The sequence below is a fragment of the Candidatus Poriferisocius sp. genome, from assembly GCF_965204015.1.
Taxonomy (GTDB): domain Bacteria; phylum Actinomycetota; class Acidimicrobiia; order Acidimicrobiales; family Bin134; genus Poriferisocius.
On record NZ_OZ241965.1, the window covers coordinates 1,603,411 to 1,716,811 of the forward strand.

Sequence of the window (113,401 nt, forward strand, 5' to 3'; positions counted from 1 at the left end):
AGCTGAAGGCGTTGAGACGGGGGAAGGCCACGTCTCTGGCCCCCACTTGCAACGGCAGCAGGTAGTTGGCAAAGGCCGCGGCCATGGGCATGATCACCAAAAACACCATGGTCACGCCGTGCATGGTGAACACGCCGTTGTAGGTGCCGGCGCCGATCACCGAGCCGTTGGGAGTGGCCAGCTGGAGGCGGATGAACAGGGCTTCGGCCCCGCCCACCAAGAAGAAGAACATGGCCGCCGCGCCGTACATGATGCCGATGCGCTTGTGGTCGACGGTGAACAGCCAGCTCGTCCAGCCCTCGCTGCCCTGGGGCCGGGTGAACACGCCCAGGGGGCGCTGGGCAATAACAGGGCCCGCCGGCAGCGCCAGAGTCTCCTCTGGGGCGGTGATCGTGCGGTCGGTGACGGTCATCGGCTCACAATCAGTCGAGGGTGGACAGGAAGGCAACGACATTGTCGATGTCCTCGGGACTTAGACTGGGAAAAGCGCGCATGCCCCGCTTGCCGTCGGCATCGGCGGGCTTGCGCTCGGGGGCGTTGTAGATCCAGGCCTCCAGATCGCCCCGGTTGAGGGTGCCCTGGTTGGCCAACTCCAAGTATGGGATGTGGTCGCCAGCCCCCAAATAGAGATCGAATATCGACCCGGCGAACGTGCCCCGGGTCATCAAGTGGGTCAGGTTGGGGGCGGCGCCGGCCACCAACTCCTCGGTGAGAACCGGACCGGCATCACCGCCGTTGAACTCGCCGTAGATGTCCCAGCCGTCGGGGGGCGAATCGTCAGGCCCGTCCCGGTTGGCCGCCGAGGTGAGCCCGTTGATCACGTGGCAGCTCGCGCACTGCTGTCTGAAAGTGTCCCAGCCCGCCGCCGCGGCCGTGCCCTCGGCGGGAGCGTCGGCCGCGGTCATCTGGTTGTCTCTCCACTGGGCGAATTCTGCGGGGGTGAGGGCCACGGCCACCATCTTCATGTAGCCGTGCGACAGGCCGCAGAACTCGGTGCACTGCCCCCGATAGCGGCCGGGGTTGTCGGCCTGGATCACCCAGTCGTGGCTGCGGCCGGGCACGGCGTCTCGCTTGCCGTTCAGCTTGGGGATCCAATAGGAGTGGATCACGTCGCGCGATTTGATGTCGAGGGCCACATCGACACCCGCGGGGATGACCAGCTCGTTGGCGGTCACGAAATCGGGCGGGGAGTCGGTATTGCCGTCGAGGTGGTACTGGTACTCCCACCACCACTGCTGGCCGATCACGGTGACCACCATGTCTTCTTCGGAGGCCTCCACGTCGTCGAGGGCGAACAGCGCCACCAGGGTGAACACCGAGATGACCGCCAGCAAAATGGTCGGGATGATGGTCCAGGCGATCTCAAGGCGGTCGTTGCCGTGGATCTGGTCGGGGAACTCGTCGTCTTCGTAGAAGCCGTGCTCGCCATCGCCCGATTCGGAGCCGCCCACCCGGTAGCGCCACCACAGGGCCAGCACCGCGCCCTGAACCAAGAAGAACACCACTCCGGCCACGATGAAGATGGGATTGATGAGCCGGGCGATGTCACGGCCTTGGCGCCCCACCGGCGACAGGGTGGACAGCGGATGGTCGTCGGTGACCACGATGCCCACCACGATCAGCGCGATGGTGCCGGCGATCACCAAAAGGCTCGACAGCCAAACGAGCGCTCTGAGCCGCTTGTTCATCGGACGCCGCCCCTCAAAAGCCTCGGCTCCATCGCTAGTGTTCCCCGTCCTCGGGCTCGCCGTGCTCGGACGCCGGCCCTATGTGGTGGAAGTCGCGTGAACCCATGGCCGCAGTGATCACCCCGGCCACCAGCACGCCCACGCAGATCACCGCCACCGTGCCCGCGATTACCGACCGACTGATCTTGGGAACGACGGCAAACACCACCGCAATGAAGAAGATCGCTGTGGCCACCACTCCGGCCACGATCACCGCGCTGAACTGGGAGACGGTCAACAGCACCCGGGACAGGGCCAGCACCAGCACGGCCACGCCCAGCGCCGCGGTCACCGGATACTCGATGGGGCGCATGATGCGGTTGCGGAGGTTGCGGTTGACCGTCGGGTCGGCGGTGGCCCGGTCGGCCCAGGCGGTAAGCATCCACTCGAACACCGCCGCTCCTACGATCACCAGGCCGATCACGAAGATGGTGGCGTGGGTGACCAGTCCCACGATTATCGCCCCCACCCCGAAGGCGGCCACGGCCGGCCAGTAGTTGGCCTCCAAGTCGTCCTGGGTCTCGGGAGTCTGGCCGTCGTCCATCAGCTCGCCCACCGACTCGGCGTCGGCGTCGCGGAAGGCCACCAAGAACACCCCCACCAGAGCGGACAGCAACGCGAAGCCCATCAGCACCACATAGCCCACGTGGTCGCCGATGCCGCCCTTGTAGCCCAGGCTGAGCACGCCCACCCAGGTCTCCACGTTGAGCACCGCGAAGTACTCGGTTTCCCCTGCGCTGCCGCTGGCCACGCCGTAGACGGCGGCCGCGGCCACCGCGGCGAAAAAGAAGCCGAAGAACAAGCGGAAGCCAGGAGTGAACATCGCAGGCCTACTTCAGCACGAAGATCGCCGTCCAGATGACGACATAGACGAATACAACGGCGTACCAGAAGATGGACGCGGCCACGAACCCGTCGGTCTGGCGGCTGCTGTACTGGCCGGCCAGCGCCCGAAAGGCCATGAGGAGCAAGAACACCAGGCCGATGGCGATCATGGCCAGGTGCGACCCCGAGATGGTGTAGATCAACGCGGCGGCGATCGACTCGTCGGCCACCAATCCCATCTGGGTGTACTGGAACGAGGTGGTGATGATCACCGAGAAGCCGAACAGCGTGGTCAGGGTGGTGGCCAAGATGGCGTGGGTGCGGTCGTCGCGGGCGATGGAGTACACCGCCCACTGCATGGTGACCACCGACATGAGCATGGTCCACGCCGCCACCGTGGGCTGGGCCAGTTGAATGTCGGCGCCGGACGGAATCCAACTTCCGCCATCGGCCAGGGCGTCGGAACGCTCCCGGAGGTACACCGCCAGCAAGGCGGCGAAGTACATGAGGGCGGCCGCGGTGCCGAACACCGTGCCCACCAGCAAGGTGCGCTGACGGGCCAGCGGTGCGGCCAGCGGCGTGCCCACGGGGATATCGGCCATCAGCTCTCACCCCCTTGGTCGGCTTCCGCCTCGGCGGGCATGGCGAGGCTGCGGGCCACGTTCAGCGCCACCAGCGCCAAACCGCCCAGCACGGCGATGAAGCCGATCAGCCCGATCACGTTGAGGGCCTCCACGAAGCCCAATGCGTCGATATCGGCAATGCCCGAGATTTCGTAGGGCCGGGCCGGCTGGTCGAAGAAGCCGGCCAGCGCATCGGTGGCACCCACCAGAATGGCCCCCCCGGCCAGCGGCAGCACCGACAAGAAGCCCAGCGGGGCATTGAGGGATCGTCCGAAAAGTCGCGGTGCCCAGTGGTAGAGGCCGCCCACCGCGGCCAGCAGCCCGCCCAGCACCGCGAAGTTCATCATCCCGGTGACCAGGCTGGAGCCCTCCAAGTCGTCCATGGCATCGAAGAATCCCCGCCAGATGTCGCCATCGGCCTCCCGCAGCACCCCTAGGGCGGGCTCAGCCACACGAAGCACCCCGGCGACCACCGCCGCGGTCAAAAGAGCTCCGGACACCACGACCAAAGCGAACTGCGGGCTGATCTGCGGGCGCTGCCCCGCCGCGAAGGCGTTGAACGCCAGCCAGCCGCCGTAAGCCAGCACCACTAGCGCGATGGCCAACCCAAATGCCGTGAACAACACCTCGTTGGTCACGATGTGGGCGTCGGGGGCGGTCGGGTCGGCGCTGTCAAAGAAACTCTGGACCCAGGCCCCGAAGGAGAAGAACCCGAAGACGCCCACGATGAAGGCCATGGGCTCGAACATTTGGGGGCGGCTGCGGTGGGCGGAGGTGAACACCTCGGCCACGATGCCGAGCATGGGGATCGTCCAGGCGTAGACCTGGGGGGCGTCGAACGCCCAGGCAACCTGCTCGAACGGCGCACTTCCCCCGCCGAAAGCCAGGGCGTCGGCCCCCCGCATGTCCACCCAGGAGATAACCAGGTTGCCCAGCAACACCGGTAGAGAGAACAGCCACACTCCGGTGGCTACCAGCATCGACCAGCTGAAGGCGGGCACCTGGAGCAGGTCCATCCCCGCCGGGCGCTGGGTGACGATGGTGGTGAAGATCACGCCAGCACCGGCCAACAAGCCCAGCCCGATCATGCCCAGCGACAAAACGGTGAGCTCCACCGACTGCTCGCGGGCCGCCCCGGCTTGGATTGAGCCCAGGCCGCCGTAGGAGAAGGTGGCCACGATGTGGGTGATGGCGCCTATGAGCCAGGTCCAGAAGGCGGCCGCCGCCGCCCGGGGAAAGGCCACCGAGGAGGCGCCGAGCTGACGGGGAATTACCGCGGTGGCCAGCCCCAAAAACAGGGGCACCAGCCCGCAGAGGATCAGCGTGGTCCGATAGAGGCCGAAGACCTGGAAGAGCTCATTGGCCTGGCCGAAAACGCCGAAGCCCCCGTTGATGTCGGCCTGCTCAATGCCGATCAGCATTCCGAGGGCAAGAGCCAAGCCCGACAGGAGCAGGGCGAACACGATATAGAGGCGCCCGATGACCCCGTGATTGCCGGTGCTGAGGATGCCAGCCAAACCGGTGGGCGGGGTCCATTGGTCGGGCGACGACTGGGCCGTCGGCCCGGAGTCGTCGCCTACCGCGACCGCGTCTGGTTCTGGCCTCGTCTCAGTGAGGGTCATTGTGCTCCACGAAGGCGGGTGTGCGTCGGAACTTTACACATCGCCCTGGCCCTTTCTCGCATCAGACAACACTGCCTAATGGACGCCTGTGGACAGCGGAAATCGGCATTAAACACCGGTGCGAACCACCTGATCCACGGCCATGGCGGCGAACAACAGGGTGATGTAGGTGATGGAGTAGGAGAACATCCGCATGGCCGAGGCGGCCTCCTGGGTTCGCAGCACCTGCACGGCATAGAACATGAACACTGCGCCCAACACCACGGCGCTCACCAAGTACACCAGCCCCATCTCGCCCACCGCGCTGAACAGCACCGACAGCCCCCACAGCACCACGGTGTAGCCGATCATCCGCACCGCGGTGGTGCGGGTGCTGGCCACCGCGGGAAGCATGGGCACGTTGGCCGCCTGGTAGTCGTCGCGATAGCGGATGGCCAGGGCCCAGAAGTGAGGCGGCGTCCAGTAGAAGATAACGCCGAACAGCACCAGCGGCGCCCAGCCCAAGCTATTGGTCACCGCCGACCAGCCCACCAGTACCGGCACCGCCCCGGCGGCACCGCCGATGATGATGTTTCGGGTAGAGGTGCGCTTGAGCCACAGCGTGTATACGAACACATAGAACGCGGTGGCCGACACCGCCAACACCGCGCTGAGCAGGTTCACGAACCCCCACAGCCACGCAAAGGCCAGCGCTTCCAAAACCAGGGCGAACACCAGTGCCCGGGCCGGGGCGATCTCTCCGGTCACCAAGGGGCGGTTCTTGGTGCGCTCCATCAGCCGGTCGATATCGCGGTCGACGTACATGTTGATGGCGTTGGCCCCACCGGCGGCCAGCGTGCCGCCGATAACGGTGGCCGCCATCAGCCACACCGAGGGGATGCCCCGGTCGGCGACCACCATGGTGGGCACGGTGGTCACCAGCAGCAGCTCGATGATGCGGGGCTTCGTGAGGGAAACATAGGCCCGCGCCGTGCGCGTCCGTTGGCGAGGGGACAAGCGGGCAACAGCCATGACCAGCCCAGAGTACGGTTTCGGTGCTGGCCAGGCCAAGGTTTCGGAGCGGGGTCAACGGGCTTCGAAACCGCCTGCTTGGGATGACCGTCTGTCACAGGCGACCCGTACAATTCAGGCGTGATCCAACCCCGGGTTTCCCCCGCTGCCTATCGCAAGATCACCATTGGGGCGCTGGCCCTTTTGGCGTTGATCATTGTGAGCGGGGGCGCGGTCCGGCTCACCGGCTCCGGGCTGGGCTGCTCCGACTGGCCAGCGTGCGAGAACGACCAGTTGGTGGCCCCGCTGGAGACCCACGCCATGATCGAGTTCATCAACCGGCTCATCACCGGTCTGGTGTCGGCCATCGTGATCGCGGCGGTGCTGGGCTCCCACTGGCGGGTGCCGCGGCGGGCCGATCTGGTATGGCTGTCGTGGGGTTTGGTGGCCGGGGTGCTGGCCCAGATCGTGCTGGGCGGCCTCGTCGTGCTGTATGAGCTGCCCCCGGCTCTGGTGATCGGCCACTTCCTGCTGTCGATGGTGCTGCTGTGGAATGCGGTGGTGCTGCTGTGGCGGGCCTCCGACGACTACGAGCATCAAGACGAGCCGAGGGCCCGCCCCCATTGGGTGGGGAACGCGGTGGTGGCGCTCACCTCGGTGGTGATCGTGACCGGCACCATCGTCACCGGCGCGGGACCTCACGGAGGCGACGAGGACGCTGAGCGCATCGATGTGGCCGTGAGGGACGTGGCTCAAATCCACGGATCGGTGGTGGTGGCTCTCTTGGTGGTATTGGCCGGGCTGGTGTGGTGGCTGTGGCATCGTCGCGCCCCCGATCGAATCCAGGGATGGGGGCGGACTGTTCTCGGAGTGGCCTTGGCCCAGGGGCTCATCGGTTATGTGCAGTACTTCACCGGGGTGCCGGTTCTGCTGGTGGGCGCCCATATCGCCGGCGCCACCCTACTGTGGATTGTCACCGTGTTCTTCTGGCTCAACGTGAGAGGCCCGCTCGTGGGGGCCAAAGCCGACGTCGCCCAGGCGGTGTCGGCATGACTCCCCCCGCCCCCGTGGAAGTGGCTCCCGCCGAGGTGAGACAGCCCGACGACGACATCGACGTCCGGCCCGACCGGCCGTGGAAGGTGATCGTGTGGAACGATCCCATCAACTTGATGTCGTATGTGACCTTCGTGTTCCAGAAGCTGTTCGGCTACAGCAAGGAGAAGGCCACCCAGTTGATGTTGGACGTGCATTACAAGGGCCGGGCCGTGGTGTCGGACGGTCCCAAGGAGAAGGCGGAGATGGATGTCTTCCGGCTCCACGAGCACGGCCTCTGGGCCACCATGGAGCACGACGACTGATGGGCCACTCATTCGAGCCTGCACTGAGGGAGAGGATCTGATGGCTCCTCGGCAGCCGGTTATGCCCAACGAGGACGGGACATATCGCCTGGACCTTCGGGACGAGGAGCGAGCGTTGATCGCCGCCATCGTCCCTGATCTGCGGTCGTTGCTGGCCGACGATCCCAACGACGAGATGCTGACCCGGCTGTTCCCCACCGCCCGCCCCGACGACCCCGAGGCCGAGGCCGAGTATCGGGATATGGTGCGAGACGATCTGGTGTCCAAACGTTTGGCCCGCTTGGACATGGTGGCCGAGTTGGCCGAAGCCACCGTGCTCAATCAGGAGCAGTTGGCCGCCTGGACGGGGGCGGTCAACGACATCCGGTTGGTGCTAGGCACCCGACTGGAAGTGACCGAGGACGACGAGTACGACGACGACCCCGAAAGCGACGACCCCGAAGCGGTGGCCCGGTCGGCCTATTGGTACCTGGGCTGGCTACTGGAGCACCTGGTAGAGGCGTCGGCCTCCGAGCTGTAGAGGCTTACTCATCGACAGCCCGGGCCGCCGGTTCGCCCTGGCCGGCTCGGGCGATCTCCGAGAGGGAGGCCATGGCGTTCGTGAGGCCGCTGGTGTCGAGGGGCAAGAAGATCTTGGTGGCATTGCCGTCGGCCACGCTCTTCAGCGCTTCCAGGTAGCGGATCGCAATGAGATCGGGAGTGGGGTCGCCGGTGTGGATGGCGCCATACACCAATTCGATGGCGGTGGCCTCGCCTTGGGCCACGGTCTCGAACTGATAGCGCTCGGCGTCGGCCACCCGCATGAGGGCCTCGGCCTCGCCCTCAGCCTCGAGAATCTGGCTCTGCTTGAGACCTTCGGAACGCAAAATGGCTGAGCGCTTGTCGCCCTCGGCCTCGGTGACGATGGCTCGGCGGTCCCGCTCGGCCTTCATCTGGCGGTGCATGGCCTCGGTGACATCGGGCGGCGGTTCGATGCGCTGGATCTCTACTCGCACCACCCGGGTTCCCCACTTGTCGGTGGCGTCGTCGAGAATCTGGCGCAGCTTGCTGTTGATCAGCTCTCGGGAGGTCAGGGCAGAGTCGAGATCGAGGTCGCCGACCACGTTCCTCAGGTTGGTCTGGGCCAGCTTGGTGACCGCCAACTGGAAGTTGCCCACGTTGTACTTCAGCTTCACCGGGTCGGTGGCCTCGAAGAAGATCACCGCGTCCACCGTGACCACCACGTTGTCTTTGGTGATCACCTCTTGGGGCGGCACATCAATGACCCGCTCTCGCATATCGACCTTGCTCATGCGCTGCACAAACGGGAGGATCCACCGCAAGCCCGAGTCCACCGTGCGCTGATAGCGGCCCAGAATCTCGATGAGGCCCCGCTCATAGGGGCGGATGATGCGGATTCCCAGCGCGGCGATCAGGATCAGCGCGGCGGCAATGACCACGAATAGGACAACAATGGCTTCCATGGCGGTTACCTAGCTTTCTGTGCTCTCACTTGGTTGCTCTTGGGGGACGGGGACGACCACCAAACGGGTGCCATCGATGTCGGCGACCAGGACTCGGGTGTCGATTTCGATGGGCTCGGCGGAAACTGCCCGCCACTCCTCGCCACCGATCCTCACCATGCCGGTCATGGCGTCGTCGTCCACCCGCTCGATGATCTTGCCGTGGGCATCGATGAGCCGTTTGGCCCCCACACGAGGCTGCTCAACGTCGTTCTGGCGGCGGACGAAGCGGCGCAAGTAAACGAAGCTGACCACCGTGGCCACAAAGAACGCCAGCCACTGCCACAAGATATGGACATCCACCCAGGCCAATACCGCGGCCGCGGCGGCGCCGATGGCGAAGGGGAGCAAAAAGAACCCGGCGGTGAACACCTCGGCCAGCGAGAAGACCACCGCAGAGCACGTCCACAGCCAGCGCCAGACCTCGTTCTCCACGTCGTGCTCCTTTCGCGGTCGGGATCATGGTATCTGTTTTTCAATGCGGTTCCTCTAAGGAGGGCTGCTATCGTGAATCGGCCTCTTGCGGGTCGAGAGCCCCCATCGTCCAGCGGCCTAGGACGCCGCCCTTTCAAGGCGGTAACACGGGTTCGAATCCCGTTGGGGGTGCAAATATCTGTTCTTCGTGGTTGGCGTATTGGCTGGGGTGGTGGCCGGGCTCAGTTCCCGCTGACGAAGTCGGCGATCTCGGAGTCCCAGAAGAGCCGAACGAGCGGTGCATTGTCGGCGTTGTACTTTCCTTCGCCGAGGGAGGCGGAGGTGGTGCCGGTGAGGTCGAATGATCCCAGTGTTCGGGCTGCCTCGATGAACGAGTCTTGGGTGAGCACGGGACCGGCAGCCGTGGCGATCGCGACGAAGAGTTCAATGCCTCGACATGCCCGGATTGTTGCGGGGAAATTGGTCGGGCTCGGGTCGGAGCCCACGTTGACCACGTTGCCGCTGCGGGTTTCATAGTTCTCGACACATTCAGGCACGCCGGCCGTGCCCGCGTTGTAATGGTCATGGATCGTTGGGACGCCGTAGGCATACAAGTCGACCTGGCTTGGGTCGTAGCCCAAGTCGGTATATCCGGCACGGCTGATCGAGTCGGTGATGACGGCCAGATCGCTCCCGGCCCGCTCTACCCCTCCCACCGCTCCAAAACCGGCGGTGTTGAAGGCCAAGATGGCATCGACGCCATCAGCCTCTGCTCGTTCGATCCAGATGTTGGTTTCTGCTTCAGCCGCCGGAAGATCACCCGGGGGCGCAGTTCCAACCATGGCTCGGGTCACGGTGCCACCAGCGGCTTCAATCAGTTCCTGCATCGGCTCGAGGAGGGACTCGTCGTCAGCCGTCACATGGATTTGGATCTTCTGGCCGTCGATCTGCCCATCGGCGTCGGCGGCGTTGATGAGACTGGCGATCCTCCCAATGACGGCTCCCTGGGTGGTAAAGAGCAGCCCGCCGCTTCGCTCGATGACGTCGGGCGCCGTCTCCCATGTGTTCACTGCCAGCATCCCGTAGAGCTCGGTGTAGCAGAGCACTCCGTCGCCGAGGACGAAGCCCACAAACGCGAAGACCTCCCCGTCTTCGGCCAAGCGCACGCATGCTGCCTCGATGGCAGCATCATCAACCGGTGAATAGATGGCGTATACCGGTGCCAGCAGGCGCCCATTGACGCCTCCAGCGTCGTTGACCCTGTCGAAAACAGCCTGCCACTGGGCCTCTGGGTCGCCGGCGTCGATGCCGAAAACGCTGACGTCGACGAGCCCGATCCCGATCTTGATCTCGGTCTCGCTGACCCCTCGGAACGATGCGGTGAGCACGACTGGTTCGGGTTCAGGCTCCTCGGGTTGCCCGTCCTCGGGTTCTGCGGGTTCCGATTCTGCGGGTTCGGATTCGGCATCCTCGGGTTCAGCGGCCTGAGGCTCGGCCTCGGTATCGGCTTCAACCGGTTCTGCGTCTTGGGGTGCGGGTGCCTCTAGCTCAGCTTCTGCGGTAGTAGCCTGTGGGGCATCGATCCCCGACTCGGCATCGTCGTCGCCCCCGCAAGCTGCCGCCATCAGCGCCAATACGAGAATCGTATATGGAATCCATCGCTGCATCTTTCGATCCCCCCGAAACTTGCTGGGCAAAGGACATTTGGACTAGGCCTGTTGACAAACAATAGCCAGAAGGCTGATAGATAAATTATTTGTAATAAAGCTGGAAGATACTTGTAATAACGACTCAATGGGAGGACTGGGGTGACGGACACCTACGGCGGCGTCACTTACATCTCAACTGACGCCCACGTCACTGAGCCGATTGATCTGTACCGCGAGCGGGTCGATGCGCAATACCGCGACCGCGTCCCATGGATTGAGGAGAGCGAGGGGGGCGAGCGGGCCGTCCACATGGAGGGTTTGCGGCCCCGTTCGCTGATGGGCGCCGCGGTGCTCGAGAAGGCGGTCGTGGGCGGCTGGGACCTCGATGTGCGAATCAGAGACCAAGAGCGCGACGGGGTGGCCGCGGAGGTGATATTCCCCACATGGGCGCTTCAGGCCTGTTTCGTCCCCGAGGACCCCGGTTTCCAGCTGGCGATGTGCCGGGCGTACAACGACTGGGCGACCGAGGTGTTCGCCGAGAGGGCCGACCGGATCATGGCGGTGGGCCTGATCCCGATGCTCGACATCGAAGGTGCCGTCGCCGAGGCGCAGCGGGTGGCCGACCTAGGGCTGAGGGCGCTTTTCCTGCCAGCCCAGGTGCCAACGAGGCCCTACAACGACGAGGCCTACGACCGCTTCTGGGCCGCGGCCAGTGAAATTGGGCTTCCGCTCACCTTCCATTCGGGCACCGGTGAGGAGCCCCGGGTGGTGAGGGGTCCGGGGGGCGCGGTGATCAACTACCTGCTGGCCGCCCAGCTCGACGGGCCCCGGGTGATGCTGAACCTGGCCGCCGGAGGAGCGCTGGACCGGTTCCCTGAGCTTCGGGTGGTCACGGTGGAGACCGGTGCCTCGTGGCTGGCGTGGGTGATGACGCAGGCCGACGCCATCTATGACGCCCACCGGATGTGGGCGAAGCCGAAGTTGTCGCTGAAACCGTCGGAGTTGATTCGCCGACAGTGCGCAGCCACGTTCATGCACGATCCGGTGGCGGTCGCCAATCGCGAGTTCACCGGAGTCGAAACACTCATGTGGGGCAACGACTATCCCCACCCCGAAGGCACGTGGCCCAACAGCCAGGACCGCTGCGCCGACCAGTTCGAGGGCGTGCCCGGTGACGAGCTCGCCTCCATTGTCGGAGGCAACGCGGCCCAGGTCTTCGGGTTCGATCTGTGAGACCCCGCGGCCCGGGTCGTTGTCGGAGAGATCGCCGATGGTGACGCCCGGAGCTGAGGCGGGACTGCTGTCGGGGATCCGGGTCGTCGATCTGTCAAGTTCCTGGGTCGGCGCACACATGGGGCTGTTCTTCGCCGACCAGGGCGCAGAAGTCGTGTGCGTCGAGCCCCCCGGCGGGTCCGCGTTGCGGGAGTCGGCGGCTTGGGCGTTTTTGGGACGGGGCAAGCACAGCGTGGTGGCCGACCTGGCCCGGCCCGAGGGCGTCGAGCAGGCCCGCGGCTTGGCCCGCGCCGCCGACGTGGTCGTGCAGACCTGGCAACCGGGGACCGCGGAGCGGTTGGGCCTCGGCTACGGCGACCTTGCCGCCGCCAACCCCGGGCTGGTGTACACGTCGGTGAGCGGCTTCGGGTCGAAGGGGCCCCTTGCCGGCATTCCCGGCTATGAGGCACTGGTCATGGCCAAGCTGGGCTTCGCCGTTCAGTTCGGCGCCCTCACCCCTCGGCCCGGCCCGGCCTACTGCTCGGTTCCCTACGCGGTGTTCAGCGCGGCCCACACTGCCCTTCACGGCACGCTGGCCGCCCTCTACGAGCGCGAGCGCTCTGGTGAGGGCCAGCTTGTCGAGTCGTCGCTGGCCCAGGGCATGGCCGCCATGGACCCGTGGCGCTGGTTCTTGGCGTTCATCACCCGCCAGTACCCTGAGGCGTACAAGGCCGCAGCCCCGATCGGCGACGACGGGGTCCCCAATCACAGCTTCGCGTTCCGGTTGCTGGTAGCCCTCAGCTCCGACGGCCACTGGCTTCAGTTCTCCCAGACGTCGCCCCACCTGTTCGAGGCGTTCATGCGGGTGCTGGGGCTCGACTGGATGCTCGAGGACGACGAGTGGTCGACGGTGCCCGAGTTCGAAGACCGCGATCGCCGCCGCCAGCTCTGGGAGCAGATGCTGACCGCGGCGCGGTCCAAGACGCTGGCCGAGTGGAGGGAGATCTTCGACGAGGAGCCCGACGTGTGGGCCGAAGTGTTCCGCCGCGGCGACGAACTGCTCGACCACCCCCAGATCATTCACGACGAAAAGGTCATCTGTATCGACGACCCGGCGCTCGGCCCGGTGCGCCAGCCCGGGCCGTTGGTGACTCTTCGCGGATCGGGGCTTCGCCCCAGCCAGCCAGCGCCCGAACTGGGTCGCGACGAAGTGACCGCTTCTTGGAACACCTCGCCCCGGCAATTCTCGGGCGCCCCCGCGGCGGCGGGCGCCACAGCAGACGGGGATGCGCCGCTTGCCGGAGTGACCGTCCTCGAACTCGGCACCTTCTACGCCGCCCCCTACGCGGGAGCGCTCTTGGCCGACTATGGCGCCCGCGTCATCAAGGTCGAGTCCCTCGATGGCGAGCCGATGCGCACGATCATGGGCTTCCCCGAGTCGGGGGCAGCGAAATCTCTCCAGGGCAAGCAGAGCATCTCCCTAGACCTGGCCTCCGACCAGGGCCGGGCCATTGTCCACCAGCTCGCCGTCGGCGCCGACATCGTGTTGCAGAGCTACCGAGCCGGGGTGGCCGCCCGCCTCGGCGTCGACGCCGCCGCCCTGCGGGCCATAAACCCCGAGCTGGTCTACCTCAATTCGCCCGGATACGGAGAAGGCGGCCCGTGTGGTCATCGACCCGCTTTCGCCCCCACCATCGGCGCGGGCGCCGGCGCTGGATGGCGCAACGTGGGCTCCTCGGTGGCCGCTTCCGATCAGCTCGACCTCGCGGGCGTCAAAGAGGCCTCGCTCCGGCTGGGCATGGCCACCCAGGTCGGCGGCAACGCCGACGGGTGCTCGGCCGTGGTCGTGGGCAGCGCCATGCTCGCGGGCCTGCTCGCCGCCCGACGAGGCACCAGCGATGGCTCGCCGGGAGACGGACAGCCGTCAGGAGACGGACAACCGCCGGGAGACGCACAACCGCCGGGCATGACTTTGGCGACCTCGATGCTGACCTCCATGGCCCACGTGCTTTGCGAGGACTGCGTGGACTACGAGGGCCGCCCGCCCACGCCGAACGCAGATTCGCAGCTGTACGGGCTGTCGGCCGGCTTCCGGCTGTACCGGGCCGCCAGTGGCTGGGTTTTCCTGGCCGCGTCCCGCGACCGGGAGTGGCAGCGGTTCGGGCGCGCCCTGAAAACAATGGGTGTCGGGGGAGGGTTGACGTCCGACCCCCGGTTTGCCGATTCGGCCTCACGCGCCGCCCACGATGAGGAGTTGGCCGCCGAACTGGCCGACATCTTCGCGAGCCGAGACGCGGCCGACTGGGAAAGCCTGCTCACCGCCGAGGGCGTCGGTTGCGTCGAGGTGGCGTCGGAGCCTTTCGAGTCGCTGCTGCTTGACGAGAGCGAGGGCAGCTACGGGCAGGCGGCGGGATTGGTCGCCGAGGTGGAGCATCCCGTTATCGGGGTCCATCCCCGTCTCACTTCGCTCGCCCACCTGTCGCGGTCGCCGACCGTGCTGGGCCGTGGCTGCCTGTTGGGCGAGCACACCGATCAGATTCTCGCCGAGCTGGGCTACGAGTCCGACAGCATCGCCCGGCTTCACGCCGAGGGGGTCGTCGGTGGCTGATGCGAACTGGCTGCGGGGGCGAGCCGCCATCGTGGGCATCGGCTCGACCGCGTACGGCCTCAGGGGCGAGTTCACCGAGCGGGGGGAGCTGTCGATGGCCGCCGAGGCGGTGGCGGCGGCCTGCGCCGACGCCGGCATCGCGCCGGCCGACATCGACGGGTGGTCCTCCTACAGCATGGACGGCACCGAGCCTGGCGACCTCGCCCACGCCTTCGGCTCCCGGCCCGTGCGCCTGGCCTCCATGACCCACGGGGGCGGCGGCGCGGCCATGGGCGGGGCGTTCTTGCACGCCGCGATGGCAGTGGCCACCGGTCAGGCCGACGTGTGCGTGGTGTACCGGTCGATCTGCCAGGGCCAGATGCCGTATGGGCAGGCGATGGCCAAGGCCCCCCGCCTGCCTGCGTTCAGCTGGGCCGTTCCCTATGGGCTCATGGCCCCGGGGCAGATGTTCGCGCTGGCCGCGGTGCGCCACATGCACCTTTACGGCACCACCGAAGAGCACTTCTGCCGCATCGCCGTCAACGCCCGGGAAATGGCTGCCAACAACCCGCTGGCCCGGTTCCGCCAGCCGCTCAGCGTCGACCAGTACTTCTCCATGCCCTACATCTACGAGCCGATGCGCCGCCCCGACTTCTGCATGGAGTCCGACGTGGCCGTCGCAGTGGTCATCACCAGCGCGGAGCGGGCCGCCGACCTCGACGCACACGCGGTGCACATCGCCGCGGCCTCGTTCGGGGCGCCGCAGCGCTATGGGCAGGGACTGCTCGGCAGCTACAACATGCGCGACGACGACTTCGCCTCCGCCGGCCAGCGCACCGTGGCCGCCGACCTGTACTCCAAGGCCGGCCTGGGCCCATCCGACGTGGACGTGGCCCAGATATACGACCATTTCAGCCCGCTAGTGCTGATGGGACTGGAGGACTTCGGATTCTGCGAGATAGGCGAGAGCGGGCCGTTCGTCGCCAGCGGGGGGATCGGCCTCGATGCCCTGCCCCTCAACACCTCTGGGGGCAACCTGGCCGAGGTCTACGCCCACGGCATGACCCTGGTGACCGAGGCGGTCCGCCAACTGCGGGGCACCGCAGTGAATCAGGTGGCCGACGCCGAGGTTGCTCTCGTGGTCGGCGGAGCCGGCCCCACTCCGACCAGTGCCCTGATCCTCACAAAGGGAACGCCATGAGCTCGCAGATGCCGGGCCTTCCGGCACCCAGACTGTCACCGATGTCTGCGCCCTACTGGCGCGCTGCTGGGGAACGACGGCTTTTGATCCAGCGCTGCCGGGACTGCGGAACCCACCGCCACCCGCCCACCCCGGCCTGCTACGCCTGCGGGTCGCTGGCCTTCGACTGGGACGAGGTGGACGGGACGGGACGGGTCTACTCCTTCGTGTGGACCCACCGCCCCGTCGTCGAGATCTTCGAGAATCTGGGCGTCTACAACGTGGCCGTGGTCGAACTCGACGGCACCAAAGGTGAGCCGGTTCGCATCCTGAGCCGGGTCAACGGCATCGATCGCGACAGCCTCATCGTGGGCCTCGAGGTGCGGGTTGACTTCGACCCCATAGACGACGAAATCGCCCTCCCCGTCTTCGAGCCCCTCCCCTAGCCAGCTGCTCCCGATGGAGGGCTACGCCACTAGCACGGGCACGCACACCCTGAAGATCGTCACCGGTTAGATCATGTGCCTCCGCATGGTTCCCCTTCATGGCTTGCGACACGACGACATTGTCCTTTCTCGTTAGTGGTGTGGCCGTCAGGCGGGCCCTGGTCCCCGTAATATCCATCCATATACATCTATATATTTGAGATGCGCGAGGGCGCTAGCCACGGCTGGCTGGTCGCCCCGGGGCGGTGACATGAGCGAGAGCGACACGGGCAGGCTCGACGAGCCGGGGCATGCGGATGAGGCGCGGTTGCAGCGGCTGTCGCAGCTGGGCGAGGCCAGCTTGCGGATCAACCGGTCGCTCGACTTCGACACGGTGCTGCAAGAGGCGGTGGACAGCGCGCGGGCGCTGACGGGCGCGCGCTATGGGGCGCTCACGGTGCGCGGCGAGGCGGGCGAGCTGCCCGAATTCTTCGTGTCGGGTCTAACCAGCGAGGAACACCAGGGGTTGTGGGAGATGCCGGAGGGGCTGGTGTTCTTCGAGTATCTCAGCGGCCTCGACGAGCCGCTGCGGATCCCCGATATGGCCGGGCATCTGGGGTCGCTGGGCATGCCCGAGTTCTTGCCATCGGTGGCGGCCACCTCGCTGCTGGTGGCACCGATCCGCCACCGCGGAGCCGGCGTGGGCACGATCTACCTCGCCCACGAGGAGCAGGGCCGGGAGTTCGGCTCCGAGGACGAGGAGGCCCTGGTGATGTTCGCGTCCCAGGCGGCGCTGGTGATCGCCAACGCCCGCCAGTACCGCGACGAGCAGCGGGTCAGGGCCAACCTGGAGACGTTGATCGACACCTCGCCGGTGGGCGTGGTGATGCTGGACGCCAAGACGGGAGCGCCGGTGTCGTTCAACCGGGAGACGATGAGGATCGTCGGCGGCCTGTGCGACCCCGGCCAGTCGCTCGAGGAACTCCTCGAGGTGTTGACCTGCCGCCGCGGCGACGGGCGGGAGTTCTCCCTCAACAAGGTGCCCCTCGCCAAGCTGTTCAGCGCGGGCGATCCGGTGCGGGCCGAGGAGATCATGCTGTGGGTCCCCGACGGCCGCAGCGTCACCGTTTTGGTGAACGGCACGCCCATCCGCTCGGAGACCGGCGAGGTGGAGTCGTACGTGGCCACCCTCCAAGACATGGCGCCGCTGGAGGAGGGAGAGCGGATGCGCGCCGAGTTCCTGGGCATGGTGAGCCACGAGCTGCGTTCGCCGCTGGCCACCATCAAGGGCTCGGTCGCCACGCTGCTGGAGTCGGCCCAGGAGCTGGACTTGGCCGAGATGACCCAGTTCTTCCGCATCATCGGCACCGAGTCCGACAAGATGCGCGGGCTGATCGGCGACCTCTTGGACATGGTCGGCATCGAGACGGGCTCCCTCGCGGTGGCCCCGGAGCCGTCGGACTTGTACCAGATCTTGGACGAGTCCAAGAGCAGGTTCGCCCGCGGCGGGAGCCACCACAACCTCCAGATGGAACTGGCAGCAGACCTACCCCCGGTCATGGCCGACCGGCGGCGCACGGTGCAGGTGCTGACCAACCTGCTCTCCAACGCGGCCGAGAACTCCCCTATCGGCTCTACCATCCGGCTCAGCGCCGAGCAGCAGGGCACCCAGGTGGCCATGTCGGTGGCCGACCAGGGCCGGGGCATCGGAGCCGACGTGCTGCCGCACCTGTTCCGCAAGTTCTTCCGCCCCCAAGGCGCCGACAGTGGGAGCGACGTCGGGTCGGGCCTGGGCCTGGCCATCTGCAAGGGGATCGTGGAGGCCCACGGCGGCCGCATCTGGGCCCACAGCGACGGGCCGGGCCGGGGGGCGCGGTTCACGTTTACGATGCCTACCGCCGAGGCGCCCGTCGCCAGCGCGGCACCGTCGCCCTTCGCCCGCTCGGACAGCGCCGGTTCGGCGGAGGATGGGCGGGAACGCGTGCTGGCCGTGGACGACGACCCCCATGCGCTCAGCTACATCCGCAGCGCTCTGGCCAAAGCGGGCTACGCGCCCGTCGTGACCAGCGACCCCGCAGCCGTGCCCAGCCTCATGGCCGCCCACCAGCCCCGAGCGGTGCTGCTCGACCTGATGCTGCCCGACACCGACGGCATCGAGTTGATGCAGCAGGTGCTGTCGATCGCCAACGTGCCGGTCATCTTCGTTTCGGTGTACGGGCAAGACGACGTGATCACTCGGGCCACCAGCCTGGGGGCGACCGACTACATCGTCAAGCCCTTCTCGCCCACTGAGCTGACCGCCAGGGTGGGAGCAGCCCTGCGAGGGATGACCGAGCCGCCCCAGCGGTTCTCCATTGGAGACCTGGATATCGACCACGACGAACGCCAAGCGACTCTGGCCGGCCAGCCGCTGCACCTGACGCCCACGGAATACGGACTGCTCTACGAACTGGCGGTCAACGCCGGGCAGACCCTGAGCCACGACACGCTGCTGCGACGAGTCTGGGGCGCCGAGAAGACCGGCGAACCCTGGCTGGTGCGCGAGGTGATCAAGCGGCTCAGACGCAAACTGGGCGACACCATCGAGAACCCCAAGTACATCCTCACCCAGCCAAGAGTCGGCTACCGCATAGCCGAAGAGGAACCCGAACCAGTCGCACAAGCCGGATAGGCGGTGTGGGAACCACATACAACTGGCAGGGTGGTCGCAAACCGCCGCAATCGCAGCCGTGGCGGACAAGGGGCGGGAATCTAAGTAGAACAGGCCACCCAGTGCGCGAGTAGAGTGCATGAGCCCCCTACAACAAGGTCCCGTGGTGCAGTTTGGAGTGCACGCCGGCCTGTCAAGCCGGAGGTCGCGGGTTCAAATCCCGTCGGGACCGCACAACAGAACACGGTCGGGTAGCTCAGTTGGCAGAGCGTCCGCCTGAAAAGCGGAAGGTCACCGGATCGACGCCGGTCCCGACCACCACCCACCCCCCAACGGCCCGGAGCGAAGCCCAACCCCGCTCCGGGCCGTGCCCTTTGCGCGGCGGTCTTTTCTCAGCCGTAGTGGGCGGCGACGTTTTCGGGGTAGCTGCGGGAGAAGTAGTTCCAGAGCTGCTCGCCGTAGGTGGAGGGGCGATAGGAGCTGGACATGTCGGCCACGCCGGCCTCGGTCTCGGCGATGCTGGCCATGAACCCGGCGCTGTTGTGGTGGGGGCTGGCGGTCACCGCGGCGGCGAATCTCTCATCGAGGGGCAGCGGGGCCAAGGCCACGTCGAGCGATGGACCGTGGAAGTAGCCGGCCGAGTAGCGCTCTTCGGTGGTAATCACCTGGTGGGCGGTGGCCACCAGATAGTTGCCGGTCATGGCCTGGAGCGTCTCGCCCAGGTTGATCACGTACGACCCCTCTATCGAGGGCACGTCGATCCACTGGCCATCTTGATTCTGCACTTGCAGCCCAGCGGTGGGACCAGGGTCGAGCACGGTCAAGAAACCGGTGTCACGGTGGGCGTTGACCCCGGCCGCGCCTTCGGGGGTCGGGGGATAGTGGATGAACTTGGCCAGCGACATGGTTTGGGTTCCGAAGAACCGCTCCAGGTAGTCCTCGCCCAGCCCCAGCCCCAGCGAGAGCGCCCCTAGGAGGCGGTTGGCCAAGCCCCCCAGTTCGTCGAACCACTGGTTGGTGAGTTCTTGGTGGCCGGGCAGGAGTCCATCGGGCAGCCACTGGTTGGGTCCCAAGAGCCGCAGGTAGTAGGGCTCCACGTCTAGGGGGTAGGCGGGCCACTCGGTCCACCAGTCGATCTGCTCTCGGATGTCGGGGCGGTTGTTGGTGTACTCGGCACCCTCCGGCTCCCAGCCCCGGAAGTGGCGGGAACGCCGCTTGTCGATCAACTTCTTCTGCTCGTCGGAGAAGGCGAAGAACTTCTGCAACATGGCGAAGATGTTGTCGCTCAGGTCGTCGGAGACCCCGTGGTTCACCACCAGCAGGAAGCCGACTTCGTGGCAGATCCGGCAAAGCTCTTCGGCCAGGGCCTCGCGCTCGGCCGGCGATCCCGACAGTGGGCCGAGATCCACTACGGGGATCTGATCGAACGCGGCGGGGGCGGTCACCTGGCCAAGCGTAGCGGTCATATCTGAGGCCCCCAGAAAGAGATCAGCCAGTGGGTGGTCAGCCGAACTCCCCGCCCGCGAACCAGTTGTCGAATGCGGGGCGCATGGCCACGTCGATCAACTCGATCCGCAGGCCGGTGCTGGGGGGAACCAGAAAGGCGAACCCTTGAAGCCCACCGTCTTCGCTGGCCCCGCCGTAGATCAGCTCGCACCCCCCGGCTTGAAGCGCGGCGATGTCGGCGTGGAGGTCTTCGGTCCAGTAGCCCATGTGGTTCAGCCCCCCGTAGAGGTCGACATCCCAGAACGACCCCTTGGGGCCGGCGGCCAGCTCGATCTGCACTGGGCCCTCTACCGTGTATGAGAATTGCACGCTGGTGGAAACCGCCTCACCGTCTATCAGCAGGTCGAGGTCGAGGGATTGCAAGGAATGCCAGGTGAGGCCGGTGGCTGCCGAGATGTGGGCCATGGACTCCTCAACATCAGCGACGACGATGCCGGTATGGAAGGGGTCGGTGATCAGAGCCATGTCGGCACGGTAGCCGGTAGCCTTGTCCACGCGGCAATGCTGCGATTGCGGCCAGACGAACGGGAGGACGGATGGCTGATTTTCTGACCGATGTCGAGACATTGAGGGCCCGAGCTCGACAGCAAATCGACCAAGGCCCGATCACCGAGGCCTACGGCGCTGATCGGGAGCGGGTTATCGAAGTGCTCAACGAAGCGCTGGCTACCGAGATCGTGTGCGTGCTCCGCTACAAGCGGCACTACTACACCGCCACCGGGATCAAAGCCTCGATGGCCGCGGCCGAGTTCCTCCAGCACGCCAACGATGAGCAGGGCCATGTGGATCAGATCGCCCTGCGGATAACCCAGCTTCAGGGCGAGCCCAACTTCGACCCCGAGGGCCTGGCCACCCGCAGCCACAGCACCTACGACGAGGAGACCGAACTCGGCGCCATGATCAAAGAAGACTTGGTGGCCGAACGGATCGCCATCGAGTCGTACAACGAGATCATCCGTTGGCTGAGTGACAAGGATCCGGTGACCCGGCGGCTGATGGAGGACATCCTGGCCGTCGAGGAAGAGCACGCCGACGACCTGCTCAACCTGCTGAACGACCTGGATTAGTCTCAGCCCTAATGATTCGGCTGGTGATCCACGCCGACGATGTGGGGATGTGCCACGGCGCCAACCAGGCCTTTGTAGAGCTGTCGCACTTCGGAACGATCACCTCAGGCTCGGTGATGGTTCCCTGTCCATGGTTCACCGAGATCGCCGAGGCCGCGGCCAACGATGACTCGCTCGACTGCGGGATCCACCTCACGCTCAACGCGGAGAAGAAGCACTACCGCTGGGGCCCGGTGAGCTCGTTGGGCCCGTCGTCGGGGCTGGTCGATGAGCACGGCTACCTGTGGCGGGACGTGGCTTCGGTGCGCCAGAACGCCCATCCCGACGCGGTAGAGCAGGAGTGGCGAGCCCAGATCGACCGGGCGCTGGACTTCGGAGTCAACGTGACCCACCTAGATGCCCACAAGGGCTCGGCGCTGGCCCCTGAATGGTGTGATCGCTATGTGGCGGTAGGCATCGACTACGGAGTTCCCGTACTCATCACCGATTCGCTGGCCGCCTACGGTCCCCGCCGCCATGTGGCCAGCCCGGAGGAGGCCCAAGCCGCCGACGAGGCCATCCAGTCGGCCGCGGCTACCGCCCGGGCCGCGGGGATGCCGGTGTTCGACTCCGTGCTGGAAACTGATTTTTCTCGGCCACCCCAGCAGCCGGCCGACTACCAGGAGATGCTCGGCAGCCTGGAGGCAAACTTGGTCTTCTGCGCCTTCCATCCCAATGCGCCGGGCGGCGGCGAGGTGGAGATTATCGAGCCCGGTACGTTTCACGTGCGCACCCACGAGTACGAGCTGTTCGGCACCGAAGCCTGGAAGAGCTGGCTCACCGACCAGCCTTACCAGTTGTGCTCCATGGCTGATCTGGCCTAGCCGGTGGGGTGGGGATTCTGGCGAACTGAGTGTGATCAGCCGTTGGGGTGGGCCTGGAGGTGTCGCTGGCCTTGGCGGCGCATGAGGGTCCAGGTCTGCTCTAGGTAGCCAGCCTGGTCGTCCACCAGCTTCTTCAGGCCGAGGCGCAGGTGCTCGGGAATCTCGGGGGCGTCGGTGGGCTCAAGGAGCACGTCGAGCTGGGCTTGGTCTTCCAGGGTGGCGTGAAGGGCGGCGGCCCGGGCCAGGGTGGCCCCCACGCAGATGGCCCCGTGCCAGGGGATGATCACGGTGTGATTGGTCTCGATGGCGGGCCCGATCGACTCGAAGCGGTCGTCGGGGCTGAGCACCTGGTCGTCGTGGAAGATGCAGCACAGGTTGTGGCGCATCTTGAGGGGTCGGGCCAAAGAAGCCAGCGCGGTAATCCACCGGCCGTGGCTGTGAACGATGGCGTTCACTTCGGTGCGGTTCTGATACACCCCGGCATGGAACTCGAAGCCCAGGCTCACCTCCCGGTTGCCCTCCAGCAGGTTGCCCTCGTAGTCGAGCTTCATCACGTCGTCGGGAGTGATCTCGCCCAAGGTCCGGTCGAAGGCGTTGATCCAGAAGGCGTCCTCGCCGGGTACCCGCACGCTGACGTGGCCGCCGATACCGGTGTCGCACCCCCTCACCGTTAGGGCCCGACAGGCCAACACGATGTCGTCCACAATCTCTCTGGCTTGGCTCTCGGTGGTGCTCATGGCCCCTAGAGTACGGCATCAATGACGAATGTCGTAGTGCTCGGGGCTGGAGCGTTGGGTTCGGTGTACGGCGCTTGGTTCGCCGAAGCGGGTGCCGAGGTGACCCTGGTAGCCCGAGCGGCTCACGCCGAAGCGGTTAATCGGAATGGGCTGAGGATCGACGACCAGGCACCGGTGGCCATCAGAGCGATCACCAACCCGGCCGAAGCGGGCGACTGCGACATCTTGCTGTTGGCCAGCAAGGCGTTTGACAACGCTGAGCTGCTGGGCAGCTATCGGGGTTCGGCCCAAGCCGCCTTCTCAGTGCAGAACGGGGTGCGCCAAGCCGAGCCGCTGGCGGCCCGATTCGGAGCCGCCGCAGTGGGCTGTGTGTCGTTGGTGGGCGGCACGCTGGGCCAGCCCGGGCATGCTTCCCACTCCTTTGACGGCCCCACCTTGCTCGGCGACCTGTCGAGCACAACGCCGGGCACGGCGGCGGCCGTCGCCGCGGCTTTGCCGGGACGCAAGCTGGAGGTCCACGACGACATCGCCCCCGCGCTGTGGTCCAAAGGGGTACTGGCCGCCGCGGCCATGGGGGTGGTGGGTCTGACCCGGCTGGTGTACCACCGGATTTTCTTGTTGCCCGAGACCCGGGATGTGTTCTACGACCTGGCCTGCGAAGGGGCTGCCATCGCCGCCGCGGAGGGGGTGGACCTGATCGACGGCCATGGGCCGTTCCAAATCCGGGCGCTTACCCAGGAGGGCCGAGCCGAGGCCCATCAGCGCCTCCAGGCGGTGGGCGAGCGCATGGAGGCCGCTGGGGAGACCGAAGTGCGGGTGTCCATATTGCAAAGCATCGACCGGGGACGGCCGTTTGAGGTGCAGGCGGTGTTCGGCGATCTGGTGGAGATCGCCGACGGCCACGGGCTCGAGGTGCCCACGCTGCGGGCCGTCACCCGGCTGCTGGCTGCGGCCATGCCATCGGGGACGGGGGGATAAGAGGCTCATGAAGTTGCGAGAGCTGAGTCGGATGCTGGCCCGGGCCCCCAAGGGGGCGGCCCGGTGGCACACCTACGCTGATTTCCGGGAGGAGGCCCGGCGGCGGCTGCCCAAGATGGTGTTCGAGTTCGTGGAGGGGGGCGCGGAGGGCGAGCTGACCATCGCTGCCAACCGGGCTTCCATCGACAAAGTGGAACTGTCCCCGAGCTACTTGGTGGACGTGGCCGACCGGGACGTGTCCACCACCGTGTTAGGCCAACCCGTTTCGCTGCCGTTCCTGCTGGCGCCGGCCGGGCTGGCCACGCTGGTCCACCGCGAGGGCGAGCTGGCCGCAGCCCGAGCGGCCGCCGCGGCGGGCACCGTGTTCGCGGTGAGCACCGGATCGGGCTATTCGCTGGAGGACATCGCCGCGGCGGCCCCCGAGGGACGGCGGTGGTTCCAGCTGTATCTGTGGAAGAGCCCCGAGGTGGTGCGGTCGCTGGTGAACCGGTCCCGAGATGCCGGCTACGAGGCTTTGGTGCTGACGGTGGACGTGCCGGTGGTGGGCAAGCGGGAGCGCGATCTGCGCAATGGGATGTCGCTGCCCCCTCGCATCCGCTGGAACAGCGCTTTGGACACCGCCCGACGGCTGCGGTGGCTGCGCCATTTGGTGACCGGCCCCGACATCACCTTCGGCAGCCTGGTGCAGTTGGGCATCGGTGACGATGCCAGCGCCATCGGGGCCTATGTGGATCGGGAGCTATCCGATCCGTCCCGCACCTGGGACGACTTGGCGTGGTTGCGGCGGGAGTGGGACGGCCCGCTATTGGTCAAAGGAGTGATCTCGGTGGCCGACGCCGAGGCTGCGGTGCGGTGGGGGGCCGACGGGGTGATCGTGTCGAACCACGGCGGCCGACAGCTCGACTCGGTGCCGGGGGCGTTCGCCGTACTCCCCCGCATCGCCGAGGCCGTGGGCGACCGGGCCGAGGTTCTGGTGGACGGCGGCTGCCAGCGGGGTGCCGATGTGGTAAAGGCCCGAGCCCTGGGCGCACAGGCCGCGATGGGTGGGCGAAGCTGGTTCTGGGGCTTGGCGGTAGCCGGGGAGGCCGGGGTGGCCCGGATGCTCGACGTCTACCGCACCGACATCGACCGGACGTTGGCCCTGGTGGGCAGGCGCCGCTTCGATGACATCGGCCCCGATCTGGTGGCCTGACCAGGGGCGGAGCCGGCCCGATATCGCGTCGCGCCCCATCCATTGCCATAGCCCTGTCATCCGCTTACGCTAGAGTCTCGCAAAATCAGCGGACTAACGAGGAGGGGTTGCTGTGTTTCGGCTCGCCTACCTAAATCACTCACGAAAGAGGCGCCGCCTCCTTCCCGTCGCTATTGCCTTGCTGGCAGTACTCGCAATGGTGGCAACGAGTTGCGGCAACGATGACGACGCGCCTGCTCCGGTCAGCACACCGGAGTCCACCGAGGTGCCGGCTCCAGAGCCCACCGAAGCGCCGGCCCCGGAACCCACCGAAGCGCCGGATCCGCGAGGCGATGCATTGGGCGACGGCTCATTGGGCGTCGTCACAGTTTCCGCCGGCGAGTCCATCCAAATCCGCTCGCTCAACGCCATCAGCGGACCCGTGGCCTTCTTGGGCCTGCCCAACCAGCGAGGCGTCGAGATCGCCATAGCCGACTACGGCGATATCCACGGCTTCTCCGTGGACCTGGGCACCCCCCTCGACGACCTTTGCTCGTCGGAAGGGGGCCAGGCTGCGGCCCAGACCATCGTGGCCGACGAGCAGGTGATCGGCGTGATCGGCACTTCGTGCAGCGGCGCCGCAGTGGCCGCTTCCCCGCTGGTCACCGAAGCGGGCATGGTCATGATCTCCCCGTCCAACACCTCGCCGGCCCTCACGTCGGACTTCGAGGGCAACGCCGGGGAGAGCTACAACGTGGGCTACTACCGTACCGCCCACAATGACCTGGTCCAGGGTGCGGCCATGGCCACCTTCGTGTTTGCCGAGTTGGGTGTGGACAACGCCGCCGCCATGCACGACGGCGACCCGTACACGCAGGGCCTGGCCCAAGCCTTCCGCAATTCGTTTGAAGAGCTAGGCGGAACTGTCTCGGGCTTCACCGGGATCAACAAGGGCGACACCGACATGGTGCCCGCCCTTACCGAGGTGGCCGGGGGCTCCCCAGCGGCGCTGTTCTTCCCCATCTTCCAACCTGAGGGCGACTTCATCGCCGCCCAGGCGCCCACCGTTTCTGGGCTCGAGAGTACCCAGTTGCTGGCCGCCGACGGCTTGCTGGTAGATGACTTCTTGGCCTTGGGAGATTCCGAGGGCATGTACTTCTCCGGTCCTGATCTGCGATTCGGAACCAACGTGAACCAAAGCACCGGGCAAAACGCCGACCAGATCTTGGCCGCTTATGACCAGGCCTACGGCGAGTCGCCGTCGGCTGCCTTCTGGGGCCACTCCTACGACGCCACCACGCTGCTCCTCGACGCCATCGCCGCGGCATCGTGGGTGGAGGACGGCGACCTTCATATCGACCGGGCCGGAGTGCGGCAGCATCTGAACTCCGTCAGCGGCTACAGCGGCATCACCGGAACCCTGAGTTGCGACGAATTCGGCGACTGCGCCTCCCAGAAGATCACCATCATCCACCACGAGAGCTCCGACGACATCGAGACCAGCAAGGGCAACGTCGTCTTCTCTTATCCCTGAGCAACAGGCTCTGACGAGCTAGTCGAAGCCCTGCGCCACCGCCGCTGAGGAGAAACGGCGGTGGCGTAGGCTTGCACCTGGCGGGAGGATGAGGCGGCCAGGCATGCAGCTGACCACCAAACAACGCACCAGAGTCGATTGGTTCCTCACCATCCTGAGGATCGTCGCCCTGGTGGTGATCAGCGCTGGATTTGTGGCGTTCGTAGCTCAGCTCATCAACAGCGACAACCCCTTCGCCCGGTGGGCCAATCCCGATTCCATCAACTTGACCAGAGAGCAATTCCAAGGCCTAGTGGTCACCGGGTTGGCCCAAGGTGCCATGTACGGGCTCATCGCTTTGGGCTATTCGATGGTTTACGGGGTGCTGGGGTTCATCAACTTCGCCCACGGAGAGGTGTTCATGGTGGGGGCCATGACCGGGGCGATCACCTCCAACAAGCTGGCCGAAGCCGGGTACTGGGAGAGCAGCTTTGTGCTCTGCCTGCTGTTGGTAGTGGTGCTGTCCATGGTGGTGTGCACTGTGACCGCCGTGCTCATGGAGCGGGTGGCATACCGCCCGCTGAGGGGTAAACCAAGACTGGTGCCGCTCATCACATCCATCGGCGTGTCATTCTTCCTCCAAAACTGCGTGCTGGTGCTGCTGGGGTCAACCGTCAAGTCGTACCCGAGCTTGCCGAACTGGCTCACCGACAAGCGGACGTTTCTCGAAATCCAAGGTTCCAAGATCCTGGTTCTCGTAGTGGCCGCGTTGGCCATGGTCGGACTCTGGTACCTGGTGGAGAAGACCAAGACCGGCAAAGCGATGCGGGCGGTGGCCGAGGACGCTGAGATCGCCTCGCTCATGGGCATCGACGTGAACCGCATCATCGTCAAAACGTTCGCGGTGGGCGGCGCCATGGCCGGAGTGGCCGGCATCTTGTGGGGGCTGCTGTTCCGCAGCGTGATCCATACCACTGGGTTCTTGCCCGGCATCAAGGCGTTCAGCGCCGCAGTGGTCGGGGGAATCGGGAACCTCGGAGGCTCGATGGCTGGGGGCCTCACCATCGGAGTGGCTGAATCGCTCGGACCGCTGATGATCCTGGAGCCCCTGGGGGTGAGCGGCCCCTCCCAGCTTCGCGATGCAGTGGCGTTCGCGGTCCTGATCATCGTGCTCTTGGTACGGCCCAGCGGCATATTCGGCGAGCGACTCCCCTCTGAGGAGCGCACATGACCATTACCGAGGATCGCCCTACCGTCCAGGACGCCACACCGGCCATTGATGTCCGTCGGCGATTGCTGGACCAGGACTGGAAGAAGCTGCTGAGGTCCGGGGGCATCCTGGCCCTCGGACAGGTGTTCATCGCGCTTTCCGGTATGCCGGTCACGTTCGATCGGCGCCTGCTCGTCGATCCGATCCTGAGCCTCGGCTATCTGTCGCTCATATGGCTGCCGCTGGTGGTGAGCCACTGGGTGGGCCGCGAGCAGGTGCTGGCAGGAATGACGGCCTACGCCAAGGGCGGACGCGACATGTTGGCCGGGGCGATCACCGGGGCGGTGGGCAACGCCGGGCTCACCTTCCTAGTGGTGGGGATCACCCATTTCGACATCCGCGACCCGCTGGTCAACTGGAGTCCCCAGCTTCTGGGAATCTTGGAGTTCGAGGAGTCAGTCTGGCTGGGGGCGTTCATCTGGCCGGCCATCGGGGCCGCCACCGGAGCGGTCGCCGGCGCATTGCATTGGGCGGGCCGCCGAATCACTCGAACGACGGTCATCATGCTGTTGACGGTGTTCGGCGCCGCGGTGCTGGAAAGCGTCATCACCGACTTGAGCCAGGGCTTCCACATCGAAGCAGTGTCCGACTGGCTGTATGGACCCAAGAGCGGGCTCAGCTACACCGCGGCCATTGTGGTGGCTGCGGTCGCCGTTGCCGCGCTCGCCGGATTGCGGGCACTCCGAGCCTTCTCGGCCCGAGGCTCAAATGCCATCCGGAAACAGAGTGCAGGCCCCGCTGCGGGGACAGGTGTGGATCAGCCGCTATGGGGGCGGATCCCGACCCAACGGCTGGTGGGAGTGGTGCTCACATTGGCCGCAATCGTGGTGCTCCCGCTGTTTCTGGGCCGCCTCACCAACGAGCTGTTGGCCAATGTCGGGCTGTTCATCCTGCTGGCGCTGGGGCTCAACATCATCGTGGGCCTGGCCGGAATCCTGGATTTGGGCTACGTGGCCTTTTTTGCGGTGGGCGGCTACAGCGTGGCTGTGCTCACCTCACCGGGTTCTCCCCGGTTCGCGCCGGAGATCCCGTGGTTCGGCGCCTTGTTCGTGGCCATGCTGTTGGCCGGACTGGCGGGCCTGTTCATCGGTGCTCCGGTAATCCGGATGCGAGGCGACTATCTGGCCGTGGTCACCTTGGGGTTTGGCGAGATCATCCGAATTCTGCTGTTGTCCGACTGGCTGTCGGGGACGTTCAACGGCGCTCAGGGGATCACCAACATCCCCGGGGTGGAGGTGTTCGGTCTGGCCACCGTACGGGGGTTCGAGCCCCGGTCGGTGTTGTATCTGGTGCTGGTGTTCTGCGCCATCGCTGTCTATGTGTCGTGGCGGCTGGAGAACTCCCGGATCGGCCGGGCCTGGATGGCCATCCGAGAGGACGAGAGCGTGGCCGAGGCCATGGGAGTGGACACGGTGAGCGCCAAGCTCATGGCATTTGTCACCGGCGCGGTTCTGGGCTCGTTCAGCGGGGCCATCTTGTCGGCCAAAGTGGGGTCGGTGTTCCCCCACAGCTTCGCCATCATCGTGTCGATTGTGATCCTGGTGGTGGTGATCTTCGGAGGCATGGGCAACATCCCTGGCGTCATCGCCGGCGCGGTGGTGCTCATCGGCGTATTGGGGGGCCCCAATCAACCGGGGCTTCTTCAGGAGTTTGCCGAGTACAAGATCCTGATCTACGGCGCGTTGCTGGTGTGGATGATGCTTCAGCGGTCCGAAGGGCTGATTCCCAGCGTGCGACGGGCCCGCGAGCTGCACATCGACGAGATGAACCAGGATGCCTGGCTGCGGGCCCAAGCCGAGGCCGATGATGCAAACGGCGAAGAGAGCCGCTCAGAGGCCGGTCAGCCATGAGCTCACATCCGATGCTGGAAATCACCGGGCTGCACGTGGTGTTCGGCGGCCTCCATGCCCTCAGCGATCTCGACTTCACGGTGGACGAGGGCGAGATCGTCGCAGTGATCGGCCCCAACGGCGCGGGCAAGACCACCTTCTTCAACGTGATCAGTGGGATGGTCAAGCCCGCTGAGGGCGAAATCTTTTTCGAAGGTCGGTCGCTGCTGGGGCTCGACCCCAACAAGATCACTGCTCGGGGCATCGCCCGCACCTTCCAGAACGTGCGGCTGTTCGCCAACATGACCGTGCTGGAAAACGTCATGGTGTCCCAGCACTGCCGCACCCGCCAGCGGATGCTCGACGCTCTTTTCCAAACCCGCCGGTTCCGTGCCGAGGAGGAGCAGGTGCGGGCCCGGGGCAAGGAGGTGTTGAGCTTCTTCGGCACCCGACTCACCGGGTACCGATACGACCAGCCGGCCTCGGTGCTGTCGTACGCCAACCGCCGTCGCCTAGAGATTGCCCGGGCCATGGCCACCAGTCCCAAGCTGATCTTGTTGGACGAGCCGGTGGCGGGCATGAATCCGGTGGAGTCGGCCGAGCTGACCCAACTCATCGGCAAACTCCGCGACGAGATGGGCTACACCATCGTGCTTATTGAGCACGACATGTCGGTGGTGCAGAACATCTCCGACCGAGTGGTGGTGCTGGACCACGGCGAGGCCATTGCCCGAGGCACCTACACCGAGGTGTCGGCCAACCCGCAGGTGATCGAGGCCTACTTGGGCCAGACGGCCGACCGGAATTGAGCAACTGATGAGCCAGGACACGCGCGACTCCAACCCCCCGGTTCCGGCTCAGCCTGTACCACCCCAAGCTGGACCGGTGCTGGAGATGCGGGGTGTGAACACCCACTACGGGGCCGTGCACATCCTCAAAGATGTAGATCTAGCCATCTACTCCGGCGAGTTGGTGTGCCTGCTCGGCGGTAACGCCAGCGGCAAGTCGACCACGTTGCGAACGATCCTCGGCATGGTGAAGCCCACTACCGGCGATGTGGTGCTCAACGGCCAGGTTGTGACCCACCAGGCCACTCGAGAACGGGTGGCGCTGGGGGTGACGATGGTGCCGGAGAACCGCCGGCTGTTCAAGCGCCTCACGGTAGGCGAAAACTTGGACTTGGGGGCGTTTCTGCGCACCGACGCCGACGGGATCGCCGCCGACCGGGAGCGGGTGTTCGAGATGTTTCCCCGGGTGAAGGAGCGGCTCAACCAGAAGGCAGGGACGCTGTCGGGGGGCGAGCAGCAGATGGTGGCCATCGGCCGAGCCCTCATGGCCAACCCGAGGGTGCTGTTGATGGACGAGCCCTCCATGGGCCTGGCCCCCGCGCTGGTGCAGCAGAACTTCGAACTGATCCAGCAAATCCACGAAGCCGGCCTGACCGTGTTCATGGTGGAGCAGAACGCCAACATGGCCCTGTCCATCGCCGACCGAGGCTGGGTGCTCCAAACCGGCCGAGTCGTACTAGACGACACCGCCCAAAACCTCCTAGCCCACCCCGACCTACAAGCCTCCTACCTCGGCACCGCCGAGCAGTGAGGTCGTACTCACCAAGCGATTGCTCGACAAACGGTTCTAGTCTCAAAGTGCTCGCTCTTGGGATCGGACTGGTGCTGTGGGGCGCGGCCTGTGCGGGCACGAGCACTGAGCCCGAAGTCGGATTGAGTGCTCCAACACCCAGCTTGTCGGATGCCAAGCCGCTGAATGTCTCGCAGATACGCGACCTATTGGCGGAGTTTGTGGACGACGACCGGCAGAGCGTCGGTGTTGTCGCTGGCGTGACCAGCGCCGAGGGCCGCATTGTCGTTGGATACGGAAGCCTCAGTGCGAACGACTCGACCCAGCCCGACGGTGACACCGTTTTTGAGATCGGCTCAGTGACAAAGGTGTTCACTTCCACCCTGCTCGCCGATCTGGTATCGCGAGAGGAGTTGGGGCTCGACACACCGGTGCAGGACCTGCTCGGCGACGAGATCCAGATGCCCACTCGAAATGGTGTTGAGATCACGCTGGGACACTTGGCCACTCACAGCTCAGGTCTCCCCCGCCTGCCCGACAACTTCGACCCGGAGAATCCGGCCAATCCGTACGCCGACTACACCGGCGAAGATCTCAACGCCTTCCTGTCTTCTTACGAACTGGCTCGCAATATCGGGGATGCAGTCGAATACTCGAATGTTGGCTACGGGCTGCTGGGCCACGCTCTGGCACAGCGAGAAGGCATCGACTTCGAGACGCTCGTCACTGAGCGGATCCTCAAGCCGCTGAAGATGCTCGACACAGCGGTAGAGCTTTCGCCGGATCTCCGCGAGCGCTTCGCCACCGGCCACGACTGGCGGCTCCTGCCAGCCGCCAACTGGGATCTACCGGTCTTCGCTGGGGCAGGAGCGCTTCGCTCCACCGTCAATGACCTCTTGACATTCCTTGAAGCGAACCTCGGTTTGCACGAGTCGTCACTACTCCTGGCAATGGAACTCGCCCATGTGCCTCGTCAAGGGGACCCGGCGCTGGGCATGGACATTGGTCTGGGGTGGATTGTCGCAATCGAGGACGACCGCGAGTTTGTATGGCATAACGGCGCAACCGGCGGCTACGCCTCATTCATAGGCTTCGACGCCGAGGCGGGAGAAGGGATCGTCATCCTGTCAAACTCCCAACTCAGCGTCGACAATCTGGCCTACCGCCTGTTCACTAGAGACCTCAGCGAGTAATCCGGCTGACGCAAAGTCCGGGCGAAGTAATCGAACCCAGCGGTTTCAACCGAGAAGGAACCTGATCAACCGAGAACGGCGGCACCCCAGACCGTCGCCGTTGCGGCCCGTCCGAACCCTGGGAATTATCCCCATGTTGACAGTTTTCCTCGGGATCTTGTATTCCTGCCCGTTCCCGCGCGCCACACTGTCGGCCACTTGGCTTCGAGAGATCTCCATAATCACCACCCTAGTTCCACAAGACGCCGATGATGTACCCGGTACCCGCGCTGGCCACTAAGAACTCGATAGCGACCAGCAGAGCGACTCGTGAAAGCCGTATCTCATTGCGGTCATACTCAACTTCGAGGTCCTGAGCTAGATCTGTTTCCAAACGGTGCCGCTCCAAGTCTCTCCAGTAGTAGTGCACCGTCAAGTGGCGGATGTTCGGTCCGCTTTCCCATTTCATGATGGGCAAGTGAGACAACATCACGACCACCGCCATCGGCAACCCAAACCAGAGGACAGCGCCGCCGACATCTGCTGCCTCTTTTCCGGCGGCAGCTACCGCAATCGTTCCCGCAGAGAAGAACCCGCCCAGCAATAGCAACGAGAGCCGTCGATAGAATTCGACCTTTACATCCTGTTTGCGCCGTAATTCTCGAGCCTCGTGAAGGATCAAGCTGGCCACACAGGCCCTGTTCGAATGCGCAGTCTCATCTAGCGCATCGTCAGGCTTGGCAGGTCTACTCATTGTCCTGACCCACTAACCACGCCCACGAGGTGCTATTGCTGATGACATGCCAACGGAGAATTCGAGCATTTCCCCTGATAGAGCATTTGATTATCATACGCACCAGTCTATTGACGCCTATGACAGCATCTCCCGATCAGTTCTGGACAGGGATCAGTCGCCGAAGTTGATGGTGTGGGCTTGGGCGATGGCGGTGAGGATGGTGCCGGGGGTTTGGGCGTCGCCGATTACTTGGACGTTTAGGCCCGCATTGGTGAGATCGGCGGACAGGGGGTCGTGGGAGTGTTTGGTGACGGTGAGGGTTAGGTCGGCCTGGGGGGGTGTTTCGACTTTGGTTTGGATTTCGACGTTGAGAGCTTGGAGGCGTTCTCGGGCGGGTTGGACTACGAGGTCGAGCAGGGCGTTGGCGGCTACACGGCGGCCGGGGGTGGTGAGGGTCACGGCTAGGCCTTGGATGGCCAGCCACTCGGCGAGGCCGAGGGCTTCGTAGCCGCCGAAGCGGTCGTCGACTATGGCGGTGGCGCCTTTGGGCAATGTGCTGACGTCGGGGAGTTCGGCGCCGGTGGCACCGGTGGCCACCACCACGAGGTCGGGGTGGGCGGCGGTGATTGCCTTGACATCGGCGACTTGGTTTAGACGAACATCGACGCCGAGTCGGTTTAGCTCCCGCTCTTGCCAGTCGCAGATGTCGCCCAGCAGGGCTCGGGTGGGCAGCTCTTGGGCTTGCCGGACGGCGCCGCCCAAGCGGTCTCGGGCTTCGAACAGCACCACATCGTGGCCCTGGATGGCGGCCAAGCGGGCGGCTTCCATGCCGCCGGGTCCGCCGCCGACCACGGCCACCCGTCGAGCCTGAGTGCTCGGCATTGGAGGTGGGAAGTCAAGCTCGCGGCCTACTGCGGGGTTGACGGCGCACGACAGGCGGCCTCGGTTGAGGCCGCCGACGCAGCCGTCGTTGCCAGCAATGCAGGGGCGAACCTCGGACTCTCGACCGGCAACGCTCTTGGCCACCAGGTCGGGGTCGGCGATATGGGCTCGGGTGAGGCCCACCATGTCGGCCACTCCGTCAGCAATCAACTCGTCGGCCTCGGCCAGGGTGCGGAATCGGCCGGTGACGATGGCCGGCAGTTCGACGGCAGCCACCACCGGGGCGGCGGCCTCCAACTCGTAGCCGGGGGGCTCGTGCATCCCGCCCATGATCTTGTGAGGCCGCAAGCAACTGCCGTAGGTGAGGTTCACGTAGTCGATGAGGCCGTCGTCGGCCAGCACCTTCACCAATTCGGCGCAGTCGTGCTCGGTCACTCCCCCGTCGCCCACAGCCTCTGATCCGATCCGCACTCCCAGCGGTATCTCAGGGCCGACCGCCGCCCGCACTGCCCCGACAACCTCGCGGGCCAATCGGATGCGGTTCTCCCACGGGCCGCCGTAGTCATCGGTGCGCTGGTTGGTGGCTGACGACATGAACTGCTGGAGCAGGTAGCCGTGGGCGATGTGGACCTCCACCCCGTGGACGCCCCCGTCGACGCTCCACCGGGCGGCCTGAGCGAAGGCATCGGTGAGCTCGGCAATGTCATCGGTGGTCATGACCTTGGCCGGTTGGCGGATGCTGGGGCCAGCCAGCTCTGACGCCGACCACGGCGGTCCGCCGTCGGCGGTCACCCCCTCGTAGCCCAGATGGCCGAGCTGCTGGAACACCGCCATGCCGTATGGCGCCAAGCGGTCCATCAGCCGGTGGTAGTCGTCCACCACCAAGGCATCGTGGAGCCACAGCGTTCCCATGTCGGTGGGGTGGACCGACGCCGCCTCCAAGATGGTGAGTCCGCACCCGCCCGCGGCCCGGGCCTCGTGGTAGGCGATCAGCTCGTCGGTGATCCGCCCCTGGCCGATGTTGGTGCCGTGCGCGGTGCGCACCACCCGGTTCTTGATCTCCAGCCCATTGATCTCAATCGGCGCCAGAACGTGCTCGTAGCTCATTGCTCAACCTGGGGAATCCGTCAGCGAGCTTGGCTGTCGTGGGTCCATCGGTCAAGAAACCACGTCGCCCACCCGGTTGGCTCGGGCAAAGCAGACGGCAGCGGCGGTGCTGCCCAAGGCCATGACCAACCAGGCCCAGGTGTAGGTGCCCAGCCAGTCGACCAGGGCCCCGAAGCTCACCGGCGTGGCCAGCGCGCCCATGTAGTAGCCGGTCATGGTCACGCCGGTGGCCCGGGCCACGGCTTGGGGTGCCCGGTCGACCACCGCGGCGTGCATGATGCCGATGGCGGCCAGCTGGGCAACGAACCCGACAAGAAGACCGATGGTGGCCACCGCCAACCCAAAGGTCAGACCGCTCATAGTCACCAGAAGCGACGCGGTCAGCACCGAGCACAGCCCGACGATGAGCGGTACCCGGCGAGTTCGGCCCAGATAGTCAGCCCGCAACGCGGTCAGCGACATGCAAACTGCGCCGAGTCCGGCGGCTATCCCGGCGATAGCGCCCGCTACCGGTTTGGAGGTGCCCAGGCCTTCGTCCAAGTATGGCACGGCCCAAGAGAACAGCGGCTGTGAGGAACCGACCAGGAAGAAGGCCGACACGGCGAACCACCAGAATCCCCGGGGAAGGACGGACCCTTGGCGCGGCGTCCGCAGCCGAGAGGAACGGATGTCGGGAATGACCGCTGAGGCAACGAGCGCACTGACCGCGGCGATGGTGCCGCCGATCATGAGGATGAGGTTCCAACTCCAGCGGTCGGACGCCCAGGGCACCAAGACTGCGCTGATCAGCGCCATCGTCGGCACTCCCGACGTCTTGGCCGACAACGCCAGCGTGCGACGGTGTTCGGGCACAGCAGCGGCTACCGCCTCATTGGTGGCCGCGTTGGTCAGGGCGTAGCCGAAGCCGGCGAACACCGCGGCGCCAACCAACGCGGCATAGCTGTCGAGAAGCGCGGCAGACCACGCCGCCACCGCCACCACCACTTGATCGGAAACCACCGCGGTGCGGGTGCCGATCTTCTCGGTGATGCGAGCCCCAATGATCGACCCCAAGCCGGTGCAGCCGAAGTGCAGACTCACCAGCAGCCCGACCTGGGCTCGGGAAATGCCGAGGTCGTCGCGCACCGCAGCAACGAAGTAGCCGGGGAAAAAGCCCAGGCTCGACCCGATGCCCAGCGCCAGCATGCTGGCCGCCACCACGGCCGGGCCTCGGCCAGTTCCCGTTTGTGCGCTCATGCGCTTCCCCCACCAAACACTTCGGGCGACGTTACCGGGCAGCGGAACCAACTCAGCGGTTGGGCACTCATCGGCTGCGAGTCGGCCCGGTACGCTCGGTTGGTGGACTTGTCGCCCGCAGCAGTGGGACGAGCGGTGGCTGAAGTGCTTGACGGCGCTGACACTGGGCCCCGAGTCGAGCGCCTGGACCGGGGGTTCTCGTGGGTCACGTTGGCGGTGGATGACGTGATCGTGCGGGTGGCACCGATGGGTGGCCCGCTCGACCCTTACGACCCGGAGGCGGAGGCAACCAACCTGCGCCGGGTGGAGGGAGTAGTGCCCGCGCCCCGGGTGTTGGCCGTACAGCCCGACCCCGACAACCCCATCGGTCGCCCGTTCGGCGTCCACACCCGGGTGCCGGGGCAGGTTCTGCGACTCGGAGAAGTGACCGAGCGCCGCCCGGACTACATCGCGGCTGCGGCCCTGGCGTTGGGCAAGCTGCATTCCCTGTCGGCCCCGGTGACGGTGGCCGAGGCCTACGACGCCGAGCTCGATCGCACCGAAGCCGTCTACCGGAGGGCCGCACCCGACCGCCACCCCGAGTTCGAGGCGGCGTTGGAATGGTTGCGGTCGCATCGTCCCGACTGCAACGAGTCCGCGGTCTGGTGCCACGGCGACTTCCGGTTCGCCAACCTGAGCTGGACTGGTCCAGGTGAGCTGGGCGGGATCCTGGATTGGGAGCGGGCCTGGCCCGGCGACCCTATGTGCGACGTGGCCTTCACCCACCGCTTCTCCGGCTGGTGCACCATCGACGACTCAGCCGACTACGGCCACCCCCTCGACCAGGAGCGCCTGGCCTACGCCGCCCGCTTTGAGCGGGTCCGCTCCTTCACCGCGTCGATGCGGGCTATCCGCGCCTGGCTGGACGGCCGCTCCCACGACTCCCGCCTACTGACCATCGGCCGCCGCGGCGAACAAGCCATGCAGACGGAGCTCGACTGGGCGATAGGCTGACTCAGCGCTGCTAGGCCCGGCCCAAGACCATGACGTTGTGGTATTGGGCGCCGGAGCCTGCGCCGGTAACCAGGACGACCTCGGCATTGGGGACTTGGGCGGGGCCGGCGGTGCCGCGGAGCTGGTGCACGGCTTCGACAATCTTGAGGGTGGGGCCGCCCCAGCCGATGTGGCTGTAGCTGAGCAGGCCTCCGTCGGTGTTGAGGGGGTGGCGCCCGTCGATGCCGATGCCTGCCTCCCACAGGTAGTCGGCCCCTTCTCCCTCGGGGCAAAGGCCCAGCATTTCGAACTGGCGGATCACCTCGTAGGTGTTGATGTCGTAGAGCTCAAACACGTCCACGTCTTGGGGGCTCAGCTCGGCCAACTCGAAGGCCCGGCGGGCGGCGTCGGCCCCTAGACCCCACACTTCGTCGTAGCGGGGCGGGTTCACGTACTGCTGGCGGTGCCACTCTGCGCCCCCGCCCAGGATGGCCACCGGCGGCTGCGGCAGATCCCGGGCCCGCTCGGCGGCGGTGATCACCATGGCTGCGGCCCCCTCGGTGGCCAGACACAGATCCAGCAGCCGGAACGGCTCGGCCACCATCGGCGAGGCCATCACATCGGCCGCGGTGTAGGGGCCTCGGCCGGTCATCACCGCGGCCGGATTGGCAGAACCGGCGTTGCGGATGGCAGCGGCGATGGCGGCCACCCGCTCGGGATCGGGGGCATAGCGGTGACGGTATACCTGGGCCACCAGGGCGAACTGGGCGGCGGTGAGCGAGCCCCAGCAGGCGATGAACTCGTTGTCGGGCCGGGTGTAGTCGGCCACCGCCGTCCCGCCCATGACCCCGGCCTGACCGCCGAACACCAGCGCTGTCTCGCACAATCCGGCGGCCACCGCGGCGGCGGCGTCCAGCGCACCGGGCACGCCTTGGGGGTAGGTGTCGCACACCCAGCGCAGCCGCTGGCCGAACACCTCGGCCCAGTCGGCCGATCCGGGCTGGAACACAGTGCCCCCCGGTCCAGGCCAGCGGGCGGCCACGCCATCGACATCGGCCACCGTCAGCCCGGCGTCGTCCAGAGCGGCCAAGGCGGCCCGAAGGGAGATCTCCGCCGAGGTGGTGTCGAGTTGGCGGGCCATCTCGGTGGCCGCCACCCCGACGATGGCCACCCGATGCAGCGGATGGGAGTCGCTCACACCTGCCGACCCTCACCCCAGTACTGCGAGCGAAGTTCCTCTTTGGCGATCTTGCCGACCGCGTTCTTGGGCAATGAATCGGCGAACTCCACCCGCTCGGGGATCTTGATGGACGTCAGCTCCGATTGGCGGCACCACAGCCGCAGTTCCTGGTCGTCGGCCACCGCCCCCTGCTTGAGGGCTACTACGGCCACGATGGCCTCGCCCCACTCCGGGTCGGGCACGCCGATCACCGACGCCTCCAACACAGCCGGGTGGCGGTACAGCACGTTCTCGATCTCGGTGGGGGCGATGTTGAGCCCGCCCCGGATGATGAGGTTCTTCATCCGGTCGACGATGTAGATGAAGCCCTCGTCGTCGACCTCGGCCACATCGCCGCTGTGCATCCATCCGTCTCGCAGGGCCTCGGCGGTGCGCTCGGGGTCGCGGAAGTAGCCCTTCATCACGTGGGGGCCGCCGAAGATGACCTCGCCTCGCTCCCCCACGGCCACGTCTTGGCCGTCGGGGTCCACCACCCGCACATCCACCGCGTACGACGGCTGCCCGCACGACGACAACAGCTCGGGGCGCTCCTGCAAGCCCCGCACATGGTCTTCTTTGCGCAGGATGGTGCCGATGGAGGCGATCTCGGCCATGCCGTAGAGCTGGTTGAACACCGGGCCAAAGCGCTCCACCAGCTCGGCCAGACGATCGGGGGAGATAGGCGAGGAGCCGTAGCCCAGTGTGCGCAGCGACCCCAGCTTGGGGTCGTCGGCCCGCTCCAGGCGGTCGAGCAGGCGCATGAGCTGGGTGGGCACCAGAAACGAGTGGCTCACACCGTGGTCTTCCACCAGGCGGGCGTAGCGCACCGGGTCGAAGTTGCGGCTGTCGACGAACCCCTGGGCCGCCCCGATAAGCAGGCACGGGAGGATGGTGATGTTCACGCTGGAGTTGTGCGGAATCTGAATGAGATACCGGCTGTGGCGGTCGATCTCGTATTCCAGACAGGCCACCGTGGCGTGCTGGAGCACCCGGGCGTGGTCAAAGTGGACCCCTTTGGGGCGCCCGGTGGTACCGCTGGTGTAGACGATGCAGAAATCGTCTTCGGGGCGCACCTGGTGCAGCGTGTCAGGAGGTGTGGAAGAGGCGGCGCCGGCCAAGACGTCGAGGTCGCGGTCGATGTCGATGACTGGCAGGTCGAATCCGTCAAGTTGATCCCGATGCTCGGAGTCGGTGATGGCCAGCGTGGGGTCGGCGTTGTCGAACACCTGCTCCAGTTCCACTGGGCCGAGGCGGAAGTTGAGCCCCACATAGCAGCCGCCGGCCTTGGTGATGCCGCCGAGCACCTCCACCACCTCGGGCCGGTTGGCCACCAGCAGCGCTACCCGGTCGCCCTTGCCAAGGCGATGCGCGCTCAGCAGGGCGTTGGCGATGCGGTTGGTGCGCTCGTCGAGCTGGCGGTTGTTGAGCTCGCGCTCGCCGAAAATGGCGGGATCGCGGGGATGGCGAGCCCCATTGCGGGCCAAGGCCAACCCGACGTTCATCGGGCGGCCTCATGGGGGGCGAAGGCGGGAAGCCGGTGGCCGTCGGGGCCGATCACGAATCGCACGCTCACCGGCATGTCGATGGCCACGTGATCGGGTTCGCAGTCCACGATCCAGGTGAGCAGGTGCCAGCCTTCTTCAACGTCCACGTCGGCCAGCACATAGGGGGCGTCAAATGCCGGGGTGGGAGGCCGGTGGACGGTGGTGTGGCTGTAAACCCGGCCCCGCCCGCTGCTGGGCTCGTAGGCCCAGTTGGTGCTTTGGCAGTGCGGGCAGGCGAACTGGGGGACGAAAAAGCTCCGCCCGCAGTCCTTGCACACCGGGCGGACCAGTTCACCCTGGTCGACCGCCGCCCAAAACTCCCCGGTCAGCGGGCGCTGAGTTCGGTCCTCCCGCTCCACGGCCGGGCCGGTCATCAGAACAGCACGGGGTAGGTGCCCCACCAGACCCGGGCGATGTTGGGGTCTTGCTGGGGGGGATTGTCGGGATCCCGCTGGGCGCCCCGCACGAGCAGACCTCGCAGAATCAGCGCCACCGTTCCCAACAGGATGGGGGCACCGGTGTTCTCATCAGCAGGAACGCCGCCGTCGAGCTCCATACCGATGCAGGCGTGACGCCCCCCGCCGAAGGTGTGGCCCCACCGGGGCACGTCGTCGCGTATCGAGCGGAGGGGATTGAAGCTGTCGGCATCGGCCCCGAACACCTCGGGGTCGCGGTTGGCCGACCACAGGTCGAACACCACCGTGTCGCCCACCGCCATCTCGGTGCCGCTGCGCAGCGTGACCGGTTCGACGGCCTCCCGGCGGGCCACCGGGCTGGCCGGGTGCAGGCGCATGGACTCGTGAACGCAGTGCTGGAGGAACACCGGGTCTTCGACCATGCGGGCTCGGTCGTCGGGGTGGTCGTCGAACCAGCCGAACGCGCCGTGGACGGCGTGGGTGGTGGCGGCCCCGGTGGAGTGCATTCCGGCCAGCATGTAGAAGGCCACTTCCCGGCGAACCACGTCTCGGGGCAGGTCCAGGGAGTCCTGATTGCGAACCAGCACGGTGAGAACATCTTTGGGCAGGTCGTCTTCGGCGATCTCGCCGGCGACGAACCGCTCGAAGAGCTCGGTGCGGCGGTCCAGCGACGGGGCGAAGAACTCCTGGTCCCAGAACTCCAGCGCCTCGGCCACCTCGGCTCTCAGCTCCTCGGGATCCCTCGTGCTGTGAACCGCAGTGGCGCCCTCGCTGAACTTGACCGCATAGGAGAAAAGCCGATCCGTCTCTTCTGCGGTGCCCTCGGTGTAGTCCACTCCGGCGGCAGCTGCGGTGAGGTTGACCACGATCCTGCGGGCCAAGGGCACCACATCGCCCTTTCCCTGGGCCGCGGCCGGATCCAACTGCTTGTCCACCGCCAGCGGAAGCAGATCCCGCTCGTAGTGCTCGAACGTCTCCCGACGGAACAGCCGATTCTCCAGCCGACGACGACGGCGGTGATCGTCACCCCACAAAGTGAGCAGGGTGTCGGCCATGATCACCCCGGCCGCGTCATACAGCGCCTGCTTGAGGCCCTTTTGCCGGTAGGCGTCACGCACCTCGTCGAACCGGGTGAGGGTGATCTCTGCCATGGCGGTTTCTCTCCTGGGGTCGGGTTGGGTCGATCAGTTCTCGTCGGCGATGCCGTCGATCGACGCCGGACGGGGCATTCCGGCCAGCACGGTGTGGACCACGCCGCCGTCCACCACCATGTTGTGGCCGTTGACGTAGTGGGCATCGTCGGAGCACAGCCACATCACCGCTTTGGCGATGTCGTCGGCGGTGCCCAGCCGCTGGCTGGGGGTGCGAGATGAACGGGTTGCCCGCACTTCGGGGTCGGCCAGGATGGGGGCCGACATTCCGTCGTCGATGATGCCGGGGGCCACTGAGTTCACCCGGATGCCGGCCGGGCCCCACTCGATGGCCATCTGGCGGGTGAGCTGAATCACCGCCGCCTTGGTCGGGCTGTAGGCCCCGGAATTGGGGCCGGGGGCGATGCCGTTGATGGAGGAGATGTTGACCATCGCCCCCCGGCGGCCCTCGGCGATCAGGCGGCGGGCCACTGCTCGGCCGCACACGAACGGGCCGGTGAGGTTCACATCCACCACCGCCCGCCATTCATCCTCCAAGTGGTCGACCAGCGGGGTGAACCGCACGATGCCGGCATTGTTCACCAAGGCGTCGGGCGTGCCGAAGGCGTCGAGCGCGGCCTCAACCGCGGCCGAGTCGGTGGTCGAGGCGGTCAGCGCCACCGCATCGGGCAGCGACTGGGCTGTTTCTTCGGCGGCGGCGCCATTGACGTCGAGCACCCCCACCCGGTAGCCCGCGGCCCCCGCCTGTCGGGCGATCTCCGCCCCAATCCCGTGTCCCGCCCCAGTCACAATCATCGATTTCGTCACGAGCGCCAACCCTAGTGGGTGCTTGCCGGGACCAGCATCGACGGGCATGGCACCGACGGGCGTGGCCAAGAACCTGGGCTACTCCAGCAGGTTGCCGTTGTCGTCGAATACCTGAATAGCCCGTGAGGGGCAGTTGCGGGCAGCCCGGAGCAGTTGCTGGTCGGTCAGGTTGCCGACCGTAGGCAAGACGGTGGCCAGTTCGTCGTCGTCAAAGGCGAAGGCCGCGGGATAGTCGGCCACGCACCGCCCCGAGCTCATGCACTCGTCCTGGTCGATGTCCACTCGGTAAGCCATCGCTTAACCCTAGGCCCCAGCGCTGCTCCCTATAAGTTGGCTGGTCGATGAAGCCCATAGAAGGCATGTCCATATTGATCACCGGGGGCGGCTCGGGCATTGGCGCGGGAGCGGCCGAGCACCTAGCTGGCCGGGGGGCGCGGGTGACCATCACCGGGCGCCGCCCAGATCGGGTAGAAGCGGTGGCTTCCGGGCTGGGCGACCGGGGGCGAGCGGTGGCTGGAGACGTGACGGTGGCTGACGACCGCACCGCCATGATCGAGGCCGCAGTGGAGCACGGCGGCGGCCTGGACGCCCTGATCAGCAACGCCGCCAACATGTACCGCGGGCCGGTGGACGAGCTGGAGGAACAGGCCCTGCTCGACGTGTTCCATACCAACGTGGTGGCCGGGATGATGCTGGTGGGAGAGGCGCTCCCCCACCTGCGCGAGCGCCAGGGGTGCGTCCTGTTCCTGGGATCGGTGCACACGCAGCGGGCCTTTCCCGGCGTGGCGCCCTACGCCGCCACCAAGGGGGCGCTGGAGGCGCTCACCGGGGTGTTGGCCGCTGAGTTGGGACCCCAGGGTGTGCGGGTGGGCTGCGTGCGGCCTGGCGCGGTGTTCACCGAGATCAACCAGCGCGCCGGGCTTATGGGTGACGACGAGGCCAAGGCCCGCCTCGAAGGACTGGGGCCAGCTCACGCCCTGGGTCGCATCGGCACCGTCACCGAGATCGCCGAGGCGTTCGAGTACCTGATCGGGGCCGAATGGGCCACCGGCTCGGTGCTGACGGTGGACGGCGGACTCAGCCTCGGCGTCACTAATGCGTGACCCGCTGAATGTGGTCCAAGACCATTTGGCCGCGGTACACACCGGCGACCCCGAGGCTATGGCCGCTGACTATGCCGTCAATGCAGTGCTGGTACGCGATGTGGCCTACCAGGGCCGTGACGCCATCGCCGGCTACTTCGCCACCGTGCCGGAGCGGCTGGGGGATGGCCAAGTGGCATTCGCCGAACCCCGGTTGGAGGACGGCCTGGTGTCGGTGGCCTGGACGCTGGTAGGCGGTCCCGGCGACGGTGCTTCGGGCACCGATCGCTTCGAGGTGACCGACGGGGTGATCGTCCGTCAGACGGTGACCCTGGTCGGCGGGGACTTCTGATGGCGGCCGAGTCGTTCGACGAGACCTTCGACGTGGTGGTGGTGGGCTACGGGGCAGCGGGCACCGCGGCGGCTGTCACCGCCAGCGATGCCGGTGCCTCGGTTGTGCTGGTGGAGAAGAGCCCCGAGCACCGCCACACTCCGTCGACCCGCATGTCGGGCGGCATGGTGATGACGGTGTCCGATGTGGATGCCGGGGCTCGCTACCTGGATGTATGCGCCTCGGGCATGGTGCCTTTCGACGTGTCCCACGCCTGGGCCGAGCGGGCTGCTTGCCTGCCGCAGTGGTTTGAGGACGCCATTGGCGGGTTGGACATGGCGGCCTCTGCGGGGGCCGAGCATCCCGGCTTCGAGGGCGCAGAGTCGATTGTGGCCGTACAGCCCGGCGGGGTGGTCGAGCGGCTGGCGGCCGCGGCCGGGGGCGGGCCCCGGTTCTTCGAAGGACTGGCTGCCGCGGTCGCCCGGCGGGACATCCCCATCCGGTGGAACACCGCCGCGTCGCGGCTGATCCAAGATGCCGATGGACGGGTGACTGGATTGACTGCGACCTGCAACGGCCAATCAATTGCCCTAGGAGCCCGTCGAGGCGTGGTTCTGGCCTGCGGTGGCTATGAGTTCGATGAGGACCTGAAGCGGGACCACCTGCGAACCTATCCGGTGCACTTCTACGGCAACCCCAACAACACTGGAGATGGCGTGCGCATGGCCGCCGGGGTCGGAGCCTCCATGTGGCACATGAATCAGATGATCGGCCGGGCCATTGGCCACTTCGACCACAACGGACAGCCTTTGAACTTCATCATCGGCATCGATCCTCCCGGCTATGTGATCTGCGACGGGGCAGGAAACCGATTCGCCAACGAGCACAATCAAGCGCTGCTGCGCCACGACTTCTACTACGACCTGCTGGCCTACGACCCGGCCACCAACTCGCATCCCCGGGTGCCGTGCTATTGGTTCTTCGACGAATCCCGACGGCAAGCCGGGCCGCTCACCTACACCCACTTCGGCGCGGTGGCCGTTGGACTCTACGACTGGAGCCCCGATAACTCAGCAGAGATTGAGCGGGGCTGGATCTCTACCGGCTCCACTATTGCCGAGGCCGCCAACGCCGCCGGGATGGTCGGGGACGCCGCCGAACAGGCCGCGGTGACCGTGGACGCCTACAACCAGCGGTGCCGCAACGGCGAGCCCGACCCGTGGGGCCGCCCGGCCGACACCATGGTCCCCATTGATGAGCCCCCCTACTACTGCGTGGTCCTATGGCCTGGAGGATCGAATACCACCGGCGGCCCCCGCCGCGACCGCCACGGCCGCATACTGGATGCCTTCGGCGACCCGATTGCCGGCCTGTACGGGGCCGGGGAGCTCGGCCAGGCCTCCGGCCTGCTCTACCCCAGCGACGGATCAAACCTGTCCGAAGCCCTCTGCTTCGGACAGATCGCCGTCGAACACGCCCTCAGCCGCCTTGCCGATTAGCGGTCGGTGGCCGCGGGGAAGTCGGCGCCGGCCAGCCAATTCAGGAAGTCTTGGCGGCGGTTTGCGTCCACCAACTCCACTCGCAGGCCGGTGGTCGGAAGCCAGTGATAGGTGAAGCCCAGCGGACGCCCGTCGGAAGCCTCATAGGACGCCAGGGGCTCATAGCCGGCGTCGGCCAGCCGTTGGGCGTCGGCCACCAGATCGTGGCTCCAATAGCCCAGATGGTGTACACCGCCGGCGGTTGCCGGATCCCAAACGGTGCCCGGAGTACCGGTGATGAGCTCGATATGGGGTGGCCCGGCAGTGGAGTAGGTGAACTGGAACTCGGCCAGCACCACCCCGTTGGGCTGGCGAACCATGAACTCCCGGTTTTGCACGGGGCCCCATTCAAAGCCGTGGATGGCGGTCCATTCGGCCATGGCCGCTTCGAGATCGGTGACCACGACGCCGAAGTGGTAGAAGTCGTCGAGGGGCACCAGCCCCGCAAGCGAATCGGATGTTGATTCAGGCATGGCCGTGCCACCCTCCATCGGTGAATAGAACTTCGCCGGTTATGTAAGACGCTTTCTCGCTGAGCAGAAACGATATGACCTCGGCGATCTCGCCCGGCTCGGCCACCCGGCCCATCGGCACCCGGGCGTCCAGCCAGGCGGCCTGCTCCGGGTTGCCCAGCCGCTCGGCGGTCATGGGCGTGCGCACCGGCCCCGGCGCCACAGCGTTGACCCGCACCCCCAGCGGCGCCGCCTCCACCGCAGCCGCCCGAGTGAGCGCCGATACCGCTCCCTTGGAAGCTACATAGTGGGCCTGATCAGGCACCGCGATCTCGGCGTTCACTGAAGACAGGTTGACGATGGCTCCGGTGCTGCCAGGCTGGTGCTGGCGCAGGAACCCCCGGATGCCCAGCCACGTTCCGACCACGTTCACCCGCAAATGGCGTTCAAAATCATCCAACTCTGTGTCCACAATCGAGCTACGGGTGCGGATACCAGCACAGTTCACCAACCCGGCCAGCGGCCTTGCGTCGTTCAAGACCTGATCCCAGGCAACTTCGTCGGTTACGTCCAGTGAGATCACGTTGGCTGCAGCGGACACATCGGCAGCCACTACATCACATCCGCTCGCCGCCAACAGCCGGCAGGTCTCCGCACCGATTCCAGACGCGCCGCCGGTCACCAGCACCCGACCCGGCATCAGCGCTTAGTGGCCCAAATAGGACCGCACCAGATCGTGGGAGGCCCGAAGCTCCGAAGACGGTCCGCTGATGTCGTTGTTGCCGGTGCGCAGCACGTAGGTGCGGTCGGATACCTCCAGCACCCCGGCATTCTGCTCCACCAGCAAGAAAGTGGTGCCGCCTTCGTCTCGCAGGTCCACCACCAGTTCGAACAGCTGGTCCACCAGGTTGGGGGCCAAGCCGAACGACAGCTCGTCGATCATCAACAGCTTGGGCCGGGTGATCATGGCCCGGGCCAGCGCCAGCATCTGCTGCTGTCCGCCCGAAAGCGACGACGCCTGCTCGCCGATCTTCTCGGCCAGCGCGGGCAGCAGGTCGAAGAGCCGGTCGCGATCTCGCCGGATGGCAGCGGCACCGTCGGTGCGCAGCCCTAATCCCAGCTCAAGGTTCTCCTTCACCGACAGGTTCTGGAAGATGCCCCGCCCCTCGGGCAGGTGGCCGAGCCCTCGCATGGCCCGACGCTCGATGGCCAGGCTGCCCAGGTTCTCGCCGTTGAGCACCACCGAACCCGACCAGGTGTCTAGCACCCCGGAAATGGCCCGCAAAAGGGTTGTCTTGCCCGCCCCGTTGGCCCCCAGCACCGACACGATCTCGCCCTCTTCCACCGATAGCGAAACGCCGTGCAGAACTTCGAGGCGACCGTAGCCCGAAACCAGATCGTTGATCTCGAGCAGCATCAGGGCGACCCCTCCTGCTCAGGGCCGTCGTCTTCGGTCCATACTTCTTCTAGCGTGCTCTCTTCTTCGACGTGGTCGATGTGGTGGTGCTCCGACAGCGGCCCCTCCACCTCGTGGATTTCGCCGCCTTCCTCAGCCTCGAAACCGTGACCCAGATAGGCCTCGATGACCGCGGGATCAGTGGTCACGTGCTCGGGGCTGCCCTCAGAGATGATCTCACCAAAGTGAAGCACACTGATCTTGGGGCAAAGGCTGGTCACCAGTTGCAGGTCGTGCTCAATGATGATCACGCAGAGGTCGCGCTCGGCCTGGATCTGGCGCAATCCTCGTAACAGCACGGTCACGTCGTCGGCCCCCAGCCCAGCAGCAGGCTCGTCGAGCAGCACCACGGTTGGGTCGGCCACCAAGGCCCGAGCCACCTCCACCAGCTTCTGCGAGCCCAGCGACAGCGCTCCGGCCTCCTCATGGGCCACATCAGCCAATTCGAAGCGGTCGAGCATGCCCATGCAGATCCGCCGGGCCTCGGTCTCCTCCCGGCGCTGTTGGGGCAAGAGCAATAGCTCGGCCAAGTGCCCCCAGCGGAACAGGTGGTGACGCCCCAACAGGGTGTTTTCCATCACGGTGGCGTCGAGGATGAGCCGGGGAGCCTGGAACGTTCGCCCGATTCCCTCTTTCACCCGCTGGGTGCGGGACATGTGCAAAACATCCTCGCCGTGTAGGCGAACTGCGCCCTTGCTGCTGCGGACATAGCCGGAGATCACGTTGAACACCGTGGTCTTGCCCGCTCCGTTGGGCCCGATCAGCCCGTTGAAGCCGGGAGTGAATTGAAGGTCTACCCCTCGCAGCACATGGTTTCCGCCGAAGGCAACGTGCAGGTCGTCGACGGCCAGCGATGCGGCAGCATCTGTGGGTGTGCCCGGAACAGCTGTATCGACGACGCTCATAGCGAGAAGTCCATTAGCGACTCCAGTCTTCGCTGGAGGTCTTTGGCCCATCGACTGTCACGGATTCGCTTTGGTAAAGCGGCAAACCCGTTGGGAAGGATTAGCACGGCCAGCATGAGAGTGATGCCCAATATCAAGAACAGCAGCTTCTGAGTGTCTTGCAGCTTTTGACGCAGGAAAACAAAGAACAGTGCGCCGATCAACGGCCCCCACTTGTGACTCAGCCCTCCCACGATCAACACCACGAGCAAGAACACCAACATCCGGGTTCGAAACGCCGACGGGTTGGCAAACGAGCTGTTCTGAGCCCACATGGCCCCGGCCAGCGCAGCGGCGAATGCAGAGATCCCAAAGGCCAGCAACTTGTAGTAGGTGGAGGAGATACCCAATGGCCCGGTAGCAATGTCGATGTCTCGCACCGCTTTCAACGTCCGGCCGAGCCTGCGGTTGGTGAGCACGATGTAAGCGACCATCGTTATGAACAGTGCCCCCAACGACAGCATGTAAACGCTGAGAATACGGTCGAGTCCCGGGACTCCGAATTGCGGCACCTGCTTTCCGGTGCCTCCGTTGGTCTTCAGGCCGTCCCACACCTTCTCGTCTAGACGGATGATGGTTACGATCAGCTCTCCCAAGGCCAGGGTGGCGATGGCCAAAAAGAACCCTTTGAGCCGCGCCGCGGGAAAGCCCACAAGGAAGCCGATGATGGCGGCGGCGATGCAGACAACCGGCAGGGCCACGAAGAAAGGCCAGTCGTATCCGGCCAGTGCTTCCCGGGCATCGCTCGGCGCCGATAGCACCGCAGTGCCATAGGCCCCCAGGGCAAATAGACCGGCCACAGCCAAGCCCAGGGTTCCCGAATATCCCACCAGAAGGTTGAATCCCACTGCGGCGACTGCGAATGCGAAAACGAAGGCCAGGTTGCCCCGACCGAAGTTGTTGCTGCTGTCGAAAATGTCGGTCCAGCCCAAGATCGGCATCCAGGGCAAGAAGGCCAAGAAGAGGAAAACCGCGAAGGTGGTGACCCATTCGGGCACGACCTTCCTCAGAGAGCTCTTGGGGGCATAGAGCGAAGGCAGAGTCTGATCAGACATCAGCTACACCTCGCGGGTCCGGGCGGTACGGCTGAATCCTCCTGGTGCCACCAAGAGAACCACCACCACGACCAACAGCGCGATGGTGGGCTGCAAACTGGTGCTGATCTGTCCACCGGCCAGAGCCTCGCCCACCCCGATGAGAAGTCCTCCGGCGAAAGTGCCGCCCAACGAGGTGAACCCGCCGAGCACTGCGGCGATGAACCCCTTGAGGATCAGGCCCTCCGCGCTGCCCAGCTCCAGCACCGTGGAGCTGGTGTTGAGGATCATGGCCGCCCCGGCGACGAAAGTCCCGATTGCCCAGGCAATGAGCGATACCCGTCCGGCGTTGATGCCCAATAGCCGGGCGGTGTGGCCGTCCTCGGCGATGGCCCGCATCCGCACGCCCCACTTGGACCAGAAGAACAGTGCCATCCCAATGGCAATTGCGATGCCCACTGCGATGGTAACGACCTGATCCCAGCCGATTCTGGTGCTGCCCAAATCGAAGGTCTCTCCAGACCACGGGGCGTCAAAACGCTTGGGGGTGGATCCCCAGATGTTCTCGATCATGGACCCCAGGGCGAAGTTCAACCCGATAGTAAGCAAAAGCAGTGGGAAGTGGTCCACCTTGGAAAGCGGCTTCACCCAGTAGCGAATTATCAGGTAGGTGAGTGCGACGGTGAAGATGGCCAATATCGTCGCAACCCACAGCGGGAAGCCCTCATCAGTGATCGGGAACCAGTCGAAGAATGTGGGCAAGCCTTCTTTGTTGAGAAAGCGCACGCTGGCGTACCCCAGTCCAATGGCGGCACAGACGGCTAAAGGTTGATTGGATAACCCCGTCAATGGACGGACCAGCAGGAACTGGGTGACTGCCCCGAACACCGCGGCAAAGGCCAAGGCCAAAACGATGGCCAGCCAGAACGGCCACCCAACGCCCCCTTTGTCGGGGTCCGCTGACAAGAACCAGGCCATGAACGCGGCCACCAGCCCCATCTCGGCCATGGCGAAGTTGGGCACATCGGTGGACTTCATGATGACCACGATGGCCAAGCCGATAAGGGCGTAACTCGACCCGGACTCCAGTCCGGCCACGATCTGCTGGAGGAGTTGGTCCACCCGCTGTGCTCCTAGGATCAGATGGTCCGGGACCGGCACTCACCGGCCCCGGACCAGCTAGTGAATCAGCTCGCCGGCGGGAGGAAGTCCCGAACCTGAGTCCACGTCATGGTCTCAGCATCGTACTCTGCGATACCCGCACCCGAGGCACAGCCGTGGCCACCAGGCAGCGGCCCACAGGCCAGCACCGGCATCGCCGGAATCAAGATGGGATCGTCGGCCATTGCTTCGGCGGTGGCGTGGAAGTTCTCGTAGGAATAATCGCCGTCCAGCCGGTCCCACAGCTCGAAGAATGCCCGAGCTATGGAATAGGTCTGAAGGCTGAAGTTGGGGGCCAAGCTCCCTGCGCCGGGACCGTCGTAGGCCTCCCACATCGCAAGCCAGTGCTGCACGAAGTCCATGTCGGAATCGGGCAGAGCTCCCTGAAGGGCACCCAAGTAGCCGTCGGCCGCCTCGGGAACTGCCAGGCTGACCGTGGTCTGGCCACCAGCACCAGCCGAACCCTGGTCGGAACACATCAGCGGATCGAAACCAGCCTCATGGAACTGGTCCATCACCAAGCCGTTCTGGGTGCCGTCGAGCGCGGTGAGCACCGCATCGGCACCCGAATCGATGACCGATAGCACTGCCGGGGCCACTGCGTCGGAAAGCACCTCGACCTCTTCTTTGGCCACGATCTCCATGCCGTGGACCGGGGCCTGCATGTCGATGGCGTTGAAGGCCTCCTCGCCCAACTCGTTGTCCTGGCCGATGGCGGCCACCTTGGTGGCACCCTGCTCGGCGAAGTAGTCGATGCAGATGCGGCCCTGCTCGGTGCGGGTCGGGTTGGTGAGGTACACCTCTTGAATGTCCTGGTCGGCGGGCGACACCGGGCCCCACAGCGGGGTGCCTGCGGCCTCAATGTCGGGGTAGGTCGACGGGATGGCCTGCGAACCCGCAGTGCCCACAAAGCCCCACACGTTGTCTTGCTCGATCATCTTGCGGACGTTGGTAACCATCTGCTCGATCTCGAAGCGGTCGTCTTCCCAGACCAGCTCGAAGGTGCAGCCGTCGATGCCGCCATTGGCGTTGACCTCGTCGACAGCAATGATGATGCCGGCAATCAGGCCCTCACCAGCAACCGCAGCCCGGCCGGTAAACGGCTGGGAGCTACCGATGGTGATCACGCCGTTCTCCTTGTCCACGCCTCGCACATCGCCTTCAGTAGCCCAAGCGCAGCCGTCGGCCGGAGAAGGGGGCGCCTCGGTGGGCGCCGGAGCTTCGGTGGCTGCTGGAGCAGGCGCCTCAGTAGCTGCCGGAGCCGGCGCGGCATCGCCGTCGTCATCGTCGTTGCCGCACGCCGCGGCGACTAGGGCGAATGCAAAGAGCAGCGCCAGAACTTTCAAGAGCTTGGACATGGATTCCCCTCCATTTGGTTGGACGTGCACTGATCGGACGTACACAAGTTCGGCACCCTAACAGACATTTGTCTGTGACAAAATGCCGGAGATGGCAGAAATCACCGTGACCACGTTTGCCGAAGCCCGGGAGTGCTACCGCAACAAGAACCTCCGCCAGGCGCTGTACGACGCGGGCGAGGTGATCATGAGCGATGTGGTGGTGAACCTCCACGGCGATGAGCACCGGGACCGCCGCCGGCTGGAGAACCGCCTTTTCCGGCGGGACACGTTCATGCTGTACGAGCAGGAACTGTTCCCGCCCATCATCGAGTCGACGCTGGCCCCCCACTTGGCCGAGGGCAAAGCCGAGCTGGTCAAGCTCGGCCATCAGCTGATGATGAACCTGGCCGCGTTCACCGCCGGGGTGGATCGGCCCCAGGGCACCCCGGAGGAGACTTTTCGGCTCTACGACTACCTGACCACCTTCATCGAGGGCGCCACTTTGGCCCATTACACCGGCGACAGGGAGGCCAAGGTGGTCGAGATCGAGGCTGCCCTCGATGCGTTCGACGCCGAGTTCCTCACCCCCGGCATGGACCGGCGCCAGGCGCTGCTGGATCAGCTGGAGGCCGGAGAGATCGACGCCGACGACTTGCCCAAAGATGTGTTAATGGTGCTGATGCACAACCAAGACCGCCTAGAGCTGAGCCACCAGACCATCCGGCGTGAGATCGCCTTCTACATGCTGGCCGGGGCCCACACCTCAGCCACCGCCTTCAACCGGGTAGTACACAACATCTTCGGCTGGCTGGCCGACCACCCCGAAGACGAGCACCGGGTGCGCGAAGACCGGCTCTTCGTGCAGAAGTGCACCCACGAGACCATCCGCCTCCAGCCCTCCAGCCCCACCGGGATGCGCTGGGCCTTAGACGACATCGACTTGTCGAGCGGCGTACACATCGCCAAGGGAGACCGGGTGACCCTTGATCTCCTGTCGGTGAACCGGGATCAGTCGGTGTTCGGCGACGACGCGGCCGAGTTCAACCCCGACCGCACCATGCCCGAAGGAATCGCCCCCTGGGGGCTGAGCTTCGGCCAGGGCATGCACGCCTGCATCGGCCAAGACCTGGCCTCCGGGATCACGTTTGTGGACGGCGACGACGTGGACACCCACCTGTTCGGCCTAGTGCCAGCGGCAGTGCAAACCCTCTTCGACCACGGCTGCCGCCCCAACCCCGACGACCCGCCCGAGATGGACGCCTCCACCACCCGCCCCTACTTCGGCCGCTACCCGGTGCGGTTCACCACCCCTTGAGCAGCAGCAGGCCCCTTCTGGTTCATTCGGTGTTTGACGCCGAGTAATTCTTGGTGGAATTTGAAGCACGGTGGAAGGGCCGAAGATATGGCATATATGGTGTCATGTCGATAGTGGTATGCTAGTGGTGTGCGGACGATGATCATCCTGCCCGACCACCACCACGCTTCAGCCAAGCGCAAGGCCGCTCACGAGGGCATCTCGCTCTCGGAGTACATCCGCCGACTCGTGGCCAGCGACCTAGACCGGGACACTCCCGCGGTGGATCCCTCGACCATCTTCGGGATTTTCGACGGCGGTGGATCGAGGATCGCTGATGGAAAGCAGGCCATGATCAGCGAGGCGATTGACAAGCAGTTTGCCGCCAAGGGGATCTGACCAGTGGCCCCGGTCTTCGTGGACACCAGCGTTTGGTACGCCGCGGCCGATGCCGGCGATGCCCACCGCGACGTCGCCCAGTCGCTGCTCGCCGAGCATGCGGGGACCCTTGTCACTAGCGACCTCGTACTGGGTGAGCTGTGGAACCTCATCACCGCTCGCTCGAACCACGCCCTTGCCAATCGCGTGATCAACGCGATCGCGGCGGGCATCGCCCAGATCGAATGCACGACGCGCGCAGACTTCGAAGCGGCCCAAACGGTGCAGGCCGATTACCCCGACCAAGCGTTCTCCCTGACCGACCGCACCAGCTGGGCGCTCATGGAGCGCCTGGCCATCACCCAAGCACTCGCCTTCGACACCGACTTTCGCGTCTACCGCTACGGCCCCCGCAAAACCCAAGCCTTCGCAGTCCACCCCTGACAGTCGACGTTTCCCTCTTATAGGCCCAGTACGGCTCGAATCCCATCGTCGATGGCGTCGACAAGGGCAGCGGGCAGCTGCCCCACGCGCTCAGTCAGCCACGACCGGTCTACCAACTCCAGCCCAAGTGGCACGGCGACGGAGTCCTGTGGCAGACCCGTGGCCGATGAAGTGAGCAGCACATTGCCGGCGAGGCCCGCCCTTTCGAGGTTCGAGGTCAACGGCACAACATGCGTCTGCCAGATATCAACGCCGAGAACATCGTCGGATGACACAACGACACACGCTCGTCGCTTATCGAGATCGGCCCAATACACCGCGCCGCGCGCTACCACGGCGCCGAGCGCTCCATCCGCTCGCCGACCGCCAGCGCGTCCTGCTCGCTCAAGCGCTCCCCAGCCGCCAACGCGGCATCTGCCACGAGCTGCTGTGCGAATGTCAGAGTCGAGCTAGCCGAGTGGCGCCGAAGCTGGTCAGTCACCCACCTTGAGAACGGCACGTCAAGACCGTCGATGATGGGCACAACGTCATCTGGCACGCTGATCGTTTTGTTGGGCATGTACGTATTATACGTACATAATCATTGCCCGCAACCCCCAGCCCATCGCTTGGCGGCGGCCTCGATCTCGCCCCGGAACACACCCTGCGTGCCCCCTGCCCAATCTGGTACGCCGAGGCTGACGCCAGCTTCGAAACCGCCCAGCCCTACCTCGGCCGCTACTCGGTGCCGAACTTGGTCCAGAACTTCGGCCTGAAGACCTCCAGCGCCATCATGGACGACACTCCGAGGATGACCGGCCCGGCGAACACGATGAACCAGAGGCCGAAACCGACCCTGACGTGGTCAGGCTCGACGTCACTCGCGAGCGTGCTGACAAAAACCGCACTGTAAATGGCGATGCCCGTGATGGCCAGGCCGCACAGAGGCGCCACGGCTGCCGCCCATTTCAGTCCCATGTGCCTGAACACCAGCACACCGCCGATTGCCAGCAACCCGAGGAAGAACACGGCTATGCCCTCGACCAGGTTCACGCCGAATATGCTGTACACGGTCACCGTGTACGTTCTCAGACCGGCTACCTCGCTTTGCGTGAGGGCCAGCTCGTTTCTTGCGAACCGCACCCAGTCGAACAATATGCTGAGCATGACCAGCACAGACACGCAGAGCGTCGTGCGGCGCATCAGCTTGAAAATGTCCTCTTCTACCCCTATGTCGCCATTGTAGGGCTGACCTCTTCCCCGTCGGGAGTCTCGCACACCCCCTCGTGGTCGGCGCGAGCTACCAGATGGCGACCGGGTCGGTGCGCTGGTGATTGCGCATGCGACCGTCTTTGGTGACGAGCTGCCAGCCTGACTCGACAGCAGTGGCGTAGATGAGCCGGTCGGCCGGGTCGCCGGGCAAAGACCGCAACGTCGTCAACTGGATTCCCAGGCTTCCCCGGTGGAGAACAACAGCTCGTCGTCGGCCGCGCTGACCGCAATGCCGGCAAACCGGCCCCGCAGCGCAGCAGGGCCGACGGCGGGAACAAGCCGAGCCACCGTGCGCCCGTGCTTGGTGATCTCAATCTCGTCGCCCCCCGCCACATCATTGAGCAGCGACAAAAGCTGGCTCTTCGCCTGCGTCGCGGTCACCTGCCGATTCATCTTGACCTCTATACCAGCCACTTCGCCAAAACAACTCAATCCATTTGTCAACCCGGTGACGAATGAATGAAAACCATCAAGGCCGGTTACACAAAGACCGACAGTCCCGCTACTCGATCAAGTCGCTGGTCAAAGAACTCGCCGCCCAGTTGGCCACCTTCTCGCCGGAGATGGGGGCCCGGGTGGGCCAGGGGCGGTCCAGATCGACGAGTTCGCCCCGGCTGATCACGTGGCGGATGTTGGCCCGGTCGGCCAGCACGGTGACATCGGTGGCCGGGTCGCCATCTACCACCAACACGTCGGCGGCCATTCCGGGGGCCAGGGTGCCCACCTCGCCCTCCATGCGCAGGGCGATGGCCCCGTTGGCGGTGGCGCAGGCGATGGCCTGAAGCGGGCTCAGCCCCACCGACTCCACCAGCACCTCCATCTCCCGGGCGTGCCAGTGGCCGTAGGGGGTGAGGGCGAATCCCGACTCCGAGCCGCACAGCAGCGGCACCCCGGCGTCGTGGGCCTTGGCCATCATCTTGGCGGTGGCCTCGATCTCGCCCCGGAACACGTCTTGCATACCGGCCCCGGCGCCCACGAGGTGGCCGTAGTCGGCCAGGTTGGCCAAGAAGGTGAAGGTGGGCATGAGGGCGGCCCCGGCGTTGATCACCGCTTCGAGGCCGGCCTCGTCCATGAACGAGGCGTGCAGAATGAGGTCCACCCCGGCCTCGGCGCAGGCTTGGGTGCTGCCGGCCGAGCGGGCGTGGGCCATGACCGGGGTCTCCAGCTCATGGGCGGTGTCGCACACCGCCTTCAGCTCTTCGGGCTTCCAGGCCAACAGCTCGCCCTTGTGGCGGGGGATGGACCCGGTGGCGTGGATCTTGATCCAGTCGGCGCCGTACTTGATGTGGCGGCGAGTCATCTGGATCATCTCGTCGACGGTGGTCACCACTTGGGCGTAGCCCACCACCCCGGTGTCGGGGATGAGCCGCCCGGCGGTGCCGCCCACTGCGGTGACCAGGGCCTGCACGCCGGTGGCCATGCGGGGGCCCTCCACCACACCGGCATCGACGGCGTCGCGCAACGACGGCCCCATGGAGAACAGCGTGTCGGGGTCGCAGAAGCCGGTCACCCCGGCCATGAGCAGCTTCTGGAGATTCTGGGCGGCGATGAGCGCGGCCAGGGTGTGGTCGCGGTGGAAGAACAGCTCGTCGTTGGACTGGACGTCGTCGAAGGTGCAGTGGACGTGGGCGTCGATCAGACCGGGCATGACGGTGCAGCCGCTGGCATCGATGACGGTGATGCCGGGCTGATCGGCCCCTGCATCGGGGCCGACGGCGGCGATTCGATCGCCCTCCATCAGTACCGCGGTGTTGGGCTGGGGCGGGGCACCGGTGCCGTCGATCACCGTGCCGCCGGTGATCGCGATGGGCGTCGGCTCAGGCATCGGGCTCAGTCCTTCTCAATCCTCCAGCAGAGCCGCGGCGGCGTCCTTGACGGACATGCCCACCTCGACGCCTCGGTCGCGGGCCGGCTGGTTGCACGCGCTGATGATCCCCTCATCGTACGCCTTGAAAGCGTCACCCACGGGGGCACTCCACGCATCGCAGCACGCTCCGGCCAGCCCATGGGCCTCGGTGATGGCCAAACCAGCGATGCCGGCGTCGTTCTTGCTGCGGCCCCCGTCGGAGCAGATGAAGCCGTGGGGGCTCACCTCCAGCAGGAAATCCGCCCCGCTGCGCCCGGTGTGGCCCGCGGTGACCAGCACGTTGCGGGAATCCTCGGGCAGGGCGAACACAATGGAGTCGGTGACCACGAGCTGTCGCCCGCTGTCGGACGTGGCCTTGACCTCCCGGCGGATCTTGGTGCCCTCGTCCACCTCGCCCGGGTCGTTGTTCAACAGCAGCTTGGCCGCCTCCGACACCGACATTCCCTCGACAATTCCGCACCGCTCGGCATAGATATTGAGCCGGGAGATGACCCCGGTCTCATACAGGTCGAGCCCGTTGCCCAACTCGGCGCTCATCCCGTCGGCCGTGGCCGCGGGGATGCCGAGGGCCTCCAAGAACCACAGCCCGGAGATGCCCGCACCGTCCTTGCCGATGCAGCCGTCGTGGCCGATGACCCCTTTGGGCCGGTGGGGGGCCATCAGCCGGGCGGGCAGCACGCCGAGATACGAAGACGGCACCACCACATCGGTGTCCCGGTTGCGGGCGTCCACATACCGGGCCGAGTCCATGGTGACGATCCGGCGGTCGCCGTCGGTGTAGACCACCTCTTGGGGGTGGTCTTCCTCGTTGGCCAGCAATGGGGCTTCTTCAGGCACGGCTCGACGCTACTCCTTGCTTGCTTGGTTGATTTCCCTACAGACCGGTGCGGCCGGCTTCTCGGATCATGGGGGCGTAGTCGGCGAAGCCGGGGGCGTCGGGGCGGGCCCCGGTGGTGAATCCGGCGTCGGTGGCCAGGGTGTGGCCGCTGGTGTAGCCCGACTCGTCGGAGGCCAGCCACAGGGCGGCGTTGGCCACGTCGGTGGCCAGGCCGGGGCGATCGATCAGCGGGGAACTGGCGGTGAGCTCGGCCAGCGCGCCGTCCATGTTGGTGTGGTCGCCGGTGTGGGCGAAGGCCACCATCGGGGTGGCCATCGACGCCGGGGCGATGCAGTTCACCCGGATGCCGAAGCGGCACAGCTCGGCAGCGGCGTTCTTGGTCAGTCCGACTACGGCGTGCTTGGCCGCGGCGTAGGCGTGGGGACCGAGGCCGCCCATCACCCCGGCGGTGCTCGACATGGAGATGATCGAGCCCGTCATCCGGGGCTTCATAACCCGGGCGGCGTGCTTGACGCCGTAGAACACCCCGTGGAGAAGGACATCGATGCTGGCGTGCCACTCGTCGGCCGGGGTGGTGTCGACGGGCCCGACCGCGCCGACGATGCCGGCGTTGTTGTACATCACGTCGAGCTGGCCGAACTCGGCCACCGCGGCGTCCACCAGGCCGGCGACGTCGTCTTCGGCGGTCACATCGCAGTGGACGTAGATTGCGGCACCGCCGAGAGACTCAGCCAGTTCCCGGCCCGCGTCGTCTTGGATATCGCCGATGGCTACCTTGGCGCCCTCCTCGGCGAATCGCTCAGCCGCGGCCCGGCCGATACCGCTGGACGCCCCCGTGATGGCCGCCACCCGTCCGTCAAGTCGTCCGCTCATCGTTGCCTCCTGTGAATTGACTGCGCCCGGCACCGTAACCTGAGCGACCTATGGAAACCAGATCAGAAGACGCCCAAACCCTCGACGTGGATCGAATCCAAGACCTCTTGGACCGCGACGCCATCCGCCACATCCAGATCCGCTACGCCTGGAGCCTCGACAACCACAACTGGGAGGCGCTCAAAGAGGTCTTCTTGCCCGACGCGGTGGCCGACTACCGGGGTGAGCGGTTCGAGGGGCTCGAGGCCATCGTGGCCAAGTGCGCTTCGTCGCTGGAGCCGGCCGACGCCAGCCAGCACCTCAACGGCTGCCACTGGGCTCAGATCGATGGCGACAAGGCCATTGCCGGCTGCTACTTCATCGCCACCAAGTACATCGCGGATGTCCCCGGAGGCGACACCTTCATCGTGGGCGGCAAGTACATCGACGAGATGGTCCGCACCCCCGACGGCTGGCGCATCGCCCACCGCCTCCTAGAGCAGACCTTCCTCGACGGCAACCCCGAAGTAGAAACCATCTCCCAAGCCCGCTGGGCGGCCCGCCAACAAGAAGGTGGCTAGCAGTCAGAGCCGGAGTAAGCGGGTGGCGTTGGCGTTGAGGGTGTCGGCTAGGTGGGTGACGTCGGGGCCGGTGCCTCGGTCCCAGCCGCCGAAGTTGGTGCCGTAGACCAAGCGGTCGGTGCCGTATTGCTCCAGGGCCAGGGTGAGTTCGGCGTCGCCGGTGATGTGGCAGTCGAACCACAGCCGGCTGAGGGCCCGGTCGAAGGCGCCGGGCTCTTTGATCCACTCGGGGGAAGCGGGGCGGCGCTCGGCCAGCTTGCGGAGCTTGGACAGGATGACCGGGGTGGTGCCGCCGCCGTGGGACAGGCACAGGTCGAGGTCGGGGTGGCGCTCGGTGACCCCGCCGAACACCAGAGTGGCCACCGCTACCGTCTCCTCGTAGGAGTACTCCAGCACCAAATCGAGGTCCCAGCGGCGCAGCCGGGGGTCGAGTAGAGGACCGTCGATGCCCGACTGGGTGGGGTGCAAGAAGTGGGGAACGTTGAGGTCGACACACAGCGACCAGAGCTGGTCTAGGGCCGGGTCATCCAAAGGGGTGCCGAAGTCGGTGCCGGTGTAGCCGGCCAGCAAGCCCAGCTCCCCCACCGCCCTTTGAAGCTCCGTGCAGGCCGCGTCGACGTCCTGCATGGGCAGCGCAGCCAATCCGACGAAGCGGTCGGGGTGCAGGGCCACCGCGGCGGCCAGGTCGTCGTTGTGGCGACGGCAGAAGTCGATGGCCAGTTGCGGCTCGATGAAGTGGAGGTAGGTGAGCGGGTTGGGCGACAGGGCCTGCACCGAGATGCCCTGGGCGTCCATGGCCTCTAGGCGCATGTCCAGCTCGATGAACAGCGATCCCCGGTAGGCCACTCCGTCGAGCTGGTATCCGCCCACCCGGAACCAGGGGGTGCCGTCGTCGTGGGCGCCGATCTCGGGGCCGCATGGCCCGGCCGCTCCCATCGTGCCCTCCAACACGATGTGGGCGTGGACGTCGATGAGACCTGTCATGCTGCCTGGTTTGCGTCGGTCCGCCGGGATGCGGATGATCCCATCAACGGCCTTCCATGATCCCGTCGGCGCCAGGCAACCAGGAGGCCACGCCGGAGATGGGAATGGCGCACACCACAGCCTCGGTTATCTCGGCCTCGGTGGCCCCGGCGTTGCGGGCGCCGTTGCAGTGGATGTTCACAAACCGGCTGGAGAACTCGGCCGCATTGATGGTGCACAGCAAGAGCTCCACGTGCTTGGCGTCGAGCTTGTTCTCGGCCAGCGACCATTGCCGCATAAGCACATAGCCCTCCAAGGCCCGGGGGGCGTTGTCGGCCATCACCTCGATGTAGTCGGGCACGAAGCCGAAATAGCTCTGGAAATAGTCGAGCGCGGCCTGGCGGTCGAGGGAGAAATCGGGGATCGGCTCGGTGGACTGGTCAGCGGGGATGTCAAACGCCTCGTCGACGGCCCGGGCAAAGGCGTTGTAGGTGGCCTCACCCCGGGAGATGAGCACGGCCAGCGAGGCGCCTCGGGCGTCGCCCAAGGTGAGCCCCAACTCGCGGGATCGGGTCAGCTCGCGAAGGGCCAGTTCAGGCTGGACCCTCACCGACGCCGCACACGCCATGTACAGCGCCTTGGCCCACGCCGGGCAAGCGCCGTCGCGGTCGGTCACATCGCGAATGCGGGCGTAGCCCTCGGCAAATTTTGGGGAGATGGCGGCCAACTCGCCGCTTGAGAGCGCGGGGCTGCCCAGATCGCTGTGGACCGCGTTGTTGGACGTGGCTTGCATGGTCATGGATTGCTACCTCCGTATGCGTTGTGAAACTTACAAGGCGAGCGTCGGGCAGGTCAGAGTTTGGACACCTCGCCACCGTCGATCACGAAGCACGACCCGGTGACGAACCCGGACGCCTCCGATGCCAGGTAACACACCAGCGGTCCGAGCTCATCGGGCTGGCCCATGCGACGGGCCGGGATCTTGCGCAGCCGGGCGGCCAGGGTGTCGGGATCGCCCAGAACCGCAGCTTGGGCATCGGTTTCGAACGCACCGGGGGCGATCACATTGACCCTGATGTTGTAGCGGGCCCACTCCCCGGCCAGGGCCTCGGTGAGCCGCAGCAGCCCGCCCTTGGACGCCGAATAGGCCGCCAGCGTCGGCTTGCCCTTGAGCGCCGAGGTGGAGGCCACGTTGACGACCGAGCCGGGTTGTCCGGCATCGATCCAGTAAGAGGCGGCCCGCCGGGCCAGCGCCGCCGGGGCGGCCAGGTTCACCGCCAGCACCTCGTCGAACACGTCGTCGGGCTGGTCGACAAACTTGGCTGCCGGGGCAATGCCCGCGTTGTTGACCACCGAGTCGAGGCGGCCGAACCGCGCTATGGCCTCGTCCACCAGGTCGGCAACTGCGGCCCGGTCCCGCATGTCGCATGGCACCGCGGCCACGCTGTCGCCCAACTCTTCGGCCAGCGCGGCCAGTGCGTCGGCCGAGCGGGCCGCGGCCACTACTCGGGCGCCCTCGGCCACCATGGCTCGCACCGCGGCCTCCCCCAGCCCCCGGCTGGCTCCGGTCACCACAGTCACATGGCCGTCCAAGCCCCAGTCCACCGCCATCCCCCTACTCCTCGTCCGCCTGGTCGGCCACCTCGTCGCACAGCCGGGTGGCAATGCCCAGCCGTAGCACCTCAGAGGCGCCCTCGTAGATGCGCATGGGTCGAGCTTGGCGGAAGTAGCGCTCGATGTCGGAACCCCGAATGAGCCCCCATCGGCCCATCACCTGCACACAGCGGTCCACCACCCGACTGGCGGCCTCGGTGGCGGCCAGCTTGGCCAGCGACGACCGGTCAAGATGGGCCGACGGATCCTCCCGGGCGGCCTCGGCGGTGGCGTAGGCCAACAGCCGGGTGGCCTCCAGCTCGGCCCAAGAATCGGCCAGCAGCCCCGCCACCGGCCCCAACCGCACCAGCGGACGGCCGAACTGCTCGCGGTTAGCGGCGTGGTTGGCGGCGCAGGACAAGGCCCCATCCATGAGCCCGACGGCGGCTCCGGCCACCGAGATGCGGAACACCGACAATGTGGCCAGCACATGGCGGAACCCGGCGCCGGGCTCTCCCAAGCGGGCGGAGGCAGGCAGGCGCACCCGGTCGAAGGTCACCTCGCCCAGCACATGGGGGGCGATGATCTCCGGCGAGGGCTCGATCGACACACCGGGGGCGTCCGCAGGCACCAGCACCAGCGAGAACCGGTTCTCCTCCTTTGCCATGGTGGTGTAGAAGCCAGCCGCTCCCCCGTTGGAGATGAACGACTTGGTTCCGTTCAACTCCACCTCGTCGCCGTGGTCGGTCAAGGTAGTTTCGATCCCTCGGAGGTCCGATCCCGCCACCGGCTCGGTAAGGGCCAGAGCGGCCAGCACTTCGGCCCGGGCCACTCGGGGCAGCCACTCTTCCCGCTGCTCGTCGGTACCGGCCACCGCGATGGCGTAGCTGCCGATGCCCTGGAGCGCGAACAGCGAATCCAAATGCGACGAGGCCCGCATCAGCGCCTCCCGAGCCACGCACACCGCCAGCGGATCTACTTTCTCGTGGCGGCCGCCATGGGCCGCGGGCACCATCAGCGAACTCAGGTCGCTGGCCCGCAGCACATCCAAAGTGGGTTGGTGGACGTGGCTGCACTCATCGGCCTCCGCGGCGAACGCCTCCACTTGGCGGGCCACCGCCCGGGCCTCCTGCTGGATGGCCAGGATGTCAGGGGCAAGCTCGAACGCCATACGATGCTGGACAGTATGCGGTACGGGGAAAGGACACCACCGTGAGCGACATCATCGTTGAGCGAAACGACCGAGTCGTCTGGCTGCGGCTGAACCGGCCCGAGCGGCTGAACTCCTACGACCGCAACACCATCGACGAGATCATCGCCGCCTTCCGGGAGCATGTCGACGCCGGAGTAGTGGTGATCACCGGACAGGGCCGGGCGTTCTGCGCCGGGGGCTACCTGGCCAATTTGGCCGAGGCGAACTTCTACGAGCTGCGGTCGATGTTCTACGGGTCGCTGGAGCTATTCGACGCCATCCGCAATGCGCCCATGCCGGTGATCGCCGCGGTGAACGGCCCTGCGTTCGGGGGCGGCAACGAGTTGGTGGTGGCGTGCGACTTCGCCATTGCCGCAGAATCGGCCGAGCTGGGCCAGACCGGGGTGAAGGTGGGCAGCGCCCCGGTGCTGGGGGGCACCAACCTGCTGGCCATGACCATCGGGGAGAAGCGGGCCAAGGAAGTGGCCTTCTTATGCCGCAAATACACCGCCGAGCAGGCCTGCGAGATGGGGTGGATCAACGCGGTGGTGCCCGACGACGAGCTGGAAAGCGAGGTGGGGCGCTGGTGCGAGGAGCTGTTGAAGATGAGCCCTCGCTATCTGGAGGCGGCCAAGATCAGCTCTAACGTGTACTGGAATCAGTTGCGCGACAACATGGCCTCGGGACTGGGGATGTTGGCCCAGGCCATCGGGTCGCCCGACATGATCGAGGGGGCCACAGCCTTCATGGAGAAGCGCCGTCCGGAGTTCCCTCCGAGAACCGCCCGATGAGCACGGAGACCGAAAAGCAGACCGAGGTGCTGGCCTCGGCCCGAGGCCGGGTGATGTGCATGGACTCGGCCTACGACGTGGAGGAGGCCAACCGGGATCGGGATGTGTGCGTCAACTCGTCGTACTGCGGGGTGCTGCCCGCCCGGTTCATCGCCGAACACCGGCCCCGGGCGGCTATCGGCATGGACTGCGGCGTGGGGCCGGAAGGCTCGGCCATCGCCGGGCTGTGGTACCTGGAGGCCCTGGGCATTCCTGCCGCGGTGGCCGACGTGATGACCGCCCACCTGGGCGACGGGGTGCATCTCTATGAGCACGGAGTGGTCAGCTTCGTCAACCAGCTGGCCCTGGACTGCGGGGTGAGCGCGGGAATGACCGTGCGAGACGCCTCCGTGGCGCTGCTGACTAATGACCCGGTGGCCGCCACGGCATCGGAGATCACCAACCGCACGGTGATGGAGACCGCTCCCGACGGGCGCTGCGTGGTGGCGGCCGACTCCATCGCCTTTGGCACCAGCGAGGACACCGACCGCAACGTGCTGGTCACCGCCGGCCACACCGGCCGCTCAGCGGTGCCCTACCTGCGCCGCTGCCGCCCGTTCGGATTCATCTGCTCCGACGGCGGACGGGGCATGGACGACTCCGGCATGGCCGGGCTCATGATCGTGGAGGCAGACGGCCTAGCTGGCGCCACCGTCGATGCCCGCCGAGCCCGCATGGGCAGCGGCCTGTCTCACTACCACGACGGCATCATCTCTGCCGCCAACTCTCTGGCCACCGCCGCCGGCGTCGAGATCGGCATGCCCTGCCCCCTGGCCGCCAGCCTGCTCTTGAATCGAACTGTGACCTAGCATGACGAGCCGGTGACCATCGACTTGCTAGCAACACCCCGATGACCGTCCTGGCCGCGACTGACCTTCTGGCGCAGTCGTCAGACGACGCCATCATCGACGAGGCCCTGACCGTGTCCGACTGGATACAGGCCGGGATCATCGTGGCAGCCTCAATCGTGGTGTCGGTGCTAGTCGCCCGCCTGGTGCGAAGAGTGCTGATCCACGTGGTGGGACCGGGCTTCGCGGCAATCGTGACCGCACGGCTGGTCGGCTATCTCCTTTTCCTGATCGGTCTGTTCTACGCGCTCACCAGCCTGGGGGTGCAGGTCGGACCCCTGATCGGCGCCATCGGGCTGGGCGGCTTGGTTCTGGCGCTGGCCTTGCAGAAGCTGGTGGAGAACTTCTTCTCCGGGTTGATCCTTCAGGCCCGCCGGCCCTTCAGAGTGGGCGATACGGTGCTGCTCGGAGACCATCTGGGCGTCGCCACCGACATCGACTCCCGCACCACCGTGCTGCGCGGCCTCGACGGATCGGCGGTGCGGGTTCCCAACAGCGAGGTGGCCGCGGGGCCCATCGTCAATCTCACCAACGAGCCTCTGCGACGCAGCGAATTAGAGGTGGGCGTGGCCTATGACACCAACCTGCAAGCAGCCACGCAGTGCCTGACCGAGGCACTCGAACAGGTAGAGCGGGTAAGCGCTGAGCCGCCCGCACAGGCGCTGCTGACCCGCTTCGGGTCGTCCAGTATCGACTTCACCCTGTACTACTGGCACAAGAGCGACGTTCCGACCGAGTTGGCCGCCCGCCACGACGTAATCCTGTCGGTCCACCAGAGCTTCGCCGCTGCGGGGATAACCATCGCCTTCCCGCAGGTGGTGGTGTGGTCGGGCCACGGCGAAGACGACCAGCCCTACCAGGGCCGCGCCGGAATTATCACGGCGGGCCCGACACCGGGCACCCAGTCCAACATGCCCCCCGCCCTGGTCCGCCAACTCTCCCGATGGCGGGTCCGCTCCGGCATCCTGCGCCGCTTCAACCCCGGCGAATAGCCCGGCCCAGGCCACAAACAATGCTGGTAGTGACCGATCTAGATCGAACGCTCTGGGGCTTGGACTGCGTCGCACCGACGGCCCACTTGGAGGCGCTGGCCGAGCTCCAGGCGTCAGGACATGTCGTGCTGGCGGCAACCGGTCGTCGGCTGCGGAACATCGCCCGCCTGTTCGACTTGAACGGACTCCTATTGCCTGCGGTGGCACTCGACGGATCGATCGGCATGGACTTCACCACCATGGAGCGCTTTCACCGCATCGCCTTCCACCCTGCTGCCCTTTGGGAACTGCTGGACACTCTCGACACCCACGGCATCCGCCCCTGTCTCTATATCGACGACCACGCCGAGCCCGGCGGCGATCTGGTGCTCCCTGAGAACCCCACCAGCGAACCCACCCACCTGGAGTTCCAAGAAGAAGACATCAACCACGCCCTCAGCCCCAAAGACGTGGAGTCCGACGTGCTAGAGCTGGTGTTGACCGGCCTCCCCTCAGACCTCGCTCACCTGGCGGCCAAGGAGGTCCATTCAAGGTCGCTAGGAGTCGCCCGCGTCGACGAACCCGACCCCCTCTACGGAGGAAGCCGCCTGACAGTGTCACCCCCCGGGGTGTCCAAAGTGAGCGGAGTCGAGGCCTTCTGCAAATGGCAAGGCCACGAGTTCGACTTCGCCGCCATCGGCGACGGCATAAACGACCTAGAACTCCTAGAAGCCGCCTCCATCAGCATCGCCATCGCCGGCAGCCACGCCAGCCAAGCCACCACCCCCCACCACACCATCCCACCCCCCGAAAAATCAGGCTGGTCAGCCGTGCCTCCGCTCGTCAATTCTTGGCGACACAACTCCTAGTTTGCGGCGCATAAGTGTCACCGCTCCAGGGTAGAGTTGTGGCCGTGGCAACACCCCCGTTGCGCTATCCCAATGCAGTTCCGGCTGAAGACGTCTACCGGGCTTTTGGCGATGAACCAACGGCTACCCGGTTCTTGGAACAGGCTCGGTGGCCCGGTGGGCCGGCATGTCCCCGGTGTGGGGCTGAGGCGAAGAGCCGATTTCCTGATGCCACCGGTAGAAGATGGTGCGGCCGATGTCGGCGGCGATACAGCGTGCGCACGGCCACGGTCCTGGCCAACGGACACGCTCCCCTGCGAGGGTGGGCAGTGGGAGCAGTTCTCACCGCAAACGGCCCGTTCACGGCCAAGCCGGGGATGCTGAGCAGGCTGGACGGAGTTTCTCCAGGGGCGGCACGAACGATTGCCGACGGCCTTCGCTCAGTGTGCGGAAGCCGGGTCAGCCCATATGACCAGCCCGAGCAGCTCGCGGCCCGGATCACCCGGGCGAACGGCCAGGACAGCGAGGTGGGATCCGACCAACCCACCGGGGGGCCTGAGTTGAACTGGCTGCACAAATCGTCCAATCGCATAGGCACAGTTCCAAGCAATGCCGAACGCTGGCTTACGCCCCCTGCTCCATCCGAGAAATTGTCGGCATCGCTGCCGCCCCATCCCCGCCCCGACATCACCGAGGCAGAGGTGTTGGCTTTGACCGTGCTGCGCTCCTATCTGGGGGGTGCCGATTCGGCGGTGGTCGGCGATACCGCGGGAATCGCCCGTCGCAGTGCGCAACGGGCGCTTCGAGGCTTGGAAGCCGACGGGTACGTCGACTCCGCATTCGTCGAGGTGCCCTGGAAGCACCGAACCCGGCGGATACTGAGATGGAAGCTGGCCCAGGGCGGCCAACTCGACGACCTGCGCCCCTATCTGCCGATGATGCGCTGGGCTCGGCGCGCCCGGTGCCCCGAGACGCTGCCCCCTGATCTCTGGCACCTGTTCTGGTCAGGCCTCGACCCTGCTGATATCCGGCTGCCCCGCGATGCTCTGCTGGTGGCCAACCGGCTGCTCAACGGAAGGCTGTTGGACTTCGACGCCCGCCGATGGGCGTTGCGCTGCCTGCCGCTCGACGCCCTCGTGGCGCAGACCGGCATTCCCGGATGCCCCAAGAGCGTCGAGTTGGCCGTCGCCGAACTCGTAGAACAGGAATCGGGCCAACCAAGCCGACCGGCGGAGCACTGGGTCTGATGAGCCAGATCGACGAATGGCGGGAGGTAATCGGCCAACGCCAGCGTGCTGTGTGGCCCAAGGCGGCGGCAGCTGCGGCCGATTGCGGAGGCGTGCTGGTTGGAGGCACCGCGGTGGCGATTCATCTGAGGCACCGCGTCAGCGAAGACATCGATATCTTGGCCCCCGGTCCGTTCGACACTGTGGGTGTGAGGTCGCAATTGGAGGAACGAGCCGATGAGTCCTTCACAATGATCGGGTTGAGCTCCCACGAGGTTCATGCCCTGGTCGACGGGGTGAGCGTGCACATATTCGAAGACCCCAACGCTGAATCCCGCACGGCCGCAGTAGAGGTGTTGCAGCGGGGACCGACGATTGACGAGATGCCGGTGGCATCCCTGCAAGACCTCCTAGCCCTCAAGCTCGATCTGATCCGCTGGAGGAGCACGCTGCGAGACCTGATCGACCTTGCCGCCATCGACCAGCTCAGCGGGCACCGCCTAGAGGATGGCCTGTTCTACTGGCTACAGAAATTCGGGGCCGAATGGGACAACGCCGCGCTCGACCAGCTCGTCTTCAGGCTGAGGTTCCCTTCCGCCAATGACGCCGACCCCCTCTTCGACGATTCCCGCGAGCAGATCATCACCTACCTCAAGAACCGAGCCCCCCAGATAGAACAATCCCTACACCAACGCCGCACAGCAGCCCACTAACAAACACCGCCCAAGCCGCCTGGAATCACCGAAACGAACAGTCCCGACTTCCCAACAGCACGAACAAGGGTTCGCCCAATTCATCATCCACGGCCCCGCTGCCGTCGAGAACAAGGTGGGCATGGTCCTGTGGTGCTTGGTCTGCGATGTAGCGGTCCTCGGCCGGCATCCATACATCAACCCACTTGCTTCTTGCCTCTTCGCCGTCTCGCTGAAGCCCTCGAGCCAATCGGACGGCACGAGGTGCATTGACCCAAATTCTCAGGTCATAGAAATCCCGCAGCATCTCATGAGTCGAGTACACGCCGTCAACGATGAGCGGCGTGCCACCAGGCCAGCTAACCCAATCACCGAGAATTTCGGTATCCCAGTTGAAGCGCTGAAATTGGATCTCTTCTCCCTGTGAATGAGGGACTAGAACCTGAGAGGCGAGTCGTGGAAGATCGAAGAGGCCACCAGCTACGGAACCCGACCAGCCCTCATCCGCCTCGGGCCGGTAGAAGTCATCGCCATTGACAAGAACCGCCCTAGGCAAAGCCTCCGCCAGCCCTGCGGCAAGCGTGCTCTTGCCCGAAGCCCCCGGCCCATCGATACCGACCCTGACTGCCGCCCCGAGACCATCAGCCACTCGAGCGATGTCAGCAATACCTAGGACAGATCCGATTTCGATCGACACCAACCCATTCTGCCCACCAATGGAGCTTCCTCTATCTGCCTTTTGATGACGAGTTGTCTGCGAGGAATGCGCTGAGGTGGTTGGTCAGGAGTTGGGGCTGGTCGATGGGGACGAGGGTTCGGCTGTCGTCGACCCAGACCAACTCTGCATTCTCGAAGTGCTGGGCCAGTCGCTCGGCGTGAGCGGGGGGCATGAGCTTGTCCTCTCGTGCCCAGACAACCAGCACCGGTCCGCCAAATGTGCGTTGCTCTTCGGCCCATTCGAGAAGCACCTTCTTCTTGGGCACGTTCCGGAGGTACTTGTCCAGGTCACGGCGAATCTTGCGGTCGTGGCGAAGGGGGTGGATCCAACTCGTGAACCGGTCGTTGGATACCCGCTTCTTGGTCATGTTCCCGAAGATGAACGGGAGGTGGCGGATCCATCGGGGCCGCAGCAACTGAGACGTCAAGAACGTGCCCCCCGGCAATGACGCATTGAGGCACAGCAGCCGTCCGGGCAGACCCGGCGGGTAGTTATCGAATGCCTCACAGGAGACCAACACCAGAGCCGCCACCCGATCCGATCCTCCCGGACTGACCACCAGCTGCGCTCCGCCCCAGTCGTTGCACACCAGCGTGACATCGCGCAGATCAAGCTCCACCAAGAACTCGGCCACCATCTTGGCCAACGACTCCAGATCAAGCTCGGCGTCATCGGGCATCGGCGTTCGATGAGCCCCGAACGGTAACTCCGGGACAATGCAGCGGTATCTGTCCCTTAAGCCTTCGACAACCTCTTCCCACAGGCTGCCGCTCATCAACACCCCATGGAGCAACACGACAACCGGCCCGTCCCCACCAGTGTCCGAGTACATCAACCCCGCAGCAGTCGGCCCCTCTAGCTGCCTCGGCGCTGCTGTCGCCATACACCCCCATGTCTACCCCTGCGCAGCTCCTTCGGCCAACCACCACGATGCCAAACGGAATAGTCGGTGAACTGACACGCTTCCCGGGTGACTACGTCTCTGAAGGCTTGACAATCAGGACCGACGTGTCGCCTCTCTGGCATTGGCGAAGATCACAGTTGCCTGGTCTTTGGCGAAGCGCGCCACGGCGACCAGGCTCACTTTGTCGCTGACCTTGTAGGCGAGAATGCCAGCGGTCACGCCGACCAAGAGCGCTACTCCGGCTGAGGCGCCCGCTGTGCCCGCCACTGCGATGGCGGCCAGGCTGGCCCCGGAAGTCGCCGCGCCCTTGAAGCTGCCGTCGATCATCTCGGCGAATTCGTCAGCGCTATTCGCCTTGTTGTAGGCCCGGGCCATGGCCACCACAGAGACCACCATCAGCAGGGGGTTGGCGCTGACTGCGGCCGACGTCCCGATAACCGAGGCGAGCCTGGCAAATTCTTCGGTGTCAGCGCGGTTCCACCGATAGATCACCGACACCACCCCGATCGCGCCGCCAAGGAGGTCGGCTGCGTCGTAGGTGTTCAGCTCGTAGAACCAGGCCTTGGGAATCCTGAACTTCGACTCCAACGCCGCAGCCACCGAATCGAACGTGGACTTGTCCCACGTCGCCAGCGGCAGGCCTCGGGGCGTGGACGCATCTCGCAGCAGCGCCTTGATCGTTCCCAACGCCTCCTGCACCACAGTGTCGTCAGCCGAAACCCCCCTGGCAGCCCGGACCGCCCCGGCAATGGTATGACCCCCATCAAACAGCCGGTGATAGCTGCCACCCAGCCCGGAGCGCAGCGCAGGATCCAGATAGTTGGCATCCATCGCCTTGTCGTAGACCGTCGGAGCCCCCTTGACCGCCGCAGCCACCAACCGGTTGAGATCCCCCGACAAATCACTAGCCACCAAAGCCTGCGCCGCCGACAGAACCCGCCCCGCACGCTCCTTCGTCCCATCAATCGCCGCCCGACCCCCAACCCGAACCCTCCAACCCATCACCATCCCCACCCCAGCAACCTTCGCCAACCCCCGCCGACCGCCAGCAGCCGCAGCATCCCTGACCTTCTTCATCAAAGACATAGATACCTGCCCATCGAGGTGACCGCCAACGGGGTGATACTCAATGGCCCCTCTCAACCAGCAGGATCTGCTCATGGCCCTCCAGAACTTGGCGCAACCGGGTGCGGGCTGCCCGCTGTGGATTGGCCGATTCAGTCCGCAGCGCCCCCGCCACCGTGTCCTTGCCCCGGTTAACGGCCAACTCCGGCTTCTCAACTGCGGTCATGCCAGTCCAGTGGTGTGGTTGATGGAAATTTACTGAAATAAAATAAAACAGTTGACAGGGCCGGGACCGCCGCTATGCTGGGAGTCATGGCCGAACCCGGAACCCCGCCGAGCGACAAAGCGGAAAATGGGTACCTGAACACGCATCCCATGGAATGACGGCAAAAGGTCGGGTGGTTCTCGACTCTTGGTCTGTAGTGGGAACGCTCCGGGGCCTAGAGCCCTCCGCAACAGAGGTTCGACGGCTCATGAGCCAGGAAGTGCCAGTCATGTGCGCCGTGAACTTCGCTGAGGTCTACAGCGTCGTGCTCATGACCAATGGAGTGGAATACGCCCGCGATGCTATCGGCTTCCTCCGGCCTCGGATTTCTCTTGAAATCCCTACCTATGAACGTGTTATGCAGGCCCTTCACCTCAAATCCACCTTCCACATGGCTCTAGGAGACGGCTTCGCAGTCGCCACGGCCCTAGCCCACGACGCTGAACTCTGGACAGGGGATGCCGAGTTGCTGTTCACTGGCTGCCCCTGGGAAGCCCGCGACCTGCGACCTCCGACGCCGGAAGGGCGGCCACCCACTCTCAAAGAGCGGAAAGACAAGATCGGACGCCGCGCCCGCGCGTCGGAACGTCGATCCGACGAACCAGAAATTGCCATCAACCGCCTGATTTATTTCTTGGAGAGCCACACACCGGACAAAGCTGTTTTCTCAGACCCCTTCGAACCTGCTGATTCAAGGGCCGGGCTATGACGGCGAGAAAACGAGTTGAAGTGGTTGAGCACCCCGATAGTCTCTTGGCCATGATCGAGGCGCTCGAAACTTCGACGGAAGCCGACGAGTCGAGGCCGACGGACACGGCCCGCGCCGCACGCAAACCGCGACTCGAAGACCTGCTCAGAGCATCTCCACACATAGACCTATTAGAGGTCCTTGAAGAGGAGAAGTACGGAACGGGGTGGGTACCCAAGCATGTCCATCCCGAATGATCCGGATGGCCTCTCTGAGCGGCCCTGATGATCACCTCATCGAACGGGCAGCGCGAGCAGGAGAAGACCTGCTTATCGCGCCTGTTCTTCGGAAGGTGCGCTCTACGAGGAACGCGCGAAGCCTCTCACTAGTGCGCCAACACCACCCAAAACCAACCGCCCCTACTTCAAACCCCCCTGGCAACAACCCCCCAACCCACCGCCCAGGCGCTAAGCCGAAGCACCTAAAGCGCTTAGTCAGCTAGCAGTGAACTCACCAAGCGGTTGAGGCTGACGCCGTTCTCCGCAGCGCGGATCACCAGACCCCGATGGGTCTCGGGTGGGATGCGCACCACGAACTTGCCGCTGTACGCCCGATCTGCCAAGGGCTGGGGCGGCGTCTCGTTGTTAGCCAACATGTCAACCATGGCATCACGCACAAGCTCGCGGATTCCGGCAAATGCGTCTTCAGGCACCGGCGCCAACCAGCTCAACGACGGGAACTCCAGGCACAGACCCACATGCTCCTCGTCTTCAGCCGACCACGTCACGCGATACGTGTAGCGATCACTCATCGCCCGCCTCCAACTTCTCAATAGCCTTGAGAACTTCCCTCCCGACCCTCCACGTCCACGATCTGATGATACTAATAACAGTATCACTAGAGTCAAGGGCAATTGGCCGAGTGAAGACGATCAATCAGTGCCGCTAAGTAGAGGTGAGGGCGAGCCAGGTGACTAGGTGGACGTCTTCGGGGCGGATTTCGGGGAGGGGGGTGGGGGGTGTGTAGGGCTGTAGGCCTAGGTGGTGGATGGTGTTGAGGATGTTTTGGGCTTGTTGGGTGGGGTCTTCGGCATTGTTGATGGCGGCTTGGAGGGTGCGGATGGTGCGTTCGGGGTAAGGGGCGTTGATGGTGTCTATGGCGCGGTCGAGGTCTTCTTGGGTGAGGTCGGGGGGTGGGTGCTCTCGGAGGATGTCGGCGGCGCGGCGGAGGCGGGGCGGGATTTTGGGTTCGAGGTTGGCTTTGTCGGACATGACGTTCCACTGGGCCACAATGTCGTCTCTTGCTGTTTCCCAGGCGGAGAAGGCGCCTTGGATGGTGGCGTCGTCGAGCTCCCGGTCGGTGCCGAAACCATCGGAGGGGCGAGCCTTGTGGAGGCAGGCCAGGGTTTCGTCGACCACGGGGCTATCGGTATCGGAGCCGGTTTCGACAAAGCGGAAAAGGGGTTTGTTGTGGTCGCCTATTCGAGCGCAGAAGATGTAGCCGGGGCGGCCATCGGGGCTTGCCACGGCCATGCCTGAGCCGGAGCCCCAGGGGAGGGACTTGATCTGGCGGGCCAGGTCGGAGTCTTCAAGGGCTTGACGCAGTTCTTGGCGGAACTCCTCGCCTGACAGGACGCCTCGGGCAGTGCCGCCGCGCTCGAACAACTCGGCGTCCTCGTTGCGGAGGCGGTCGATTTCTTCTTTGGTTTCAGTGAAGTTGATTTCGACTTGGGCAACTTGGTCGGGCAAAACCTCACCAACGCCAATGCTGGCGGCGGCCTGGGCAATCTTCATGTGCAATCGCTTTTCGAGACCGAGCAGATCGTCGAGGCGATCGTCGGGGAACACACAGCGCAGGAACACCTCGGTGTGGTGAGAGCCGATGCGGTCGATGCGGCCGTGGCGTTGAACTAACCGCATCGGGTTCCAGGGCAGGTCGTAGTTGATGATATGGCGGGCCTGCTGGAGGTTCACCCCCTCGGCCAGCACGTCGGTGGCCACCACGATGTCTAACAGGTCGTCATCGGCCCCCTCGGGGGCGTCGGTGGTTTTGGGGGCGAACCCCCACAGCACTCGCTCCTTGCTCCCCGAGCCGGAATTGCCGGCCAGCGAGGCGATGCGACCTCGATAGGGAGCCAGACGCTCGTCGGTTTCAACCGTGGAAACGAGATGCTCGAACACCCAGCCGACGGTGTCGGCGTAGTAACTGAAGATCAACACCTTGCGCCGGTCGCGAACGTCGGCGGGGCCGATTCCCTCAGCGGCGGCCCCTGCGGCGATCTGGGCCAGCTCTTCAACCAAGGCGGTCAGGTTGGGATCGTCGGGACGAGTGACGGTGCGGGCCTCGGCGGCGAATGACCTCAGTAGGGCTCGGTCTCGGTCCACGTATTCCCGCAGATGTTCGACGTCATACAGAGCGGCGTCATCGGACACTCCGACGATGCCCCCTAGGAAGGTGTCGACCTGTTCTTCGTCCTCGTCGGAGTCGGTGGCGATCCAGTCGGCCAGAGCGTCTCCAGTGGCCACCCGGCCGTTGTCAAGCAACGACAAGAAGGCATCGTGGCTCTTGGCCATCCTTTCACAGGTTTCAGCAAAGGCATAGGGCGAAGACTCGAAGCGCTTCAGCAATCCAGATCGCAACAGCCCGGCGAGCTGTTTCTCGTAAGCATCTTCCTCGTGGTCTAAGCGGAACTGCGATGGCGAATACCGAGCCATGGTGAGCACACCGGGATCTTCAACGCTGGCGTCGGGGTCAAGCGCGTGGGCGAACCGGTCGAAGAAACCGGGCATCACCTCGTCGAGGTTGTAGTCCACCTTGTGGACCCGGGGAGTGGGAAAAACGATCTGTTGCTCCCGCCCGCCGACCTTGATGGTGTCGTTGGGGTAGAACCGCTTGACGAACGACCGAGTGCGGCGGACCGCCACCGCGTCGAGCACATCGAACAAATGCTCGGGAGTGAGGTCGTCGGGGTTGAGAGCCATCGCATTGGCGAAGTGGTCGCGTAGCGAGCGGATGCCGGCATCGGCAAACACAGCGTCGTTGCGCAGGAAGTAGCCCAGCAGGTGATACAAGTCCCACAAGCTGTTGTTCACCGGAGTGGCGGTGAGCATCACCAGCTCCTTGGGTGGCGAACCGGCTAGCAGCTGGCGCAGTGCGTGGGCCCGCTGGGTGGCGGGGTTGCGGAGGTTGTGGGCCTCGTCAATCACCACCAAGGCGTATTCGTTGATGGCGGCTCTCAGTTTGATGGCAGTTGTGTGCTCGGGGTTTAGACGACTGTCGGCCATCAGCTCCTCGTAGGACACAAGCTCCACCGCCAACATGTGCTCATGGATGAACGCCGCCCACGGCCCGTCGCGAAGCGTGGCTGGGGTGATCACCAACACCCGCTGACGGCGATCTTGTACCGCCTCCCGGATCAACTCTCCGGCCAAGAACGTCTTGCCCAAGCCGACCTCATCGGCGATCAGCACCCCGTTGCGCTCATCCAAGATGCGCCGGGCCCGCCACAGGCCGTCGGACTGGAAGGAAGTGAGGTGGATCTGCGGTGCGCCCTCAGCAGCGGCCTCGGCTTCCAACTCCTCGCCGTAGAACTCCCACAGCATCCGCAGGTACACGAGCTGAGGGGCGTGGGGCTCAAACCGGGCCTCGAACAGCGAGGCCAAGTCGTATTCCTCAGCTTCGGCCCACAGTTCCTCGAACCAGTCGCGCACCTGGCCCACAACATGGGGCGAGTAATTGCCCAGGTTCAGCTCCAAGTTGGTGGCCAGCCCGGCATAGGTGAAGTTGGACGATCCGGCCACCACCCCGTGGGAGCGGTCCCCAACCAAGAAGGCCTTGCCGTGCAAGAACTGCCCTTCCAAGCGGCGCACTTGAACATTCTCCGAGCGCAGCCACTTCACCAGCCGGCGGGTGGAAGCATCGACCTCAAAGGTGAAACCCAAGTGGTCTCGCTCAACCACAAGGTTCTGCTCATGGCCCTCAAGCGCCTGGCGCAGGCGAGCCCGGATCGCCCGTTGTGGATTGGCCGATTCAGTCCGTAGCGCCCGCCGGCGGCTCTCCGGAGGGGTCGGCTCCGCTCCCAGCAACAGCCGCACGCCAGTGACTTCATCCAGCGAATCGGCCAGCAGCGAGTAGCCGCCCACGTTGAAATAGGCAGTGGCAACGTCCAAACAGGCCCCGCCCACAAACCCGGTTGCGGCATGCGAAATGAACCCGTTCAACGCTCCCGCCACCGTGTCCTGGCCTCGGTTAACGGCCAACTCCGGCTTCTCAACTGCGGTCATGCCAACTCCGTGCTGGCCTCTGAAATAAAAGGGGTTGCAATAGCATGAAAATCCTGTAGGGTTGGGGGCGTGGAAGAGATGGCACCCGTGGAGGTCGAGAAGGGAAATGCCGCTGGTGATGAACCGGTGCCGCCCCATCTTCGGCCTCTGGAGGAAAAGCTGGCCGCAATCGCCGAATTCAGGAAATTCTGCGACGAGAACATCGGCTCAGGCGACGACATCACGTCTGCGTACCTCGAGGAACGGGCAGCCCTGAGGGAGATATACCCCAACACCCTGGTTGACCTAGGGCGCGCCGGGATCATCAAAATGCGGGTCTTCCGCGAAGACGGATCGTCGTACTTCTTGCCTGACGGCGAAGAGGCAGATTCCTGAAATCGAATCGTCCGCCTGTCGTCCTCGACGCATGGCCGATCGTGCGCTATGCGAACGGGGAACCTGCGATTGTGAGGGAACTGGGGGGATTGCTCAGAGGGCCAGTTTCCATCATCGTCTGCAGTATCAATCTGGGTGAGGTCCACTACACATTGGCCCGCCGCAGAGGGTTCGCGACTGCGGACAGCATCTGGGACTTCTTCTGCACTAGCGCCCAAGTCGAAGCGCCCACTTTGGAGGTGACCCGCAGCGCCGCAAGGCTGGTGGTCACCAGCCGCATCCCTTGGGCTGATGCTCATGCTGCGGCCACAGCGATGGCCCACGGGGGCGTGGTGTGGGCGGGAGACAAGCACCTGAACAAGCCCGGTCCTTGGAAACGGCGGGATCTGCGCAAACTGGGCATGTCCCCGCGGGACAGCCGAAAGGAGTAGTTGAGCGCCGCTCATTCAGCGAGCCTTCTGAAGTGGGCGAGGACGGCGGCGTGGCGCTCGGAGTAGTCGACGGTTTCGCTGAAGGTCTCGTAGACCACGGCTAAGTCGTCTTCGTCGAGGCCGTAGAGGTGGGCGACGCAGGCATCGAGCTCGCAGATGAGGTCTTGTTTGGTCGCCTCGTCATTGGCCGACCCCACCGGCACCCCCACCTCGGCTGCCCACTCCCCAAACCGCTCATCCACCGCAGCGAGGCGACCGGCGATTTCGACGACTCGGTCTCGGACTGGGTGTCCCTCCCCAGGGTCGGGGATGGAAGTTCCCATTAGATCGGTAAAGCTGAGGGTCAATTCCATTATCCGGCGAAGCTGCCAGTCAAAGGCCATGGAGGACAAGACACCCAGCAAATAGACCTCGTCGCTGACATTCCCCTTGAGCTGTTCAAAATAGGAGGCGGCTTCTGTGGTCACCCTATGAGGTGGGATGAGAGCGCATACGAAGGTTCGAGTATCGGTTGTCCTGGCTACACGCCTGAAGGTGATCCTCGCCTTCAGGCAAGCAAGCGTCCCGGGGTCCGCCAATCGAGTTTCGTCTAAGTGCGCAAAGGCTGAGGACTTGATCTTGTTCTGCCGAAACCGCTTCTGCTGTAGATGAGAAGTAATACTCGCGGCATCAACGCTGTCGTAGTAGTCGCCAGTATCAGGCTGCCAGAGATTAAAGCTCTTTCCGGCGTAGACAGGCCATATCTCGTTCATGCCTGGTGCTGTCTTGCTGCTAGTCCGTCGTCCTTCAAGAACTGGCTCCTGTCGTTGGTGGAGTCCAATTCGCGCGATGGGCGGAATCGCCATCGTCGTTCACGTACTTTGACCTGTCGTGAGTCGAGTGAAGCTCGGAGACTGGATGGAAGCCCCAAGTCCGTCGTCCCTGATGAAACTCTCTCTGTCGTTGGTCGAGTTGACGTCGCCTTGTACCGGTCGGAAGCTCCAAGGGGGGGGGGGGGGGGGATGAACTTGACCGCGACGGCAGGTCGGCGCCGTCGAAGCGAGGGTGGTTTTTGATCTTGCGCCAGACGCGGAAGGCGGGTCGTGTCGGTATCTGGGGGAAGGCCGCCGTGTTCGACCACCGGGTGAACTCCGATACCGGCACAAGTTCCGGCTTTCCGTCCACCATGGTGCGGAAATGAGCCGGCGAACTCGCCGGGCCGGGGTAGATGGCTACATGCGGCTCATCGGGGTCGCCCTCAAAGCCACCCCCGTGGCTCGGCTCGGGGGCTGAGCTTGCGGACGGCAACGAGCGCGACGGTGTAGCGGCCGTCGACCCCGTCGAAGGCCCACTGCTTGGTGTTGAGGCAGGTGACGACGGAGAAGACCGGGTGACCGCCACCAGCGCCACCGTGTATGAGTTGTGGACCCCCTCGAACACCCAGCCCTTGTGGTTGATGACCGTGGCCACCGATAGCCGCATCGGGCTGGGTACCCCCCCCCCCGCTTAGTTGCGTCATCGATAGGAGCACCGACGATCTCGGTTCGCCAGTTGGCCATGCCAGCGTCAGATACCGCGGACCGAGGCAGCACCATCCCGATCTTGCCCCCTTCTCGGCACAAGGCGAGATTGGCCCAGGAGAACGCTTTGTAGAGGTCGGTTTGCCCTGTCCCGAGGTTCGGGAATGTCGCTCGCAACACCAATTTGAGAGCTTCGGCCCGTTCCCTTTCGCCTTCGAACTCTTCAGCCAGATCTGGCCGCTGTGCCTCCAAGGCATCAATGCGAGCTCGCCGCTTCGCCACCGGCAGCGACCGGACGCCCGGTAGGTGCATCCCCCACCAGACTTCTCGGTCCACAACGACCTTCTCCCACGGGGGATTGCCCAGCAGGCAGTCGAAGCCGCTTCGCTCGGTTCGAGCGAACACTTCGGGCCACACGGTTGGATAGTGGACCGGGGTCATCTGCTCCACCGCGGCACGCACGGCTGGTTGATTGGCCAGAGAAGCCACCTTCTCCGGGCTGAAGTCGAAGTCCTTGTGTATTTCGATGGCCCCCGCCCGCACTGCGGTGGCCACATCGAAAACGGCTTCGGCAGGAATGACAGCCTCACGGGTCTGGGCATGGGCGGTTCGGGCTGCTTCGATCTCGGCCTTGTCTGCGTCGTTGAGCCGCCCGAGCCGAGCCAAGGGCGCTTGGCAGGCTTCCAAGAGACTCTCCAACTGATGGACAAACAGCGATGCCCCGTCCTTGCTCCCCTTCGGCGCAACCGCTGCGGCGGCATCATCCACCGACGCCACTCCCGTGAGGCTGTCGCCTTGGACAAGGTTGTGGTCTAAAAACGAGAGGGGTAGGCCGGGTACGAAGGTGTGGACCCAGATAGCGAGGCGGGCGAGCTCGACGGCGACTCGGTTCTTGTCCACGCCGTAGATGCAGTGGCGGGCCACCTGGCGACGAAGCAGGGAGCCGGATTCGATCGGCACGCCGTCGGCCAGGTCGCCCAGGGCTTCGAGGGCGGTGGTGCGCAAACGGTTCAACTCTGCGGTCACCGCGGCGACGGGGTGGAGGGTGAGCCAAGCCGACAGGCGGGCCTCGATGCGGTCGACGGCGGCCACCAGGAAGTGGGCTGAGCCCATGGCGATGTCGGCGCAGCGGAAATCGAAGAAGGCCTCGGCCACAGCGGCGGCGTCGCCTCGCTCTCGCAGTTCGTCGAGCCGGGCGATGTGGTCATCAAGGGCGGGCTCCAAGGCGTTGTCGAGCAGATGTTCGACGGCGAACGGCTTGGTGAAGTAGGAGCCGGTGGCCTTGCGCACCCCGGAGCGGTTGTGGAAGTACACCGCGCCTGCCTCCACCACCACTTCGTCGTCTAAGGCCGCGGGCACGTACTGTTCTTTGCCCTTGATGGTCTTGATGGCCAGATCGTCTTGGGCCACCGACAGTTTCGACTCCAGCAAGCCCTCGTAGATGGTGCCGAACTCCCGCACGGACAGCGAGCGGAAGTCCACTGGCCCCACCCCCTCGGGGCTCTGGTCCACCAATACCGCGGAGAGAGCGGGGCCGAATTCGGCGTTGGTGAGGCTGATGTGGGCGATGGCCGCTCCAGACGGGCTCACCTCGGGATCGGCGGAGAACAATCCGCCGTTGTAGGCGGGCACCCCCCAGTCGGCATTGCCTTGGTTGACTGCATCCCAAAGCTGGTTCACGTCGTCCCACAGATCGGTGGCCTGCTCGTCATAGTCAGCGCGGCCCAGGCGGCGATCATCGGCCAGCAGCCGGGCTATGTGTGACAGCGAGTGGTCGGCATAGCGCCCATTGGTGCGGTAGGGCAGCAGGTCTTTGTCCTCGGCGTAGGCCACGAACAACAGCCGGAACAAGATCACCATCACCTGCTCGTAGGCATCGGCCAAATCGCTCTCGCCCAAATCGTCGCTGTGTCGATCATGAGACAGCCGAGCGGCTACCGCGTTGGCCAGCGCCGGAACCGTCTGGTGGTACACCCGCTCTCGCAGGCGCACGGCCAGCTCGGCGACGAAATCGGCCGAGTGCTCGAGAATCTGATCGAGGGTGCCGTTATCGGCCAGCGCATCGGCCGAGAACAGCAGGTGCAGGTAGCCGGCTAGCTCGCTGGGAACCAGCGACAGGTTCAGCTCCACGAAGGTCTCGGCCCGACCCTTGCGACCCACGCCAGTGTCGGGACGAGCGGCGTAAAGGCGGATCTCCGACGACCGGGTGAGAATCACCCAGTCGACCCGGTGTTGGTCGGCTAGAGCCAGGGCCCTCGACACCGGGGAGGTGCTGTCGAACCGGTTCGAGGGCGCCTCAAAGGGCTCGTCCTCGTCACAGAACACGGCCACGGCATGGTTGCGGCCGTCGATGGTGAGCATGGAGGCGTTGGTGGCCAGCGTTTGGATATGGAACCCCAAGCCCTCAACCAGTCGTCGGCCCCGACGCCCCAAAAGCGCCAGCGACTTGTGGCTAGCGGTCGGCCAGTCTGTTCGATCGGGTACGCCGGCCCTGAGCTCTTGGGTGGCCAACAGTCCGACGTTGCGGAGTCCGGGGAAGGGCGACTCCAACTCGGGCATGGCCGCCAAGAGGAACCGGGTGGCGGCGTGGTGGCTGGGCTCGCTCAGCGCTACCTCGGCCAGACGCTCTGCCTGCGACACTTCAAGGTCGTGGTGTACCACCGGCGGCTCCCCCACCGGCCCACACAGAGAAACCCGCTGACCCTCAGCAGTGGGATAGAACGCCACCAGCAGCACCGGGCTGGCCCGACCATCCCGCCGTTTCGTCCACCCCTCGCGCAGTTCGGCTGCCCTGGGCTTGCCTGATGCCCGAACCAGCGTCACCTCCAATCCGCTGGGAGCTTCTTGAACGAACACTCCCGCCGGCGTCAGTGATGACGGAAACCCGGATGGCGCCGACCACGTAGTGGGATCCCGGTCTACGAGGAAATCGTCCATCTACCAGCCATTGCCGCTACCCCACTTTGGCCCTCTGGACGTGAAAGGTTATGTCTGATCTGTATCGGTTATACAACTATTCTGTGTGTCCAACCTGAAGATGTTGAGACAATCTGATGAGGTGTGACCGCTTAGGAGGGCCGGTGCTGCCTCCTCAGCGGGTCACAAGATCGAACTGGGACCAAGCCTCAAGGGAGATCATGTGATGAACGAGATTGCCCTCCGACAGCTCATCGGCCGGATGGCCTCTGTGAGCGGCCCCGATGATCACCTCATCGAATGGGCCTCGCGAGCAGGAGAAGACCTGCTCATAGTGCCTGTTCTTCCGAACGACGGTCTCAACGAGTCCATCTCAATCATCCACGGCAAGGGCCTCCGTTCAGGAGTGCTCGTTACGGCCGCTCCACCCCAGAAGAAGAACGAGCTGGTTCTCAGTTGGATTGCTGTCGAGTCTGCAACCAGCCAAGAGGACGGAGACCACCTACCTACAACCCCGTCAACCACGGTTGGAGATCTGCTGCGCATCCTGCAACCAGGGTCATCAATGACCATCCGCTTCGGAAGCGAAGAACTCGTCTTTCAGCCGAACACCTCCCAACAACAGATCACTGACAAACAAGCGGTGAAGTCACTCCGCAAAGCCATCTTGGCCTAACGATTCGTCTGTCGCGAGAACCCGCCGTTCAGTTATGCGTGAACGGGGAACTACCTGACCAATCCGGAGAGGGCGTCGACGTGGTGGTGCCACTCTTTGGGGGTGAGGGCTAGGGGGACTAGGAGGACGTGTTCTAGGCCGGCTTCTGTGTAGGGGGCCAGGGTTTCGGCGACGTGGTTGATGTCGCCGATCACCATTTCTCGGTCGCCGTAGCCGTCGCCTACTACTGACCAGCGGCCGGCGCTGTCGAGGGGGTCGCCGAGTCTTAGTTCCATGTGGATGGAGATTGTGGTGTCTTCGGGGGCGCGGCCGAGGCGGGTTTGTTCGGCTCGAAGGACCTCTAGGCGGTCGGCGAAGACTTCGGGTGGGGCCCAGGTGCCCATCCAGCCGTCGCACCTGGCGGCACGGCGGAGGGCTCCGGGGGATGATCCGCCGATCCAAATGGGGATGGGCGCGGCGGGTTGGGGGTTGATTCGCACGCCGGTGAAGCTGAAGAACTCGCTCTGAAACTCAGTGGCGCCCGACCAGGCGGCCCGCCAGCCGGCGAGGTAGTCGTCCAAGCGCTTAGCCCGGTGCACCATGGGAACGCCGCAGGCCTCGAACTCGGGCTCCAGCCACCCTGCCCCCACCCCGAGGATTGTGCGGCCCGGGGCCAGCCAGTCGAGGGTGGCCCATTGCTTGGCGAACTGCATGGGGTTCCGGTAGGCGGGGATCAGCACCGACGTACCCAGACCCACCCGCTGAGTGTGGGCTGCCACCGCCGACAACAAGGGCACCGGTTCAGGGAAGAACGACGGCATCCCCTCCAGGTCGACCGGCACCGCCACGTGGTCGGCGGTCCAGACGTCGTCGAAGCCGGCGGCCTCGGCCTGCTGGGCAATTTCCACCAGCAGCTCCAGGGAGGCCGCCCTCCCGAGCTGGGGCAGGTGGATGCCCCACTTCATGAGCTCAGGGCCGATTCGATCGAGACCGTATCCATGGCTTGCTCAGTACCGATACCGGGGCCAGGGCGGATGGATCGAATACTCCACCACCCCGTAGCCCCGTTCGCCGGTCTCCAGCACTTCGAAGTCAAAAAACGGCTCGTGGCAGTCCAGTCGCACCTCGGCATCGTTCTCATCCCGCATGAGGCCATTGCGGGTGTGGGCATGCTTGCGGCCGGTGCGCACGGTGAGCACCTCGCCATCGGTGGTCTCGAAGGTCATGTCGAAGGCCATGGCGGTGCGCTGGTCCTCCTCCAAGCGAGGCACGCAGCTGGCCGATCGCAGGGCACGGGTGCCGTCGGCGTCGCCGATCCAGCCCCCCACCGGAGGAGTGTCCGAAGGCAAGGGCTGCGTCGGACTCATCCACCCAAAGGCGTTCAAGTGCCGGTCGGGAAGCTGCACCGACGGCCAGAAGTGCCCCCACGACTCAGCCTGGGTGCGACGATGCCGCACATCCCAGGGCCCGGGCCGCTCGAACCGATGCGTCCAGGAGTGATCCCGATGCGACCAGCACTCAATGGTCCGTCGCTCCCCCGCCCGGGGCCCACCCCGAGACTCGAACTCGCCCCGGCACACCAGGGCCTGCTCGTAGTGGCCGCCATAGCCCTCATAAGCCCCCAGGGGGTTCCCCCCGAAGCAGTCGTTGTAGTCGAACACGCCAAATCGATCCTCGAACACCAGATCGAAGCCGAAGCGGGGGGCATCCAGCTGCCATCGATATCGCGAGAACGGCTCCTCCACGGAGTAGGACACCCGGCCGTCGCCCAGCACGGAGAACTCCAGCTCATCCCCCAGCGGCTGACGAGAACCCCACTGCACCGGCACGCCGTCGATGACGTAGAACGCGCTGGCCCGCACATATCCGTGGGACAGGCTGGCGTGAATGTGGTTGATGCCGTACACATCGGCTTCCCGGTCGCACACCGAGAACCAGAAGTTGTCGCTCCACAGGGCGTCGCTTCCCGGCGGGGGGGTGTGGAGGTACTCGTCGGAGTTGGTGAGGGGCATCGGGGATGACAATAGGCTTTGGGCTCAAATCAGATAAAACAACTGCCATGGGCGAGTTGCCGCTGATCACCCCGATGCCCGCCGTTGCCGACTGCGTGCTCCCCTGGGATGGGCCGGTCAGCGACACCGTGGCGACCATCGGCGCCGCCCGATCCGCATGCGGCGATACCTTCGTGATCGACAGCGGCGACGACCGCTACTTGTTCTTGTTCTCACCGGCCGGCCTGAGGGATTTCTACGCTGTCCCCGAACAACAGGCCAGCAAGGGCATCGCCGACTGGAAGATGCTCATCCGCAAGCTTCCCGACGAACTCTTCGACGGTCGGCGAACCCTGCCCCACGAACTGTTCACCCGGCCCAACGTGTCGGGCTACCTCGAGGCGCTGGAAGAGGCCATCTCGATCCAACTGGCAGAACTGAGTCCGGGCGACGAGATCGATCTGTTCGACTTCACCCGCCGCCTCGGCCACCGCATGGGCCTGGCCAGCTGGGGCGGCCGCGAGATCCTGCGCTCAGACAGATTCGAGGAGCTCATCGAAGCACTGGACTTGCTTGATGGGTCCGAGGCCTTCGTGGCCCCCACCCGGATGCGAGAAGTGGCGCAGTCGGGAAAGGCTGCCGAGTATGCCGCCATGGCCAAAGCCGAGCAGATCCTGGCCGACTCCATAGCCACCCGTCGCCAGCCCGTCGGCGACTTGCTGGACACGATTCTCGAACGTTGGGCCGACGCCCCCGATACCGAGCGGCTGGTCGGCGTGGCCCGGGACGTGATCTTGGTCCACATCGGATCGATGTCCAACCTGTTCGCGGCGCTTGGCTGGTCTCTAGTCCATCTGGTTCAGCATCCCGATGTGCTCGCCCGAGTGCGGGCCGGCCAAGACGATGATCACGACTTGGTGTCGCGTTGCGTGCTGGAATCGACCCGGATCGGCCAGCGATCCATCATGCTTCGCTCGGTGCTCGAACCGGTGGCCATCGATGACGGCTCGCAGATCTACGAGGTTTCCCCCGGTGCCTCGCTGGCAACGTTCCTGCCGCTGACGAACATGGAAGCCGGGCCCGGGTTGGATCGCTACGACCCCGACCGATGGAAGGGCCCCCGCCTGGTGTCGCCCCCGGGGCTGCCCTCCGAGCTGGTCATCACCTTCGGCGTCGGCCCCCACGCCTGCCCGGCCCGGCCCTTCTCGGTCACCGCGATGTCCCGAGTAATTGAGCGACTGTTCGACGCCTACGACCTCGCACCGCTGTTCGATGATCCCAAGCCGCGCCCCGACCAAATCGGGGGTGTGGCCCGTGCTGCGGGATCCTGCCTTGTGGCAGTCGGAGCCCGCTAGGTTCCGTCAGCCAAGTCAGGCTCGCCCACGAGGCGAACCTGGCCGTCGCCCTTCTCAATCTCCCCCACCACGACGGCCCGATGGCCGCCGGTTCGCAGGAGGTCGATGGCCTTGGTGGCGTCTTTGTCTCGCACAATCACCACCATGCCCAATCCGAGATTGAACACCTTGACCATCTCCTCATCGGCCACATCGCCGATGCGCTGCAATTCAGCGAACACCGGAGGCTGCTCCCAGGTGCTGCGGTCAACCACCGCGTCGACTTTCTCGGGTAGCACTCGAGCCAGGTTCCCGCCGATGCCCCCGCCGGTGATGTGGGCGATGGACCGCGCCTCCACCTTGGCCAGCATGGCCTTTATCGCAGGGGCGTAGATCACCGACGGCAACAACAGCTCGTCGGCCACCGAATGGGAGCTCCCCTCCCAGGCGGGGTCATCCAATCCCCGTTTAGCCACCTCGAAATAGAGCCGGCGGGCCAGCGAATAGCCATTGCACCGCAAGCCAGGCGACGGCAGCCCGATCAGCGTGTCGCCGGGGCGCACCTCGGCGCCGGTGATGAGCCGCGACCGCTCCACCACCCCCACCGCAAAGCCGACGAGCTCGAACTCGTCATCAGGCTCACCGCCGGGATGCTCGGCCATCTCCCCGCCGATCAGCGCGCACCCCGCCTGGCGGCAGCCCTCGACTATCCCCACCACCAGCTGCTCGATCCGCTCGGGATCGAGCCTCTGCACCGAGATGTAATCCAACATGAACAGAGGCTCGGCCCCCTGGCACACCAGGTCGTCCACGCACATGGCCACCAGATCAATGCCAATGGTGTTGAACCGACCCGCCGCCGCCGCCACATAGGCCTTTGTTCCCACCCCGTCGGTGGTCGACACCAATACCGGCTTCTTGTACCCGTGGCGGGCGAAATCAAACAGCCCTCCGAAACCGCCGATGTCGCCGATCGCCTCTGGTCGAAATGTCGAGCGCACATGTTCCTTGATGCGCTGCACCGCCTCTTCGCCCGCGGCGATGTCCACCCCCGAGGAGCGGTAAGTCTCACCCATCGCCGGTGGCCCACAAAGAAGGCGCAGGCTCCTCTTCGACGTCGGCGAACGGAACCGCGCGGCGCGGATACGCGATCGAGCCGGGAGGCGCCACCGGCACCTCGACCGGGTAGTCCCCGGTGAGACAGGCGTTGCAGAAACCGGCCCCCACTGCGCCGGTGGCTTCGGTCAATCCGTCCATGTCGATGAACGCCAGCGTGTCGGCCCCGACGTAATCGCACATTTCCGCCACGGTGAGGTGGGCGGCCAAAAGCTCGGTGCGGTCGCCGGTGTCCATGCCGAAGTAGCAGGGCCACCGGTAGGGCGGCGAGCTGATGCGGAGATGAACCTCAGCGGCACCCGCCTCCCGGAGCATGGCAACCAGAGCTCTGGTCGTGGTTCCCCGCACGATGGAGTCGTCCACCACCACCAGCCGGTTGCCCTCGATGCTGTCGCGCAGGGGGTTGAGCTTCATGCGCACCCCCATCGAGCGCATCTGCTGGCTCGGGGCGATGAACGTGCGGCCTATATAGCGATTCTTCACCAGTCCCTGGCCGTAGGGAATGCCGCTGGCCCGGGAGAAGCCCTCGGCGGCGGGCAACCCCGATTCGGGAACGCCCATTACCAGATCGGCCTCCACCGGGGACTGCTCGGCCAGTATCTCGCCCATGCGCACCCGGGCGTGGTGCACACTCTGGCCGTAGATCACCGAGTCGGGCCGAGAGAAGTACACGAACTCGAAAATGCACAGGCGGGGATCCACCCGCTCCTCGGGAAACGGGCGCACCGACCGCACCCCGTCGCCGTTGATCACCACCATCTCTCCCGGCGCCAGCTCCCGCAGGAAATGAGCTCCGACGATGTCGAGTGCAGGGGTCTCCGAGGCCAGCACCCATCCCCTGTCCAGTCGGCCGAGGCACAAGGGGCGGAAGCCGTTGGGGTCACGCACCCCGATCACCCGCTTCTCGTCGGCCAGCACCAGCGAGAATGCTCCCTCCAATCGGGGCAGCACAGCTTGCAAAGCCCGTTCGAGGACCCTGTCTTGGGATCGGGTCGACGAAGACATGGCCGAGATCTCGATGGCCAGCAGTTCGGCAATCAGGTCGCTGTCCGAACCGACCATCCCGGGCAAAATCGAGGTCTCCTCGGCCAGGACCGCGGTATTGGTGAGGTTGCCGTTGTGGCCCAGCACGAACTGGTGGTCGGCAGTGCTGCGAAACACGGGCTGGGCGTTGCGCCACGAACTGGACCCCGCGGTGGAATAGCGGGTGTGGCCGATGCCCAGATGGCCATCGAGGGTGACCAGCGTGCGGTCGTCGAACACGGTGGCCACCAATCCCATGTCTTTGACCACGGTGATGTTCTCGCCATCGCTCACCGCGATACCGGCCGACTCCTGGCCCCGATGCTGCAAGGCGTACAGGGCCAGATAGTTCAGATGGGCGACGGGGTCATGGGGGGCGTAGATGCCGACGACCCCACAGGCCTCCCGAGGAGAGTCGTCCATGAGATCAGACACTGGTCAATTCTGACATGGGCGAGCGCCATCGATCAGCAATCGCGGCCATTTCCAGATCGAGCAGACCCTTGATGGCAAAGCGGTCTCCGGTGGCCAGGCCGATGCGGATAACGGCCACCCCAGAAGCAGCAGCGGCGGCCTCCACTTCGGGAAGCATCTCGGGGTTCACCGCGGCCACCACCCGGGAAGGGGCCTCGCCGAACAACTCGACGTGGTCGTGAATGCGAGCGCCCCGGAATCCCACCCCGGAAATGACAGCCATCTCGGCCAGGGCTACTCCCAGCCCTCCGCTGGACACGTCATGAACCGCCGAGAGCAGATCGTTGGCCACCAAACCGGCCACCAAACCGGCCACTCGTCGATGCTGGTCGTAGTCCAACGCAGGCAGAACACCCCCCTTGTGGCCAGCGGTGGTCGCAGCCCACTGCGACCCCGAAAGCTCAGCGCCTCCCGAGCCCAGAACGATCACCCGGTCGCCGTCGCCCCAGGCCAGGCCGGGAGGAATCCGGGTCAAACTGTCGATCATCCCCAGTAAGCCGATCACCGGCGTAGGGTCGATGTTGTGGCCGACCGACTCGTTGTAGAGGCTCACGTTGCCGCCCACCACCGGAATGCCGAAGGCGTCGCACGCCTCGGCCATCCCGTCCACCGCCTCGGAGAACTGCCACATCACCTCGGGATGCTCAGGATTGCCGAAGTTCAAGCAGTTGACCAGGGCCAACGGGCGAGCACCCACGCAGGCCAGGTTGAGCACAGCCTCCGCCACAGTCATAGCCGTTCCGGCTCGGGGGTCAACCGCACACCAGCGGTGGTTGCCGTCGACGGTCAGGGCCAAACCGCGGCCGGTGTCGGCGCCGGTCGAGGGATGCTTGAGCCGCAGCACGGTGGCGTCGCCGCCCGGGCCGACCACGGTATTGCAAAACAGCATGTGATCGTACTGACGGTAGACCCACGACGGGTCGGCCAGTAGGTCGAGCAGATCGGCGGCCACATCATCGGGCGGCGGCAGATTGTCGGCAGTGTCGGCCCGGGCCTCGTCCCAGCCGGCTGGCGGACGCCGAGGACGGTCATACAGCGGCGCGTCTTCGTGGAGGGAGGCTGCCGGCAGCTCGCCCAACACCGGGCCGTCGAGGCCGTCGCGCACCCGGAGTTGGCCGCCCTCGGTAACCCGGCCCACCACTGATGCCTGCACATCCCAGCGATCGCAGATGGCCAGCACCTCGTCGAGGCCGTCGGGGGCCACGATGGCCAGCATCCGCTCTTGGGACTCGCTGGTGAGTACCTCAAAGGGTTCCATGCCCGGCTCTCGGCGAGGGACGGCGGCAACGTCCACATCCATGCCCATCCCGCCCCGTGATGCAGTCTCGCTGGTGGCGCACGTGAGTCCTGCGCCTCCGAGATCTTGGATGCCCACCACCAGCCCGGCGTCCAAAAGGGCTAGGCAAGCCTCAATGAGCCGCTTTTCCTCAAACGGATCGCCCACCTGCACGCTGGGGCGCTTTTCGGCCTCCTCTTCCTCGTCGCCAAAGGAAGCCGACGCCAGCACGCTCACCCCGCCAATGCCGTCGCGCCCAGTAGACGAGCCCAGCAACACTGCCAAGTTGCCCTCGCCGCTGGCCTGGCCCAGCACGAGCCGATCAGTTGGCATCAAGCCAAGGCACAGAACATTCACCAGCGGATTGCCGGTATAGGTCTCATCGAAAACCGTCTCTCCGCCCACCGTCGGCACTCCCACCGCGTTGCCGTATCCAGAGATGCCCGACACCACCCCTTCGGCGATCCAACGGCTGCGAGGATCATCGGAACGACCGAACCTCAGCGAATCCATCACCGCAATCGGGCGGGCGCCCATGGTGAAGATGTCGCGAAGAATGCCGCCCACTCCGGTGGCCGCCCCCTGATAGGGCTCAATGGCTGACGGATGATTGTGGCTTTCAATACGGATAGCAGCCGCAATGCCATCGCCGACATCGATAACCCCGGCATTTTCTCCCGGGCCGACCAGTACCCACGGCGCCTCCGTAGGCAGTCGGCGCAAATGCAATCGAGAGGACTTGTAGGAGCAGTGCTCCGACCACATCACCGCAAACATCGCCAACTCGAGATGATTGGGCGAGCGATTCAAGATTTCTTGAATGTCGGCAGCTTCTTCGTCGGTCAAACCCAGAGACCTATGAAGTGGTTCGTTCATCTCAAATCACCCGAAGGAAATAGGGGACGCAAACCGAAGCCGCACAAAGGACTGAGTGTCTAGTTTGAATGAGACGGTCGAATATAGTTTCATATTGGCGAACAACAATCTGACCAAACAGAAATAGGAGCGACAGTGGTATCTGAAGAAGCCAAAGCAGCACGGGCGACCGGCCAAGCTCAGGGGCGTGCAGTCAGCCGTTACCTGACGGCACTTGACTCGATCAAGCCCAAGCGTGGTCGGCAACGCTCGACCGAGAAAATGCAAGCCCGCATTGACGAACTCCCCGACGAGATTGCCCAGGCCAAGCCTCTGAAAAAAGTTCATCTGATCCAAGAGCTCATGGATTTGCAGGCTGAATTGGCAAAAGAAGAAGAGACGGTTGACATTAGCGAGGTTGAGAGCGAGTTCATCGCGATAGCCGCCGAGTACAGCGGCCGCAAGGGCATTTCCTATGCGGCATGGCGTGAGGTGGGAGTGCCGGCCAGCGTGTTGAAAGCAGCTGGGGTAGCCCGTACTCGCTCCGCTGACTAATCACCGCTGATCAAGCTCTTCAGCAATAGAGCACCGTCGGTGCTTCCCAGCAACGGGTGAGTAGCGCGCTCAGGGTGGGGCATTAGCCCCACAACGTTGCCGTTTTCGTTGCAAATTCCTGCGATATCGGCAGTGGCCCCATTGGGGTTTTCCCCATAAGTGAGCACGATTCGGCTGTCGCCACGCAACTCAGCCAATGTCTCTTCAGAACATATGTAGTTTCCCTCAAAGTGGTTAATGGGGATGTTGAGCTCATCGCCTTGGGCCAAGCCGCGGGTCAACACCGAGCCCGTTGACTCCACTCGCAGCACCGCTGGCTGACACAGAAACTTCAATCCCCGGTTCTTATAGAGAGCTCCGGGCAGCAATTGCGCCTCAGTGAGGATCTGAAACCCATTGCAGATACCCACCACCGGCCCGCCTTTGCGGGCAAACCGGGCCACTGCGTCCATGATCGGGGAGAATCGGGCCATCGCACCGGTGCGGAGATAGTCGCCGTGGGCGAACCCGCCGGGCAGCACCACCGCGTCCACGTTGTTCAAATTGGTGTCCTTGTGCCATAGCAGTTCACCACTGCCGCCTACGGCGTCAACCGCCTCGACCACGTCGTGCTCGCAGTTGGAACCGGGAAACACGACAACGCCGACTTTGGCAGTCATCGCCACCCCCAATCAGGAACAATCACCAGAACGCTCATGGCGCTTTGTTGACGGAAATGACCACGTCTTCGATCACCGGATTGGCCAAGAAGCGCTCGCACATGGCCTCGACTTGCTTGTGGGCTTCTGCTTCATCAACAGCCTCCACCATGAAGCGCAGGCTCTTTCCCACTCGAACGCCACTCACGCCGCGAAAACCCAGCGCAGGCAGTGCCCGTTCAATGGTCAAGCCTTCCGGATCGGCTATCCCGTCTCGAAGCTGTACTTCGACGAGGACTTCGAACATCAGATTCACGATCACCCGGGCCAGTCGGCAAAGCTACGGCCGGTGATGATTTCATAAGCACTGATGTAGCGGGCCGCGCTGGCCGACACCACCTCGTCGGGAAGCGGGGGCGGCGGGTACTGCTTGTCCCAATCCAGCGTGCTGAGGTAGTCCCGCACCGGCTGCTTGTCGTATGACGGCGGTGTGGCCCCCGGTGACCAGCCGTCCACCGGCCAGAAGCGGGAGGAGTCGGGGGTAAGCACCTCGTCGGCCACCACCAGAGTCCCGTTCACCAAGCCCATCTCGAACTTGGTGTCGGCGATGATGATGCCCTTTTTAGCGGCGGCCTCCGACGCCCGGCGGTACAGCTCCAGCGAAGCCGCCCGGGCCTGCTGGGCCAGATCGGGGCCCACCAACTCCACCGCCTGGTCGTAGGAGATGTTCTCGTCGTGGCCCGACTCGGCCTTGGTGGAAGGAGTAAACACCGGCTCGGGCAGCTTGTCGGACTCTCGGAGTCCTTTGGGAAGTTCCTGGCCGTGCATGGTGCCCTGGGCTTTGTACTCCTTCCAGGCCGAGCCGCTCAGATACCCCCGCACGATGCACTCGATGGGCAGCATTTCAGCCCGATGGCACAACATGGTTCGACCGGCCACCCCGTTCGCCTGGGCCTCGGGTGGGAAGTCGGCCACGTCGGTGGAGATGAGGTGGCTGGGCAGCACATCGGCCAGGGTCTCGAACCAATAGGCCGACATGGCGGTCAGCACCCGCCCCTTCTCGGGTACGGGCTCGTCCATCACCACGTCGAACGCTGAGATGCGGTCGGACGCGATCATCAACAGCCGGCCGTCACCGGCGTCGAAGATGTCGCGGACCTTGCCGGAATGAACGGGCGGCAGGTTGATGTTCTTCGTGCTCACAGGATCGACTCCGGTTGGTAGTGGGCTGTGTCGGGATACTGGGCGGCCAATTCCTGAGCACGGGCCGCAAAGGCACGCGCTTGATCAGCAGCTGCCCCGGCCAATCTCAAGCGGTTACTGGCAATACGGATGATTGCTTCTGGACCTAGAGACAACCGGCCGTCGGAACTGAGGTCAGAAATGAAATCGTCAAGGGCCACAGCGGCCATCGCTGCCCGGTTATTTCCAGATGCCACCTGCAGCTTTGCATTGAATGCTGTGAGGTGTTCGGAGATGACTTGGTGGGCTTTCTCCCGCCCTGCACCTGCGGTCACCGCAGTGGTCAAGTAAACGGTCGAGAGCAGAGTCGGCAGATGCTGTGTCAACTCGCTTTCAATCTCTGCTGTAAAGACCTCAAGCTCACCCAGCACTGTCAAGGCACCCTCAAGTTGGCCATCGATAGCGAAAAAGGCGCCGGGCAGGGCCACTCGGCGCACCACCGAACAGCTCACGTCGCCCTCATTCCACTGGTCGCCCACCAAGCCAGCCACCATGTCGGCGTAGCCCTGCACCACGGCAGAGAGCCCGCAGATGCGCTCGGAAGTGCGGGCGTTGCGCTTGCCGGGCATGGCCGACGAGCCCACCTGTCCAGCCTGAAATCCCTCGGATATCAAGCCATGGCCGGCCATGAGCCGGATGGTCCGGGCCAAGTTGGCGGGGGCCGACGACGCCTGCACCAGAGCGGTAACCACGTCGTAGTCCAGCGACCTCGGGTACACCTGGCCCACGCTGGCCAGCGTGTCGGCAAATCCGAGACTTGTCGCCACCCAGTCTTCGAGCTCAGCGGCCTTGTCAGCCTCGCCGAGGAACAGATCGATCTGGTCTTGTTGAGTGCCGACTGGGCCCTTGAGGCCCCGGAGTTGGTAACGGCCCAGCAGGTCGTCGATCCGACCCAAGACAGCCAGCGCCTCCTCGCCGTAGTTGGCGAAGCGTTTGCCCAGGGTGGTGGCCTGGGCGGGCACGTTGTGGGAGCGGCCCACCATCACCAACTCGGCATGGGTGTCGGCCTGGGGCCCCAGAGCGCATACCACCGCCACCAGCTTGTCCCGCACTAAACGCAGAGAGTCTCGAACCTGGAGTTGCTCGATGTTCTCGGTGAGGTCGCGCGACGTCATCCCCTTGTGGATGTGCTCGTGGCCGGCCAGGGCGCAGAACTCCTCGATGCGGGCCTTGACATCGTGGCGGGTAATTCGCTCCCGCTCGCGGATGGACTCCAAGTCGACTTGGTCGATTACCAACTTGTAGGCCTCGACTACCCCGTCGGGCACTTCGATGCCGAGTGCCCGCTGGGCCTCCAGCACCGCCACCCAAAAGCGGCGCTCGGCTTTGACCTTGCCCTCCGGCGACCAGATGGCCGCCATGGCCGCGCTGGCATAGCGGTCGGCCAAAACGTCGGGGATCTGGTTCTTGTCAGCCACCGGCCATCTCAGCGCGATGGGCGGCCAGCCTCTCGGCCAGCCCCGTGTCGGTCACCGCCAGAATCTGAATGGCCAGAAGGGCTGCGTTCATGGCGCCGTTGATGGCCACCGTGGCCACGGGGATGCCCTTGGGCATCTGCACGGTGGAATACAGGGAGTCCACCCCGTTCAGGGCTCCGCCAGCCAGAGGCACGCCTATCACCGGCAAAGTGGTTTGGGCCGCGGTCGCGCCGGCCAGGTGAGCGGCCATTCCCGCACCGCAGATGATGGCCCCGAACCCGGCGTCACGGGCACTGGACACGAACTGACGGACCTTCTCCGGTGTGCGGTGGGCCGACATGACCTCCCAGTGGCACTCCACGCCGAACTGCTCCAGAGTGGTGCGGGCCGGGGCCATGGTGTCCTCGTCGCTCGAAGAACCCATGATGACAGCAACTTTCAAGCTCATGCCGATTCCCTCTTTGAAGTGCCCTCTACCGCCGCGGCGGCGATGTCAAGGCGAACGTAGCGGCCCGGCCAATCAATGTGGGTGACCCCGGCGTAAGCCCGTTCTCGCGCGGTGGCCAAGTCGGGCCCCTGCCCGGTGACGTTGAGTACTCGGCCACCCGCTGTGACCAGTCCTTGAGCGTTCTGACCAGCAGAAATTGCGCCATCTTCGCCTTCAGCAGCTGATGCCACACCAGCGCAGAACACCGTCACGCCCTCCACCGCGTTGGCCGCCTCAATCCCGGCAATGGGATCACCGGTGCGGGGGGAGGCGGGATAGCCCTCGGAGGCGCACACCACCGTCACCGCGGCGTCATCGCCAAATACCGGATCATCTTCCAGTGAGCCAGCCGCGGCACCGGCCAATAGATCAGCCAAATCCGACCGCAGCCGGGGCAGCACCACCTGGGCTTCAGGGTCGCCGAAGCGCACGTTGTACTCCAACACCTTTAGGCCTTGGGGGGTGAGCATCAGTCCGGCGTAGAGCACACCCCGATAGTCGATGCCTTGGCGCCGCAGCTCGGCCAGCGTCGGCAGCACCGCCTGATCCATTACCTCGTCGACCACGCTGGCCCCGGCCACGGGTACGGGGGAATACGCCCCCATACCGCCGGTGTTGGGCCCGACATCGCCCTCTCCAATGCGCTTGAAATCTTGGGCCGGGGCCAGCGGGACGGCGCGATGACCATCGCACACCGCCAGCACCGACAACTCGGGACCGGTGAGGCCCTCTTCGATCACCACCCGGCGCCCGGCGTCGCCAAAGGCCTCCCCCGACAGATAAGCCCTCACCGCGTCATCGGCTTCAGCCCGATCCTCGGTGACCAGCACCCCCTTGCCCGCGGCTAAACCGTCGGTCTTGATCACGAACAGGTCGCCCATGTCGTCAAGAAAGCGAAGGGCCGGATCAAGCTCCGTGAATGCTCCGTGACCCGCCGTGGGCACCCCGGCGGCCACCAACAGCTCCTTCATCCACGCCTTCGAACCTTCCAGAAGAGCTCCGTCGGCCCCAGGGCCAAACACCAGTCGACCCTCCGCCCGCAGCTCGTCGGCCAGGCCGTCCACCAGCGGGGCCTCCGGGCCGATCACATACAGATCGGCGTCGATCTCAGCGGCTGGGGCGGCAACTGAACCGGGGATGCCGGGATTTCCCGGAGTGACCACCACGTCGCACGACCGGCCCAACACGTGAGCAAGCGCATGCTCACGGCCCCCACTGCCGACGACGCAAACCCTCACGGAACCGGACTGAACGTGATGAACTGATCCCGGCCGGGGCCCACGCCCACCAGGGTGGCGGGCACCCCGGCCTGCTCCTCGATGAAGCAGAGGTAATCCTCAGCCGCCTGAGGCAGTTCCGAGCGATCGCCGACCTTGCTCAGGTCGGTACGCCAGCCGGGCAACTCCTCATAGATCGGCACGGCCCGGTGGATCTCCGACTGGTGGTAGGGCATCGACGTGCGGCGCTCGCCGTCCACCTCGTAGGCCACACAAACCCTGATCGGGTCCAAGGCATCCAGCACATCCAGCTTGGTGATGGCCAGATCAGACAAAGAGTTCACCCGCACCGCCTGGCGCAGCATCACCGTGTCGAGCCAGCCACAGCGGCGGCGGCGCTTGGTGTTGGTGCCGTATTCCCGGCCCACATCCACCAGATGGTCACCGATCTCGTCGGTCAGCTCGCTGGGAAAAGGCCCTGAGCCCACTCGGCTGATGTACGCCTTGGTCACCCCGATCACCCGGTCGATGTGTCGGGGTCCAATGCCGGCGCCCACGCACGCTCCGCCAGCCACCGGATTAGAGGAGGTGACGAACGGGTAGGTGCCGTGGTCGAGATCCAAGAACATGGCCTGGGCTCCTTCAAAGAGCACGTTCTGGCCAGCCTCTAGAGAATCGTGGAGCAGCCCGACGGTGTCGGCGATGTGCGGGGCCAAGCGGGGCCCGCACTCCTCCAAATACTCATCGGCCACCGTGTCGAGGTCGAACGGTAGCCGGTTGTACACCTTGGCCAGCAGCGGGTTCTTCTCGTGCAGCACCACGCCGAGCTTCTCCCGAAAGATCTTGGGATCGAGCAGGTCTTGCACCCGCAAACCCACTCGGGCCGCTTTGTCGGCATACGCCGGACCGATCCCTCGCTTGGTGGTGCCCAGCTTGTTGCGCCCCAAGTGCCGCTCGGCCACCACATCCAGCGTCTGGTGATAGGGAAAGATGAGGTGGGCGTTGCCGCTGATCTTCAGCCGTCCGCAATCGACCCCTGCTTCGGTCAGGCGATCCATCTCTTCGATGAGCACCCTGGGGTCGATCACAACGCCATTGCCGATCATCGGGGTTACGTGGGAATAGAGCACCCCGCTGGGGACGAGCTGGAGTTTGAACGTCTGCCCCTCCACCACCAAGGTGTGGCCGGCGTTGTGGCCGCCCTGGTACCGCACCACCACGTCCATGTCACGGGCCAAGAGGTCGGTGAACTTGCCCTTGCCCTCGTCACCCCATTGCGTCCCGACGACCACCGTTGCTGGCAAAGGCCTACTCCATGAGCGTGGCTTACAGACAGACCCTACTCGCGCCATGCCGGTGGTTGACCACCATTAAATCCACCTTCAGATCCAGCTACATGCAGCCCAGCGTCATCCCACCATCCGGGACAGGGTCAGGGCGTAGTCGCCCCGGGCGTCGGTCCACAGTCGCTCCATGGCCAGGCCGACGGATGCCAGCTCCGGGCCGATTTTCTCGGGCCGGAACTTGGCGCTGATCTCGGTCCGCATCCGCTCATCACGGGCAAAGTCCACCGTCAGTCCCAACCCGCCGATGGTCACCCGCTGGGGCCGGCGGGACCGCAGCCACATCTCAATCCACTCTTCTTCACTGTCAAAACGAGCCTCGTGCTCGAACTGCTCTAGATCGAAGTCGGCGTCGAGACGGTGATTGATCACCGACAGGACATTGCGGTTGAACGCCGCGGTCACCCCCGCGGGGTCGTCATAGGCGGCGATCAGCCGGTCATGGTCCTTCACCAGATCAAAGCCCAATAGAAAGGTGTCGCCCGGCGCCATGGTGTCAGCCACACTGGCCAGAAAGTCCTTGCGGGGCGCCGGAGCGAAGTTGCCGATCGTGCCGCCCAAGAGCATCATCAGCCGACAGCCGCCGTCGGGGATGTGGTCCAAGTGGTGCTCAAAGTCGCCCACCACCCCGTGGACTGTCAATCCTTCATAGGCCGTGGCCAGGTCAGTCGCCGCCGCACGCAGGGTGGCCTCGCTGTTGTCGAACGGCACATAGCGTCGGAGCCGCCTGGTGGCGGCCAGGGCGTCCAGCACGATCCGGGTCTTCTCCGATGTGCCCGATCCCAACTCCACCACGGTGTCGGCCCCCGACCGCTCGGCGATCACATCTACCTCGCGCTCAAGGATCTCCCGCTCCCGCCGAGTGGGGTAGTAGTCGGGCAGGCGGGTGATCTGGTCGAACAGGTCGCTGCCCCGGTCGTCATAGAACCATTTGGGCGGCAGTTCCTTGGGCTGGGAGGCGAGCCCCTCGGCCACATCGGCCCGAAGCGCCTGGTCAATCCAGGAGGGATCCAGGTGGATGTCGATTATCGGTTCGATCACGACGCGTCCCGAGCTAGACGCACTCCGGAGAAGTGCCAGCGAGTGTGGGGGTGGAAGAAGTTTCGGTAGGTGGCCCGGATATGCCCCGGCGGGGTGACACAGGCTCCACCCCGGAGCACGAACTGATTGACCATGAACTTGCCGTTGTACTCCCCCACCGCGCCGGATGCGGGTTGGAATCCGGGATAGGGGCAGTAGGGGCTGGCCGTCCACTCCCATAGGTCCCCATAGAGCTGGTGCAGACCATCGCCGGGCGAGGCAGGGGCGGGATGCCACCGGCCCTGATCGCCCAAGTTGCCCACCGGCGCATGGTCGGCCGCGGCGTGCTCCCACTCGGCCTCAGTGGGGAGCCGGGCATCAGCCCAGCGGGCGAAGGCGTCGGCCTCGTAGTACGACAGATGGCCCACCGGCTCGTCGGGCGACAGCGGTTGGAGGCCGTGCAGCGTGAACACCCGCCAGCCGTCGTCGGAGTCAAAGTCCCAGTAGGCGGGCGCTTCCCAGCGGTGCTCCAAACGCTGGTACCAGCCGTCCGACAGCCACAGAGTGGGGGTGTCGTAGCCGCCGTCGGCCATGAACTCCAGCCACTGGCCGCAGGTCACCAGACGGTCGGCCAGCCGATAGGGAGGCAGAATGGCCCGGTGACGAGGGCTCTCGTTGTCGAAGGAGAAGCCGTCGCCGTGGTGACCCAGCCATACCTCCCCGCCGTCGAAACCGACCCAGCCGTTGGCCGGCTGGCCGTTGGCCGGCTGACCTTTGGCCGGCACGCCAGCCGGCGATGAAGGAAGATCGTGATAGGCGGGCCACAGCGCCTGATTGGTCGACAAAACGTGTTTGATGTCCATGAGCAGCAGCTCTTGGTGCTGCTGCTCGTGGTGGAGGCCCAGAGTCACCAGTTCGGCGGTGGCATCGTCGAGCGGGCTGGCCAGCAGCTCGGCCATGGCCTGGTCCACATGGGCGCGGTAGTCGGCCACCTCCTCGCATGATGGCCGGGAGAGGTTTCCCCGCTCCGGCCGAGGGTGGCGCTCCCCAACCGCCTCGTAGTACGAGTTGAACAGGTAGCCGAACGCCGGGTGGTACTCGTTATAGCCATCCAGGCGGGTCTTGAGCAGGAAGGTCTCAAAGAACCAGGTGACGTGGGCCCGATGCCATTTGGTGGGGCTGACGTCGGGCATAGACTGGATGCACTGGTCCTCGCTGCTCAAGGGTGCGGCAAGCGCGTCGGTGTAGGACCGGACGGCTTGGTAGGCCACCAAGAGGTCGGAGAGATCGGGGGCGAGGGTCACGGTCACAACAGCGGCGGGCACAACAACGGCGAGGTTGAACTTTACCCGCCTCGGCTCGATTTCTTCGACCTTAGCCCCTTCGATACAAGACGATGTCAGCCCGTTTCGACTCCAACTCCCGGGTGAGGCGCTGAACTTGGGCTTTGAGTCGGGCTACCTCATCCTCGAGAGCCATGACGCGCTCGACGCCGTCGAGGTTCATGCCCTCGCTGGTGAGCTCGTGCACCCGGCGGAGCTTGTCGATGTCGGCATCGCTGTACCGCCGGCTCCCCCCACCGGTGCGGGCCGGCTGCACCAACCCCCGGCGGTCGTAGATCCGCAGAGTCTGGGGATGAATGCCAGCCAACTCGGCGGCTACCGAAATGACATAGACCGCCCGGTCGCGGCCTCGGGGGTCGATCATGGTTCCGCCTCCATCGTCTCGTCGAATGCTTGCAGGGCTTGGCGCTGCTCGTCGCTTAGCTCGGTGGGAACTTCCAAGGCCACCGTCACCAGGAGATCGCCGGTTCCCTTGGCGGCCTCCACACCCTTCCCCCGCACCCTCAGAACCTGGCCGGGTTGGCTGCCAGGGGGCAGGCGCAGCTTCACCGGGTCGCCCTCGAAGGTGGGCACCGAGATCTCCGCCCCCAGCGCCGCTTGGGTGAAGGTCACTGGCACGGTCACGGTGAGATTCTTTCCCTGCCGGCCGAACACCGGATGCGGATTGACCTTGACCTTCACATACAGGTCGCCGGGCGGACCTCCGTTGATCCCCGGCTCTCCCTTGCCGGCCAACTTGATCCTCTGGCCATTCGCCACCCCGGCGGGGATGCGCACCGAGATCGGACGCCCCGCACGGGCAGTGTCACCGCTCAGCGTCAAGTCGGTGGTCGTACCCCGCACTGCCTCGGCGAAGTCCAAGGACAGCTGGGCATTGAGATCGTGGCCCCGCACTGGTCGGGTCTGACCTGCGAACGGGGGGCCGCCCCGGTCGAAGCGTCCGCCGCCCATGAAAGCCGAGAAGATGTCGGCCAGATCGCCTTCCATGGTGAAGCCGCCTGGTCCGGCCTGGAAATTCATGGGCCCCATGTGGCGCACTTGGTCGTACTGGGCCCGGCGCTCGCCATCGCCCAATACGTCGTAGGCGGCCGAGACCTCCTTGAACTGCTCTTCGGCCTTGGAATCGTCGGGGTTGGCGTCGGGATGAAGCTTGCGGGCCAGCTTCCGGTAGGCCTTCGTGATCTCTTTGTCCGAGGCCGACGGGGAAACGCCCAGAGCCTTGTAGTAGTCAGTCTCCAGCCATTCCCGCTTCACGTCCATGCTGTGTTCGCCTCCGTCCTACCCCCGGACCTTGACCATGGCGGGTCGCAGCACTCTGCTGTTCCACTCATAGCCAGCCCGCAGAACCTCGGCGATCACCGCCTCTCCCTCTCCCGGCTCGTGCGCGACAGCCTCATGGCAAGTGGGGTCGAACGACGCGCCGGGGTCGTCCAGCTTGGCCAAGCCCTCCTTTTCCAAGGCGCCGAACAGCGCGTCCCGGATGGGGACGACATCGGTGGCCCCCTGGGCCACCGCAGCATCGCAGGCGTCCAAAACCGGCAGCACCTTTTCCACGATGTCGGCTGCGGCCATGGCCACAGTCTCCTGCTGGCGCTCGGCCGCCTTGCGCCGGTAGTTGGCGAACTCGGCGGTCACCCGTTGGAGGTCGTTGAGATAGCCATCCCGCTGGGCCAGAAGCTCTTCGACTGAAGGCAACTCCTCAGGGTTGGGGCTGGCCTCAATCTGTTCCGCAACGACGGGATCGGCCTCTGCGTCGATCTGGCGTTCAGCGGTCTCCTCGTCGGCCAGTTCCCCGCCGGCCCGCGCATCGACGGCCGATTCCTCTTCGGCTAGTCCAGCCGCAGGCTCGTCGCTCACTGGGAGTTTCCGTCTTCTTCGTCTTCGACGATCTCGGCGTCGACGATGCTGTCGTCTTCAGCGGCATCGGCCGCGGCTTCCCCGGCGAAGTCTCCCGGCGCATCGCCGGCTGCGGCGGCGGCCTGTTCGTACATAACCGCGCCGATCTGCTGGCTGATGGCCGACAGCTCCTCGGTGGCCGAGCGGATGCGGTCCAAGTCCTTCTCGTCGATGGCCGACTTCAGCTCGCCCAGCTTGGCCTCAACCTCGGAGCGCTGGTCGGCTGGCACCGAGTCGCCGGCCTCGGCCAGCAGCTTCTCCACCTGGTACACCAGGCTGTCGGCATTGTTGACGGCTTCTGCCTCTTCCCGGCGGCGGGCGTCCTCGGCGGCGTGGGCCTCGGCGTCGGCGACCATTTGGTCGATGGTGTTCTTGTCCAGCGAGCTCTGACCGGTGATGGTTATGGACTGCTCTTTGCTGGTGGCCCGGTCTTTGGCTGACACGTGGACGATGCCGTTGGCGTCGATGTCGAAGGTGACCTCAATCTGGGGCACCCCCCGGGGCGCAGGCGGAAGGTCCACCAACTGGAACTTGCCCAGCGTCTTGTTGTAAACCGCCATCTCCCTTTCGCCCTGGAGCACATGGATCTCCACAGTGGGCTGGTTGTCGTCAGCGGTGGTGAACACCTCGGTGCGACGGGTGGGGATGGTTGTGTTGCGCTCGATGAGGCGGGTCATCACGCCGCCTTTGGTCTCGATGCCCAGCGACAGCGGGGTCACGTCCAACAGCAGCACGTCTTTGACCTCGCCCTTGAGCACGCCAGCCTGCACTGCGGCGCCCACCGCCACTACCTCGTCGGGGTTGACCCCCTGATGAGGCTGCGTGCCGGTCATGCCGGTCACCAGGTCGACCACCGCAGGCATCCGAGTGGAGCCGCCCACCAGGATCACGTGGTCCACATCGCCGGCCGACAAACCGGCATCGGACAGGGCCTGCTCGAAGGGCTTGCGACAGCGGTCCAGCAGGTCGCTGGTGAGGTCTTGGAACTTGGCCCGGCTCAGTTCGTAGTCCATGTGGAGCGGTCCGGCGTCGGTGGCGGTGATGAACGGCAGGTTCACATTGGTGCTCTGGGTTTGCGACAACTCGATCTTGGCCTGCTCCGCGCCCTCCTTGAGCCGCTGCATGGCCATATTGTCCTTGCTCAGATCAACGCCGTGGTCATTGCGGAACGAGTCCACCAACCAGCCGATCACCCGGTCGTCCCAGTCGTCGCCGCCCAAGGCAGTGTCGCCGCTGGTGGACTTCACCTCGAACACGCCGTCGCCGATTTCCAATATCGACACGTCGAAGGTGCCCCCGCCCAGGTCGAACACCAAGATGGTCTGGTCGGTGTCGCCCTTGTCGAGCCCGTAGGCCAAGGCGGCCGCAGTAGGCTCGTTTATGATCCGCAGCACCTCCAGCCCGGCGATGGTGCCGGCTTCTTTGGTGGCGGTGCGCTGGGCGTCGTCGAAATAGGCCGGCACGGTGATCACCGCTTCGGTGACCTCAGTCCCTAGATAGGTCTCGGCGTCCCGCTTGAGCTTTTGGAGGACGCGGGCGGAGATCTCTTGGCTGCTATAGGCCTTGCCGTCAATGTCTTCCGACCAGTCGGTGCCCACGTGCCGCTTGACCGAGCGGATAGTGCGATCAGGGTTGGTGATGGCCTGGCGCTTGGCCACCTCGCCGACCAGCACCTCTCCTTCTTTGGAAAAGGCCACGACCGAAGGGGTGGTGCGAGAGCCTTCTGCGTTGGCGATAACCGTGGGCTCACCGCCCTCGAGCAATGCGACCACGCTGTTGGTGGTGCCGAGATCGATGCCGACAACTTTTCCCATCTTGTTGGACTCCTTGTTGGATTTTGATTCGCCAGATTGCGATTTTGGCCCTTCAAGGATACCCCTGACATCCCCCCATAGCAAAACTTGAGTGGTATTCACTAAGGGTTAGAGCCGCTACGCTGGCCGACGTGGACCCTGCCATGCTGATACTGCTTCGACACGGGCAGAGCCAGTGGAACGCCTCCAACCAGTTCACCGGATGGTACGACTGCGACCTGACTCCCCAGGGGGAGGCCGAGGCCCGAGCCGGCGGGCAGGCGCTGGCCGACGCCGGGCTCTTGCCCGATGTTGTGCATACCTCGGTGCAGACCCGGGCCATTCGCACCGCGGAACTGGCTCTGTCCAAGATGGGCCGGTCCGGGGTGCCGATGAAACAGGACTGGCGGCTCAACGAGCGCCACTACGGCGACCTCACCGGGCTGGACAAGTCGGAAACCCGCCAGCGCTACGGCGACGAACAGCTCAACGCCTGGCGCCGGGGCTACCGCACCCCGCCGCCGCCCATTTCCGATGACAATCCCTGGAATCCCAATGGCGACCCCCGTTACGCCCACATTCCCCCCGAGCAGTTGCCCAAATGCGAGTGCCTGGCCGACGTGGTGGAGCGGTTGATGCCCTACTGGCACAACGCAGTCGTCCCCGATCTGCAAGCCGGGCAGACGGTGTTGATCTCGGCCCACGGCAACAGCTTGCGAGCACTGGCCAAGCACCTCGACCAGATCGACGACGACGCCATCGCCGCCCTCAATATCCCCACCGGGATGCCGCTGGTGTATGAGCTGGGATTAGACATGATGCCCATCGAGGCCAAAACGACGCTCGCCCGCTCGCTCGACCCCGCTGCGGCCGCCGAAGCGGCCGCAGCAGTGGCTGAACAAGCGGGCTAAGCGCCTGTCAGGCTGTAGGAGATCAGCCCACAGAAGTGGAGGTGTCCGGGCCGTAGCCGGGCACTCCATGCTCGTGGAGGTCGAGACCGCCGATCTCTTCTTCACGAGACACCCGTAGACCCATCGTCTTCTTCATCACGGCGAACAAGATGCCAGTGGTGATGGTCACCCAGGCGAACACCAGCACGACGCCGATGAGCTGGACCAGCAGTTGGTCGCCGCCACCGCCGTAGAACAGGCCGGCGTTGTCGGTGGCTACGAAGCCGTCGGCATAGCGGGAGAACAGCCCCACAGCCAGGGTCCCCCACACGCCACACACGCCGTGGACTGAGATGGCGCCCACCGGGTCGTCCACTCCCTTGCGATCGAAGAACAGCACCGAGTACACCACGATGGCCCCGGCGATGCCCCCGGTCACCACCGCGCCCATGGGGTTCATGGTGGCGGTACCGGCGGTAATGCCCACCAGTCCGGCCAGCACGCCGTTGCCGGTCATGGCCACGTCTAGCGAGCCGGTCTTGCGCCAGATGACGGCGCCGGCAACCAATCCGCCCGCGGCCGCGGCCAACAGCGTGGTCAGCGCGGCGTGCATCACCACATTGTCGGCAGCCAGCTCCGAGCCGGGGTTGAACCCGAACCAGCCGAACCACAGGATGAAGACGCCCAACACCACGAAGGCGATGTTGTGGCCCGGCAGAGCCCGCGGATTCCCATTCTCGTCGTACTTGCCAATCCGGGGTCCGAGGAAGATGGCCCCCATCAAGGCCGCCCAGCCGCCGGTGCTGTGCACGATGGTGGAGCCGGCGAAGTCGCCGAACTTGGCATCGCCGATCTCAAGGTCGGCGATGATTCCCTCGCCACTCCAGAAGGAGTGGACTACCACCGGATAGATCAGCGCGGTCATGAAGAAGCTGAACACCAGATAGGCAGTGAATTTGGTCCGCTCGGCCATGGCCCCCGAGGCAATGGTCACCGCGGTAGCGGCGAACACCACCTGGAAGAAAAAGTCGGTGGGGCCGCTGAGGCCTCCGTCGATGGCGGTGGACATGCCGCTCAGGAAAAAGCCGTCGGTGCCGAATATCGATCCGGCATCTGTCCCGTAGGCGATGCCGAAGCCAAACGCGAAGAAGGCCAGAGCGCCGATACACATGTCGGCCAGGTTCTTGGCCATGATGTTCCCAACGTTCTTGGCCCGGGTCATCCCCGCCTCGACCATGCCGAAGCCGGCCTGCATCAAGAACACCAAGATGCCGGCGATGAACACCCATAAGTTGTCCATCACCGCCTGCACCGCTTCGGCGCCGCCGTCTTGGGCTGCCGCTGGAACAGTTCCGATAAGCACTGTTCCGGCGGCAATCAGCGCTCCTATTCCGAATTTCCTTTTCATATGACCGGCCCTCCTTCGCCGTTTCTGCACCCGCGCCACTGCGGCCCCGGCGCAATCGGCAACACGGTAGGAAGACCAGGTTTCACAATTGTTTCTGCGCTGTGAATTTCAAGCAGGGCACTCTGACTCTCTGACTACCGGCAGAGTGCGTAACCGGAGGGTGTAGGGGGCTAACTTTGGAGTCGCCATGGACCTAAAGCGCCTGCGTCCCTTCCACATCGTGCTCGGCCTTGGGCTGGGCTTCGCCGCCTTCACGATCGCCTCGGGCATCGCCTCGGCCATCACCGAGTTCAAGAACCCGGCCGAAGTCACCCGTCACCCGTGGGAGAACATCCCTAGCGGGTGGAAGGCCGCTTTCTACACCATCATCCCCATCTTCTTGGTGTGGGCCTCCTGGGAGTTCGCCAAGCGGGTGAAGAACTGGGAGCGCGGCGGTCCCGACAACCGGCGCACCACTCTTTCCAACGCCAAGACCCGCCTCGAGGATCTCCGGCGGGGCATGTACATGCGGACGCTCCTGCGGGAGCCCGGCGCCGGGGTCATGCACACCATGATCTATGTGGGGTTCATCATCCTTTTGGGCGTCACTACCACCCTGGAGATCGACGAGCAGCTCCCCGACGGGGCCAAGTTCCTCCACGGCCGGGTGTATCAGGTGTACTCCGCGGTGGGTGATATCGCCGGAGCCATCTTCCTGGTCGGGGTGATGTGGGCCATCGTGCGCCGCTACGGCCCCCGGCGACTGCGCCCCTACCGCATCCGCATCAAGTCGCGGCCCGAGCACGCGGTGATCTTGGGCACTTTCTTCGCCATCGGGGTCACCGGGTTCGGCGCCGAGGTTTTCCGCATCGCCGACCACGGCGTGCCCGAATTCGAGAAGTGGTCGGTGCTCGGCTACCAAGTGGCCACCCAGATGCGGGGACTCGAGGGCCTCGACCACTGGCACCAATTCTGGTGGGCCGGCCACGTGATCGCCTTCATTGCCTTCTTGGTGCTTCTGCCCATCACCATGTTGCGCCACATGGTCACCTCACCGCTGAACATGTACCTGCGGGACAAGGACCGGCCCAAGGGCGCCATGAAGCCCATGCCCAACCTGATGGAGACCGACCTGGAGTCGTTTGGCGCCGCCACCGTGGAGGACTTCACCTGGAAGCAGTTGCTGGACACCGACGCCTGCACCATGTGCGGTCGATGCACATCGGTGTGTCCAGCCCACGCCACCGGCAAGCCCCTTGACCCACGTGAGATCGTGCTCAAGACCGGCGAGGTCATGGCCGCCACCGGCGAGCCGGCCACTACGCCGCCGCTGGGCACGGTGCCGGAGATCAAAGTGGAGGCCAACTCGCTGTTCGAGCGGATCACCGGCGAGGAGATCTGGGCGTGCACCTCGTGCAAGGCGTGTGACGAGATCTGCCCAGTGAACATCGAGATCCTCGACAAGATCCTCGATATGCGCCGCTATCTGTCGCTCATGGAGTCCGACTTCCCCACTGAGCTGGGCCAGGCCTACCGGTCGATGGAGAACTCGGGGAATCCGTGGGGCATGTCCCAGGGCGACCGCGGTGCCTGGGCCACCGAATTCGAGGGCATTGCCGTGCTCGACGGAGGCGACCCCCTGGAGTCGGAGTACCTCTACTGGGTGGGCTGCGCGGGCTCATTCGACGACAAGAACCGCAAGGTGACCCAGGCGGTGGCCAAGCTGCTCCAGCGAGCCGAGATCAGCTTCTCCATCTTGGGTCCGGCCGAGAACTGCACCGGCGACCCGGCCCGGCGCTCCGGCAACGAGTACATCTTCCAGATGTTGGCCATGCAGAACATCGAGACCCTCAACGAGATGGGGGTCAAGAAGATCGTCACCCAGTGCCCCCACTGCTTCAACACCCTGGCCAACGAGTACCCCCAGTTGGGCGGACACTACGAGGTGGTCCATCACACCCAGTTCCTAGAGGCGCTGATCGACGACGGACGCCTCGACATGACCGGCGCGCGTCTCGACGAGCGGGTGGTGTATCACGACTCCTGCTATCTGGGCCGCCACAACGACGTGTACTTGGCCCCCCGCCGAGTGGTGGGCTCGCTGGGCGGCGTCGAGGTAGTGGAGGCCGGGCGCAACGGGACCAAGGGAATGTGCTGCGGTGCGGGCGGGGCCCGCATGTGGATGGAGGAAACCATCGGCAAGCAGGTGAATGTCGAGCGGTCACAGGAGCTGCTGGCCACCGGGGCCGACCGGATCGCCACCGCCTGCCCGTTCTGCTACATCATGATCGACGACGGCATCAAGGCCGAGGGGGCCGACGAAGACGTGGTCGTGGGAGACATCTCCATGCACCTACTTGAGGCGCTGGAGAACCGAGACGCCGACCAGGAGGCCGCCCGACAGTCTGAACTGCTCACCATCCGCACGACGGCTCCAGAACCCGCTGCCGTCGCAGTGGCCGAGCCTCAAACTGCGGCTATCACCGAGGCACCGCCGGCGACCGAACCCGAGCCGCCATCCGAAATCGACGAAGCCGAACCGGAGGAATCTGCGGTTCCAGACGCCGAACCAGAACCACCGGCGCCAGCCCCTCCAGAGAAGCCCGCACCGGACCCCACCAAGAGACCAGACGACTTCACCCGCATCATGGGCACCGATCCTGCCTTGGCCCGAGCGCTGCCCGATCACGGGATCGTCACCTACGAAGACTTGGCCGCCCTCAACGACGACGCCGTGCAGGAACTCGAAGCCGCCCTGGAGATCCCCGGCCGGATCAGCAAGTGGAAGTGGCCCACCCAGGCCGCGGCCCTCATCGCGGAGCGCGACGAAACCGACTGATCGCTGGATCGCTACGTTGGCTTGGGCATGCGGTAGCCGACGTGGGGGACAGTGACGATATAACGGGGATTGCGGGCGTCGTCGTCGAGTTTCTGACGGAGGTTCTTCACCACAGTGCGCATTCGCCGGGCATCGCCGGGCTGGTCGGGACCCCAGACCCTCTGCAACAAGAAGTCGTGGTCCATCGCCGTACCAGCTTTGGCCGACAACTCAGCCAGCAGGCGAAACTCGGTTGGGGTCAACTCGACTGATTGGCCAGCCACCGACACAGCACGCTCGGCGAAGTTGATGGCCAAGTCGCCCAGCTCGAAAGACACTGGCTGCTCGGGCTTCTTTCGCAAGGCGGCCCTGACCCGGGCGGCCAACTCAGTAGAGGAGAAGGGCTTGACCATGTAGTCGACCGCGCCCATCTCAAAGGCCTTGGTAATCAGCTCATCCTGGTCGTAGCCCGACAGGAAGATGACCGGCGTGTCGCGGATGTCGAGGATGTCCTTCATCAAATCGATGCCGTCCTTTCCTGGCAGCATCAAGTCGAGGAGCACCACTTCGGGCTCGACCTCTTGGATCAGCGCAACTACCTCGTCGGGATCGCCGGTCACCACCGGCTCGTAGCCTGCCCTGACCAGAGAATCGCGGACGTGCTTGAGCGTCCTCGGGTCGTCGTCCACCGCGAGGATCCGGGTCAGCTCGCTGCTGAGCGTCCTCTGGGGCCGCGGCGCCGCCTTGGCTCGTTGCGGGGCGGCTTGAGGCGTGCTCTCATCGGACGTGGGAATGGTGAAGACGAAGCGGCTGCCCAGGCCGGGCCCGTCGCTTTCAGCCCATATGCGCCCGCCGTGGGTCTCCACGATCCCCTTGCAGATGGCCAGGCCCAGGCCGAGATCGCGGTTTTGGTCAGGACTGTCTTGTTGGGAGAACTTGGCAAACAGGTGCGGCATGCGCTCAGCCGGTATGCCGCGGCCGGTGTCGGCAACGGAGATGGCGACATGAATGTCTTGGACTTGGGCATCCAGCCGGATGGTCGATTTCTCATTGGAATTGCGGGCGGCGTTGGAAAGCAGGTTGATGATCACTTGGACAATTCGCCGCCGGTCGGCCAGCACCAAGGGCAAATCTGACGGGATGCTGATGCGGATGTTGTCACGACCCCCTGCATTCAAGAAGGCACTGCGGGCCTCATCTACCAAATGAGTCAACTCAAGTGGCACCGGGTTCACCGACAGCGTTCCAGTCTCGATCCGTACAATGTCGCTGAGGTTGTTGATCAGATCGCGCATGTAGTCGGCTTGTTCATCGATGATCCGGTGGTACTCAATCATCTCGGCTGCATCGAGTGATATCTGGCCTTCCAGCAGCGTGGCAGTGGATCCCTTGATGGCAGTGAGCGGCGAGCGGAGCTCGTGGCCAACCATGCCCAAAAACTCGGTACGCAGTCGCTCTAATTCAGCGAGGGGTGCCATATCCTGTGCCGTCACGATCACCGACTCCACTTGGCCGTCGGCTCCGCGAATGGGGGTGGCGTTGACGCTCATGACGAAATCCTGCCTACCCGGGAACTCGACAATTACCTCCTCATCTCGGACGGTTTCCCCCGAGATCAACACTTGCTCCAGAGGAATCCCTTTCTGCGAGATCACCTGTCCGTCGGCGCGTCGATAAATGCCAGTGCTCACCAACTCATTGAGGTGGTCGCTGGTCAAACCTAGGTCGCCGAGCTGCCGTCTCGTTTCCGGGTTGGCCGACCTCACCTCCCCGGTCTTGGCGTCAAAGACCAATACAGCCATAGGGGCGATGTTGATCAGGCCCTCCAGATCGGCTCTCGTTCGCCGCTCCTGTCGGTACTGACGAGCGTTGGAGATGACCAGTGCTGCCTGGGAGGCGAACATGACCAGGGTCTCCTCGTCCTCCGCGGAGAATCCATCCTCTTTCTCGGCGATGAAAATGGCGCCAACCCGCTGGTCCTGATAGCGGATCGGCACTCCTAGATAGGCGGTCGCCGTACTCATTGGCAAAGGCGTATGAATCTCAGAAAGCCCGTGCTCTTTGAGGTAGCCCTGAAAGTCCTGAAGCCGAAGCGGTTCTTCGATGCCGTACAGGTACTCGAACAGCTCCCATTTGTTGGGCAGTTGCTCGAGTTCGCTGGCCTGCTCGGGGGTCATACCGGAAAATAGAAACTCCGCGGTCCTGCGCTGGCCGGTAACCAACACAATCACGCCAAATTGGGCACCGGTCAGCGACCGGGCGCTGTCTAGCACCTCTTGCAGCACCGAGTCGAAGTCGAGACTTTCGTTGATACGCAAGAAGGCATCGCATAGCTGCGACAGTCGCTCCCTCTGCACGGTGACCTCTTGCCTGGCACTCACATCGCTCACCATCGAGTTCTAGCGTATTTCGCCTACGCTCACAAAAGCGTCACATAATCCGAGCTGGCATGACTACGTCCTCACAAACGCAACTCAAATGACGTGGTCACTACCCATCATCGGTGGCTGTGATGATCGTCGTAGAACTGCCGCGCCCAGCGCCGGAAGGGCATGATGGGTCCGTCGCCTGAGGTCAGCATCGGGTGTTCGTAGTAGGCCTTTGATTCCCAGATCGGAATGTCCTGTTCGAGCTGGCCGACGACGTTGCGCAGGATTGCCTCGGCCACTCCGCCGGAGGGATTTTCGCCTTCGACCCGCAGTTGGGTGAATGACTTGCGGATGAGCACGGTCTCTTCGTCAATGGGAGTCACCGAGCCGACCTGAAGCGTCTCACAGATGCCTTGGTACCGCACAGTGACGAGACCGAGTCCGAAGGCGCTCGAAGTGACCGCACCATCCACCGGACCTCTCGGTGTGTCAAGCGACACGGGATTGTGGCTGTGGCGGAGCGGGCCTTCGAAGGTCGACTCCGTTGAAGGGACGTTGCGGGTGCCGTGCACGAACCGGAAGTGGGCGCTGTCCGAGACGTTCTCCGCGATCTCTTGGGGCTGCGTCCTTACCGTCCATTCGAATCTCTGGGGGTCGGACCATTCCGGGCTGGTCGCCTCTGGGATCGAGGGAACCTCCCAGGTCGGTTGCTCGTGGCGGGGGTGGTACCACACCATGACCAGGCCATTGCGCTCGCAGATCGGCCACGACCGAACCCGGGCGTTGGGAGGCACATGGCCGTACGGCACGTTGGTGCACTCACCATTCCCGTCGTACTCCCAGGCGTGGAAGGGACACCGGATGCAAGCACCGGCCACTTCACCTCCGACGCCCAGATGGGCACCGAGATGGGCGCAATGCGCATCGAGCACGTGGGCCGAGCCGCCGGCGTTGCGGAACAGCACGAGATCGCGGCCAAAGAACTCGAGGGGGCGGACCTCTCCAACCGCGAGCTCATCGCTGTACTCAACCGCAAACCAGCCGGTCGGGAGCGGGTGCGGGAAGTTGGCGGCCATGGTCAGCATCTACCGTATGCGGTCGGGAGGTACCATGCTTGAGTTGTCGAACGAAGGAACCACGTTGACTTCCCCTGCCACTGCCAACGCAACCGACATGCGCGAGCGCATCGTGTCGGCCGGCTACAAGATGCTCCTTCAGTTCGGCGAAAACAAGACCAGCATGGGTGACATCGCCGAGGCCGCCGGGATCTCGCGGGGCACCGTGTACCGATACTTCGGCGACCGCGACCAGCTCCTCGACGCGGTGATCGAGTACTCAGCTCACAGGTACTGGGATGCAGTCGACGCTCGAATCGATGACTCGATGTCGCTGGCCGAGAAGCTTGAGACTCGCATCCGCACGAGCATCCGGTTCTCGAGCGGCCTCGTCGACCAGCTCTCGGCCGGTTCGGTGGACCTATATCGTCGAATGCTGGCCGGCAAGACAAGCCGAACCGTTGAGCTCTCCGTAGAGCGCAATATCCCCATGCTGGAGAAGGCACGGGAGCGGGGAGAGCTGGGTGACGACGTGGATATCCGGATGGCCGCCGACTGGATCACCCGGAGCGTGCTCAGCATGATCTGGATCCCGACCTCCACTGTGGTGGATCTATCCGACGAGAAGGCCGCAGCCCGCTACGCCACCGAGCTGATTCTCCGCGGCATCGGCGCCTAGGAGTTCTGACTCGAATCCCGCCACACCGCGTGGCCTCACCCCGGCAGATCAGCAGGGTCTTGAAGAAGGTGCTTTTGGATCTTCCCCGAAGCCGTCGTAGGGAGTGACTCCACGAACTCCACTGAGCGGGGGACTTTGAAGTTGGACATCTCCTCGCGACACCAAGCGATGATGTCGGAAGCAGAGGGGGAGGTGCCCGGTGTGGCGACGATGAAGGCCTTGCCGACTTCACCCATGCGCTTGTCAGGGACGCCGATGACCGCGACCTGAGCAATTTCGGGCATCTCGTACATGATGCGTTCGATTTCGGCCGGGTAGCAGTTGAACCCGCCCATGATGTACATGTCCTTCAGGCGGTCGGTGATGTGGATGTTGCCGTCGGCATCGAAGAATCCGATGTCACCGGTGTGGAGCCAGCCCTCGGGGTCGATGGCATCGGCGGTTGCCTCAGGGTCGTCGAGGAAGGCTCGCGTGACATTTGGTCCCCGAACCATGATCTCCCCGGACTCGTCGGGTCCGAGCTCGCGGCCGGAACTGTCAACGGCCATCACCTCGATATCCGGTAGCGGAGGTCCTGAAGTGAGGGCAATGGTCTCAGGCGAGGTGCCGGCCCGGTTCTGGGTGGCCACGCCAGCCGTCTCGGTCAGGCCGTAGCCGGTGACCGCGGTGTCGAAACCCAGCTCGTCGTAGACGCGGTGAATGAGCTCCGGGGCAATCGCTGCTCCCCCGGTGATGGCCAGTCGCAGCGATTGCAGGTCGTACCGGCTGCGGTAGGGGTGCATGAGGAGCGACTCATAGAGGGCGGGTGTCCCCGGCAGTACCGACACCTTCTCCTCGCCCACCCTGCGGAGAACCCGGT

At 65.0% G+C, this 113,401-nt stretch carries 111 protein-coding genes, 3 tRNA genes and 2 pseudogenes (2 of these 116 running past the window's edge); 46 read left to right on the plus strand and 70 right to left on the minus strand.

The annotated features are described in order from the left end of the window. From ctaD to ACOGJC_RS07085, 6 genes are all read right to left on the minus strand, one after another. Positions 1-412: the start of a cytochrome c oxidase subunit I gene (ctaD, locus tag ACOGJC_RS07060; protein ID WP_419847799.1), read on the minus strand. It extends 1,667 nt beyond the left edge of the window; the window shows 412 of its 2,079 coding nt (coding positions 1-412); the start codon lies at positions 410-412; the stop codon falls past the left edge of the window. Between the two features lie 10 nt (positions 413-422). Then, the gene (gene coxB / locus ACOGJC_RS07065) at positions 423-1,688 is read right to left on the minus strand and encodes a cytochrome c oxidase subunit II (RefSeq protein ID WP_419847800.1); all 1,266 of its coding nucleotides are present in this window, start codon (positions 1,686-1,688) and stop codon (positions 423-425) included. A gap of 34 nt (positions 1,689-1,722) precedes the next feature. After that, positions 1,723-2,550 carry a hypothetical protein gene (locus tag ACOGJC_RS07070; RefSeq protein WP_419847801.1) on the minus strand — a complete coding sequence of 276 codons (828 nt, stop codon included), beginning with the start codon at positions 2,548-2,550 and terminating at the stop codon, positions 1,723-1,725. 7 nt (positions 2,551-2,557) lie between these two features. After that, positions 2,558-3,154 carry a cytochrome c oxidase subunit 3 gene (locus ACOGJC_RS07075; protein WP_419847802.1) on the minus strand — a complete coding sequence of 199 codons (597 nt, stop codon included), beginning with the start codon at positions 3,152-3,154 and terminating at the stop codon, positions 2,558-2,560. Beyond that, the gene (locus ACOGJC_RS07080) at positions 3,154-4,797 is read right to left on the minus strand and encodes a cbb3-type cytochrome c oxidase subunit I (protein WP_419847803.1); all 1,644 of its coding nucleotides are present in this window, start codon (positions 4,795-4,797) and stop codon (positions 3,154-3,156) included. The genes ACOGJC_RS07075 and ACOGJC_RS07080 overlap by 1 nt, the downstream gene beginning before the upstream one ends. Positions 4,798-4,905: 108 nt before the next feature. After that, positions 4,906-5,808: a heme o synthase gene (locus ACOGJC_RS07085; RefSeq protein WP_419847804.1), complete on the minus strand. Its 903-nt coding sequence runs from the start codon at positions 5,806-5,808 to the stop codon at positions 4,906-4,908. Between the two features lie 120 nt (positions 5,809-5,928). Here ACOGJC_RS07085 and ACOGJC_RS07090 point away from each other — a divergent pair, with 120 nt between their 5' ends. Genes ACOGJC_RS07090 through ACOGJC_RS07100 form a run of 3 tightly spaced genes read left to right on the plus strand, consistent with a single transcriptional unit; the run spans position 5,929 to position 7,665 of the window. Beyond that, positions 5,929-6,840 carry a COX15/CtaA family protein gene (locus tag ACOGJC_RS07090; RefSeq protein WP_419847805.1) on the plus strand — a complete coding sequence of 304 codons (912 nt, stop codon included), beginning with the start codon at positions 5,929-5,931 and terminating at the stop codon, positions 6,838-6,840. Beyond that, the gene (gene clpS / locus ACOGJC_RS07095) at positions 6,837-7,145 is read left to right on the plus strand and encodes an ATP-dependent Clp protease adapter ClpS (protein ID WP_419847806.1); all 309 of its coding nucleotides are present in this window, start codon (positions 6,837-6,839) and stop codon (positions 7,143-7,145) included. The genes ACOGJC_RS07090 and clpS overlap by 4 nt, the downstream gene beginning before the upstream one ends. A 40-nt stretch (positions 7,146-7,185) precedes the next feature. Further along, a complete protein-coding gene (locus ACOGJC_RS07100; RefSeq protein ID WP_419847807.1) occupies positions 7,186-7,665 on the plus strand; it encodes a DUF2017 family protein in 480 nt (159 codons plus the stop codon). Between the two features lie 4 nt (positions 7,666-7,669). On the opposite strand, the gene ACOGJC_RS07105 is transcribed toward ACOGJC_RS07100, so the two are convergent. After that, a complete protein-coding gene (locus tag ACOGJC_RS07105; protein WP_419847808.1) occupies positions 7,670-8,608 on the minus strand; it encodes an SPFH domain-containing protein in 939 nt (312 codons plus the stop codon). A 9-nt stretch (positions 8,609-8,617) separates the two neighbouring features. Beyond that, positions 8,618-9,082: an NfeD family protein gene (locus ACOGJC_RS07110; RefSeq protein WP_419847809.1), complete on the minus strand. Its 465-nt coding sequence runs from the start codon at positions 9,080-9,082 to the stop codon at positions 8,618-8,620. Between the two features lie 98 nt (positions 9,083-9,180). Between ACOGJC_RS07110 and ACOGJC_RS07115 the strand changes: the two genes are divergently transcribed. Beyond that, a tRNA-Glu gene (locus ACOGJC_RS07115) sits at positions 9,181-9,253 on the plus strand. A gap of 50 nt (positions 9,254-9,303) precedes the next feature. Here ACOGJC_RS07115 and ACOGJC_RS07120 read toward each other — a convergent pair. Beyond that, a complete protein-coding gene (locus ACOGJC_RS07120) occupies positions 9,304-10,695 on the minus strand; it encodes a hypothetical protein (RefSeq protein ID WP_419847810.1) in 1,392 nt (463 codons plus the stop codon). Positions 10,696-10,869: 174 nt separating this feature from the next. Between ACOGJC_RS07120 and ACOGJC_RS07125 the strand changes: the two genes are divergently transcribed. The 7 genes from ACOGJC_RS07125 (at position 10,870) to ACOGJC_RS07155 (ending at position 19,085) form a co-directional block, all read left to right on the plus strand. Next, on the plus strand, positions 10,870-11,943 hold the full coding sequence (locus ACOGJC_RS07125; RefSeq protein WP_419847811.1) for an amidohydrolase family protein: 1,074 nt from the start codon (positions 10,870-10,872) through the stop codon (positions 11,941-11,943). Positions 11,944-11,980: 37 nt separating this feature from the next. Continuing rightward, a complete protein-coding gene (locus ACOGJC_RS07130; RefSeq protein ID WP_419847812.1) occupies positions 11,981-14,530 on the plus strand; it encodes a CaiB/BaiF CoA transferase family protein in 2,550 nt (849 codons plus the stop codon). Next, on the plus strand, positions 14,523-15,710 hold the full coding sequence (locus ACOGJC_RS07135) for a thiolase C-terminal domain-containing protein (protein WP_419847813.1): 1,188 nt from the start codon (positions 14,523-14,525) through the stop codon (positions 15,708-15,710). The genes ACOGJC_RS07130 and ACOGJC_RS07135 overlap by 8 nt, the downstream gene beginning before the upstream one ends. Before the next feature lie 41 nt (positions 15,711-15,751). Continuing rightward, on the plus strand, positions 15,752-16,135 hold the full coding sequence (locus tag ACOGJC_RS07140; protein ID WP_419847814.1) for a Zn-ribbon domain-containing OB-fold protein: 384 nt from the start codon (positions 15,752-15,754) through the stop codon (positions 16,133-16,135). A 250-nt stretch (positions 16,136-16,385) separates the two neighbouring features. After that, the gene (locus ACOGJC_RS07145; RefSeq protein ID WP_419847815.1) at positions 16,386-18,785 is read left to right on the plus strand and encodes an ATP-binding protein; all 2,400 of its coding nucleotides are present in this window, start codon (positions 16,386-16,388) and stop codon (positions 18,783-18,785) included. Between the two features lie 136 nt (positions 18,786-18,921). After that, positions 18,922-18,996: transfer RNA gene (locus tag ACOGJC_RS07150), tRNA-Asp, on the plus strand. A 13-nt stretch (positions 18,997-19,009) separates the two neighbouring features. Further along, positions 19,010-19,085 (plus strand) — tRNA-Phe (locus ACOGJC_RS07155). 71 nt (positions 19,086-19,156) lie between these two features. On the opposite strand, the gene ACOGJC_RS07160 is transcribed toward ACOGJC_RS07155, so the two are convergent. Beyond that, positions 19,157-20,230, minus strand: a complete 1,074-nt coding sequence (locus ACOGJC_RS07160; RefSeq protein WP_419847816.1) for an isopenicillin N synthase family dioxygenase — start codon at positions 20,228-20,230, stop codon at positions 19,157-19,159. A gap of 37 nt (positions 20,231-20,267) precedes the next feature. Further along, positions 20,268-20,735 carry a VOC family protein gene (locus ACOGJC_RS07165; protein WP_419847817.1) on the minus strand — a complete coding sequence of 156 codons (468 nt, stop codon included), beginning with the start codon at positions 20,733-20,735 and terminating at the stop codon, positions 20,268-20,270. 71 nt (positions 20,736-20,806) lie between these two features. On the opposite strand from ACOGJC_RS07165, the gene ACOGJC_RS07170 reads away from it, so the two are divergent. After that, positions 20,807-21,337 (plus strand): ferritin-like domain-containing protein, encoded by a 531-nt coding sequence (locus tag ACOGJC_RS07170; RefSeq protein WP_419847818.1) that lies wholly within the window; start codon positions 20,807-20,809, stop codon positions 21,335-21,337. An 11-nt stretch (positions 21,338-21,348) separates the two neighbouring features. Continuing rightward, positions 21,349-22,200: a polysaccharide deacetylase family protein gene (locus ACOGJC_RS07175; protein WP_419847819.1), complete on the plus strand. Its 852-nt coding sequence runs from the start codon at positions 21,349-21,351 to the stop codon at positions 22,198-22,200. A 35-nt stretch (positions 22,201-22,235) separates the two neighbouring features. On the opposite strand, the gene ACOGJC_RS07180 is transcribed toward ACOGJC_RS07175, so the two are convergent. Beyond that, positions 22,236-22,937 carry a class II aldolase/adducin family protein gene (locus tag ACOGJC_RS07180; RefSeq protein ID WP_419847820.1) on the minus strand — a complete coding sequence of 234 codons (702 nt, stop codon included), beginning with the start codon at positions 22,935-22,937 and terminating at the stop codon, positions 22,236-22,238. A 21-nt stretch (positions 22,938-22,958) separates the two neighbouring features. Here ACOGJC_RS07180 and ACOGJC_RS07185 point away from each other — a divergent pair, with 21 nt between their 5' ends. From ACOGJC_RS07185 to ACOGJC_RS07220, 8 genes are all read left to right on the plus strand, one after another. Beyond that, complete coding sequence (locus tag ACOGJC_RS07185) at positions 22,959-23,915, plus strand: ketopantoate reductase family protein (protein ID WP_419847821.1); 957 nt, start codon at positions 22,959-22,961, stop codon at positions 23,913-23,915. 7 nt (positions 23,916-23,922) lie between these two features. Further along, positions 23,923-25,107 carry an alpha-hydroxy acid oxidase gene (locus tag ACOGJC_RS07190; RefSeq protein ID WP_419847822.1) on the plus strand — a complete coding sequence of 395 codons (1,185 nt, stop codon included), beginning with the start codon at positions 23,923-23,925 and terminating at the stop codon, positions 25,105-25,107. Positions 25,108-25,306: 199 nt separating this feature from the next. Beyond that, positions 25,307-26,620, plus strand: a complete 1,314-nt coding sequence (locus ACOGJC_RS07195) for an ABC transporter substrate-binding protein (RefSeq protein WP_419847823.1) — start codon at positions 25,307-25,309, stop codon at positions 26,618-26,620. Between the two features lie 103 nt (positions 26,621-26,723). Then, entirely contained in the window at positions 26,724-27,830 is a 1,107-nt protein-coding gene (locus tag ACOGJC_RS07200) for a branched-chain amino acid ABC transporter permease (RefSeq protein WP_419847824.1), read from the plus strand. Beyond that, positions 27,827-29,719 (plus strand): branched-chain amino acid ABC transporter permease, encoded by a 1,893-nt coding sequence (locus tag ACOGJC_RS07205; protein WP_419847825.1) that lies wholly within the window; start codon positions 27,827-27,829, stop codon positions 29,717-29,719. Before ACOGJC_RS07200 ends, ACOGJC_RS07205 begins: the two co-directional genes overlap by 4 nt. After that, complete coding sequence (locus ACOGJC_RS07210; protein ID WP_419847826.1) at positions 29,716-30,507, plus strand: ABC transporter ATP-binding protein; 792 nt, start codon at positions 29,716-29,718, stop codon at positions 30,505-30,507. The genes ACOGJC_RS07205 and ACOGJC_RS07210 overlap by 4 nt, the downstream gene beginning before the upstream one ends. An 85-nt stretch (positions 30,508-30,592) precedes the next feature. Further along, entirely contained in the window at positions 30,593-31,297 is a 705-nt protein-coding gene (locus tag ACOGJC_RS07215; RefSeq protein ID WP_419848209.1) for an ABC transporter ATP-binding protein, read from the plus strand. A gap of 47 nt (positions 31,298-31,344) precedes the next feature. Beyond that, positions 31,345-32,469, plus strand: a complete 1,125-nt coding sequence (locus tag ACOGJC_RS07220; RefSeq protein ID WP_419847827.1) for a serine hydrolase domain-containing protein — start codon at positions 31,345-31,347, stop codon at positions 32,467-32,469. 229 nt (positions 32,470-32,698) lie between these two features. On the opposite strand, the gene ACOGJC_RS07225 is transcribed toward ACOGJC_RS07220, so the two are convergent. The 3 genes from ACOGJC_RS07225 to ACOGJC_RS07235 all read right to left on the minus strand — a co-directional run bounded on the left by ACOGJC_RS07225 (position 32,699) and on the right by ACOGJC_RS07235 (position 36,409). Beyond that, positions 32,699-33,139: a hypothetical protein gene (locus tag ACOGJC_RS07225; RefSeq protein WP_419847828.1), complete on the minus strand. Its 441-nt coding sequence runs from the start codon at positions 33,137-33,139 to the stop codon at positions 32,699-32,701. Between the two features lie 216 nt (positions 33,140-33,355). After that, positions 33,356-35,173 carry an NAD(P)-binding protein gene (locus tag ACOGJC_RS07230; protein WP_419847829.1) on the minus strand — a complete coding sequence of 606 codons (1,818 nt, stop codon included), beginning with the start codon at positions 35,171-35,173 and terminating at the stop codon, positions 33,356-33,358. Between the two features lie 51 nt (positions 35,174-35,224). Next, positions 35,225-36,409, minus strand: coding sequence for an MFS transporter (locus tag ACOGJC_RS07235; protein WP_419847830.1), 1,185 nt, complete (start codon positions 36,407-36,409; stop codon positions 35,225-35,227). 102 nt (positions 36,410-36,511) lie between these two features. Between ACOGJC_RS07235 and ACOGJC_RS07240 the strand changes: the two genes are divergently transcribed. Further along, positions 36,512-37,402: a phosphotransferase gene (locus ACOGJC_RS07240; RefSeq protein ID WP_419847831.1), complete on the plus strand. Its 891-nt coding sequence runs from the start codon at positions 36,512-36,514 to the stop codon at positions 37,400-37,402. A gap of 10 nt (positions 37,403-37,412) precedes the next feature. On the opposite strand, the gene ACOGJC_RS07245 is transcribed toward ACOGJC_RS07240, so the two are convergent. The 6 genes from ACOGJC_RS07245 to ACOGJC_RS07270 all read right to left on the minus strand — a co-directional run bounded on the left by ACOGJC_RS07245 (position 37,413) and on the right by ACOGJC_RS07270 (position 42,812). Beyond that, entirely contained in the window at positions 37,413-38,579 is a 1,167-nt protein-coding gene (locus ACOGJC_RS07245; protein WP_419847832.1) for a thiolase family protein, read from the minus strand. Further along, a complete protein-coding gene (locus ACOGJC_RS07250) occupies positions 38,576-40,102 on the minus strand; it encodes a class I adenylate-forming enzyme family protein (protein ID WP_419847833.1) in 1,527 nt (508 codons plus the stop codon). Before ACOGJC_RS07250 ends, ACOGJC_RS07245 begins: the two co-directional genes overlap by 4 nt. Then, positions 40,099-40,518, minus strand: coding sequence for a Zn-ribbon domain-containing OB-fold protein (locus tag ACOGJC_RS07255; RefSeq protein WP_419847834.1), 420 nt, complete (start codon positions 40,516-40,518; stop codon positions 40,099-40,101). The genes ACOGJC_RS07250 and ACOGJC_RS07255 overlap by 4 nt, the downstream gene beginning before the upstream one ends. Beyond that, entirely contained in the window at positions 40,518-41,711 is a 1,194-nt protein-coding gene (locus tag ACOGJC_RS07260; RefSeq protein WP_419847835.1) for a cytochrome P450, read from the minus strand. Before ACOGJC_RS07260 ends, ACOGJC_RS07255 begins: the two co-directional genes overlap by 1 nt. Before the next feature lie 33 nt (positions 41,712-41,744). Next, positions 41,745-42,518, minus strand: coding sequence for an SDR family NAD(P)-dependent oxidoreductase (locus ACOGJC_RS07265; RefSeq protein ID WP_419847836.1), 774 nt, complete (start codon positions 42,516-42,518; stop codon positions 41,745-41,747). A 78-nt stretch (positions 42,519-42,596) separates the two neighbouring features. Continuing rightward, positions 42,597-42,812, minus strand: a complete 216-nt coding sequence (locus tag ACOGJC_RS07270; RefSeq protein ID WP_419847837.1) for a ferredoxin — start codon at positions 42,810-42,812, stop codon at positions 42,597-42,599. Positions 42,813-42,859: 47 nt separating this feature from the next. Between ACOGJC_RS07270 and ACOGJC_RS07275 the strand changes: the two genes are divergently transcribed. The 3 genes from ACOGJC_RS07275 to ACOGJC_RS07285 are packed head-to-tail and all read left to right on the plus strand — an operon-like array spanning position 42,860 to position 45,430. After that, the gene (locus ACOGJC_RS07275; protein WP_419847838.1) at positions 42,860-43,621 is read left to right on the plus strand and encodes an SDR family NAD(P)-dependent oxidoreductase; all 762 of its coding nucleotides are present in this window, start codon (positions 42,860-42,862) and stop codon (positions 43,619-43,621) included. Continuing rightward, positions 43,614-43,952, plus strand: a complete 339-nt coding sequence (locus ACOGJC_RS07280; protein WP_419847839.1) for a nuclear transport factor 2 family protein — start codon at positions 43,614-43,616, stop codon at positions 43,950-43,952. Before ACOGJC_RS07275 ends, ACOGJC_RS07280 begins: the two co-directional genes overlap by 8 nt. Beyond that, a complete protein-coding gene (locus ACOGJC_RS07285; protein WP_419847840.1) occupies positions 43,952-45,430 on the plus strand; it encodes an FAD-dependent oxidoreductase in 1,479 nt (492 codons plus the stop codon). The genes ACOGJC_RS07280 and ACOGJC_RS07285 overlap by 1 nt, the downstream gene beginning before the upstream one ends. Here ACOGJC_RS07285 and ACOGJC_RS07290 read toward each other — a convergent pair. From ACOGJC_RS07290 to ACOGJC_RS07320, 7 genes are all read right to left on the minus strand, one after another. After that, on the minus strand, positions 45,427-45,942 hold the full coding sequence (locus tag ACOGJC_RS07290) for a VOC family protein (RefSeq protein WP_419847841.1): 516 nt from the start codon (positions 45,940-45,942) through the stop codon (positions 45,427-45,429). The two genes, ACOGJC_RS07285 and ACOGJC_RS07290, sit on opposite strands and share 4 nt — an antisense overlap. Continuing rightward, entirely contained in the window at positions 45,935-46,621 is a 687-nt protein-coding gene (locus tag ACOGJC_RS07295) for an SDR family NAD(P)-dependent oxidoreductase (protein ID WP_419847842.1), read from the minus strand. The genes ACOGJC_RS07290 and ACOGJC_RS07295 overlap by 8 nt, the downstream gene beginning before the upstream one ends. Before the next feature lie 6 nt (positions 46,622-46,627). Beyond that, a complete protein-coding gene (locus ACOGJC_RS07300) occupies positions 46,628-47,335 on the minus strand; it encodes an ABC transporter ATP-binding protein (RefSeq protein WP_419848210.1) in 708 nt (235 codons plus the stop codon). A 2-nt stretch (positions 47,336-47,337) separates the two neighbouring features. Beyond that, positions 47,338-48,282 carry an ABC transporter ATP-binding protein gene (locus ACOGJC_RS07305; RefSeq protein ID WP_419847843.1) on the minus strand — a complete coding sequence of 315 codons (945 nt, stop codon included), beginning with the start codon at positions 48,280-48,282 and terminating at the stop codon, positions 47,338-47,340. Beyond that, positions 48,279-49,376, minus strand: coding sequence for a branched-chain amino acid ABC transporter permease (locus ACOGJC_RS07310; protein WP_419847844.1), 1,098 nt, complete (start codon positions 49,374-49,376; stop codon positions 48,279-48,281). Before ACOGJC_RS07310 ends, ACOGJC_RS07305 begins: the two co-directional genes overlap by 4 nt. Positions 49,377-49,379: 3 nt before the next feature. After that, positions 49,380-50,477, minus strand: a complete 1,098-nt coding sequence (locus ACOGJC_RS07315) for a branched-chain amino acid ABC transporter permease (RefSeq protein WP_419847845.1) — start codon at positions 50,475-50,477, stop codon at positions 49,380-49,382. A gap of 65 nt (positions 50,478-50,542) precedes the next feature. Beyond that, positions 50,543-51,874 (minus strand): ABC transporter substrate-binding protein, encoded by a 1,332-nt coding sequence (locus ACOGJC_RS07320; protein WP_419847846.1) that lies wholly within the window; start codon positions 51,872-51,874, stop codon positions 50,543-50,545. 91 nt (positions 51,875-51,965) lie between these two features. On the opposite strand from ACOGJC_RS07320, the gene ACOGJC_RS07325 reads away from it, so the two are divergent. The 3 genes from ACOGJC_RS07325 (at position 51,966) to ACOGJC_RS07335 (ending at position 53,972) form a co-directional block, all read left to right on the plus strand. Further along, on the plus strand, positions 51,966-53,171 hold the full coding sequence (locus tag ACOGJC_RS07325) for a cytochrome P450 (RefSeq protein WP_419847847.1): 1,206 nt from the start codon (positions 51,966-51,968) through the stop codon (positions 53,169-53,171). Between the two features lie 129 nt (positions 53,172-53,300). Next, positions 53,301-53,549: a hypothetical protein gene (locus tag ACOGJC_RS07330; RefSeq protein WP_419847848.1), complete on the plus strand. Its 249-nt coding sequence runs from the start codon at positions 53,301-53,303 to the stop codon at positions 53,547-53,549. A 3-nt stretch (positions 53,550-53,552) separates the two neighbouring features. Continuing rightward, complete coding sequence (locus ACOGJC_RS07335; RefSeq protein ID WP_419847849.1) at positions 53,553-53,972, plus strand: type II toxin-antitoxin system VapC family toxin; 420 nt, start codon at positions 53,553-53,555, stop codon at positions 53,970-53,972. A 17-nt stretch (positions 53,973-53,989) separates the two neighbouring features. Here ACOGJC_RS07335 and ACOGJC_RS07340 read toward each other — a convergent pair whose 3' ends face one another. The 8 genes and pseudogenes from ACOGJC_RS07340 to ACOGJC_RS07375 all read right to left on the minus strand — a co-directional run bounded on the left by ACOGJC_RS07340 (position 53,990) and on the right by ACOGJC_RS07375 (position 58,801). Beyond that, the gene (locus tag ACOGJC_RS07340; protein WP_419847850.1) at positions 53,990-54,307 is read right to left on the minus strand and encodes a type II toxin-antitoxin system PemK/MazF family toxin; all 318 of its coding nucleotides are present in this window, start codon (positions 54,305-54,307) and stop codon (positions 53,990-53,992) included. Next, complete coding sequence (locus tag ACOGJC_RS07345) at positions 54,301-54,531, minus strand: hypothetical protein (RefSeq protein ID WP_419847851.1); 231 nt, start codon at positions 54,529-54,531, stop codon at positions 54,301-54,303. Before ACOGJC_RS07345 ends, ACOGJC_RS07340 begins: the two co-directional genes overlap by 7 nt. Positions 54,532-54,689: 158 nt before the next feature. Next, positions 54,690-55,154, minus strand: a complete 465-nt coding sequence (locus ACOGJC_RS07350) for a hypothetical protein (RefSeq protein ID WP_419847852.1) — start codon at positions 55,152-55,154, stop codon at positions 54,690-54,692. 97 nt (positions 55,155-55,251) lie between these two features. Next, positions 55,252-55,377: pseudogene (locus tag ACOGJC_RS07355) on the minus strand (type II toxin-antitoxin system VapC family toxin); the annotation flags it as partial. 11 nt (positions 55,378-55,388) lie between these two features. Beyond that, on the minus strand, positions 55,389-55,604 hold the full coding sequence (locus tag ACOGJC_RS07360) for a type II toxin-antitoxin system Phd/YefM family antitoxin (protein ID WP_419847853.1): 216 nt from the start codon (positions 55,602-55,604) through the stop codon (positions 55,389-55,391). A 121-nt stretch (positions 55,605-55,725) separates the two neighbouring features. Next, complete coding sequence (locus ACOGJC_RS07365) at positions 55,726-57,048, minus strand: amidohydrolase family protein (RefSeq protein WP_419847854.1); 1,323 nt, start codon at positions 57,046-57,048, stop codon at positions 55,726-55,728. A gap of 15 nt (positions 57,049-57,063) precedes the next feature. Then, a complete protein-coding gene (locus ACOGJC_RS07370; RefSeq protein ID WP_419847855.1) occupies positions 57,064-57,927 on the minus strand; it encodes a hypothetical protein in 864 nt (287 codons plus the stop codon). Positions 57,928-57,964: 37 nt separating this feature from the next. Then, positions 57,965-58,801, minus strand: coding sequence for an SDR family oxidoreductase (locus ACOGJC_RS07375; protein ID WP_419847856.1), 837 nt, complete (start codon positions 58,799-58,801; stop codon positions 57,965-57,967). Between the two features lie 50 nt (positions 58,802-58,851). Between ACOGJC_RS07375 and ACOGJC_RS07380 the strand changes: the two genes are divergently transcribed. Beyond that, on the plus strand, positions 58,852-59,361 hold the full coding sequence (locus ACOGJC_RS07380) for a nuclear transport factor 2 family protein (RefSeq protein ID WP_419847857.1): 510 nt from the start codon (positions 58,852-58,854) through the stop codon (positions 59,359-59,361). A 3-nt stretch (positions 59,362-59,364) separates the two neighbouring features. Here the strand turns inward: ACOGJC_RS07380 and ACOGJC_RS07385 are convergent, their stop codons facing one another. From ACOGJC_RS07385 to ACOGJC_RS07400, 4 genes are read right to left on the minus strand one after another with little or no spacing between them, the layout of a single operon-like run. Beyond that, positions 59,365-60,345 (minus strand): amidohydrolase family protein, encoded by a 981-nt coding sequence (locus ACOGJC_RS07385; RefSeq protein ID WP_419847858.1) that lies wholly within the window; start codon positions 60,343-60,345, stop codon positions 59,365-59,367. Positions 60,346-60,388: 43 nt separating this feature from the next. Then, a complete protein-coding gene (locus ACOGJC_RS07390) occupies positions 60,389-61,123 on the minus strand; it encodes a carboxymuconolactone decarboxylase family protein (protein ID WP_419847859.1) in 735 nt (244 codons plus the stop codon). A 53-nt stretch (positions 61,124-61,176) separates the two neighbouring features. Continuing rightward, positions 61,177-61,929: an SDR family NAD(P)-dependent oxidoreductase gene (locus ACOGJC_RS07395; protein WP_419847860.1), complete on the minus strand. Its 753-nt coding sequence runs from the start codon at positions 61,927-61,929 to the stop codon at positions 61,177-61,179. Positions 61,930-61,939: 10 nt separating this feature from the next. After that, positions 61,940-63,088 carry an acyl-CoA dehydrogenase family protein gene (locus ACOGJC_RS07400; RefSeq protein WP_419847861.1) on the minus strand — a complete coding sequence of 383 codons (1,149 nt, stop codon included), beginning with the start codon at positions 63,086-63,088 and terminating at the stop codon, positions 61,940-61,942. A 50-nt stretch (positions 63,089-63,138) separates the two neighbouring features. On the opposite strand from ACOGJC_RS07400, the gene ACOGJC_RS07405 reads away from it, so the two are divergent. From ACOGJC_RS07405 to ACOGJC_RS07435, 7 genes and pseudogenes are all read left to right on the plus strand, one after another. After that, on the plus strand, positions 63,139-63,900 hold the full coding sequence (locus ACOGJC_RS07405; RefSeq protein ID WP_419848211.1) for an enoyl-CoA hydratase/isomerase family protein: 762 nt from the start codon (positions 63,139-63,141) through the stop codon (positions 63,898-63,900). Beyond that, entirely contained in the window at positions 63,897-64,748 is an 852-nt protein-coding gene (locus ACOGJC_RS07410) for a hypothetical protein (RefSeq protein WP_419847862.1), read from the plus strand. The genes ACOGJC_RS07405 and ACOGJC_RS07410 overlap by 4 nt, the downstream gene beginning before the upstream one ends. Positions 64,749-64,789: 41 nt before the next feature. Further along, positions 64,790-65,779, plus strand: a complete 990-nt coding sequence (locus tag ACOGJC_RS07415) for a mechanosensitive ion channel family protein (RefSeq protein ID WP_419847863.1) — start codon at positions 64,790-64,792, stop codon at positions 65,777-65,779. A gap of 29 nt (positions 65,780-65,808) precedes the next feature. Beyond that, positions 65,809-66,627 (plus strand): HAD hydrolase family protein, encoded by an 819-nt coding sequence (locus tag ACOGJC_RS07420; protein ID WP_419847864.1) that lies wholly within the window; start codon positions 65,809-65,811, stop codon positions 66,625-66,627. Between the two features lie 44 nt (positions 66,628-66,671). Continuing rightward, positions 66,672-66,860 (plus strand): annotated as a pseudogene (locus tag ACOGJC_RS07425) (transposase); the annotation flags it as partial. Between the two features lie 75 nt (positions 66,861-66,935). Continuing rightward, positions 66,936-67,853, plus strand: a complete 918-nt coding sequence (locus tag ACOGJC_RS07430; RefSeq protein WP_419848285.1) for a hypothetical protein — start codon at positions 66,936-66,938, stop codon at positions 67,851-67,853. Further along, positions 67,853-68,545 carry a nucleotidyl transferase AbiEii/AbiGii toxin family protein gene (locus ACOGJC_RS07435; protein ID WP_419847865.1) on the plus strand — a complete coding sequence of 231 codons (693 nt, stop codon included), beginning with the start codon at positions 67,853-67,855 and terminating at the stop codon, positions 68,543-68,545. Before ACOGJC_RS07430 ends, ACOGJC_RS07435 begins: the two co-directional genes overlap by 1 nt. Before the next feature lie 25 nt (positions 68,546-68,570). On the opposite strand, the gene ACOGJC_RS07440 is transcribed toward ACOGJC_RS07435, so the two are convergent. From ACOGJC_RS07440 to ACOGJC_RS07455, 4 genes are all read right to left on the minus strand, one after another. After that, the gene (locus ACOGJC_RS07440; RefSeq protein ID WP_419847866.1) at positions 68,571-69,221 is read right to left on the minus strand and encodes a uridine kinase family protein; all 651 of its coding nucleotides are present in this window, start codon (positions 69,219-69,221) and stop codon (positions 68,571-68,573) included. Between the two features lie 31 nt (positions 69,222-69,252). After that, positions 69,253-70,125, minus strand: coding sequence for an alpha/beta fold hydrolase (locus ACOGJC_RS07445; protein ID WP_419847867.1), 873 nt, complete (start codon positions 70,123-70,125; stop codon positions 69,253-69,255). 114 nt (positions 70,126-70,239) lie between these two features. Continuing rightward, positions 70,240-71,232: a hypothetical protein gene (locus ACOGJC_RS07450; RefSeq protein ID WP_419847868.1), complete on the minus strand. Its 993-nt coding sequence runs from the start codon at positions 71,230-71,232 to the stop codon at positions 70,240-70,242. A gap of 40 nt (positions 71,233-71,272) precedes the next feature. Then, positions 71,273-71,437, minus strand: coding sequence for a hypothetical protein (locus tag ACOGJC_RS07455; RefSeq protein WP_419847869.1), 165 nt, complete (start codon positions 71,435-71,437; stop codon positions 71,273-71,275). A 154-nt stretch (positions 71,438-71,591) separates the two neighbouring features. On the opposite strand from ACOGJC_RS07455, the gene ACOGJC_RS07460 reads away from it, so the two are divergent. Next, the gene (locus tag ACOGJC_RS07460) at positions 71,592-72,185 is read left to right on the plus strand and encodes a PIN domain-containing protein (RefSeq protein ID WP_419847870.1); all 594 of its coding nucleotides are present in this window, start codon (positions 71,592-71,594) and stop codon (positions 72,183-72,185) included. A gap of 50 nt (positions 72,186-72,235) precedes the next feature. Beyond that, the gene (locus tag ACOGJC_RS07465) at positions 72,236-72,421 is read left to right on the plus strand and encodes a hypothetical protein (RefSeq protein WP_419847871.1); all 186 of its coding nucleotides are present in this window, start codon (positions 72,236-72,238) and stop codon (positions 72,419-72,421) included. A 233-nt stretch (positions 72,422-72,654) separates the two neighbouring features. Here ACOGJC_RS07465 and ACOGJC_RS07470 read toward each other — a convergent pair whose 3' ends face one another. Continuing rightward, entirely contained in the window at positions 72,655-72,975 is a 321-nt protein-coding gene (locus ACOGJC_RS07470; RefSeq protein ID WP_419847872.1) for a type II toxin-antitoxin system HicB family antitoxin, read from the minus strand. A 133-nt stretch (positions 72,976-73,108) separates the two neighbouring features. Next, complete coding sequence (locus ACOGJC_RS07475; RefSeq protein ID WP_419847873.1) at positions 73,109-76,447, minus strand: SNF2-related protein; 3,339 nt, start codon at positions 76,445-76,447, stop codon at positions 73,109-73,111. Positions 76,448-76,516: 69 nt separating this feature from the next. Here ACOGJC_RS07475 and ACOGJC_RS07480 point away from each other — a divergent pair, with 69 nt between their 5' ends. Next, positions 76,517-76,822: a hypothetical protein gene (locus tag ACOGJC_RS07480; protein ID WP_419847874.1), complete on the plus strand. Its 306-nt coding sequence runs from the start codon at positions 76,517-76,519 to the stop codon at positions 76,820-76,822. 71 nt (positions 76,823-76,893) lie between these two features. Continuing rightward, positions 76,894-77,253, plus strand: a complete 360-nt coding sequence (locus tag ACOGJC_RS07485; protein WP_419847875.1) for a PIN domain-containing protein — start codon at positions 76,894-76,896, stop codon at positions 77,251-77,253. A gap of 11 nt (positions 77,254-77,264) precedes the next feature. On the opposite strand, the gene ACOGJC_RS07490 is transcribed toward ACOGJC_RS07485, so the two are convergent. Then, positions 77,265-77,720, minus strand: a complete 456-nt coding sequence (locus ACOGJC_RS07490; RefSeq protein ID WP_419847876.1) for a hypothetical protein — start codon at positions 77,718-77,720, stop codon at positions 77,265-77,267. 744 nt (positions 77,721-78,464) lie between these two features. Next, the gene (locus ACOGJC_RS07495; RefSeq protein ID WP_419847877.1) at positions 78,465-81,689 is read right to left on the minus strand and encodes an Eco57I restriction-modification methylase domain-containing protein; all 3,225 of its coding nucleotides are present in this window, start codon (positions 81,687-81,689) and stop codon (positions 78,465-78,467) included. A gap of 205 nt (positions 81,690-81,894) precedes the next feature. Between ACOGJC_RS07495 and ACOGJC_RS07500 the strand changes: the two genes are divergently transcribed. Then, a complete protein-coding gene (locus ACOGJC_RS07500; RefSeq protein WP_419847878.1) occupies positions 81,895-82,344 on the plus strand; it encodes a hypothetical protein in 450 nt (149 codons plus the stop codon). A 50-nt stretch (positions 82,345-82,394) separates the two neighbouring features. On the opposite strand, the gene ACOGJC_RS07505 is transcribed toward ACOGJC_RS07500, so the two are convergent. Together ACOGJC_RS07505 and ACOGJC_RS07510 are read right to left on the minus strand one after the other, a co-directional pair. Further along, a complete protein-coding gene (locus ACOGJC_RS07505) occupies positions 82,395-83,288 on the minus strand; it encodes a TIGR03619 family F420-dependent LLM class oxidoreductase (protein WP_419847879.1) in 894 nt (297 codons plus the stop codon). Between the two features lie 42 nt (positions 83,289-83,330). Then, a complete protein-coding gene (locus ACOGJC_RS07510; RefSeq protein ID WP_419847880.1) occupies positions 83,331-84,335 on the minus strand; it encodes a hypothetical protein in 1,005 nt (334 codons plus the stop codon). 47 nt (positions 84,336-84,382) lie between these two features. On the opposite strand from ACOGJC_RS07510, the gene ACOGJC_RS07515 reads away from it, so the two are divergent. Then, complete coding sequence (locus ACOGJC_RS07515) at positions 84,383-85,669, plus strand: cytochrome P450 (protein WP_419847881.1); 1,287 nt, start codon at positions 84,383-84,385, stop codon at positions 85,667-85,669. Here ACOGJC_RS07515 and purM read toward each other — a convergent pair. Genes purM through purL form a run of 3 tightly spaced genes read right to left on the minus strand, consistent with a single transcriptional unit; the run spans position 85,666 to position 90,413 of the window. Then, positions 85,666-86,724 carry a phosphoribosylformylglycinamidine cyclo-ligase gene (gene purM, locus ACOGJC_RS07520; protein ID WP_419847882.1) on the minus strand — a complete coding sequence of 353 codons (1,059 nt, stop codon included), beginning with the start codon at positions 86,722-86,724 and terminating at the stop codon, positions 85,666-85,668. The two genes, ACOGJC_RS07515 and purM, sit on opposite strands and share 4 nt — an antisense overlap. Continuing rightward, positions 86,717-88,222 carry an amidophosphoribosyltransferase gene (purF, locus tag ACOGJC_RS07525; protein ID WP_419847883.1) on the minus strand — a complete coding sequence of 502 codons (1,506 nt, stop codon included), beginning with the start codon at positions 88,220-88,222 and terminating at the stop codon, positions 86,717-86,719. The genes purM and purF overlap by 8 nt, the downstream gene beginning before the upstream one ends. Beyond that, the gene (gene purL / locus ACOGJC_RS07530; protein ID WP_419847884.1) at positions 88,215-90,413 is read right to left on the minus strand and encodes a phosphoribosylformylglycinamidine synthase subunit PurL; all 2,199 of its coding nucleotides are present in this window, start codon (positions 90,411-90,413) and stop codon (positions 88,215-88,217) included. Before purL ends, purF begins: the two co-directional genes overlap by 8 nt. 135 nt (positions 90,414-90,548) lie before the next feature. On the opposite strand from purL, the gene ACOGJC_RS07535 reads away from it, so the two are divergent. Beyond that, on the plus strand, positions 90,549-90,947 hold the full coding sequence (locus ACOGJC_RS07535) for a hypothetical protein (protein WP_419847885.1): 399 nt from the start codon (positions 90,549-90,551) through the stop codon (positions 90,945-90,947). Here ACOGJC_RS07535 and purQ read toward each other — a convergent pair. The 13 genes from purQ to dnaK form a co-directional block, all read right to left on the minus strand. Continuing rightward, positions 90,944-91,606 carry a phosphoribosylformylglycinamidine synthase subunit PurQ gene (gene purQ / locus ACOGJC_RS07540; protein WP_419847886.1) on the minus strand — a complete coding sequence of 221 codons (663 nt, stop codon included), beginning with the start codon at positions 91,604-91,606 and terminating at the stop codon, positions 90,944-90,946. The two genes, ACOGJC_RS07535 and purQ, sit on opposite strands and share 4 nt — an antisense overlap. 34 nt (positions 91,607-91,640) lie before the next feature. Beyond that, positions 91,641-91,892: a phosphoribosylformylglycinamidine synthase subunit PurS gene (gene purS / locus ACOGJC_RS07545; protein WP_419848212.1), complete on the minus strand. Its 252-nt coding sequence runs from the start codon at positions 91,890-91,892 to the stop codon at positions 91,641-91,643. A gap of 11 nt (positions 91,893-91,903) precedes the next feature. Further along, positions 91,904-92,788, minus strand: coding sequence for a phosphoribosylaminoimidazolesuccinocarboxamide synthase (locus ACOGJC_RS07550; RefSeq protein WP_419847887.1), 885 nt, complete (start codon positions 92,786-92,788; stop codon positions 91,904-91,906). After that, a complete protein-coding gene (gene purB, locus ACOGJC_RS07555; RefSeq protein WP_419847888.1) occupies positions 92,785-94,245 on the minus strand; it encodes an adenylosuccinate lyase in 1,461 nt (486 codons plus the stop codon). Before purB ends, ACOGJC_RS07550 begins: the two co-directional genes overlap by 4 nt. Beyond that, positions 94,238-94,693 carry a 5-(carboxyamino)imidazole ribonucleotide mutase gene (purE, locus tag ACOGJC_RS07560; protein WP_419847889.1) on the minus strand — a complete coding sequence of 152 codons (456 nt, stop codon included), beginning with the start codon at positions 94,691-94,693 and terminating at the stop codon, positions 94,238-94,240. Before purE ends, purB begins: the two co-directional genes overlap by 8 nt. Then, positions 94,690-95,970, minus strand: coding sequence for a phosphoribosylamine--glycine ligase (gene purD, locus ACOGJC_RS07565; protein ID WP_419847890.1), 1,281 nt, complete (start codon positions 95,968-95,970; stop codon positions 94,690-94,692). The genes purE and purD overlap by 4 nt, the downstream gene beginning before the upstream one ends. Continuing rightward, positions 95,967-97,253, minus strand: a complete 1,287-nt coding sequence (locus ACOGJC_RS07570; protein WP_419847891.1) for an adenylosuccinate synthase — start codon at positions 97,251-97,253, stop codon at positions 95,967-95,969. The genes purD and ACOGJC_RS07570 overlap by 4 nt, the downstream gene beginning before the upstream one ends. 105 nt (positions 97,254-97,358) lie before the next feature. Then, a complete protein-coding gene (gene egtD, locus ACOGJC_RS07575) occupies positions 97,359-98,330 on the minus strand; it encodes an L-histidine N(alpha)-methyltransferase (protein WP_419848213.1) in 972 nt (323 codons plus the stop codon). Further along, positions 98,330-99,616: an ergothioneine biosynthesis protein EgtB gene (egtB, locus tag ACOGJC_RS07580; RefSeq protein ID WP_419847892.1), complete on the minus strand. Its 1,287-nt coding sequence runs from the start codon at positions 99,614-99,616 to the stop codon at positions 98,330-98,332. Before egtB ends, egtD begins: the two co-directional genes overlap by 1 nt. 70 nt (positions 99,617-99,686) lie before the next feature. Next, entirely contained in the window at positions 99,687-100,019 is a 333-nt protein-coding gene (locus tag ACOGJC_RS07585; RefSeq protein ID WP_419847893.1) for a heat shock protein transcriptional repressor HspR, read from the minus strand. After that, on the minus strand, positions 100,016-100,915 hold the full coding sequence (locus ACOGJC_RS07590; RefSeq protein ID WP_419847894.1) for a DnaJ C-terminal domain-containing protein: 900 nt from the start codon (positions 100,913-100,915) through the stop codon (positions 100,016-100,018). The genes ACOGJC_RS07585 and ACOGJC_RS07590 overlap by 4 nt, the downstream gene beginning before the upstream one ends. Before the next feature lie 18 nt (positions 100,916-100,933). Next, positions 100,934-101,512 (minus strand): nucleotide exchange factor GrpE, encoded by a 579-nt coding sequence (locus tag ACOGJC_RS07595; RefSeq protein ID WP_419847895.1) that lies wholly within the window; start codon positions 101,510-101,512, stop codon positions 100,934-100,936. Then, positions 101,509-103,365: a molecular chaperone DnaK gene (dnaK, locus tag ACOGJC_RS07600; RefSeq protein WP_419847896.1), complete on the minus strand. Its 1,857-nt coding sequence runs from the start codon at positions 103,363-103,365 to the stop codon at positions 101,509-101,511. The genes ACOGJC_RS07595 and dnaK overlap by 4 nt, the downstream gene beginning before the upstream one ends. 143 nt (positions 103,366-103,508) lie before the next feature. Here dnaK and gpmA point away from each other — a divergent pair, with 143 nt between their 5' ends. After that, positions 103,509-104,255 (plus strand): 2,3-diphosphoglycerate-dependent phosphoglycerate mutase, encoded by a 747-nt coding sequence (gene gpmA, locus ACOGJC_RS07605; RefSeq protein WP_419848214.1) that lies wholly within the window; start codon positions 103,509-103,511, stop codon positions 104,253-104,255. 22 nt (positions 104,256-104,277) lie between these two features. Here gpmA and ACOGJC_RS07610 read toward each other — a convergent pair whose 3' ends face one another. Next, on the minus strand, positions 104,278-105,642 hold the full coding sequence (locus ACOGJC_RS07610; RefSeq protein WP_419847897.1) for an ammonium transporter: 1,365 nt from the start codon (positions 105,640-105,642) through the stop codon (positions 104,278-104,280). 187 nt (positions 105,643-105,829) lie between these two features. Here ACOGJC_RS07610 and ACOGJC_RS07615 point away from each other — a divergent pair, with 187 nt between their 5' ends. Next, a complete protein-coding gene (locus ACOGJC_RS07615) occupies positions 105,830-108,460 on the plus strand; it encodes a heterodisulfide reductase-related iron-sulfur binding cluster (RefSeq protein ID WP_419847898.1) in 2,631 nt (876 codons plus the stop codon). An 11-nt stretch (positions 108,461-108,471) separates the two neighbouring features. Here ACOGJC_RS07615 and ACOGJC_RS07620 read toward each other — a convergent pair whose 3' ends face one another. Together ACOGJC_RS07620 and ACOGJC_RS07625 are read right to left on the minus strand one after the other, a co-directional pair. After that, a complete protein-coding gene (locus tag ACOGJC_RS07620) occupies positions 108,472-110,829 on the minus strand; it encodes an ATP-binding protein (RefSeq protein ID WP_419847899.1) in 2,358 nt (785 codons plus the stop codon). Between the two features lie 107 nt (positions 110,830-110,936). After that, the gene (locus ACOGJC_RS07625; RefSeq protein ID WP_419847900.1) at positions 110,937-111,884 is read right to left on the minus strand and encodes a Rieske 2Fe-2S domain-containing protein; all 948 of its coding nucleotides are present in this window, start codon (positions 111,882-111,884) and stop codon (positions 110,937-110,939) included. Between the two features lie 34 nt (positions 111,885-111,918). Between ACOGJC_RS07625 and ACOGJC_RS07630 the strand changes: the two genes are divergently transcribed. Then, a complete protein-coding gene (locus ACOGJC_RS07630; RefSeq protein WP_419847901.1) occupies positions 111,919-112,542 on the plus strand; it encodes a TetR/AcrR family transcriptional regulator in 624 nt (207 codons plus the stop codon). A 35-nt stretch (positions 112,543-112,577) separates the two neighbouring features. On the opposite strand, the gene ACOGJC_RS07635 is transcribed toward ACOGJC_RS07630, so the two are convergent. After that, positions 112,578-113,401 carry the 3' portion of a FadD3 family acyl-CoA ligase gene (locus ACOGJC_RS07635; protein WP_419847902.1) on the minus strand. Its footprint extends 751 nt past the window's final position, so the window shows 824 of its 1,575 coding nt (coding positions 752-1,575); the start codon falls outside the window, past its right edge; its stop codon occupies positions 112,578-112,580.

Bases quoted from the DNA above. Each gene is read 5' to 3' on its own strand.
- coxB (WP_419847800.1), bottom strand. From the start codon at position 1,688: ATGAACAAGCGGCTCAGAGCGCTCGTTTGGCTGTCGAGCCTTTTGGTG.
- ACOGJC_RS07070 (WP_419847801.1), bottom strand. From the start codon at position 2,550: ATGTTCACTCCTGGCTTCCGCTTGTTCTTCGGCTTCTTTTTCGCCGCG.
- ACOGJC_RS07075 (WP_419847802.1), bottom strand. From the start codon at position 3,154: ATGGCCGATATCCCCGTGGGCACGCCGCTGGCCGCACCGCTGGCCCGT.
- ACOGJC_RS07080 (WP_419847803.1), bottom strand. From the start codon at position 4,797: ATGACCCTCACTGAGACGAGGCCAGAACCAGACGCGGTCGCGGTAGGC.
- ACOGJC_RS07085 (WP_419847804.1), bottom strand. From the start codon at position 5,808: ATGGCTGTTGCCCGCTTGTCCCCTCGCCAACGGACGCGCACGGCGCGG.
- clpS (WP_419847806.1), top strand. From the start codon at position 6,837: ATGACTCCCCCCGCCCCCGTGGAAGTGGCTCCCGCCGAGGTGAGACAG.
- ACOGJC_RS07100 (WP_419847807.1), top strand. From the start codon at position 7,186: ATGGCTCCTCGGCAGCCGGTTATGCCCAACGAGGACGGGACATATCGC.
- ACOGJC_RS07105 (WP_419847808.1), bottom strand. From the start codon at position 8,608: ATGGAAGCCATTGTTGTCCTATTCGTGGTCATTGCCGCCGCGCTGATC.
- ACOGJC_RS07130 (WP_419847812.1), top strand. From the start codon at position 11,981: ATGGTGACGCCCGGAGCTGAGGCGGGACTGCTGTCGGGGATCCGGGTC.
- ACOGJC_RS07140 (WP_419847814.1), top strand. From the start codon at position 15,752: ATGTCTGCGCCCTACTGGCGCGCTGCTGGGGAACGACGGCTTTTGATC.
- ACOGJC_RS07145 (WP_419847815.1), top strand. From the start codon at position 16,386: ATGAGCGAGAGCGACACGGGCAGGCTCGACGAGCCGGGGCATGCGGAT.
- ACOGJC_RS07160 (WP_419847816.1), bottom strand. From the start codon at position 20,230: ATGACCGCTACGCTTGGCCAGGTGACCGCCCCCGCCGCGTTCGATCAG.
- ACOGJC_RS07165 (WP_419847817.1), bottom strand. From the start codon at position 20,735: ATGGCTCTGATCACCGACCCCTTCCATACCGGCATCGTCGTCGCTGAT.
- ACOGJC_RS07170 (WP_419847818.1), top strand. From the start codon at position 20,807: ATGGCTGATTTTCTGACCGATGTCGAGACATTGAGGGCCCGAGCTCGA.
- ACOGJC_RS07175 (WP_419847819.1), top strand. From the start codon at position 21,349: ATGATTCGGCTGGTGATCCACGCCGACGATGTGGGGATGTGCCACGGC.
- ACOGJC_RS07180 (WP_419847820.1), bottom strand. From the start codon at position 22,937: ATGAGCACCACCGAGAGCCAAGCCAGAGAGATTGTGGACGACATCGTG.
- ACOGJC_RS07185 (WP_419847821.1), top strand. From the start codon at position 22,959: ATGACGAATGTCGTAGTGCTCGGGGCTGGAGCGTTGGGTTCGGTGTAC.
- ACOGJC_RS07190 (WP_419847822.1), top strand. From the start codon at position 23,923: ATGAAGTTGCGAGAGCTGAGTCGGATGCTGGCCCGGGCCCCCAAGGGG.
- ACOGJC_RS07200 (WP_419847824.1), top strand. From the start codon at position 26,724: ATGCAGCTGACCACCAAACAACGCACCAGAGTCGATTGGTTCCTCACC.
- ACOGJC_RS07205 (WP_419847825.1), top strand. From the start codon at position 27,827: ATGACCATTACCGAGGATCGCCCTACCGTCCAGGACGCCACACCGGCC.
- ACOGJC_RS07210 (WP_419847826.1), top strand. From the start codon at position 29,716: ATGAGCTCACATCCGATGCTGGAAATCACCGGGCTGCACGTGGTGTTC.
- ACOGJC_RS07215 (WP_419848209.1), top strand. From the start codon at position 30,593: ATGCGGGGTGTGAACACCCACTACGGGGCCGTGCACATCCTCAAAGAT.
- ACOGJC_RS07230 (WP_419847829.1), bottom strand. From the start codon at position 35,173: ATGAGCTACGAGCACGTTCTGGCGCCGATTGAGATCAATGGGCTGGAG.
- ACOGJC_RS07235 (WP_419847830.1), bottom strand. From the start codon at position 36,409: ATGAGCGCACAAACGGGAACTGGCCGAGGCCCGGCCGTGGTGGCGGCC.
- ACOGJC_RS07250 (WP_419847833.1), bottom strand. From the start codon at position 40,102: ATGAACGTCGGGTTGGCCTTGGCCCGCAATGGGGCTCGCCATCCCCGC.
- ACOGJC_RS07255 (WP_419847834.1), bottom strand. From the start codon at position 40,518: ATGACCGGCCCGGCCGTGGAGCGGGAGGACCGAACTCAGCGCCCGCTG.
- ACOGJC_RS07260 (WP_419847835.1), bottom strand. From the start codon at position 41,711: ATGGCAGAGATCACCCTCACCCGGTTCGACGAGGTGCGTGACGCCTAC.
- ACOGJC_RS07270 (WP_419847837.1), bottom strand. From the start codon at position 42,812: ATGGCTTACCGAGTGGACATCGACCAGGACGAGTGCATGAGCTCGGGG.
- ACOGJC_RS07275 (WP_419847838.1), top strand. From the start codon at position 42,860: ATGAAGCCCATAGAAGGCATGTCCATATTGATCACCGGGGGCGGCTCG.
- ACOGJC_RS07280 (WP_419847839.1), top strand. From the start codon at position 43,614: ATGCGTGACCCGCTGAATGTGGTCCAAGACCATTTGGCCGCGGTACAC.
- ACOGJC_RS07285 (WP_419847840.1), top strand. From the start codon at position 43,952: ATGGCGGCCGAGTCGTTCGACGAGACCTTCGACGTGGTGGTGGTGGGC.
- ACOGJC_RS07290 (WP_419847841.1), bottom strand. From the start codon at position 45,942: ATGCCTGAATCAACATCCGATTCGCTTGCGGGGCTGGTGCCCCTCGAC.
- ACOGJC_RS07295 (WP_419847842.1), bottom strand. From the start codon at position 46,621: ATGCCGGGTCGGGTGCTGGTGACCGGCGGCGCGTCTGGAATCGGTGCG.
- ACOGJC_RS07305 (WP_419847843.1), bottom strand. From the start codon at position 48,282: ATGAGCGTCGTCGATACAGCTGTTCCGGGCACACCCACAGATGCTGCC.
- ACOGJC_RS07310 (WP_419847844.1), bottom strand. From the start codon at position 49,376: ATGTCTGATCAGACTCTGCCTTCGCTCTATGCCCCCAAGAGCTCTCTG.
- ACOGJC_RS07320 (WP_419847846.1), bottom strand. From the start codon at position 51,874: ATGTCCAAGCTCTTGAAAGTTCTGGCGCTGCTCTTTGCATTCGCCCTA.
- ACOGJC_RS07325 (WP_419847847.1), top strand. From the start codon at position 51,966: ATGGCAGAAATCACCGTGACCACGTTTGCCGAAGCCCGGGAGTGCTAC.
- ACOGJC_RS07345 (WP_419847851.1), bottom strand. From the start codon at position 54,531: ATGCCCAACAAAACGATCAGCGTGCCAGATGACGTTGTGCCCATCATC.
- ACOGJC_RS07350 (WP_419847852.1), bottom strand. From the start codon at position 55,154: ATGCGCCGCACGACGCTCTGCGTGTCTGTGCTGGTCATGCTCAGCATA.
- ACOGJC_RS07365 (WP_419847854.1), bottom strand. From the start codon at position 57,048: ATGCCTGAGCCGACGCCCATCGCGATCACCGGCGGCACGGTGATCGAC.
- ACOGJC_RS07375 (WP_419847856.1), bottom strand. From the start codon at position 58,801: ATGAGCGGACGACTTGACGGACGGGTGGCGGCCATCACGGGGGCGTCC.
- ACOGJC_RS07380 (WP_419847857.1), top strand. From the start codon at position 58,852: ATGGAAACCAGATCAGAAGACGCCCAAACCCTCGACGTGGATCGAATC.
- ACOGJC_RS07385 (WP_419847858.1), bottom strand. From the start codon at position 60,345: ATGACAGGTCTCATCGACGTCCACGCCCACATCGTGTTGGAGGGCACG.
- ACOGJC_RS07390 (WP_419847859.1), bottom strand. From the start codon at position 61,123: ATGACCATGCAAGCCACGTCCAACAACGCGGTCCACAGCGATCTGGGC.
- ACOGJC_RS07400 (WP_419847861.1), bottom strand. From the start codon at position 63,088: ATGGCGTTCGAGCTTGCCCCTGACATCCTGGCCATCCAGCAGGAGGCC.
- ACOGJC_RS07410 (WP_419847862.1), top strand. From the start codon at position 63,897: ATGAGCACGGAGACCGAAAAGCAGACCGAGGTGCTGGCCTCGGCCCGA.
- ACOGJC_RS07415 (WP_419847863.1), top strand. From the start codon at position 64,790: ATGACCGTCCTGGCCGCGACTGACCTTCTGGCGCAGTCGTCAGACGAC.
- ACOGJC_RS07435 (WP_419847865.1), top strand. From the start codon at position 67,853: ATGAGCCAGATCGACGAATGGCGGGAGGTAATCGGCCAACGCCAGCGT.
- ACOGJC_RS07445 (WP_419847867.1), bottom strand. From the start codon at position 70,125: ATGGCGACAGCAGCGCCGAGGCAGCTAGAGGGGCCGACTGCTGCGGGG.
- ACOGJC_RS07450 (WP_419847868.1), bottom strand. From the start codon at position 71,232: ATGTCTTTGATGAAGAAGGTCAGGGATGCTGCGGCTGCTGGCGGTCGG.
- ACOGJC_RS07455 (WP_419847869.1), bottom strand. From the start codon at position 71,437: ATGACCGCAGTTGAGAAGCCGGAGTTGGCCGTTAACCGGGGCAAGGAC.
- ACOGJC_RS07460 (WP_419847870.1), top strand. From the start codon at position 71,592: ATGACGGCAAAAGGTCGGGTGGTTCTCGACTCTTGGTCTGTAGTGGGA.
- ACOGJC_RS07465 (WP_419847871.1), top strand. From the start codon at position 72,236: ATGATCGAGGCGCTCGAAACTTCGACGGAAGCCGACGAGTCGAGGCCG.
- ACOGJC_RS07470 (WP_419847872.1), bottom strand. From the start codon at position 72,975: ATGAGTGATCGCTACACGTATCGCGTGACGTGGTCGGCTGAAGACGAG.
- ACOGJC_RS07475 (WP_419847873.1), bottom strand. From the start codon at position 76,447: ATGACCGCAGTTGAGAAGCCGGAGTTGGCCGTTAACCGAGGCCAGGAC.
- ACOGJC_RS07495 (WP_419847877.1), bottom strand. From the start codon at position 81,689: ATGGACGATTTCCTCGTAGACCGGGATCCCACTACGTGGTCGGCGCCA.
- ACOGJC_RS07500 (WP_419847878.1), top strand. From the start codon at position 81,895: ATGAACGAGATTGCCCTCCGACAGCTCATCGGCCGGATGGCCTCTGTG.
- ACOGJC_RS07505 (WP_419847879.1), bottom strand. From the start codon at position 83,288: ATGAAGTGGGGCATCCACCTGCCCCAGCTCGGGAGGGCGGCCTCCCTG.
- ACOGJC_RS07510 (WP_419847880.1), bottom strand. From the start codon at position 84,335: ATGCCCCTCACCAACTCCGACGAGTACCTCCACACCCCCCCGCCGGGA.
- ACOGJC_RS07515 (WP_419847881.1), top strand. From the start codon at position 84,383: ATGGGCGAGTTGCCGCTGATCACCCCGATGCCCGCCGTTGCCGACTGC.
- purM (WP_419847882.1), bottom strand. From the start codon at position 86,724: ATGGGTGAGACTTACCGCTCCTCGGGGGTGGACATCGCCGCGGGCGAA.
- purL (WP_419847884.1), bottom strand. From the start codon at position 90,413: ATGAACGAACCACTTCATAGGTCTCTGGGTTTGACCGACGAAGAAGCT.
- purQ (WP_419847886.1), bottom strand. From the start codon at position 91,606: ATGACTGCCAAAGTCGGCGTTGTCGTGTTTCCCGGTTCCAACTGCGAG.
- purS (WP_419848212.1), bottom strand. From the start codon at position 91,892: ATGTTCGAAGTCCTCGTCGAAGTACAGCTTCGAGACGGGATAGCCGAT.
- purE (WP_419847889.1), bottom strand. From the start codon at position 94,693: ATGAGCTTGAAAGTTGCTGTCATCATGGGTTCTTCGAGCGACGAGGAC.
- ACOGJC_RS07585 (WP_419847893.1), bottom strand. From the start codon at position 100,019: ATGATCGACCCCCGAGGCCGCGACCGGGCGGTCTATGTCATTTCGGTA.
- ACOGJC_RS07590 (WP_419847894.1), bottom strand. From the start codon at position 100,915: ATGGACGTGAAGCGGGAATGGCTGGAGACTGACTACTACAAGGCTCTG.
- dnaK (WP_419847896.1), bottom strand. From the start codon at position 103,365: ATGGGAAAAGTTGTCGGCATCGATCTCGGCACCACCAACAGCGTGGTC.
- gpmA (WP_419848214.1), top strand. From the start codon at position 103,509: ATGCTGATACTGCTTCGACACGGGCAGAGCCAGTGGAACGCCTCCAAC.
- ACOGJC_RS07610 (WP_419847897.1), bottom strand. From the start codon at position 105,642: ATGAAAAGGAAATTCGGAATAGGAGCGCTGATTGCCGCCGGAACAGTG.
- ACOGJC_RS07615 (WP_419847898.1), top strand. From the start codon at position 105,830: ATGGACCTAAAGCGCCTGCGTCCCTTCCACATCGTGCTCGGCCTTGGG.
- ACOGJC_RS07625 (WP_419847900.1), bottom strand. From the start codon at position 111,884: ATGGCCGCCAACTTCCCGCACCCGCTCCCGACCGGCTGGTTTGCGGTT.
- ACOGJC_RS07630 (WP_419847901.1), top strand. From the start codon at position 111,919: ATGCTTGAGTTGTCGAACGAAGGAACCACGTTGACTTCCCCTGCCACT.